This window comes from Pirellula sp. SH-Sr6A, assembly GCF_001610875.1.
In the GTDB taxonomy this organism is placed as follows: Bacteria; Planctomycetota; Planctomycetia; order Pirellulales; family Pirellulaceae; genus JBKCUI01.
Genome location: NZ_CP011272.1, coordinates 1,660,744 through 1,776,086, shown reverse-complemented (window position 1 = coordinate 1,776,086; position 115,343 = coordinate 1,660,744). Strand labels below are relative to the sequence as shown.

Sequence of the window (115,343 nt, the reverse complement as noted above, 5' to 3'; positions counted from 1 at the left end):
TTGGTTCCCCACGTGACTTGTGGTTCGATATCGGACCCTTGGTAGATATCCACACGATCGTAAACGGCGCCCGGATCGCTCGGCAGTTGCTTCCAAAGTTCGACCGCGGCGTCGAATTGTTTCGGGGCATAGGGGCGTCCCTTCAAGTAGTCGAAGGTGGTTTGATCGGGAGCGATCATACCTGCACGAGCACCCGCCTCGATCGACATATTGCATACCGTCATGCGTTCTTCCATCGAGAGGCGGCGAATGACTTCACCGGTGTACTCGAGTACATAACCTGTCCCGCCGGAGGTGGTCAGTTTTCCGATGAGGTAAAGAATCAAATCCTTCGCGGTGACTCCGGGGGCTAGGGAACCATCGACTCGGAGTTCGTAGGTTTTGGGCAATGTTTGGAGGAGGGTCTGGGTCGCGAGCACATGTTCGACTTCGCTGGTACCGATCCCAAATGCCAGCGCGCCGAAAGCCCCGTGAGTCGCCGTGTGCGAATCACCGCAGACAATGGTCATACCGGGTTGTGTGTAGCCCTGTTCCGGCCCGATGATGTGCACGATTCCTTGATCGTGGTCGTTCAAGTCGTAGAGTCGGATCCCGAATTCTCGGCAGTTATTTCGCAGCGTGTCGACCTGTTGACGCGCGATGGGGTCGGCGATCGGAAGGGAGCGATTGCTCGTGGGAACATTGTGATCGGGCGTCGCGACTGTCCGCTCGGGGCGTCGGACTTTTCGCCCGGCCAGCCGAAGTCCTTCGAACGCTTGGGCGCTCGTGACTTCGTGGACAAGGTGCAGATCGATGTAGAGGATCGCTTGCTTACCCGGTTCGGCGTGGACGACATGATTGTCCCAGATTTTCTGGAACATGGTACGAGGAGGCTTGCTGGACATTTTTCTGCGAAGGGTGGGAGAGTGAAACCGAAATGGGCATCCCGAAGCGGTTCCGCGTGGGACGATCCGAGGCCGAGTGCGACGCGACCTCTCCTCCTAGAGAGGCAATCTTCTCTGGGGTGTTCGCGCCCGCTGCCGGCGGATATTCTAAACGGCTATCCATTTTCTACTAACGCACCCTTTTCGAATAGGCGAAACGATGTCGAACGGCGATTCTTTGCGAGAACGCGGATCAGCCCTGGAAAACCAGTTCTTTAGCTCGCTGGATGCAAAACTATTAGAGGAACTGAAGGCTGACGTGGAAGCGGAATTAGCGATCAACCACTTGGCCCGAATCTCCGGCATCCAAGACCAAAATGTACTGGGAGCCCTCACGAAACTCGGGGTTTCTCCAGCGACTTTTGCAGCCCTTCGGGTGTTCCCCCTCGTCGCCGTCGCTTGGGCGGACGGACGTTTGGAAAAGGCAGAACGGGAATTGATCGAAGAAAATGTGAGCAAGCACGCCATCGAAGAAGGAAGCGCCGCGATGCAACTCCTCGATCAGTGGCTGGCGAAGAAGCCCGGTTCGGAACTCTTGGGCGTCTGGGAAAGCTACGCCAAGAGTTTGGTCTCCTCGCTCGATCAGGAAGAGGCCGATCTACTCAAAGCGACCTTGGTCGAGGAGATTCAACAAGTCGCCAGCGCCAGCGGCGGACTGCTGGGGTGGGCCTCCATTTCCAAGGGTGAGCACGAGGTCATGAACCGAATCGTCGCTGCCCTCACCAAGTAGTAGAAAGCCTAGCCATGAGCGATACGCCTCAGGTCATCTGGCATTCGCAATCCGTATCGCGAGTGGAACGGGAGAAACGCAACGGCCATCGGAGTTGCGTTTTGTGGTTCACCGGTTTAAGCGGTTCCGGAAAAAGTACGATTGCAAACTTGGTTGACCATCAATTGTTCGATCGCGGTGCGCGGAGTTATCTCCTCGATGGCGACAACGTCCGGCACGGACTTTGCGCCGGACCCAACCTATTGGCCCCGGTCTACGGCGAGGAGTTCGCTCAACGATTCGGGTTGGGATTCGGTCAGCAAGACCGCGAAGAAAACATTCGACGAGTGGGCGCCGTCACAGAATTGCTCGCCAATGCAGGGATGATCTGCTTGACCGCTTTCGTGAGCCCCTATCGCAAAGACCGAGATTTGGTCCGGCACTGGGTGGAGAAGCAGAACGGCAAAGGCTCTTTCATCGAAATCTATGTCAACACGCCTCTCGAAGTCTGCATGGCGAGAGATCCAAAAGGGCTCTACCAGCAAGCAATCGAAGGAAAAATCATAAACTTCACCGGCATTTCGGACCCCTATGAAGCTCCCGACGCACCCGACTTAGAGCTTAAATCGGCCGAGACGCCAGCTGAGCAATGCGCTTCGCAAGTCCTCTCCCACCTGATCGCGCAAGGAATCCTTTCATGAAAATCAACTCCCAAACACGAACGCACCGCATGCTCCGATGGATTCGTCATTCCATCGCACTATCTCTCGCGACTCTCTCATCGATATCGATGCCATATGCGTCGACGGTGCTCGCAATTGCTCCCCAGGAAAAGAAACCGACCGAACAAAAAATTGCACCGGAGACCCTCCGTGCACCGATCGATCCCGAACATATCCGTTCGAATCACTTGGAAGCGTACGTCGAGCGGGCATTGAAGTGGGATAAGGAGGTAGCGACGCTGGCGGCGAATAATGCGACCGAGGGAAGCGAAGACTCCATCTTGTTCCTTGGCAGTTCGAGCATTCGTCTGTGGAATACCATCGAGCAAGACATCACTCCTTGGAAGCCAGTCCGTCGAGGTTACGGCGGTTCGAAATTTTGCGATGTCGCTCTTTACACACCTCAATTGATTCGCGGGTTGAAATATCAAGCCGCAGCGATCTTTGTCGCGAACGACATCACGGGGAGCGAGTTGGACAAGACTCCCGAGGAAATTGCTCGGTTAGCGAAAGTCGTTATCAACTCGATTCGATCCGAACGCCCCGATGCGCCGGTGTTGTTGATCAGCATCACGGCTACTCCGTCGAGATTCAAGCATTGGTCTCGTATTGAACAGGCCAATCGTGCTTTGGAGAAGTTGAGTTCTGAATTCAAGAATGTTTCGTTTTTAGAAACCCAATCGTCGTATCTCACTTCCGAAGGCCAGCCGAAACCGGAGTACTTTGTGAAGGATATGCTTCATCAAAATTCGGATGGCTATCGCGTGTGGGGTGGATTGGTTCGAAAGAAATTGGATGAAATGATTGGCCGTTAATAGAAATCGCCCCTCGTTTCCAAGCGAGCCGAGGGGCGATGGTATTGGCGATGCAATTTGCCGAAGCGACGTGTCTTACTTTTTGTAGACTTCGTGCTTCGGATTGCCCCCTGACTTCAGGTAGGCGAGCAGATCGAGTACTTCGTCTTGATTGAGCGTGTCGAGCAGGCCGGTGGGCATCATCGATACTTTGCTCGCCTTCATCTCGACGATCTTATTGCGTGAGACATTGGTAAAGTTCGCGGGATCGAGCATGTTCGTCGATACCATGAGATTGTTCCCATTGAGGTTGGCGACCCGGCCCGTTACGACGGTGTCATCTTCGAGCAAGAACTGGGTTGCTTCGTATTGATCGCTGATCGCTTTGCTCGGTTCCACGATCGCCACGAGCATGTCGTGCGTGCTGAAGCGGCCTCCTGATGCGGTCAAGTCAGGACCTTGAATGCCCCCTTGCCCGTTGAATCTGTGGCATTTGTAGCATTGCGCTACAGCAAACATCTGTTTGCCTCGTTCAAAGTCAAATCCCTTTTGTTTGGAGTCCGCGGTCTTCTCGAGTTCGTCGACGGTCCACTGCTTTACTAGTTTTCGGGGTTCCAAATCGGCGAGCGGATCTTTGGGGGCAGGAGGAGCTCCCACCAATTCCCCGAGGGAGGACTTCTCGTCGTCGGAAAGTTTCTTGATAGCCGCTTGGCGAATATTCTCGATGAAGCCACCAAAGGATGCACCCCCGCGAGCGGTCGCGACGTCATAGAACCATTGGAAGTATTGCTTTCTCAGGGATTCGTTCCAACCGTTGGTTGCTTCGCGGAGGCAGAACGCGTAATGGATTTGATCGTCCGCCGAGCCGCTGGTTCTCATCTTTCCAACACAACGGTCGATGATCTTGGGAGCTTCGAGGTAGACCAGGACACGCGCTAGTTCGCGATCGAGTCGGCTATCTCCATCCTCAGCCGGGAAATGGCTATCGAGTTGCTGGACGATCTTGCCGCGGAAATCGGCGTTGCCGTCGCCTAATCGCAAGAACGATAGTTGGTAGGCGCGAAGCAGTTCGAGCTTTTCGGTGGCGGACAAGGATTGCCAGGAAAGGCTCAGAAGTTTGTTCTGAATGGCTGCTTGGTCCGAGCTCTCCCCTTTGCGGCAGAGGGCCACAGCGAGCGTGATGGCTGCTTGCGGTGTCGAGGCCTTTGCCAACGCGTCGCGCCACAGTTTGGGATCTTGGTGTTCCAATGCGATACGGGCAGCGGTTCGCATCGATCTGTCGGGGCTTCCGACCTGCGCTAGGACCTTGGCCAAGTCAAAGGAACCGCGGTGCATCGATTCCAACTCTCGACGGGCTTGGCGAGCTTTTTGAGCGTCGGCCGAATCGGGGAACTTCGCGGGTGAAACATCCTCGGGGCCGGTGTAGCGAATGCGATAGAGAGCGGACTGCACTTTCCGACCACCGACCGACATGTAAATACAGCCTTCGTTCGGCGAAACAATCAAATCAGTAACCGGCATCGGGGAAGCGCTAACGAAGGGTTCCACTTTGGCTTCGTAGGAGGAATCCTTTGGAGTCATCGACACTGCGTACACGACACCGAAGCTCCAATCGCTGATGAGCAGAGAGTTTTGGAACTTGGCGGGGAATTTGGTACCGATTCCAAAGACGATTCCCGTCGGGGATCCGTAGCCGATATCGGCGACCGAGCCGAGGCTGTCGGCGAAATACTCAGGCCACTTGCCTGTGCCGTTTCGCCAGCCGAACTCGGAACCGCTGGTCACATGATTGACTCGGGTGGGGCGATACCATGGAGTGCCGACGTCCCATTCCATGTCGGCATCGTAGGTGAAAAGATCGCCGAGCGGATTGAAGGCGATATCGTACTCATTGCGGAAGCCTGTTGAGAGAAGCTCAATATCGCTTCCATCGGGTTTCAGCGACAGGATGAAGCCACCTGGTGCCGGCACATTTGCCATGAAGCCTCGAGCATCGGGCATTCTCCCCAGCATGTGGTCCTCGGACCAATGTTTCGGAACGCGCGAAGCGTCGATCTTTTCAGGCAGCTTGGTTTGGTTACCGGCGCAAAGATAAAGTCGGCCATCGGGTCCTTCGATGATGGCATGAGGACCGTGTTCCCCACCACCGTTAAGCGGAATGAGATAGTCCTTCTTTTCGAACTTCCCGTCTCCATCGGTGTCTTGGAATCGATAGAGTCCCGCGTTCTCTTTGTTGTTGACGTCGACGTAGAGACCATCTTTGGTCCGGAGAAGCCCTTGGGCCATTCCGATTTCGATATCCAAAGCTTCGACAACGGTCTTATCGGCGGTGGATCCCACCGGGGCTGGGGTGACTCGGTAGATCTTGCCGTACTGATCGGAGGCCAGGATCTTTCCATCTAAGTCGGGGGTCAAGCAAACCCACGAGCCTTGTTCGGCCAAGGGAACTTCGTAAACGAGATCGACTTGGAAGCCGGCCGGGACCCGGAACGCGCTAGGCGGGGTTGCCCCAAGATCGAACGCCATGACGGGGGGTGCCAGGAGGGCCCCCGCTACGAGCGTTAACAAAACATGAAAGCGAGAGCGTCGCATGGTTTACCTTGATTACTTAGGAAGGTGGAGGGAGAACGTGACCGAAACTATCTTACTCCCTCAGTGGCACGCAACAATGCCGTGGAGGGGAGACAATGGCTCTTCATATTCCGCAAAGAAAGTGCTTACGCAACCAACTAGTGCACGTGCAGTTGTCGAAGGCGTGCTAGTCCATCCAGCAAACTTCGTCGGCAACCCTGCGAATCGATCAGGCCAGCGTTCGGATAGACATGCTCTCCTCGATCGGAGAATTGGTTCCAGATAATGCCATGCACGTTGGTTTTGGCCAGCAGCATCTGGATCGCTTCCAGCCCGTTGAGTGGCAATCGGCAGCAGGGGGCGTCGTCGTTTCCGTTCGATGGGTTTTTGGGGCGATCCGAATCGCTGTCCTTCATGGATCTCTTTTCCCACGCATTCGATTCAGGATATTGCCATCCCGAGACGACGGACGCTTTTGAAATAGCCCGAGCGGATGGTCTGGCATTGCATGGGGTGCAAAGCTGGACGAGTAACGGGAGGCCGAGAATGTTCCAGTGGTCGATCAAATCCGAAAGGTCGATCAAGTCGCGGGGAAGGGAGCCAAAAGGCCAGTAATTGAGGTTCAACTCCAGGCCTAGCCCAGAGAGTCCCAAGTCGGCTCGGACCAACGCATCGGCGAAGTGAAGCGGGCTGATTCCGTCCGATTTTTGACCCAAGTACTCCGCCCATGGCGAATCGATGGTCACGATCACTGGAGTCTTCGGATCCGATCGACGAACCGATTGGATTACGCCGACGGAGAGATGGAGTATCTGTTCGTCGGTCAAGCCGAGCGTGTTCGGGGTGTTGAGGCCTGCGGCGGCTGTCCACAAGTGGACTTGCCCGCGGTAGCGTTCCACAACCTGAGTCGCATGTTTGCAAGTCGCATCGTAGAGGGACTCGAAGTCGTTGAACAAATAGAGCCATCTGGGGATGGCATGGGGTTGGAGGTTGAGCAACGGGCCTGCGAAGACTCGCAGGGAATGATCGCGTGCCCAAGCGAGTTGCTGGTCCAAAACACCGTAGCGGTCTTGAGGACTGTCTCCTTCCAGTTGCCACTGCTCCATCGACAGATGGACGGTATTGATCGCGGGCAAAAGAGAGGCAGCATCGAGACTCCATTCGGGGGTAGGAGTGAGTTTGACCCCCAACAGCGTGCTCAATTGTTTTTCGGATTGATGGCGAGCCTGCAATGACTGCGAGATGAAGGCTCGTCCTAGTGGTTTTGCCGCTGCGATGGTCAGGTCGATGGCTCGCTGCGCCAGTGGAGTGCAACGGTGCAAGTCATTCGAAGCGAGCACGGCTTCGACGAACGCCTCCAAGGCTTGTTCCATGCTTTGGTGGAACACATCGGGGAGCTTCAGTCCAATCCGTTGCCAATCCAATGCTCGGCCTCGGATCCGGTGGATCGTGCCCCGCGCCAGTTCCAGAATCAGCACATAGGGAGCTTCTTGACATCGAAGCGATGCGGTCGAGAGAAGAAGCGGTCCATATTCCTCGGTCGGCCAAACAATCGAGAGCTTGCCCGACTCATTGACCGTTCGGTCGATGATAAACAAATCGCTTTCGATACGATTGCGACTGGACCATGGGATCCCCTCGAGTCCTGAGACGTAGGCCGTTTGCCAAATATTCGGGTCGTAGCTTTCGGCACTCCGGACTCGAAAACGCAGCTGGCCCATGAAACGCGATCTAACAAAGGGGTAGGAACGGACCGAGTACGGGGCCAGACTGGAGGACACCTGATGACAGGACGAGAAGTGTAACCGATCAGCGAAGTCACCACAATTTGGGAATCCACCCGGTTCTCTTTCCCAACCTCGCAACTCCCAAACAATTCCGACTTTTCCTGTCTCGACAATAGTTGTTTCGACGACTAATTAGGTCTATACTGCATGGGGTCGTCCGATTGGGGTCTTCCGACGGAGAGTGGCATGTGGCAGGACGAGATGGTAGTGAAACGGAAATTTGATTCGCTCTCCCAAGAGGCTTACCTCTCCATTTGGAGGACGTACGATCGCCTCAAGGCCATTGAAGAGCGGTTTTTTGCTCCTTTTGGGCTAACCCCACAACAATACAACGTGCTTCGGCTGCTTCAGGGGTCCGAATCGTCGGTCCCAACGCTGACCATAGCGACCCGGTTGGTTTCGCGGGCACCGGACATCACTCGCATGTTAGATCGGCTGGAGCAGGACGGTTATGTCCTGCGAACGCGGTCGCAAGAGGATCGCCGGGCTGTTTTGGTTTCGTTGACTCCCGAGGGACACAAGATCCTTGGAGAAATCGAAGCACCGTTGGAGGCGATGCACGCCGATCAGATCGGCCATTTGTCGCAAAAGGAACTTCGGCAGCTGTGCGAACTTCTTTCGAAAGCGAGAAAGCCGCATGAGCCTGAGGGAAGCAATTGGTAGTTGAAATCTTGGACATACCTAAGGAGTGAACGATGATTCGAAGCGAAAACCAGTTCGACGTGATCGTGATCGGCGGAGGGCCTTCTGGGTCTGCAGCGGCAACGTTGTTAGCCAAGCGCGGCTTCAAAGTCGTCGTCTACGAACGGGATCATTTTCCTCGATTTCATGTGGGGGAATCGTTAATCCCTTTTTGTTACCCGGTTTTGGACAAACTCGGCTTGCTCCCCAAGATGAAGGCCAGTCACTTCACCAAGAAGTATGGGGTTCAATTTATCAATGAACACGGGAAGCTCTCCGAGCCGTTTCGGTTCGAGGAATACGACCCGCATGAGCGATCGCAGACCTGGCAAGTGCTTCGGAGTGAATTTGATGAGATGCTGGTCCATCATGCGAGAGAATCGGGCGTGACGGTCCACGAGGGGGCGCGCGTACTCGATGTCTTGAGCGAGGGGGATCGCGTCGTCGGCGTCAAAGTGCGATGCGAAGGGGAAGAGGAGAAGGAGGTCCGCGCGTCCGTGGTCATCGACGCGAGTGGGCAGTCGTCTCTCTTGATCGACCGATTCAACCTTCGGGTGTGGGACCAAGAGCTGCGAAAGGCCGCGATCTGGACGTATTGGAAGGGAGCCAAGCGGGAACCTGGACTGGATGCCGGTGGAACGATCGTCATTCAAACTCAAGAGAAGAAGGGCTGGTTTTGGTATATCCCTCTGCACGATGATGTTGTCAGCGTCGGGGTGGTCGCCAACTTCGATTACTTGTTCCGAAACCGGGATTCGAAAGACCCCGAAGTGATCTACAACCAAGAGGTCGATCGCTGCCCAGGGGTAAAGCCTCGTATCGAAGGTGCGGAACGCGTCAAAGATTACTTTGTTCAGAAAGAGTATTCCTACAAGGCGAAGCAGGGTGGGGGAGACGGTTGGGTGTTGGCCGGGGACGCCTACGGGTTTCTTGACCCTCTCTATTCCTCGGGCGTTCTCTTGGCGCTGACGTCTGCCGACGTCGTCTCTCAAGCTGTCGGAGATGCGTTGGAGGCCAACGATCCGAGCGAAGCTCGATTGCGAGTCTGGGAGCCCGAGTACAACAAGGCGATGAACCGCATGCGCAATTTAGTGATGGCGTTTTACGATGGGCTCAATTTCGGTAAGCTGGTGAGAAGATATCCGGATAAGAAAAACCTTATCACCGATATCCTCATCGGCAATTTGTTCGACGAACGGGTCGATGAACTTTGGCCGCTGATCGAAGAACTCAAGCGAGAGACCGCTATGGAAATGGCGGCTGCTCAATAGTCCTGCGAGGAGACCACCATGCCACTTTACGAATACGAATGCAAGCGTTGCAAGAAGCAGTCGGAACTCCTCGTTTCGAAGCCCGACGCCAAGGTAGAGTGCCCGGAGTGTGGGGCAAAGGAAATGACGAAGCAATTGAGCGTCGTCAGTGCACCGGTTATGGCGACGGGTGGACGAGGCTCCTCTCCAGAACCGGGACCATGCGGTAGGTCGGAATGCGCGAGCGGTTGTATGTTCGACAACTGATTTTTGCTGTCTAACCGGTCGAAAATCTCTATCGACCCCTCTTGTAGAATTCGACTACTATCCCCGGCGATACCGTCTTTGTATGGTTCCCCTGGGATAGGATGTCGGCAAGATGAGACGTGAGAAAGAAAACGGATTTAGCAAGAAACCTCGCAGAAGACTTCGAATCCGCAAGGTACTGATTGTCGGTCTGATCGTCTTTCTATCAGCAGGTTTCTTTGGTGTGCCAATGCTGGTCCAGAACCGGGGACTGGCTGTCTCGATGATCAACCGATACGCGGGGCTGGAGCCCATGCGAATCGATTTGGCGGAGATCCAAGCTGGATGGTTTCGGCCCTTTCGCATTCGCGGTTTTCAATTGTCGGATGACCAAGGAGCTGAGCTAGCAAAGGTCGAAGAGATCGAGACGGAGCTCTCACTTTGGAATCTGATCACGAATTATGCTGACCTAAAGACGATAACCGTACGAGGAGCTTCGGTGCGTCTGGATGTTCAGCCGGGAACTACGAATCTCGAAAAGGCGTTCAAACCCTTTTTGGAACCGGCCGAGTCACCAACCGATGCGTCGACGGGAGCTGGGGCAAGTTCAGTCGCTTTTACGGGACGCATTCGCATCGCCGATGCCGTGATTCATGCGCGCGATAGTGTCGAACTTACCAGTTGGGATTTGGCGATCAAGCAAGCAGATATCCCACTCCCTACGGTGGAGCAACCGATCCCTCCGATGACCTTGATCGGAACCATCCAGCAAACCAATGCTCCCCCCGGTGTGGTATTGATGGGCGGACAATTCAGCGTTCAAACACAACCGCTCGCTCAGCCTATGGTTGCCGTCGGTGCCGAACCGAATGGTTTGATGCCTTTGAAGATGGCGATTGCAACCAATGGGCTGCCCCTTCATTGGTTCAGTTTGGTCAAACGCCGTCTGCCGGAAATCCCCATCGAATCGATCGCTGGATTGGCGACGGTGCAAGCCGACATCGAATTGCACAATCAGCAACAGGTCTTAGCTCAAATCCACACGGCTCAGATCGATTCATTGCAAGTGCATGCACCGACCCTGGTGGGACCTCGAGGCGCAGCGCTGCAACAGATCCGTTTGGCAGGAACCGTGAACAAAGGACAGGACCGGATCAAGACCGATGGCCTGCAGTTGGCTTCGGACATAGGAACTTTGAAAGCGATCCTCGATTTGCCCCTGGTACCCAACGTCCCGACATTGACCCAGCCATGGATCATGAATGCGGACTACGAACTAAATGGATCGATCGATCTGGCGAGGGTCATTCAGGTTGCCCCCGATCTGCTACCCATGCAGGATCAAGTCGAATTGGTCCGCGGCGAGGCGACATTGGTTGCATCCCAAAAGCGTTCGGTGATCGATGCGACTGTCCCGCCGGATAGCAATATGCAGATCAAATTAGGTGGACTCGAAGCCATTATGAACGGTACGAGTATGCGTTGGGACGAAGCGTTGAACGCGACGCTCGATGTGCGTCCGATTGCCGGTGGGCAGCCCAGCTTTAAAGCCGATTGCAAAGCGGAGTTTTGCAATATCCAAGGGCAAGGAGATTTGGTGCAAGGACAACTCGCGGGGAGTTTTGACTTGGCAAAGATGCAGCAGCGACTCTCCAAGTGGTTTGCGCTCCCCGTTCAGAGTTTGGCCGGGGCGGCCGAATGCCAGGTCGCTTGGAAACAGGACGAAAGTAATCGACTCATCGCCAACGGAGCCTTGAAGACCACCCCGGTGCGCATGGTGACCCAGTTTGGGCAATTGAACGAGCCCGCCTGGGAAGGGGAAATGCAATTGGTCGCTCGTCTCGACAAAGGAAGCTTGATCCAGATCGATCGCTCTTCGGTGCAACTCAAAGCAAATACGGAGTTGTTATCGGCATCGATTCAAGAGCCGGTTTCGCTCGTTCCGTCGACCCCGGGAATGGCTCAATTGCCACCCGCCGGGATGCAATGGAAACTGACAGGGGACCTGGCCGGCTGGCAGCGCCGCGCCAAAATGTTTGCGGGCCTGGATCTGGGGCTCGATCTTGGCGGACAGTGCGAATTGGAAGCGAAAGGCGTCGTCGATGCCTCGCATGCCGAAATATCACTGGCCAAATTTAGTGCGACCAAGTTCTACGTCCAATCCGGGGAAACTCGGTTTGCGGAACCTCAAGTCGTCGGGCAGTTTCAAGGAAGAATTAGTACGAAGGACATCTCGCGTCTGCAAGTCGACAATCTACTCCTTCAGTCTCTCTCCTTTGCGTTGCAGGCAAAAGACGAAGCCGGCGCTCAGGCGGGAACACGTGTTGGGCAAGCAGGATTCCGGATCAATCCCCAACAGCTCCTGGTCGCATTGCAGTCAGGAGAGGTGGCATCGACTTCGGTCGACGGTGATGTCACAGGGCAGCTGAAGTGGCAATTGGATCCTAGCCAAATCGTTTGGGCTCTCGGAGTCGATGCGTTGAACATCAAAGCCATTCAAAAACCGGTGGATCCCACGACCAAATTGGTAAGCACGGGGGGAACGACCGCGCCTGCGACGACCATTCTTTGGGAAGAGCCGCAGGCAAAAGCGATCGCTTCCGGTCGCTACGATCTGACCACAGGGAAACTAGACCTCAACGATTCGCAATTGCAGACCGAATGGTTTGCCTATGGCGGAAATGCCGTGTTGACCTCCTCCAAGGAAAAGATGGAGTTTCTCTCCAAAGGAAATGTCACCTACGATGCAGCGCGTGTTGCGGAGAAGCTGAAGCCATGGACCGGTAGCTATCTGGTCGTCGCCGGGCAACGAACGCAGCCACTTGAGGTATCGTGGACGTCCGGCAGCGCCAATGCGAGTTGGTCCGATGCACTCCAAGCTACTTCGAACATCGGTTGGGATAGCGCGAGTGTGATCGGTATTCCCATCGGTAAAGCAGACGTGCCGCTCAAGATCGAGAATGGGCATTTGCTTACCAAGGCCGAAATACCCGTATCGCAGGGAACGCTGCGTTGGAATCTCGACGGCAATTTGGCATCGAATCCCATCGCGATCGTTCAAGCGCCCGAGACGGTAATCGATAACGTCGCTATCTCACCGCAGATGTGTCAGGGGTGGCTCAAGTATGTTGCACCGCTGTTGGCAGAGGTCACGAGCGTGCAAGGGAACTTGAGTTTGAAAATCGACGAGGCTGTGATCATGCCGACCGATCTCCCCAAGCAAACGGTCAAAGGTCAACTCACGATCCACGGCGCCAACGTTGGACCCGGGCCCTTGGCCGATCAGCTCCTCGCGCTGGTTCAGCAGATTCGAAATCTACGCAAGGGGCTCGGCGCGCAGGATGGAGGGGGGGCAGCGACGACTTGGTTGCATATGCCCACCCAGACGGTCGGTTTTAACGTTCAACAAGGACGCGTATCGCACCAGAACATGCAAATCCAAGCGGGCGATGTCGTGGTACAAACGAGTGGTACCGTTGGCATCGATGGCTCGCTCGATCTCGTCGCGTCGGTTCCTATTCAGAAAGACTGGATTGACAAGACTCCCGCATTGCAATCGCTTGCCGGCCAATCGCTTCAACTGCCCCTCCGAGGAACGGTGCAGCGTCCTCAGGTAGATTACACGGCCTTCACATCGATCGCCCAGCAGATCGGCGGTGCCGCATTGCGCAGCGAAGCGCAAAAGCAGATGGAAAAGGGGATGAACAAGTTGCTGGGACCCTTGTCCAACCAATTGGCTCCCCTTCAGCAAGGCATGCAGCAAATGCAGCAAGGAGTTCAGCAAAACCTTCCTCAACTCCCATTGCCGAATCTTCAGAACTTGCAGTTGCCAGGATTTGGCGGTACCAATCCGTTCGGAGGAGGGGCTCCCGCGCCGGCCGTTCCGCCTCAACCTCAGTAGAAAGCTATTCCTCGGGGACGACGCTTACGGTGATGCTCTTTCGATCAGCCAGTTTTTCAAAGGCAGCTTGAAGTTCGTCTTTGGTGACTCGCTGGTAGTTCTGCGTCGATTGCGCGATGGTCTCGTACTTCTCGCGATTCAACCAGGCGTTTCCTATGGTGAAGAGTCGATTTCCTGGACGCTCGGAGCTCAAAATCATGCCGGAGCAGATCTTGTTTTTCGCCAGTTCCACTTCACGATCTTGAATGGGTTTGGTCCGGCCGTTTCGAAGTACCTCTTCGACTTTGTCCCAATTGGATCGTCTCGCCTCGGGCGTGCATGCCATGTAGGTGCAAAACAGCCCGCACTCTTCGAATTCTTGGGTGAAGTTAACCGCCGATTCGGCCAATCCGTTGTCCACCAATTCCCAGAAGAGTCGGCTACCGGTGTCATCGCCTAGGATCGAACTCAGGATGCGATACGTGTAGCGAGCTGAATCGTTGTAACCCGCCCCTGTCGTGTATTGCAACGTGTATGTCTGCGTAGCAGGTGGATGCACCAAAGTCGATTCCTTCTCGCGAGGAGCCGGTTTCAACAGCAGTCGCGTCGCGTCAGATGGAACCCAGTGTTGGGTCAAGCGTTTCGCGTCGGCGACCAATGCCTCAAAATCAACGGCACCCGCGGCGACCAAGGTCAAGTTATTTGGGGCATAGCGTGCGCGATGGTACGCACGCATGGCATCGGTGTCCATCGCACCGACCGTCTCTCGCGTTCCTAGTACCCGGCGGGCGAGAGGGTGGTCGACGAAGAATTCTTCCATCGCGAGCTCCATCCCACCATAGGGCGGTTGGTCATCGTACATCGCAATCTCTTCGATGATAACCTGTCGCTCCATCTGGAAATCTTCGTCGTGGAGCGAGGGACGCATCATATCGCTTAGAAGGTCGATCGCATGCGCTTGGTTCTCCGGGAGAACGCTCATGTAATAAACGGTCTGTTCCTCGCTCGTATACGCGTTGGATTGCGAACCGAGGTCATCCAACTCTCGATTGACTTCCACGGAAGTTCGTCTAGCAGTTCCTTTGAACATCATATGTTCGAGAAAGTGGCTGACCCCGGCCAATTCCGGGGACTCATCACGCGAGCCCGTTTTGACGAAATATCCAAGAGCCAAACTGAACGCAGAGGGATTCACCTCGGCGATAATTTCTAGGCCATTGTCCAGCGTTTCGCTACGAAACTGCATCTGCGATTGCTCCAGAGGGAAATGCGATGGGCTCGGGGCCGATGGTGACCATCGTCCAATTGCTCGGTGGGTGGTTACGGAAAAACTCGACCATGTTTTCGCAAGTCAATTTCTCGACCTCTGCGAGCACTTCCTGACGCGTCGGAACGCGCCCCAGGTAAATCCAGTCGTAGGCCATTTGAGAGCTGCGAGAACTGCTGCTCTCCTGTTCCATCACGAGCGAGGTGCGGACACGGGACTTCAATCTGGAAAGTTCATCGGGTTCGATACCGTTGGCGAGCGATTGAATCGTTTGCAGTGTTACTTCTAGTGTTTCTTGCGCTCGCGGAGCTGTCGTTCCTGCGTAACATAGGACACTACCGCACCGATCAAGCGAGTGCACCGAGGCGGAAACTGCATAAACGAGCCCGCGTTTCTCTCGCACTTCGATAAACAATCGCGAACTCATTCCGTCGCTTAGAATGCCCACCAAACCTCGACCGCGATAGTATTCTGGATGCTGATAAGGAACCGAATCATAGGCCAGTGCAATGTGTGTCTGCTGGCTGTCGTGGTAGATATGTTTGATCTGCGGAATGGTGACCACGTTTGGAGGTTTCGGCGATTGGCCAGCGTCCCAGTCTCCAAGCAGTTTTTCCACGAGCGGGATGAGCTTTTCCCATTCGAAATTGCCCGCGACGCTCAGGATCGCCCCGTGCGATGTCACGCCTTGCTCCCAAAATGAACGGCAGTCGTCCATGTCGATGGCGGTGAGCCCCTCTTCGGTTCCGAGTGAGGAACGGCCGTAGGTTTCCCCGAAGCGAATACGTTTTAGTTCTTTGAAACACTTTTGGGCCGGGTCATCTTCGATCGACGCGAGTTCGAGCAGACACGACTGCCTCGCTTCTTCCAGTTCATCATCTGGAAAATGGGGGGTCCGCAACATGGAAACCGCGATGCGAAGAGTCGGCTCGAAAACGCTCGCCATCGACGCCATGCTGATCGATGTGTGGAACGTGGTCACCGAACTGGATCGTTCGACTCCGAGGAAATCCAATTCCTCGACGATCGCGCGGGAATCGAAGTCCCCTGCGCCACGCTGCATCATTTCCAAAGTAAGTCCCGCCAGCCCTTCCCGTCCTGTGGGCTCGTGCGCCGTTCCGACGGGAGTGAGCAGGGTAAAGGCGACCGATTCCAGCCAAGGCATCGGCTCTCCAAGCAGAACGAGCCCGTTCGGGAACCGATGGTGGAAGACCGTTTGTTGCATATCCGATTGCGCCGATTATTGAGCCAAGGTGAATGCGGGGAGCGGAACGATCTTGCCCCCCTCCAGTGCGCTCTGGTGGGCGCAAATACCAACACAGGTCCAGTTCGCGCTGGTGATCGCATTGGGCCAAGGGTCGCGATCTTCGCACAAAGCCGAAACAAACTCGTGCACCAAGTGAGGGTGCGAACCACCGTGTCCACCCCCTTGGATAAACGAAAGGTGATCGGCGTCTTGAATCGACTGCGTGAACATGCGAATCGGTTCTGGGAGCAAATGTGCGTAATCGGGGACTTCCACCAACATGGGGATTTCGTGTTCGGGGAGTTTGGCCGTATGTATCACGTGGGGCTGGCCCTCGACGAGCGACCATTCGAAACTCTTTTTCGTACCATAGACGTCGAAGCTTTCACGGTATTGTCGGGCGGTATCGAACAGGAACCGCCAGATGTGGGCTGCGACATCGCTGTCCTTGATCTTGATATGGCAACTTTCGACGGCGAATCGATTGCCAGATTTTTTGGCCAACTCGTCGCGAATGGTCCCGGACCCGAAGCATGACACGTACTCGGCGCTACCATTTACCAGACCGAGCACCGGAGAGACCACGTGCGTCGCGTAATGCATCGGGATCATTCGTTCCCAATACTCAGGCCAACCATCCATATCTTGCGGGTGGCTCGCTGCCATGTATTGGATCTTCCCCAATTCGCCTCGTTCATACAGCTCTTTGAGGAACAGAAATTCGCGACTATACACAACGGTCTCCGCCATCATGTATTTCAGTCCGGTATCGGCCACCGCTTGGCAAACCTTGTCGCAGTCCTCGATGGTGGTTGCCATCGGGACCGTGCACATGACATGCTTGCCGGCTCGGAGAGCTTCGATACTCATCCAAGCGTGGTCGGGGATCGGAGAGTTGATATGGACAAAGTCGATATTGGGATCGGCGAGCACCTTCTCGAATTCTTGGTAGCGACTCGCGATTCCGAATCGGTCTCCTGTCGCATGAAGTTCTTTTTCATTTCGCCGGCAAATGGCAACGACCTCCGCATTGGGATGGCGCTGGTAAATGGGGATAAACTCCGCCCCGAAACCCAAACCGACCATCGCAACCCGAAACTTTTTGTCTGTCATGATCGAACGCCGCAAGAGAGGGAAAAACTACCGTGCCAATGCAAACCGCAAAGACCGTGCACGTGCACACCAAACTAACCAAGCGCACGCACTACAAACGAATCGTGCGCACGCAGGCTAAACCGCCCTTGTACGCACACCCCGTGTACTCGCACCCATCGAGCCATCCCCTCCCTGTTCTCCCCGTGTGAGGGGGGACCGTTCCTCTTGCGAAGGTGCCGATCGGGAAGTGTGGAGAGCTTCGAAGGGGACATGTTATAGCGGAATCTTTCCGAAACTCGAAGCCGGCGGGGGTGCGAAACGAGATGGGAGGGAGGGGATTCGGGACCGAGCTCCTTTTTTTCGCTACAATTCTCGGAGGCCGTCCCCCACACGACGAGGTGGCCCACTGGCCGAGATGGGGGGCTTGCAAGGGATGCAAACGCGTAGGAATCGGAGTGAAAATTGGCGAAACAGCCCAAAAAGGAACAGGAAGCCATCGCGCAGGAGCTTGCTGGAATGAGCCAAAGGGCCGGCGAGCTTATGGAGCGGTCGTTTTGCGAGTCTGCCTTTCTCCTCTACGGGGAGCTAAGGCATCGCGCCAAATCCGAATGCAGCTTGCTCTACTACGTCATTGCGACCTTCTTTCAGATGAATTTGGCGCAGCGTCGTTTGCAGTTTGAAATGGTTCGCGAACGGGCGATCGAGTTAATCGCAATATTTGAAAACGAAGAGCAGGCCCGAAAGATCGAACCCGAGCTGGAGCTCAACGAATACGAAGGGCTGAAGTACGCCATGTGCGCCTGCGCCTACGAGGTCCTGGCAGAAGCGACCGGTGAAATCGAAGGCTTTAACTCCGAGGGGATGCAGGAGTGTCTCACCGGCGGTATGGATGTTTGCCGGCGGATCGGCAAACTATCCTGCATCGGATGCTTTCGGGAATATGCATGCGACATTCATAAAGCGGCCGACGACTACGAGTTAGCTCGGTATCACTGCAATCAAGTTCTCAAGCAGGACGGAGATTTCTCCGATCGAGGGGACCGTCGATGGCTGGCGATTCTCAAGCTGGCGACGCTCGATATGTTCGATGGCCAGCATGACAGTGCCCGACAGCGCCTCGACAAAGCGTGGGAGCTCGCCGGTCTGAGTACGGTCAACGATCCACTTGGAGCGAAAGCCTCGGTCGCCTTCGAACTCCAAACCCTCGACACCCTCGAAGGGCTCTCCCTCGACGAACGCGTGGAACAGGCTTTCGGGCAGCTTCCTCCGCGAGATGAATGCCCCGAGTACGATCTCGATGTCGATTGCTTGACCGCGCTTCAGCACGCGATGAACGGTTCGTGGTCGGAAGCCGAACAGATGCTTACACCTTGGATTCGCTCGCTCAAACAAACGCATGCGACGTCGAAGTGGTTGGAGACGGGCATTCGCCTTGTCGCGATCAAACGACTCAAAGGAGACTGGGAATCGGCGAAACGAATCGCTGCACCGTTGGAGGCGGCAGCGACGAAGTCCAATGACTGGCATTCTGTGCGGCGGCTCACGCAGATCCTGGATTCCCAATACGACATCACTCCGATTGGTACCGTATTAAAAAAGAATCGGTCACCGACTCCAACGCCCTTGGCTGCAGTGGCCGACGAGCATACAGACGCGAGCGATGGATTGTCAACGAGCGGGAGCGAGCCGGAGACGGAAAAGGTTCCGGCCGGATACTACCCTATTTCGTCCGATACTCCCCTCTTCAAATGGTTGGAGGACTTTGCAAAACGACTCCAAGCGGCCCGAGATACTTCGGCGGAGGATATGGACATCGAGGCGTTTCGATCTGAATTATTGCTTAGTCAGAATCGGGACTGGAGTCACCCCGAGGATATAGGGCGTGCCCTCTATTTCATGATCTACTTGATCAGTCCAGGGAGCGATTATCGAGCCATATGGACGTGGGCCAACGGATTGGTTTCTGGGTTCCAAGAAACGGGTTACTTGATATCTCTTTTGGCCCGGCTGGGGATGGCGGTGAATGCAGCGGAGCGCTTTGAGCAGTTTTCGAATCTGGATTTTGCCAACTTGACCGAAGAACTACCTCCCGCAGTTATCGAGAGCGAACGCTTGGATCAGTTGGTTCGCAAGTCATTACAATTGGATTCGAACAGCGTGAACAACAATTATCGCGCTGGGGAGATCTTTGAATACATCGATAACGCGGGCGAGGCCGAACGTTGTTACGCCAGAGCTTTCAAACTGGACCGCTCGCGCGAGGATGCCGCGTTGGCTTTAGCACGCATCTACATGAACACCGAACGCAATAGCGACGCTCACTATGTGCTCGACCTCTGCATCCGAGAAGGGGGAAGTAGTCCGGAGTTGTTCTTTGAAGCGGCAATGCGGGCGCACGCTTTGAGCATGCACGAGCTACAAGTCAGTTATCTGAAGACGCTGCTAGAACGTTTTCCGCCTGTGCCATGGTGCTACTACTACCTGGCCATCGGGCTATTGGAATTGAAGAAACCTGACGAAGCGCTCGAGGCGATCGAAAAAGAGATCAAGGAGTTCGAAGGAATCGGCGTTCACATCGATGCCATCCAAGCGGAGGCGTATGCCATGCTTGGGAACTTCGTACGCGCTCGCCATTCCATTACCCATGGGCTGTCCCGATCGCTCGTCTCCTCGGACGCTCTGACCCACGGGGGAATTTCCTCGGCCATGGATCGCCTGTGGCGGGCTGCCAAACTTATTCCGCATGCTCGCGATCTTCAGCAGCACGTCGAGACACGGCTGTTGCAGTGCGGTATGACGCCGGAGGACTATTTCGCAGAGCGACGAGCGCATGAGAAGCCACGCGACTTGCAGCTGTTCCATGTCAGTGTTCTACAACCATTAGACGATCAATGGGAATCGTTCCCTGGCTGTTTGCCTGAACAAGGGGATTGGACCGGTTATGTAGCTCACTGGGGTGTTCTGGCGGACGACTCCGAACAAGCGGCTGCACTTGCGTTGGAAGCGCAGCGACAGTGCTATTCGATCGAACCCGAAATTATGGATGTGACCCCGGACGAGGAGCCATTGCATGATCGGCCTGGAGTCGCCTTCCAAGGCTATCGAGCTTCCGCAGACGAGATTCTCGATGAGGACGACGAAGGGGATGGAGATGGGGACGGCGATGGCGACATGGACGATGATGAGATGCCGTATTAGGCGAGTTTCAACGTCCTTCGAACTGCTCGCATTCAGCCCGCTAGCTCTCGGTAGCGGAGGCTGCCAAGTAGGCGGCCGCTTTGTCGCTGATATCTTTGCGACACCAGGCGCCGGGCCAGCGAACGGCTTGAACCGCGGTGTAGGCATTGAGTTTAGCTGCCGATAGATTCGCGCCCAAAGCGGTCACGCCCAGCACGCGTCCGCCATTGGTTACCACGGTACCGTCCACGAGCTTGGTTCCCGCGTGGAAAACCTTCACATCGGGAAGGTCAGCTGCCTTCTCTAGACCGGTAATAGGTCGGCCATTTTCGTAGGCTCCAGGATAGCCTTGGCTGGCGACGACGACGCAAATCGCAGGACGGGGGTCCCATACGGGGGGATCGATCTCGTCCAATCGACCATCGACGGTTGCTTCGAGGATATCGAGCAAGTCGCTCTGGAGCCGCATCAGGAGCGGCTGGCATTCGGGGTCTCCGAATCGCACGTTGTACTCCAGCACTTTCGGTCCTGCCTGGGTCAACATCAGACCGGCGTAAAGGACCCCACGAAACGGCTTGCGATTCCGTTTCATCGTATGGATGGTCGGTACGAGAATCTTGTCTTCGATCGTTTCGAACAAATCGTCGCTGACGACAGGGGTGGGCGAGTAAGCTCCCATGCCACCTGTGTTGGGACCCTTGTCTCCATCGTAAGCAGCCTTGTGATCCTGGGCGCTGGGCAGGGTGAGAATCGTTTTCCCGTCGGTGATCGCCAGCACGCTGGCCTCAGGTCCTTCGAGCCGCTCCTCGATGATCATCTGCGAGCCAGCCCGTCCGAATTCATTCTTTCGTCCGATGCGGTCGATGGCTTCCAGGGCTTCATCGCGATAGGAGCAGACGATGACCCCTTTTCCGCTGGCCAGACCATCCGCTTTGATCACGACGGAAGCTTTGTCTCGTTCGTTGGGATAGCGGGCTTTGATGTAGCGCATGGCGCTGTCGGCATCCCGAAACGCTTGATAGTCCGCGGTCGGAACGTCCGCTTGTCGCAGCAAGAGTTTGCAGAAGACTTTGCTTCCTTCGAGTTGGGCAGCGGCCTTGCTCGGACCGAAGGCTCGGATCTTGACCTTGGCCAACTCGTCGACCAAGCCGAGGGTGAGGGGGACTTCGGGGCCGACCACGACCAAGTCCACACTTTCTTTTTTGGCGAAGGCGACCAGGCCGGCAATATCATCCGCGGCGATGGGAACGTTTTCGGCCTCCAAAGCCGTACCTGCGTTTCCGGGGGCGACCCAAAGGCGGGTGACGCGTGGACTTTGGCTGATTTTCCAAGCCAAGGCGTGTTCCCGACCACCACTCCCGACGACCAAAACTCTCATGGAACTAAAACTTCCCGCGTTGCAATCCAATGGGTACCACTCACCAACCGCCGATTGTCCGACAGTTGGCAGAAGTTTATCGGCCAGTTGCCGGTTCCACTAGTGCTACCCCCCCGAATGGCGCGGTGCACCCCAAGGGGGTGGTTCTTTAGATGGGATTTCCCTTCCAGCGGGCGAAAGCCTCCAAGGCAAAAAATTCGGGCAAGCCTATTCGATTGTAGGAATCGGCGGTTCCCCGATTGCGGTCTTCCGCTCGCTGCCAGAACTCTCGCGGGTCCGAGCCGGGGAAGAGCGCTTTGTCTTTTTGGCTTTCGTGCATAAAGATCGCTTGCCGTTTGAGGGCCAAATCGCTTGGGCTCAGCGGGACGGCGATTTCGATTTCATGCAACGGGTATTCTTGCCAGGCGCCTCGGTAGAGGAGAACATCTGGGACTTTGTCTCCCCGTTCTTTCATGTTTGCGAGGGCTGCAAAAATGGCTTCGGCGCAGACGCGGTGGGTACCGTGCGGATCGGCGAGATCGCCGGCGACGTAGATTTGGTCGGGCGCTTCTCGGATGAGCAAGTCTTCGATGATCGCAATGTCCTCAGGCCCCACCGGCTTCTTTGCAATGGTGCCGGTGCGATAAAAAGGCAAATCCAAAAAGTAGAGGTTGGTCTCTTTGCAACCGATTGCGACCGCTCCTGCACGCGCTTCGTTTTGACGGATCAATCCTTTGATTTTGAGGATGGTTTCTGGGTCTGGATGTCCAGGCCGTTTGTTATCGATCGACTGCCTCACATCCTCCGCCAGATGCGAGGATCGCTCTCGATCGATTTCGAAAATTTGGTTGTAGTCTGCCACCAATTCCGCGACGCGCCGCGCGTCGTGATCAAAGACGGCGATGTTTCCGCTGGTCATGTAGGCGATATGAACGTCGTGTCCATCTTCGATCAATCGGATCAGCGTCCCACCCATGCTGATCACGTCGTCATCGGGGTGAGGGCTGAAGCACAGGGCTTTCTTGGAGCTATTTCCAGCGGGGTGGTAATCGATGGTATCGAGCATCCACCGGAATACCTTCTGCGCGATCAGTTCCGCAGGTCCATGATGCCGCAGCAGTTGGTGGAGGTCGTGGGCACGAAAATCGTCGGCATCGAGTTTCAACAACGCTTTCCCCGTCTGATTGCAAAGCCACAGGGTGGCTCGTTTGATCAATTCGTCGTCCCAAGTGACATTTCCGAGAAGCCATGGGGTCGACGCCCCCTTGAGAAGCGATGCTGCAGGACCGTCTAGCAACACGCGTACGTCCCCATGCTCCTGCAAATAAGAAGCGGGAACCCGGTCATTGATCGGTCGTTCGAGCGCTTCCACAACGATCTTCGCCTTGTGCTCGCCGATGGCCAGCAGCAGGATTCGTCGCGCTGCCAAGATTCCGCTGAGACCGACTGTCAAGGCTTGCGTCGGTACATTTTCTTCGCCGAAGAAGTCGCTTGCTACACCGCGGCGGGTGATCGGGTCCAAGGTGCAGAGTCTTGTTCGGCTGCGTTTGACCGAAAAGGGTTCGTTGTAGCCGATATGACCGTTGATCCCGATTCCGAGCAATACAAGATCGAACCCGCCTGCGTGCTGAATCGCCTCATCGTAACGTCGGCAGTGCAGATCGATATCATTTTGGTGCAGCTGTCCGTCGAGCACGTGAACTTGGTCGGCTGGAATGTTGACGTGCTGCAGCAGTTGAGTTTCGAGCCACAATTTGTGGCTCTGTGGGCTGTCAACAGGTAGACCATAGTACTCGTCGAGCAGAAAGAGTTCCACGCTCGAAAGGTCGAGACCCTCGTCGCGATGCAACCGGATGATCTCGCGCAGCGTTGTCAAAGGAGTCGAGCCGGCCGGCATGCCGATAACCGTTTTTTGACCCAACGCGGCTCGCTCTCGAACCAGCCCTGCGACGATATGAGCCGCGTATCGAGCCATTTCTGCGATGGTTTCAAAGCAAAAGGATGGCATGGCCGTCCCTGCGATCGGCCTCGCTCGCGTCATCAATCGGCTTGTGTTATCACTTCGATGTTGAATCATGTTGTTCGTCGGGATCGTTTTGCGATGCAGTTTCGCGTAAGGGCTCATGTGTGAACACTCCATTGTATTCCACCCTACCGGTTCATACTCTATTGAAGATTCGAAACAAGCTGCGTAGCTCCGGGCATCAACTCGCTCTAGCGGAGAGTTGTACATCAGGCTTGGCAGCCGCGGAACTGGGAAGAATACCTGGAATCTCCGAGTTTTTTTGCGGCTCCCAGGTCGTCTACCAGACGGAGAGCAAAACGGCTTGGCTGGGAATCGAGCCATCGGGTTTGGCCGATCCGGATCGTGGTCCCGTCAGCCCGTGGGCTAGCGAACAACTTGCATTGGCTATGCTGACGCATACACCGCGCGCGACTGTCGCCGCCGCGGTCACCGGGCATTTGGGGCCAGGTGCCCCCCCAGACCTTGATGGTGCGGTTTATCTCGCCATTCGCTTGCGAAGCGGTGTGTCCGGCGATCTGGGAGTTCGACTGACTGCTCCACCCCCGAATGGCTCCGAGGATTGGGAGAACCGAACGACTCGACAACAAGAGGCAGCCGCCCGTTTTCTGGATTGGATCGCCCAGCAACTCCCTTGAAGGTGCCAATTGCATTCGCAGGTCGGGGCAACGGAGTTGAGATCGACATTTCGAAGATCGATGGAGTTTTTTCCGCTCACCCGCACTCCATCCTCACCTCCACGCCGTCGCGGGACGGCGAGTTCATTAGCGAACGGGGGATTCGTCGATTCCGAGTTTTTTCATTTTCTTATAGAGTGTCGTGCGATTGATCCCAAGCAGATCGGCGGTGACATTGCGGTTCCAGTGGTTGGCCTCGAGCGCGGCGCGAATGATCCGCCGTTCAGGTTCTTCGAGAGCCTCGCTCAACGTTGCTATCGTGCCCGGGCGTGCAGTGGCTGGCGTCGGCATGTCGCTGAGACCAAGGCTCCCGGTCGATGTGCTGGGTCCGAGCTGCTGAGCGGGGAAGGCGGAGTTCGCTTCCGAAGGGGAGGGGGCAACACGTCCCAAACTGGTCGGCAATGCATCCCGTCCTATCGTGCTCGACTTGGTCAGCAGCACAGCCCGCTGCACCGCATTCTCCAACTCTCGAATATTGCCTGGCCACGAATGTTCGAGCAATCGGTTCATCGCATCGCTCGAAAATCCATCGACCGAACGTCCATATTCTCGGCAAGCCATTTGCAAGAAATGGTTCGCCAAGACGGGAATGTCATCGCGACGCTCTCGCAATGCAGGCAGCTCGATATGGATCACATGAATTCGGTAGTACAAATCCTGTCGAAACTTCCCATCTTGAACGGCTTGTTCCAAGTTTTCATTTGTCGCTAGCACGACTCGGGTATCGACGCTGATGGTCTCTGTACCCCCCAGTGGCTCGAACTCGAACTCCTGCAATGCGCGTAGTAGCTTGATTTGGAGCGCAGGCGTGGCTGTTCCAATTTCGTCCAGGAAGAGCGTTCCTCGATCCGCTGCTTGGAATTTCCCTATTTTGTTCCCCATCGCGCCGGTGAACGCGCCGGCTACGTGTCCAAACAGTTCGCTTTCGAGCAAGTTATCAGGCAGGGCTCCGCAAGCAACTTCCACGAACGGTGCTTTGCGACGGGTCGATTTTTTATGGATGGCACGAGCGATCATGCTTTTCCCGGTACCGTTTTCACCCGTGATGAGGACCGTAGCCTTCGTATCGGCAACTTGATCGATCGTGTCGAAGATCTTCAGCATGCGAAGGTCGTGGCTTAGTACGCTTTCCAGCCCGAATCGACGATCGAGCTCCGCTTTCAAACGGGCGTTTTCTTCGACGATGGATTTCTGGTTTAAGGCTCGTTCGATGGCGGTTCGCAATTCGTCATCGATGATCGGTTTGGTAAGGAGTTCGAATGCCCCTGCGGCAATGGAGTCGCGAGCAGCGTCGGGCCCTGCGTATCCCGACATCATGATGATCGGAACATCAGGCTTCACCTTCTTCGCCTGCTTCAACAGCTTGATACCGTCGCCATCGTCGAATCGCACATCGAAAAGCATGAGATCGAATTCGCGGGCGCGGAATGCCTGCGAGGCCTCGGCGCAGGTGCATGCCGTTTCGACTGCGAAACCCTCTTGTCGAAGCCACTCGGCCATCGATTCCAAGAGCCAGCGGTCGTCATCTGCGATCAGAAGCCGTGTGAGGGATTGCATGCGTTGTGTCGGAAAAAGGAGACCGTGGTTCGAATCAAGTGCAAGCCTCCGATGCTTCTTCGCATCCGATATGGCAACCAATGAGTGCCAACGTTGCGAACACGATCCCTCTTCTTGAATCTAGGTTGACTTTTCGCAACATGCGGTCTGGAATCGACGCGGGGGCGCCGAACATCCTGGAGCAGAGCACCTTACGACTGGTAAAATCGTTAGAACCAACGCGACTCGCAAACTTTCCTCGACCCCCAATAGGAGGTTGGCGAGCCCCCACAAGAAGTCGGGAGGGTGGTGACGACTACCATCGGCTCAGCGGTTCCAACTATAGTAGAGCGAGAAAGGGAGCTTGGCCGAGCGCGGTGCGAGCTTTTGCGACAGGGCACCAACAACAAAAAGAGTGAACGATGCAGGTCGTCTGGAAAAAGCTTGCCGAGGGTCAATCGGTACCGACTAGTCGCTGGTTGGCGATCGGTTTTGGGGCCCTTTCTGCAATCGGACTCCCGTTGCTGCTCGCTCTTTTGGGTTGGTTCACCGAGTTGCTGTTTGGGATGGGTGGAACGGCAGCGGAGGGGGGGCCGGGCGGTGCGGTTCGCGAACTTCCAAGTCTCCTGACACTTGGAAACTGGATTCGGTTATCGACCGATTGGCTCCCAACCGGAGGGAGTACCTTGCGATGTGCCCTCTGCTTGATTGCGTTGATCGGGTGTGTCTTTGCGTTGGAAAGGTGGACGCTTCACGCGACCCGGGCTGCATCCTTGCAAGCAGCGTTGTATTGGACCTCCAATTTACTTCAGCGGCTATTCGACCAATCGCGGGCTTTGTCGATGGATCAGGGGATCTCCGGTCAGCGTCGCATCCTGCGGGATCTGATCCAAACCGATTTACCTCGTGTTCGCGAGTCCCTTACCGATTGGTACCGCGTCTTCCCTCGCAACTTCCTGCAAATCGTTTTGTGCGTGGCCCTCGCATGTCTCATTCAGCCATGGTTGACACTTCTGTGCATCCTGGTGTTCATTATTCTATGGGGGCTCACCAATTCGCTCGACGCGGCGTACCGCAAGCAGCGTCCGGTCTATTTGGAGCGGAGACGGCATGCGCACGAGCAGTTGATCTATCTGTGTGAATCGTCACCACTGCTCGAGTCGGTCGATGCTCGAATCGATACGAGGCAAATGTTTGATAGGCAAGTCGACGCGTTCCATCAAACGCACAGCAAGCTCGCCGACGATGGAGTGGTAAGGTCTCCGTGGTTGTTGTCGGCGACCGTGCTGCTGGGTGCTTTCTTGCTTTTCGTGATTTCCGTGCGGGTCTTGGAGCCAGGCTCACCGTTGGGGGTGGGGGAAATCGTGGTGCTGATCGGGTGTGTCCTGGTTTCAGTCAATGGGATCTTCCGCATTCGAAGATCCTTGAGGAAGCGCAGCAATGCGGTGCAGGCAGCCAAAGCGATCTGGAGCTATCTGGCGGTTCCTGTCATGCGAGTCGGTGCAGCCGGAGCGCCAATCGACGCCAACATTGCGAAGGGGATTCGGTTCGAAAACGTCAGCTTTCGTGATACGGATCGAGCCAAGATTCTCGAGGATGTCAGCATCGATTTAACCCCTGGCAAACTGACCGCTATCGTTTCCTTGGATGCTGCCACGGGGCAAACGCTGGGGGAGATGATTCTCGGGTTCGGTCTCCCTGCGAGCGGCCGCATTTTGATCGACAATCGCAACTTGATCGATCTCGATCCCATTTCCATTCGCCAACGAACGTTGCTCATCAACGAACGAGGTCCGATTCTCGATGGATCGCTCGAAGATAACCTTTGGGCAGGGACAGCGAAGGATGCGACGATCGATGTTCTCGACTTGGCTCGCCGCGCGAATGTTGCGGAGCCAATTCTCAATCTCTCCGATGGATTGGGCACGGTCTTCTCAAGCAACGACGAGCGGCTTCCACTAGACCAATTGTTCCGATTGGGAGTCGTCAGGGCGTTGATCAAGAAACCATCAGTGGTGGTGGCCCATGAGCCGAGGCAGCGGGTGTCGGTTCAAGAAGAGCAGGATTCGTTGCGAGCTCTGGAGCTACTCCGGTCCCATCAAACGATCTTGGTCGTGCTCCCGGAACGGTTGAGCACTTTGCGACGCGCCGATCAGATCTTGGTCTTCAAGGACGGAAAAATCGTCGCGGCGGGGACGCATCCGCAGTTGCTCGAGCAAAGCGAAATTTACCGACACTTCAACTACATGCGTTTCGCCATCAGTTCGTGACCCGCTGTCGTTCCTTCGCGACAGCGATCGAAACCCCAAGCAAGGACTCCTCGCGGCGCGTCAATTTTGCTCTGCGTTTTGCGATTCGCTGGCGGTTGGAGGTCGGCGAGCAAGGTGTTTCTGAAGGTAAAGGGCTCGCTCGATATTCCGATCGGTTACGCTCAGCTTGTGACCGCTGATCTTTTGCAGGTGCGCAGGCTGTGTTTGGATGAAGAGTTTGTTGAGGGTCGGGATTTGGATTTGATCGATCAGACCCAAGTTCACACCCATCCGAACTTTGCTCAAATAGTGCATCGTCTCTTCGGAGCTGATCTTCTTAGCAGTGCACAGAATCCCGAGCGCTCGGCTGACGTTGTCGTGAAGGTCCTGTTTGTTTTCGTCCAGCAGGAAATCGCGAGCGCGTCGTTCGTACTCGATCAATCGTGGGACGACTTCGCGGACCTTTTCCATGAGAAACTTCTCCGAGCGTCCCAGAGTGGTTTGGTTACTGACTTGGTAGAAGTCACCCATGAATTGAGAACCTTCGCCGAAGAGACCCCGCACAGCGACGTTGATCTTGTTCAATGCGCGAAAGACTTTGTCGATCTGTTTCGTAGCGACCAAGGCGGGTAAATGAAGCATCACGCTGACTCGCAATCCAGTCCCGACGTTGGTGGGACATGCGGTCAGATAGCCATACTCCTTCATATAGGAGTAGGTAAGTTTGCTTTCCAGTTGATCGTCCAGCCTGTCGATGCGTTCCCAAGCCGCGTCGAGATCCAGCCCGCTCTGCATGACTTGGAGGCGCAGGTGATCTTCTTCGTTCACCATAACACTGAATCGCTCGTTGGGATCGAGGATCACGGCCCGCGCGCCCTGGGCTTCGCTGAGCTCATGGCTGATCAACTGTCGTTCCATCAAGAATTGGCGATCGAGATCCCCAAGTTTGGCGACGTCGACGTACTCGGTGTCGGCGGAAAGCGGAAGGGAATCAAGTGCACGGTGGACGGCCGTGGCGATATCGGTTCGATCTTTGGGCGTGCACTTTCGAATGAATGGGAAATCAGCCAAGTTGCGAGCGAGCCGAATGCGACTGCTAATCACGATGTCCGACTCGGGCCCGTGACCTCGCATCCATTCGCCACTTTGTTGTGCCAAGTCTTCGAATTTCACGTTGATTGGTTCTTTGTTTCAGCGGAGAGCCAAAAGGGGATTGGTGTGTGATCTACGGGGCCGGTCTGCCAAGACGCCGGATGAATGGTTCGATTCGTTTGACAGTGTATCGAGTCGAGCGCGTGGTGGGTATCCACGACGGGCCCCTTACTCCTTGGGGGTAGGTGGGGAGTCGTCGCCATCGAGGTCGTCGCGATCAAGTTCGTCGGTGTCGACGCCCTCTTGTGTCGATGGACCGGTGGAGGCGCTGGTTGGAGGTTCCGATTGAAAGCTTTCAAAGCCCTCCTCGTCCGACTCCGACTCTTCAGCCCATGTTCCGGATTCAATCGCCGCGATCTGGTCACGCAATTGGCTGGCGTTTTCGTACTCTTCCTTCTTGATTGCCTTTTTCATTTCGTCGCGCAGCTGGGCCAGCTGCCGTTGCCGTTCCGGCGAGCCCTTGCGATTGGTGGGGATTTTCCCGGTGTGCCCCAACGCTCCGTGGATGTTGATCAACAGGGGTTCGAGGTCCTCTTCGAAGATGATGTAATCGTAGGCGCACCCGAGCCGCCCACCTTTGCGGAATTCGGCGAAGGTGATACCGCAGACCGGACAAGTCTTCTTATCGCTAGCGGCGATCTCCTCGGCGGCTTTGTCCATCTTGAGCTGTTTTGCCAGGATTCCGGAAAGGGCCGACGCGGGACTGGAGCCTTCACCCGAAAGGAAAATCCGAGCGTGTTCTTCGCACAAGTGGAGTACTTTGGGACCGTCTGGTTCCGTGAGCTCGGTGATGTGGAAGGTGGCTGGTTTTTCGCAGTGCTGGCACTTCATCTTGGATTTCTCTCGCAGGCAGTTCGCGACCGAGGCGTTCGTTGGTAGTATAAGCGTCTGTGTCCAATCGGGCGATGCGGTCGGACAAGCGAATATGCCGCGTTTTGAAAGCTAGTTTGACGGGATGAGCACTTTTCCATCTTTTGACGAATTTGAATCACTGGCTCCTCAGTATGATCTCATTCCAGTTTGGAAACGGCTTCTCAGCGATCACCTTACCCCTGTGACCGCCTTTCGACAACTCGACGACGGCGTTAGCTCCGCCTGCTTGTTCGAAAGCGTCGTCGGCGGTGAAAAGATCGGTCGATACAGCTTTATCGCTATCGGTCCGCGGACCCGCATGGTCGCTACGCGCGATCAAGTCGAATGGCACGAAGATGGGAAGGTGACCCAATATCGCGTCGAGGATCCGCTAGCGTTTCTGCGAGATCAAGTCTCCGGAAAGAAAGTAGCGACGCTCCCTGGCCTTCCTCCCTTCGTCGGAGGTGCGATCGGCTTTGCCGGTTACGATGTCATCCGTTACGTCGAGAACCTGCCAAACGCTCCCAAGGACGATCGACAGCTACCCGATCTGGACTTTGGATTCTACGACCAACTCGTCGTGTTCGACAATGTGAACAAAACTGTCCTGGTACTGCAGTTGGTCGCAATCTCCCCGGATAAGGATCCGAGCAAAACGCGACAAGCCTACGATGCTGCTTCGGACGCCATCCAAGCCACGATTGCAAAGCTTCGCCAACCGCTGCCGCTCACCGCGGTCGAGGAAATCGATACATCCCATATCGTCGCAGAACTACCTCAATCGAACTTCACGCGTGAAGGTTTCGAGGAGGCGGTTCTCAAGTGCCGGGAGTACATCTTGGCAGGGGATATTTTCCAAGTCGTATTGAGTCAGCGATTCGAAGTCGAAGCATCCTGCGATCCCTTTGAAATCTATCGGACACTTCGCGTGGTGAATCCCAGCCCGTTCATGTTCTTCGTTCGAACACCTTCGTGTTCGCTCGTCGGTAGCAGCCCTGAAGTCATGTCGCGTGTATTCGATCGAGTGGTGACCGTTCGCCCGTTGGCGGGAACGCGACCGCGGGGCAAATCCTCGGAAGAGGATCGTCGCTTGGCCGAGGATCTAATCAATGACCCCAAGGAGCGAGCCGAGCACGTCATGCTCGTCGACTTGGGACGAAATGATATCGGACGCGTTGCCAAGTTTGGTTCGGTCCGCCTCAGCGATTTGATGGTGGTCGAGCATTACTCCCACGTCATGCATATTTCATCGAATGTGACGGGTGAGTTGCGAGAGGATATGGATGCCATGGATGCGTTCAAGTCCTGTTTGCCGGCCGGTACCGTGAGTGGGGCCCCCAAAGTACGTGCAATGGAGATCATCGACGAATTGGAACCGACTCGGCGTGGGCCTTATGCGGGCGCTGTAGGATACTTTGACTATCGCGGAAATATGGACACCTGCATCACATTGCGCACCATGGTCATCTGCAATGGCAAGATTTACGTTCAAGCAGGAGCAGGGTTGGTCGCCGACAGCGATCCTACCAGCGAATACTTGGAGACGGTGAACAAGTCGAAGGCGCAGCTGGCTGCAATCGAGATCACGAAAAAGCGTCAGTCGGCATCATGAACTGGCAACGAGCTCCTCAATTGCTCCGGGAGAACCTCCGGCGCCGGGCCGAGATGCTCCGTCGGTTGCGAAGTTTCTTCGATGAGCGAGGGTTCGTGGAGGTCCAGACGCCAGCCTTGTGCAGCGAGACAGTGATCGATCGCCACTTGGATCCCATATCGGTGAGGCTTTCCCTGCCGGGGAATGGGGAGCAAGAATGGTTTCTCCAAACATCTCCCGAGCAGTCGATGAAGCGACTGCTGGCGATGGGAATGGGGAGCATCTATCAGATCGGTCCCGTATTTCGAGCCGGAGAGCTTGGTCGTTGGCACAATCCCGAATTCACCATGGCGGAATGGTACGACGTCGGCGCGGGGCATGAGCAAGGACTTCAGCTTTTATCGGACCTTCTTGGCGTTATGCTGCGAACCTCCCCCGCAATACGGATGACTTTTGCCAGTGCGTTCGAGCAAGCGACCGGTTTGCCACTCTTTGATTTGGATCGCGACGCGTTAGCCGATTGGTCCGTGCGCGAAGGGCTCGTGGAATCGGTCGATTGGACCAATGATTGGGACGATTGGGTCAATCTGATTTTCTCCGAACGGGTTCAACCGAGGCTTGGGGGTGATACTCCGGTTTTGATCACCCATTTCCCGGCCACGCAAGCGGCGCTAGCGGTGGTATCGACGGAGGATCCACGGACAGCGGAGCGGTATGAACTCTTTTATCGCGGAGTTGAGTTGGCCAATGGGTATCATGAGCTTTTGGATGCGAAAGTGCTGCGAGAACGCGACGCAATCGCCAATGCGCAGCGTCTTCGGGACGGTAAAAGGTCGCTCCCCCCATGCGAGAAGCTTCTGCGAGCCATGGAGCAGGGGATGCCCAGTTCGTGCGGTTGCGCATTGGGGTTCGATCGATTGGTCATGTTGGCTTGCGAGTCCGATCAGTTGGCCGACGTGGTCCCCTTCACTGCCCCCGAAGCCTAGCCTGCCCCGGCTTTCGATCCCCTACTTAGCGTAAAAGGACGAAGATGCCTCTAACTGTACTCCCGTCGACCACTCAAGTTCTACCGTCGGTCTGCGCTTTGGATTGCCCCGACGCGTGCTCGCTGCGGATCACGGTCGAAAATGGAAAAGTCACGAAGCTGGCGGGGGATCCCGACCACCCGATCACCCAAGGATTCGCCTGTGTGAAGATGGCCCGCTACCCGGAGCGACAAGAACAAGCGGACAGGCTTCTCTATCCGATGAAACGAGTGGGTGAGAAAGGGGAGGGCCGATTCGAGCGAATCAGCTGGGAGCAAGCGATTGAGGAGATCGCAAGACGCACAGGTCAAATCCTCGCATCGGCAGGTGGCGACTCGATTTTACCCTATCACTACGCCGGAACGATGGGGGTAATTGAAGGGCAAATGCCTCTCGCGTTTTTTCGTCGTATCGGCGCAGTGGAATTGGATCAAACCATTTGTGCAGCCACGGGCGGAACCGCTTGGGAGATGAATTACGGCCCCAATAAGTTGAGCACCGATCCGGAGGATTTGATCCATGCTCGGTATGTGGTGCTTTGGGGGATCAATGCGCTGCGCAGCAACTCCCATTTGGCTCCCGTTTTGAAGATTGCGAGGCAGAATGGTGCACGGATCTTGCATATCGACCCCTATCGAAACGAAACCTCGCGTTTCGCGGATGAGCACTGGCAAATCCGAGTAGGTACCGACACCGCGCTGGCTCTCGCGATCGCGAACGAGATTTTCCGAAACGGCTGGGAGGACGTCGATTACTTGAATCGGTTCGCGCATGGAATCGAAGAGTTTCGCCGTGCCTGTGAACCTTGGACGCTGGAGCGTGCGTCGGAGTATTGCGATATTCCTCTGGAGAACCTCACCCGAATGGTTCGTGCGTTTGCCACAAGTGCTGCGCCGTTTATCAAAGTCGGGTATGGGATGACCCGCAATGAGAGCGGTGGCAATGCGATCCGTGCGGTCACGTTATTGCCCGCTCTAGTGGGTGCATGGAAGAAGCTCGGGGGAGGCGCAGCCCTTTCGACCAGCGGCGCTTTTGGGCTCCATACCGCAGCGGTGAACGGCAATGGAGACTATCCGCCGAGCAGCAGGCATGTGAACATGAATTTGTTGGCTAGCGAGCTGACGGCTGAGCCAACCCGGGTCCACGGTCTGTTTGTTTTCAATTCGAATCCTGCGGCTGTCGCTCCCGATTCGTCCCGCGTTCGACGAGGGTTGGCGCGTGAAGATCTATTTACCGTCGTTCTCGAACACTTTCAAACCGATACCGCCGACTTCGCCGATTACTTGCTCCCGGCGACAACCTTCCTCGAGCATCACGACGTTTATACATCGTATGGACATTATTACCTCCAATATTCCGAACCAGTCGTTGCACCTAGAGGCGAGGCGCGTCCTAACAGCTGGATCTTTAGAAAGATTGCAGGGGCGATGGATATCGAGGTGAGGCCGTTTGAGATGGATCGGGATCAGATCTTGAAGGCATTGCTAGCCAGTTCGAATCCTTGGTTGGCAGGTATCGATGCGGAGCGGTTGAAGAGCGAAAAGTCGATCAAGCTTCAGTTTCCGAGCGAGTTTCGGCCTTATGCTGATGGAAGTCACTTCCCCGACCGTAAAATTCGGTTTTCTCCTCCCCCTGCGCAACTGGAGTTTGAAGAGCAGCTCAGCGACTCTTTTCCGTTGCGACTGATTTCCCCGCCGGGAAGTCACATTTTGAACACGTCGATGGGGAATGTCGCCAGCATCCTGAAATTAGCTGGGGGAGAACCGCAAATGGTCATCCACCCTGCGGATGCGTTGGCGCGGGGAATCGTGGATGGAGAGAGAGCAACGGTGTCGAGCCCGACCGGTTCGATCGTTCGGCGGGTTCGGGTGAGCGACGAAGCCAAAGAGGGAGTGGTGGTGGCTCTCGGACAATGGTGGCCCAAACTTGCCCCGGATCGCAAAAGCCTTAACGATATTACGAGTGAGAGGTTGACCGATTTGGGAGGGGGCAGCACCTTTGGGAACGTCGCCGTCCAAGTTACGAGAATGGAACCTTCTCGGTTACAACTGGAAAAATAAACGCCGCTTGGTACAGTGGTCGGTGACAGCCGACGAGAACCCGTCCATCAGAAAGATCCTTGACAATATGGAACTGCCGGTCATTCAATCGAACAGCAGCGCGGAGTCCGCCGATTCTCCATCCATGGGGTGCATGACCGCTCCGACCTTTGAGCCCAGCAGGCGGTTGCCATCTTGGTTGCGACGCGAAGTGCCTAAGGGGAACGATAATCGATTTACCTCGGGGTTGCTGAGCGAGTTGAAACTGGAGACGGTGTGCGAGAATGCGAAGTGCCCAAATCGCATGGAATGCTATTCACAAAAAACAGCAACGTTCATGATTCTAGGCAATGTCTGCACCAGGCCCTGCGGATTCTGTGCCGTGCAGCGAGGCAAGCCAGAGGAGCTGGAGTTGGATGAACCGGACCGTGTCGCAGAAGCGGCTCATCGGTTGGGGCTGCGGCACGTGGTGATCACTTCGGTCACGCGAGACGATCTACCGGATGGCGGAGCGGAACACTTTTACCAATGCGTTCTCGCGGTACGCGAGAAAACGGGCGCAACAATCGAAGTGCTAACCCCCGATTTTGTACGCCATAAGCACGGGCTCGATCGGGTTATCGAGGCAGCGCCGGAAGTATTCAATCACAATATGGAGACGGTTCCACGCCTCTATCGGCGCGTACGTGGGCCCAAGAGCGATTACGCTTGGACATTGGAATTGCTGCAACATATCAAACGATCGAATCCGGCGATCAAGACCAAGAGTGGATTGATGCTCGGGCTGGGGGAGACACGCGAGGAACTTCTCGATTGTTTGGCGGACTTGAGAAGGGTCGATTGCGACTTCCTCACTCTGGGGCAATACTTGCAGCCAGGCCCCAAGTACTTGCCGGTCGAACGCTATGTCCACCCCGATGAGTTCGAAGAGCTACGAGGACTCGCCAAAGGCATGGGATTCAAGCGGGTGGCTTCAGGCCCGTTTGTAAGATCGTCGTACCACGCCAAAGAAATGGCTGACGCAGATTGACACAGTTGTCAGGGAAATCCTGGCGTCTAACAGCAGAAGTGGACGGTAGGCTGAACTTCTAGGGCTTTAGTGCGCGTTTTGTTCATCGGATTTTAAAAATACTTCCACCAATCGCTTGCCTTCCAGTTAGGTGCCGCCTAACATAAGGGCATAGGCCTTGCGGTTATCTGAATTTCGGGCGTGATCAGATAGCTGTAAGGCCTTTTTCGTTTCTGCATCGAACTACGTTTCGCGTTTTTTCTGCAAATCTTGCGTCACACGCACTCTTCGCAGGGCTTCTCACAACGCGCGAGATAAACGCGAGCCCCTGCTGGATTGAGATCGTATTGGGGCTCGAAAGAAAATTCTCATTTTCCTCGCCTGGGCAAGCGTGATTCGTGCACTAATAGATTTAACTCATCCCAGTGAAGAGAAGAATCGAAATGACATCACGCAACAGATACTCCTCATTGCCTCTATCCACGCCATCGACGCTACCCGACCCGAGTTCGGTATCGCTGGATACGCAATATTATTGGGCGGAGGCATCCGACGAAGAGTTATGCAACATCGTGGTACGCACCGGGTCGCGCGATGCGATGGAGGCGATCGTTCGACGACATAGCCCGATGGTCTGCAAGATTCTTTCCCGTTGGTTGCGAGGCAGCTCGGATCGCGAGGAGGCCTACCAAGCGACATTCATCGTCTTGCTTCAGTCGATCCCTCGAATTCGCAAACGTGCGTCGCTCAGCAGTTTTGTATTCGGAGTCGCGTATCGTGTCGCGAAAAGGATACGGCAGACTCGACTGCAGGAATGCTCGCGGCGCGAAGCAATGACGCCGGGGGACGTCCCCAATCCAGACTCCGATGACGCGGTACGACCTTTCGAAGCGCTGGCAATGCGTCTGCAACTCGAGGTGCTCGATGAGGAATTAAAGCTCCTGCCCGAATCGCTTCGGTCCCCCATCATCGAGCACTACTACGCGGGGCGATCCGTTCCCCAAATTGCCGATTCGATGCAATTGTCGGTGAGCGCCGTCGAAGGTCGCATCAAAAGGGGCAAAATGCATCTTCGATCTCGATTGGCACTGCGCGGTGTCAGTATCAGCGCATCCCTCGCAGCCATCACAACGATTCCCGCCGCTGCGACCGCATCGGAAATGAACCAATGGTTGCACCTTTTTTGGAACACCTATCCGACAAACTCGCACGATCCTACCTCGCCGGACGGCTTGGTTTCCTCTTCTACTCTTCAACGTCTCGTCCAAGGAGAATTGATTATGAAATGGTCTGCTTTGCAATCACCGTTGGTTTGGAGCGGCGCGGTCGCCGTGATCACATTGCTGGGAGTCGCGTCGATTCCCCTTAGTCTTCCTGCGCAGGGGGAGTCCGGGAAGGTATCCATCGCGAGCGCGAATACGGGCGACGCCTTTACCGGTGATGAGCCGACGACCATCTCGATCGCACAGGAGGCGAACGCCAATTCGCAGAATGGGGTGCCTAACGAAAGTGGGGTTGGGGAGCCTTCCGCTACGTTGGATCCCTTCGGCCCCGGGGCTCCGCAAATGCCCGATAAAACCGCGACCGCACGCACTACCCCTGTACCCACCAAAACAACAGCCTGGCAAGTGCAGGGACCTCTTCCGGGTTGGTTGGATGGAGAACTGGATCAGGAGGAGATGAAGCTCGCGGATGCCTTGCGGAGCAAATTATCGAAAACGAAGATCGATGTCCAATTCAATGGTATTCCACTGGCCGCGGTGTTGGCACAGATCTCGGATCAAATCGGAGTCGATGTATACGCCGATGAAAAGTCGCTGGAAGGGCAAGGTGTAGCGGTTGATGAGCCTGTTCTGTTGCATTTTAGGAATCAAGTCTCGGTGCGCGACGCGCTGACGCTGCTTCTCAGTCCTCTCGGTCTGACTTACAACATTCGCCATGGGATGATTGTCGTGACGTCCCGTGACGACGAGAAGCAATCGGTCCGAACGTATGACTTGAGCTACATTCTGCCCGACAGCAGCACGGTACACGAGTTGATGTCGGTCATTCGAACCAGTGTGCAACCGGATGTTTGGGACTTAGGGGGCGGGACGTCGACCCTCGGGGTGTTTGGGTCGATGCTGGTTGTGAATGCAAACGAACTAACCCATCACGATTTGGAGCGGTTGCTTCGTGAACTCGCGCGACAAAACCGAAGTCACATTCAACCTGCTCCCCCTGCTCCCGTTCCGCTCTACGGCCCGATGGGAGGTATGGGAGGGGGAATGGGTGGGATGTTTGGCGGAGCGATGTAGCCGGACAGAGCGACTACGATCGATTTGCAACGAGATCCATCCATTCTTCGAGCGAAAGGTTCTCCACTGTTGGAGAGACTCTTTTTTTGGAGAGACGATTCGGCCCCATCGAGGAATCGTTTTCCGAGCTGTCGGAAACGGATGCGATGTCCAAGAGAGACGGAGTTGCTTCGCCCGAGACACAACTAAAAGCGGAGCATGCCGGGCAACCGCATGTTTCCATCCCGTCCGCGGCTCGTCTGGCCATAGTGCTGGTGCTGCGTTCGATCCGCGTCTCGCGGTCTGCGGCTTGCAGGTCGTGAACAAAGGATACGAACGGCAGAACCTTGCCCGCGTTGGGTGCTTCCCCTTCCCCGCTTCCGCCAGTACCGCCGCTTCCTGTCGCCCCACTCGTGCCTTCCGTGCCGCCGCTGCCGGTTCCACTTCGGTTGCCGGTGGAACTAGGGCCGACGCCGTTCCGGTTGATGTAATTGATTACCAGCAGGACATCCAAGGGGTCGAGAACACGATCCCCGGTGGGGTCCCAATAGGGTGGTGCGGTAAGCCCCGAACCTTGCAGCGCACGGCTGCCACCGCGATTGATCTCGTTGATGAGGAGAAGCACGTCCAACGGGTCGACGCCCCCTTGATTATTCACGTTCTCGGGGAGCGTGGGGTTCTGCCAAGGGCTCGGCGGAAGATAGATTCCAAAGTCGACGTGGGACAGTGCGGCGCTCGCCAGGACAACGGTTTGCAAGCTGGATAGAGGGGAGCTCGATTCATAGCCTGAGGAGGGCCCGCTGACTCGCAGGTTGTAGGTCCCAGCCGGGAGATAGGGGAATGAATAGCTCCCGTCGCTTCGAGCCACCGTCGTCGATCGAGGGCCAAAGCGTAGATTGTCCAGCTTCACAAACGATTTGTCGAATCCTCGCGCGATGACGTAGGAAATGTTTGGTGAGGAAGAGCCAACTTCCAACGTCACCCGTTGCCCACCCAACAAACCTTTGCGTTCCGATCGTGCGACCAGATTGCCAATCGCATCGTATGCGTCCAATCGGACGTCGGTATCGTCGATCACCGCAAACACGTCGATCGAGGCGAACGTGGTATTGGCATCGAATCGAGCTCGAAGTTGTTGATCATCTCCGGAAAACGAGTCCAGTATGGTCCCGTTGATCGCAACGGGCTTGAAGACCTTGGTACCCGTTGAAGCGGCGGTGTCATCAAGAACTGCGATACGGCCGTTGGTGTTGTTTCCGATCGTATCGATGCGGACCCCATTTTGCACCGTGTTTAGCTGACCGCTGCCGAAGTCATCGGGTTCCAGCGTACGTTGCAGTTGAAGGACTTGACCGGCACCATTCACCAAGGAAATGGTGGCTCCGGAAAGCCCGTTTTCATTCGAATTCCAAGTGCCGTTTTGATCGATATCGTTCCAAACGAATCCGTTGATGCCCGAGACAATCGTCACATCCGGTTTTGGCCCCAACACGCCTTGAAACAGATTGCTGGTGATGCCGAGATCCGCGTCGATGGCTCGAATCTCGATCGAGCCTGTGGTTACGCTCAAAGGAATCGTGACATCGATATTCGCTTCGTACGTTCGAGGGGTAGCGATCGTCGTCCAAGCTCCCCCGTTGATCCGGTACTCGATGCGATCGACCGTGTTGAGCGTGATATTGTTCTGCAATCCGGAGGAATTGATATTCGACAATGCCTGGGCGGCGGCTCGACCGACGAACCGATAATTGGCACCGGTTGACGACATTCTGCCCGTTCCTTCGAGCAACAACGGAACATCGAGGACGTCGAAGATGCCATCGCCGTCGGAGTCTTTCCAACCGATCTGAGCCAGAGTCGAGTCCGGGGACACCAGGCTCGTGTACGCGGTTTGAAGCGACGTATCGCTCGACATAATGCTCGGTTGCTGCACAAAACCGCTTTGCGGATTGAGGTCGACCGCATTGGTGTTTTGGGCGTTGTAATAGCCTCGGCGTTGGTAGTAATTGCCACTGCCAGCATACTCGTCTCGGGCCCAGAACATATGCCCTGTCTCGTGCGTGAACGTCGATGCAGGACGGTCCGACGGGACGACTTGGAAAAGCCCGCCGGCGAATGCGAACGCGCGAGAAAAAGAACCGCCAACCGCAAAAGAGTCGTCTGCATCGTTGCGAGAATTGACGACGAATATGGTAAACGACCAGTCGGTATTCCATTTCTGACGTTGCGCCTGGTTGAATGCGCGCATATTCGTCTCGATATCCGGACTGCTAGCATAACCGATATCGGTCAAGAACTCGGAAACCCAAAGGGTGTAGGCATTCGAATTTCGATTGATTGGCTCGTAAGAAATGGGGGGCTGATTGTCGACATAGGTCCGGTCGATCACCCATTCGAGCGAATGGACAGACGACTTGGTCGCCAAGAGTTGTGTCCACCAGTTCAGCCCGGTCTGAATATTGGAAAAGACCTGCTCTACTTGGGCAGGGGACCAATTCTCCGTGCTCGGATCGATGGACCCGTCGCTCTCCAGAAAGACGGGAGTGACAGCAATCCGCCCAAGCATGAATTCGCCGGTATCCTCCGGTTCCGCTCCAAAAGGGAGGGATGCCATGACGCGACGAGACTCCAGGATCTCGACGCGGAGCCGTCGAAGGTTCTTTTTGCTCGCTTTCGCCATATGCTGCTTCGTTTACGAGGGACACAAACGCCGTCTATTGGATGTTAGTCTGCCGAAAAGATTCCCCCAACTCGAACGAAGAAGAAGGACTTTTCTCCACGGGTAAACTCTACGCAATTTGACGCCTTTTTCGATTTTCCGTTTGAAGGGCCACTTGGCGGTTCCCGTTCCGACACCCTTTCGAGCCCTGCCGAGGCCTGCCCACGGCGACGTTGGGCCGTCGTCATTCCAGTAAAGTGCTCTTCACGTGGCCAACCGACGATCCTAATCTTCGGAACAATCCGTAGACTCTGCCGAACCGGAAAAGTCGTTGTACACGGAAAAGTTAAAGAAACCGTCACCATCGTTACGATGATCGAGAGACGGTTCCATAGCGTCGCCACAGGACGGCGATGACTAGTTGGATCGAAAGGAATCGACCCATGACAAATGAAATGCCAACGAGAAAAAGCCCCACGAGTCGCGCCCGTGATTGGGGGAACACCCCCATTCTATTCTCGTTGAAAAATGTACAGCCATTATTGGTCGTCGCACCGCCACGACCGGAGGGCAACGTCGCTGCGCCCCCTTCGATCGCCGCTGACACACCCACAGCGACGTCTCCCGCTCCTACACCCGCTCCCTTTTCTCTCGAACCCGAAGGACCGAGGGTCAAGCCCAGGGCGATTTCGAAGCTGGGATCTCTGCTCAAGAACAGCATTGCCGTCACTTTGCTCGTGTTGTTGGTTCTCTTGGTGATCAAGATTTCCGTCAGCGATTCCCCGTTGGGCAAGCCATCCGCCAGTTCATCGACCTCGCTAGAATCCTCGATTCCACCGGAAATCGCGCTGGATCCTATCGTCGTTCCGTCACCTGCTGCTCCCTCGCCATCCATCGCTTCGTCGCCAGTTGCGACCCCACACGTTGCGACCCCGCACGTGGAGACTGCATCGGCGAATGAAAACGCAGCACCGATACCTTCTGTTCAACCCCCGTTGCTTCTCACCGCCTCCAATCCCAACCCTCCCATGGCACAGCCAGCGAGCTCGGATTCCGCCACTCGAGAGTCCATGCCGGAGTTGGAAGGGAACAAAAGCGCGTTCGCCGTGCGCGACGAAGAGATTCCTGCTCGGTTCAACCAGCCAGCACCATCACCTGCATATAGTTCGATGAAGCCGACCGATATGGCCCCTTCCGCTGCGACCGAACCCCCCATGTTCTTCGCACCAAGCCCTGCGGTTTCGGAACCCAAAAGCGGTCTGGACATCAGCATCCATACCACGTCCACGCCTGATTTACCCACCGATTCGGTGATCGACCTCTGGAACCGCGCCAATGGCAAGGCCTCCAATGCGGCACTTTCGACTACGAAACAACCGGTACCCTACACACCGGTTTCGTCGCCGAAAGCATCTCCCACGGCACCTTCTTCGTATCAGCCCATCTCCACAGGTTGGGATCTAGCAACGCCGGCACTTCCCGTGTCCAACGCGTCATCTGTCCCCAATTCAACGACGAAGCCAGCGATCTCGAGCCCGACTCCTTCCTGGTCCAACCTGACCCCTTCCGGGCAGCCTAGTGCGACCACTCCACTCTCGGGGCAGCCTTATCCTCCGAAGGCCCAAGAATACCGACCCTTGACGGTGCAACCGACCGAACCAGCGACTGCACCGAACTTGCCAGCAGGAACCGTCAATCGATATCAACCGATTCGACAGCCCTCGGGGGCAGCGACCAGCACGGGTACTTCCTTCGGGTACCCAGCGATCCAATAGGCGACGACTCCAACCAACACACAGGTCGACAGAACATGAGCAACGAAGTCAATCAAGCCTACTTGCGTGCCTACATCAAGAATCGGGTTGCAAACCGACCGAGTTCCGACTCTTCCGCTCCGTTGCCGCCGAAAAGCACGTTGAACGGCGCGGGCGAAACCGAAACGACCTACCGACGAGCCGATTTGGGGGTACCAGGAGCTCCGGCTGCACGGCAATCGCCACCTGCAGCGAAACCTGTCCCGCCAAATGTTCCGCGACCTCTTGTGCGCCCTTCGGACGCGACGCATCTCGAACCGGAAGAGGTTCGTGGAGTTTGGTCTCCGCTGGGAGCCGAGCGTGGTATGAAAGGGACGGGGGTGTTTCGGGCTCAGCCCGCCGTGGTTGTGAACGGGGCTCCGACGATGGTCGTTCATCCCGAGTCTTCTGCCCAGCCAACCGCTGCGCCTCCGAACAAGCCGATACCCCGAAGTGTTACCAGTCCAGCGCATCCTTTTCCGTCGATTCGGATCGATTCGGGGCATGGCAAAGTGACTTCGCATTTGGCCCCCGCGACTCCCACGCCGGCGTCGGCTCCGATCTCTCCGGTTCCTCCTAAGGCGCCGATACAACCAGCAGAGCGTCCCGTCGCGAGCGATGTAAGGCAAGAAACGCGGATGGTTGCCGATTCTGCACCGCATGCACCGAAAGCTCTCCATTCTCAACGGTTACCTGCGGCAACTCCGCCGCGGATGGATCGCAAAGAAACGACCAAAGCGACGACCGAAGTCCCTTTGCCAGTTGCGTTTCGTCCCTCGTGGGAGGTGGACAAGTTCTTCTGGCCTGAAGTGCTCCTTCAGTTAGAAAAGTCCAATCGCTCCGCCTTTGAACAAATCGGACAACACTTGCGTTTGGCAAACCAAGACGGGTTGCGGGTGATGGCGATCACCAGCGGGGAACGCGGGGTTGGACGCAGCACTGTCGCTATGCATTTGGCCCGCTGCGCGGCAGCCGCAGGGTTGCAAGTCGGATTGCTGGATGCCGATACCTGTTATCCAAGCCTCATCGATCAGCTTCGACTCGATATGGAACATGGATGGCAAGACTGCTTGTTTGAGAACGTTCCGCTCGAGGAAGTCGCCGTTCGTTCGGTGGAAGACAACATCACCGTCTATCCCCTCACTTCCATCATCGCGGCCCAACAGCTTCATGCCAATCTCAATCGCGCCGCTCGGATCGTCAAGCGGATTTCTTCGGTGCATGATATTGTTTTCCTCGATTCGAATCGATTGAATCTCGAACAGCGCGACTTGGTCGGTGTATCGCAGGAATGCGTTGTGGATGCGGCGGTTCTCGTCGTCGACACCGAATTGAGCATTCGGGAGAAGGTCGACACAGCGAATAGCATTCTGCAAGGGATGGGAATTGCTTCGGTTGGCATGGTCGAGAACTTTCACGCGTAAGAAGAAGGGGTTGCGGAAATGTACGAGTCGCACTGGGGTTTGGCTGAACGACCGTTCGAAGGGAAGGCCAACGAGAACTCGTACTATCCATCGGAGAGCCATCAAGCGGCCGCGTTGAAGCTAGGTTACGCGATCGAACAACGTCGCGCGATCGCGGTTCTCTGCGGAGAATCAGGCTTGGGGAAAACGATGATTCTTGAGTCTTGTCTCGAACAACTCGCCGACTCGTTTTCTCCGATCGCGCGCGTGGTTTACCCTGCCATGCCTTCGGAGCAACTGATCCAGCACATCGCCCGGCAAATCGGACCGCACGAGAAAGGATCGTTGTCGGATTTGGCGCGTTCGATCGAGCTTTTAGATCGCGTTCTCCGTCACAACGTCGCGCAGGATTTGCACGCGGTCGTGGCGATCGATGAAGCGCATCTCCTTTCCCAATTTGGGTCTCTGGAAGGCCTTCGATTGCTTCTCAATCTGGCGTCCGATTCCTGTCTCCGTGAGTCTCCGATCACGTTGGTTCTGTGCGGGGCTACCTCCATCATCTCGCATCTTGCGAAAAGTTCTTCGCTGGAAGATCGAATCGCGGTCCGATGCGTTCTCGAACGATTCTCGATCGATGACACCACCGCCTACATCCAGCATCGAATGCGTCAGGCCGGAACCGATCGGGACGATATCTTTTCGTCCGCGTCCATCGAAACGGTTCAATTGCTGTCGATGGGGGTTCCGAGACGAATCAATCGTTTGTGCGATCTGGCACTGATGATCGGTTTCGCCCAGGATCTCCAGCAGATCGATCCTCGAACGATCGAGAATGCGCATCGCGAACTTTCTTCGGTTCGCCACGCCGCTTGATTTCCCCCGCGGTGCAGTGCTCGTAACGGTGGATCGGAGCGGGCCTGTAGCCGAGTGGATTGCCTCAGGCTAAATTGGGGTTGGCTGTCTGCCAATTCTCGAGAGAAAGTAGGGGCATGGAACGCATTGTTGCGATCGATTTTGAAACCGCTAACCATCAACCCAATTCGGCTTGTCAGGTAGGTTTGGTGGTTATGGAGGGGTTCGAGATCGTGTCCGAACGATCTTGGCTGATTCGACCTCCAAGACTGTATTTTTCTCCGCAGTGCGTTCGCGTTCACGGTCTGACCGCTCGCGATTGCATGAATCAGCCCTCATGGAAAGAACTTTGGCCGGAGATCCGCGAGATCCTCAGCAAAAGTGTTTTGCTCGGGCACAATGTCGGATTCGACGCGCGCGTCTTGACGGAGACTTGCAAGCACTACGAGTTACCGATCCCGCCGCAAGAAATCCAATGCACCCGTTTGCTCGCGAAGCGTGTTTGGCCGGCGCTCGATGGCCATGGTTTGGCCAACGTGGCCCAGCATTTGGGGCTGGTTTTTCAACACCATGACGCGTTGGAAGACGCCAGAGCCAGTGCGACGATTGCACGTTTGGCACGCGACAAGACGCGATCGGGCAGTTTCCTGGAGCTAGAGGAAGCGACCGGTTTGCTACGAGGTGCGATACGGGTCGATCGGGTACAGTCTCCCCGAGCCATCCGATTGCACCGCATGCAAAGCGAAATCGAGGTCTCAGCCCGCGTGCAATCAAAAGTGTATCGTGCCGACGGCGTCCCCAGCGCGGCATCTCACGGGTTGAGGCGTGCGAAGACACTTGCCCAGACCATTCTCGACCGGGCCGCGTCGCTTCAGCCCCTGGCTGGCAAACAGGTCTTGCTCGTCGATAGCCTGCTCGGACTGGATCGGCAGGAAGCAATTCGATTTCTCGAGTCGTTGGGGGCCGAAGTCCACGCGCAGTTGAATTTCAAGATCCAGTATGTGATCTTCGGTGTTCCCTCGGCTGCAGCGGCCACTCCGTCCCTTTTCGGCGATGGGACTTTTTTGGGGGTCGGCGAAGGAACGGATCCCGAGGTGAGCCGGATCGCCCAGGAGATCGATAAAAGGAGGGGGCTCGGGCAGACAATTGTCAGTTTGTCCCAGCGACAATTGCTAGCGCTGATCCCATGTGCGGCAGAAATCGTTCGAGGGGATTAGCGAAACCTTGCTAGGCGGCGGCCAAAACAAATCCGATTTTTTTCTCCTTGGGACCAGACGTGTCACGGCCTTGGGCGAGATTGTCCTAAGTCGCCACAGGGCAATGCCTTAAGAGGGGATTGGGACGTTTTCCGAACAAGTGGTTCCACCGAATGGAGGCACCCCAACCCTTGAACTGCCAAGCTCTTGCGCGACCCCTGTCCCTAAGTTTGACTGTGGTTCTGGCAATCGTTAAGATGCTCGCCATGACGCAACATATTGTGCCAGCAATCGCGTAGAATACTACCAGTAGTGGTGTTTTGCAGAGCTGGACGGTGTGGATTTTGAGTGCGGAGCGGTTAGCGGCCAATGGCGCAGCTAGCGGCCGACTTGGAATCGCAGTCGGAGGCTTTGTGGAGGGTACGAAACCCGTAGGCAAAGGAAGTTTCTATTCATTCGGTAGCAGGGTGGCTCGAACGGTGGTCGGTTCGTTGAACGTGAAATTGCTACCAACCTCATATTTGATTCTCGAAGGAGTCGCACCAGTATGGCAATTGTAGAGATGGGCCGCGATAGCAAGAAAAGGTCTCGGACGACGCATGAGGCACGCGGCGATCGAGGTGGGTTGAAGATCGAATCCCGATTCTGTCCAAACGACGTCGCGGATCCATTCGACACCGTGCAATGGGAATTGCGCAGTGCGGCAATCAAAGATGAGTCTGGGAAAGCGTTGTTCGAACAGAAGAACTGCGAAGTCCCATCCGACTGGAGTCAGCTAGCGACCAACGTCGTGGTGAGCAAGTATTTCTACGGCGACCACAATAATCCCAACGAGCGAGAGTCATCGGTTCGCCAGTTGATCCATCGCGTTACGCGCACAATGGCCGATTGGGGAATCGCCGATGGTTACTTCGACACCCCGGAGGATGGAGAGCGATTCTACCGTGACTTGACCTGGCTTTGCCTTCATCAATACGGATCGTTCAACTCCCCCGTTTGGTTCAACGTCGGACTTTATCAGCAATACAACGTCACGGGCGCGAAGTGCAATTGGCACTACAACGTCACGACCGGCCAAGTCGAGCAGCCAGAAAATCCTTACGAGTATCCCCAAGGGTCCGCATGCTTTATTCAAAGCGTCGAGGACAACATGGAGGACATCATGCGCTTGGCGACGAGCGAGGCGATGTTGTTCAAGTTCGGATCGGGAACGGGAACCGATCTGTCAACCATCCGCAGCAGCCGTGAGAAGCTATCTGGAGGAGGGAAGCCAAGCGGTCCCCTCTCGTTCATGCGTGTCTACGATCAGATCGCTGCGGTCGTGAAGTCGGGTGGAAAGACTCGCCGCGCCGCCAAGATGCAATCGATCAAAGTCTGGCACCCGGATGTCATGGAGTTTATCGAGTGCAAGTGGAAGGAAGAGCAAAAGGCGCATGCGCTCATTCGCCAAGGCTACGAGTCGAACTTCAACGGCGAAGCCTATTCGTCCGTCATGTTCCAAAACGCGAACTTGTCCGTTCGTGTCACCGATGAATTCATGTCCGCCGTTGCCGATAACAAGGCTTGGAAGACCCGTTGGGTGAGCGACAAGTGCGAAGCGGAGCCACCGACCTACCAAGCTCGCGATATCCTGAATCGCATGTCCGAGTGCGCATGGCACTGCGGTGACCCAGGGGTACAGTACGACACAACGATCAACAAGTGGCATACGTGCCCGAACAGCGGCCGGATCAACGCCAGCAACCCGTGCTCGGAGTACATGTTCCTTGATAACACGGCTTGCAATCTCGCCTCGATCAACTTGATGAAGTTCCGACGAGACGATGGTACGTTCGATCACGATGGATTCACGAATGCGTGCCGCGTGTTCTTCATCGCCCAAGAGATCTTGGTCGATCATGCGAGCTACCCCACCGATCGCATCGCCTTCAATAGCCACTTGTTCCGTCCTCTGGGGCTGGGCTACTCGAACTTGGGCTCCCTCATCATGACGTCGGGAATTCCTTACGATTCCCCAGAGGCCCACGGCATGTGCGGTGCGATCACTGCGTTGCTGCACGGCGCCGCGAACTTGACCAGCTCGGAAATCGCAGGTGTCGTCGGGACGTTCACGGAATACGACGAGAATGCCGAGCCGATGATGCGAGTCATGCAAATGCACCGAAACGCTGTCGAGCAAATCGATTCCGCGGGCCCTGCTTATCTGAAGGACGCCGCACGCTCGGTCTGGGAGAAAGTTCTGGAGTCGGGGCATCGCAATGGATTCCGCAACGCGCAAGCGACGGTATTGGCACCCACGGGCACCATCAGTTTTATGATGGATTGCGATACGACGGGCATCGAACCCGATATTGCGCTGGTGAAATACAAGCAGCTGGCGGGTGGCGGTATGCTGAAGATTTTGAACAAGTCGGTGCACATGGGGTTGAGGACACTCGGCTACACCGAAGATCAGATCAAGTCGATTGAGGCTTATATCAACGACAAGGATACGATCGAAGGGGCACCGGAATTGAAGACCGAGCACTTGCCCGTGTTCGATTGTGCCTTCACTCCTGCAAACGGCACCCGCAGCATTCGCTGGCAAGCCCACGTGGAGATGATGGCCGCCGCGCAACCGTTCTTGTCCGGTGCGATCAGCAAAACGGTGAATATGCCTAAGGAGAGCACGGTCGAAGACATCGGTAACGCTTACTTCTGGGGTTGGGAATTGGGGCTCAAGGCGATTGCGATCTATCGAGATGGATCCAAGCAAAGTCAGCCGCTTTCGACCAAGTCGGAAGGGAAGAAAGCAGAAGAAGCGGCCGCAAAGACGGTCGAGAAGATCGTTTACAAACCGCGCCGCGAACGATTGCCCGACACTCGCAACTCGGTCACCCACAAGTTCAGCATCGCTGGTCATGAAGGCTATATCAGCGTCGGTCTGTATCCAGATGGACGTCCAGGCGAAGTCTTCATTACGATGGCGAAGGAAGGGAGCACGGTCGGCGGTTTGATGGACAGCTTCGGCACCGCAACGTCGATCGCATTGCAATACGGTGTTCCACTCGAGGTCCTAGTGAATAAGTTCAGTCACACTCGCTTCGAACCGATGGGCCATACAACCAATCCTGATATCCGTATCGCCAAGAGCTTGATCGATTACATCTTCCGTTGGCTCGGCTTGACCTTCCTCGATAGCTATCGAGAAGAGCACAAGATGAAGACGGAGATGGCATCTCCCTCGGCAGCGACCGTAGCATTGACGTCGACCAAGACGCCGGTAAATGGAAATGGAGCCGAAGTTCCTTCACCAGTTGCCTCGTACACCAAGGCTCGATTCGTCGGTTTCGATAGTATTCCTGTCCGTGGCAACGGATCGGAAGGTTCGGGTTCAGGTCAGATAGCCGAGAGCCGGGACTCGCAGTTTGCTGGATTCCAAGGAGACGCACCAAGCTGTGATAACTGCGGTGCGATCACGGTTCGAGCTGGAAACTGCTACCTCTGCCACAACTGCGGCAACAGCCTAGGCTGCAGCTAGCGGACGTGCGATGGAGGAACGGTCGGGGACGATCGTTCGACAAGAGTAGAAAAACGGTCGGGGGCGACCGTTAGTCAATTGGCGTACATCGGTCGACCTCGACCGATGTACTGGCATCTATCCGTCCGACGAATCGACCGATTCGTCATGTTTGAATCGTCTGGGTTGCATTAGCCGGTTTCCAACCTGCGTTCCCCCCGCCTCCGCCCTATCGGCGAATCGACCGCCTCATGACGTCTGAATCAGCGGGCTGCGTCCTTCTGCATACCGTTCTGAGAACGGTTGGAACGTAAACGCCGTTTGGAAAACGGCTAATACTTTGGGCACGGAGGATTAGGGATCCAAGATGTCGGCGATGGCGTTCAAGTCGATGGCTTGGTATTCCATGGCTTCCGGGCTGATTGTCGCTCCGGCTTTGTTCATGGCTCCCATGACCAAGACCCGCAACATATGAGCCATGGACCCCGTCGGCCCCTGCTGGAGCGCTTTCTTGATGACCTTGTGATGTTGATTCAGGATGACGTCGTTTTTATCGGCAGGCATCCGATCGAAATGTTGCTGGATGATTCGTTCAAAACCCTTTGGCAAATCACCGCTATCTTTGATCTCTTGAAAGGTCTTCGAGAGTTCATATCGCTCGTTGATGAACGCGAGGACCGGAGGACTGTTCCGGCTGCTTGCGACGAACAAATTGATATTCAATTTCGCGAGAAACTCTTGCCATTCGCTTCCGGCCTCTTTGCGTTGTTCAATTCCGAGAATGGATTCGGTGAAGTTGCTCGACGAGGGGCTCGCTGGGCGTAGCTCGCTACGCAAGCTTTTGTTCTGTCCAAGCATGCTCGCCAGGAGCGTCTCCTCGAAACTTCGGAAAGTATGGACACAAGGAACGCCCGTGCTGCGAAAGAACTCGTTCATCCACGTTTCTTGCCGTCGATCCGCGTTGTACCAAATGACATAATCGACATCGGTTTCGACAAGCTCGTCGGCACGACTCTTGTCCAGAATATCGATGAGCGTCAATTCCCCTTGGGAGGTGTTGAATCGATAGGTGCGCGCTAACAAGCTGCGGAGGCGGTCGTCATAGACGGCCATCCCCGCAAAGGTATAACGATGCCACTGGAGAATCGACTGCCATCGCGAAGGCTCGCGGTCTGCGATCTTTTCGAAGTGTTCATAAATCGCGTGTTCCAGACTTTCACATACCGCGAGAAAGACCGCATCGCGTACCAGGTCCTCTCGATTGGAAGTTGGGGAACAGTCCGGTAACTCCAACACGCCTCGCAAAAAAGGAGCCCAACCCGGGATCAACTCGCGAATATGTCGGGAGATGATCATCCGCCGAACGCTCACGGCGATGGTGGCTTCGTCGGCAAAGCCAGGGGTGCGCTGGGGCGTTACATAGAGGGCACCTCGCACTGAAACAGGAGACTCCATCGCGATGGGAATGGTGTCGAGTGGTGTTTCCCCAAAGTACGAGGCCAGCTCTTCGATCATGTTCTCTTGATCGGGAGTCGGATCCAGCCAACTGGCCTGGATCAAATTGATGCGAGCCTTCGATTCGTTGAGATAGATCGGAATCGGAAGGAAATCCGCATACTGCTTGATGCTGTCTTCGATCAGCTGTTCGTCTTCCGCAAAGATCGTGTAATTAGGTTTGAGGTACAACGTCACGGAGGTGCCAGGCGTCGTTTTGTTCGAAGCGGATAGCTCGATTTCGGTGCCCGCTCCAGCCTCCCACCGGATCGCTTGCTCCCCTTCAAATCGCAAACTTTCAACCACGATCCTCTCCGCCAACATGAAGCCGGAGAACAATCCGATACCGAACTGACCGATCAGGGCGCTCCCGTCTTTCTTGCTGGCGGGCATTTGCGCGTCTGGATTCTCGGCCGTGAACCCTTTCTTGATCAAGCCGGTGATGCCGATTCCCAAGGTGCCCAAGTACTCCTCCGCTTCCGCGGGGGAGAGCCCGATGCCGTTGTCGTGAAAGGAGATCGTGCGATGCATCTCATTTTGCGTCACATCGATCCGTCCTTGATAGCTCAGATCGCGCGCTCTGCGACGCATGATGGCATCGTGAGCATTCTGCAGCAATTCACGAATGGGAGTATTGGGATTCGAGTACAGGGAGGTTCCCATGATCTCGATGATCCCCGCGATATCGACCTTGAAAGGAATTCGCTTCGGGAAAGAAGGGGATTCGTGGCTTTGTGACATCAAGACTTTCCAGAAGCTTTTTCGAGTACCTCTTCGGCCACGAAAATGGGAAGGGGTGGTTGGAACGTGACGGCGATCGCAATGGCATCGGAGGGACGCGTGTCGATTTCAAGCAACTCCTCACCCCGGCGGATGCGCAGTTGGGCAAAGTAGGTCTGGTCCTGCAAATCGGTAATGGCGACGCTTTCGACTTCTCCCCCCAGCGCCTCGGCGACCTGCACCACCAAATCGTGAGTGAGAGGACGGGGCGGTTTTGCAACGCTCTTCACCCGGCGATCAATGCTGGTCGCTTCAAAGATCCCGATCAGAATGGGCATTTGCCGATCTCCGTCTACCTCTTTGAGGTAGATCACTTGGTTATCGCTAATCTCGCTGATGATGATTCGAGAAAGCTGAACGGGGATGGGAGACGACATGTTTCGAGATTCCAGGGGACGGGTTCGCAACCGACTCCATTGTAACCGATCCCCTTGGCGGATCGTAGGACTTGCGGGTGACAGACTGCGATAGGTTGGTATCATTTCGCTCCAGGTAATTTGGACTGTTTTTGACGATTGGAATGATTGAATGGCTAGCACACCGTTAGGACTTTCGGCGAATCTCTCCGGGCAAGTGGCAATGGTCACAGGAGCTTCGCAGGGTTTGGGGCAGACGATCGCAATTCGCTTGGCCGAGAATGGCGCTAAAGTGCTCTGCATCGCCCGCAATGCGGAAAAGCTGGCGAGCACCGTCGCCACCATTCAAGAGAACGGGGGCGAGGCAATCGCGATTTCGTGCGACGTGACCGATCGGGCTTCGGTAGAACAATTGTTTGAACGGGTCGAGACGGAGTTCAAACGACTGGACATCATCGTCAACAATGCGGGCATCACACGGGACACTCTATTGCCCCGAATGACCGACGCCCAGTGGGACGAGATTTTGGCCGCTAACCTGACCAGTTGTTTCCTGTTTTGCCGCGCCGCAACCCGAATCATGATGGGGCAGCGATACGGTCGCATTATCAACATGTCGAGTGTCTCCGGTTTGATCGGCAACGCAGGGCAGACAAATTACTCGGCGACCAAAGCGGGAATGATCGGCTTGACCCGTTCGTTGTCCAAGGAGCTGGCCAAACGAAAAATCACCGTCAATGCTGTCGCTCCTGGATTCATCGAAAGCGACATGACCAAAGCACTGGGGGAAGCGATCACGGACGAAGTGAAGAAACGAATTCCAGCCAACCGATTGGGGCAAGCGGACGATGTGGCCGCCTGTGTTCTGTTCCTTGCTAGCCCTGCAGCCAGCTACGTGACCGGCCAAGTCCTCACGGTTGATGGCGGCATGACTGGTTGATGCTTCGACGGTCCAACCCCCACGAGAGCCCGCGTCTCGTTTGCCCGAACGCTCGTAACTTTTTCATACCCTAGGGCCGACGCCCTAGGGTTTTCGCACCAGCGGCTTCGATTCGCTGAATGCCACTTGCGACGAAACTCAGAGCAGCGCCGCGCATACGAATTCCCTCGCGTCGCTTTCTTGGCAACGGCGATCGCTAATCTGTTTCTGGCTCGCGCAGCCGTCCTGTTTCTGGCTCATGCAGCCGTCCTGCTCCGAGCCCCATTCTCGTGCAGCCGACGTCGGATCCTGTACGCGCATGCCGCCGCTTGATGCCTAACGCATTGCCCTAGGAAATGCGACGCTGCGGTCGGCCTCTTCGAGATGGCTCTACCCGACAGTGGCAGGGTCGGTTCCGATCGTTCCGACGAGCTCGCTCAAGTAATCTTCGCTTTGGCATCGCGCCAACATCGACTTGGCGTGTTCCAGCTTGGTTCGCAAGCTGAGTCGCTCGATAACGGGCAAGTAGTTGGGGCGGCTGCAGTACTCGGTCAGCGTCTCCACATGCCGACTCCAAAGTCTCACATCGACCTTCTGCTTTGCCAACAATCGATCCCGGTACCAATCGCTACGAAGCATCGATTCGCGGCAGAACAAGTTTCGGACTTCTGGGGAATCGATCGTGTGGCCATTCCAGTGCCCGTCAACCATGATCTTCAGGATCGCTTGCAAGGGTGGGCATGCGATTTCAAAGCTACCGTCTTGCAGGTAGACCTCTGCCACCTTCTTTTGCGATTCCGCGATAAACAGAATGCCATCCACGAAGGCTTCGAGATTCTGCTTCTCGGGACAAAGAATCCTCTCTTCGAAGACCCGTCTCGGGTTATCGAAGACTCGTCCGAAGTAACTACGGACGAATTTGTCCGTGATGCGATACCCGAGACGACTCGCAGGAACGTGCACTCCGTTATGCTCGAAATCTTGAACCTTCTCCAACATTCCGTCTCGTATCATCGCTTCCGGACATCGTTCCTCCGGTCGGAGCCTGCACCAAATCTCCGGTACAAACATGCTGATGTCGTGCCCTACCTCGATATCGGGACCGATGTGCCCGGCCGCGGTGCTAAATCCTCCCAAGCCCGTGAGGATCATGCTGACGACGGTCGCGTTCAAGTCGTAGCACATGTTGAGTGCATTGAAGGGCCCTTTGGTAAGCGCCCCCTCGCTTCCCGCGCCAGTCGTCGACGGAGACTTCCCGGTAAAGGAGCACACATAATCCATCAACAGCTCGGGAAGCTCCTGATAATGGATGGGGTTGTAAACAGCGAGAGGTCGGATCTTCGCTTCCACATCAGGCGGATTGTTGCGCCGACCGGAAAGGATGGCATTGACCGGAATCGGAACCTTTTGTTGGTTGGACGCCGCCCGAAAGAGTTGCAACCCGCGAAAGGCGACATACCGATCGAAGGCATGGGTCAAGTCGGGTCGATCCTGCAAATAGCGAGGATTCTTCGACGGTTTTCCATCCACCAAGCGAGGCTGCGCGGAGGAGATCACGAACTCCGAACCTTCATTCTCGACAAACCGACTCAGCCGGTTCTGCATCGGTGCAGTGTATTGTTCAAACTCGATGATGTTCGCAATCTCTTGCCGAACGGTTTCTTTGGTAAGGGGCTCGTAGTTGCAGAAAAAGTTTCCGACGTCGGCCATATCCTTTTCTGTCTGCTTGTCCAATCCCCGGTGGATTGCATCGTCAGGACGTTGAAATAGCCGGTATTCGCAGTTGGCGACGAATTTGAAACTGCCATCCGACCGCTTGTCATCGAACGGGCTGAGGCCTTGTAGATAGCGATGGGGAACCACCACGCTCGCGGTGATATCGTCCTCGAGTTGGATCTTAACGGCGGCGGCAAAATCCTGACGCAACTTGTACATCCGCCATCGGCCTTGATGGTCCAATCCGACGCGAAGGTACATCCCAACCAATTTGCGATTGCCGTACTTCAATTCGTGCCCGTTGTCTCCGTTGACGACATCGACACCAAAGTGCTCGCGCCAGTTTCCGTTCCACTCCGGTTTGGAAAAGCGTTTGATGATAAACGCCATCGCATAAAGGTGAGAAGGGATGGACCGAAGCCATGCGTTGTAGGCGTCGGTGTACTCGTTCGAAGGCGTGAGAAGCTTGATCACACTACCGAGTGAACGGCGAGGGTCGAGCGGTTTGCGGCTTGCGCGCTGGCTGTAGTCTGGTTTTTCCTTCGATCCCTCTTTCCAACGATCGGAGTAATCTCGGTTGAAGATCGCATCGAGTTGATCGAAGTCGGACTCGATATCGGCGACAAAGATAGGTCCACCGAGCATGTAGTCTCGCAGCGACTTGCTGATCTCGCTTTTCCCGCCGCCACTTACCGTGCAAGGCTTGTGGCATACGGTTCCCTCACCCGACACTCCGACCAGTCGCCATGAGGGGGCACAGGGATGTTTCTCAACGATTACCTTGTAACCGCTGGGTGCCATGTAGACCTTTTTTTGTTCGAGAGGTATCGAATGCTCTCCATCGGCGCCTGACCAGCGAATGGTGCGATCAAAAAGAGAAGCTCTCGCGTTCTCCGGCACATAGACCAGTTCGGGGTGAACTCGGTCGACCCCATAACCCTCGGGATGGAATTCGATGAAGTCTTGGTAATCGCTTTGTAGGTCCGACATGGTGCGACCGTTGTACCGGCGCGAATTCCACTGAAACTCTTCACCATGATTGTGCGCGATGAATGCGAGTGTTCCTCCGGCATGCTCCTCTTCGGCATTTCCTAGAAGATTGGCGGCGTAGCTGATCTGCGTCTTTACTTCTTTCTTGCAGTAGCCGTAGTAGTTGTCAGCGATCAAGGTGACGATGACGCCCGCTTCATTGCGGCAAGTAAGCTTAAATGCGACACCGTCGTTGTATTTCTCGCCGGGATCCTTCCAGCACATCGAGTCTTCACGTTGCCGTGGCGTCGCGTCGTCGTAATGAGGTAGTCCCAGTTCCTTCTTGGTCAACTGAACCAGATGCGGAGCGAGAATCACGCAGCCTGTGTGTCCAGTCCAGTGCATCGTGTCGAGGGAGGCATCGTTGTCAGGAACCAGGGGGTCTCCAGCGTTTCCGAAGATCGATTCGACAAAGTCAAGGTTGCTCACCAATCCTCCGGGTGCGAAGAAACGAATCTCCATCGTCTTCTTCTCGCAGTAGCCAGGGACGGGAGGGCAAACCAGCGGCCGGATGAGGAGCGATACGAACGTCCTGGCTGGATTTCCATTCCCTCGAGTGAAGGGTAGCTCCATAATCCCTTCCGGCTGCCGAAGGGCTTGAATGAAAAGGTTGGCGAAGACATGCTTAGGAACGACTCGTTTGTCGCCGGCGATCGGCAATCCGCCATCGGCAACATGAAACGTTCCTTTGGTTGTCCTGCGATCGGCGCGAGGATTGTGGAGCACTCCGTTGTCCACGCGGATCGACGTTAGCATCTCATTTTCGAATCGATGCCCTCCATCGGGCAAACTCAATTGCCGGGCCAGTCCGTGATGGTCCAAGACCAAGGTCGTTGTCGGAAGCTTCAGCTGGGGGGCTTGGTCGCAATCTGCAAAATACTGTTGCAAGAAGGCTTCGATACGTTGATCGATCGGTGCTTTCAGCTGAGTTAAAAGCCGGTTCTTTTCTTCTAAGTTCGCGAGCAAGCCCTCCGGAAGTTCCACGCGGGCTTTGGCGTCATCGTCGAGAACCAAATCGGTGGCCGCCATTTGCATGTAGATGTACTGCCGCAATTGGTTCGCGGCCTTTTCGTCTCGCTCCGCTAATCTGGACCAACTCAGCATGCGATCGGGTGCATCGATCAACCAACCGTTATCCACTGCTTGAGAAAGCTTGTCATTAGAAGCCATAGTTCACCTTGTTCGGGCGAGGGAGCGCAACGTACTGTCATGAAGAGATCTCATGCCGATGAGAACAGTAAGAGCTTACCCAATTCTCGCCTCGTGTCGACCAAGAGAGCCTGCATTGACCATGGCGATCATGAGAGCCTCTAATGGTGCTGGCGTTTACTGCGGTGGATGTTGGGGGGCGAGCCAACCGGCTGATTTGTCGAACATGCTATCGTCGTCGTGCTCGGATAGCGCGTATTCACTGACGCCCCGAGCGCCATTGGGGAGTTGGCCAAAAACGGTGACTTGCTCGATCACACGTTGACCGACGGGGAATCGGACGCTGCCATTTCGGGCGATGAATGACTCGAGAGGAATGGAGGTTTGCTCGCCCGATTGCAGGATTCGATTGCCCGTGCTGTAAAACTGTTTGTTCAACCCGATCGATAGTTTGCCAAGCTCTCCATCGGAATCGTTTTTGATCACGATGCAGGGTACAAGTCGTCGATTGACTTCTTCGTTTCCTATCCACTCGCTTTGGAATTTGATCAATGCGGGGAGGGGAGGTTCCCCGAGCTTGGGGGTTAGTGCGTAAAGGAGCAATCCGCATGCGATCGGAACGGCGATGAGCGTCAGCATGAGGATGGCCAGCTGCGTGCGTGTGACGGTTCGAGGCTGAGGCATACAATCAGGTGCTGTTGGGGATCTCGGCAAGTGCTAAACTGGACGCTGACAGTTTACCCCCTTGGCAATTCGGCCCGAATTCGTTCGATGAAGGCGGCTGGAGGTGCTATCAAGATAAGGACCCTTCAGCGTGGAGCCAAGTCGGAACAAAGCGGATGCGAGCCAGGAAACCACTGGTTCTCGCGAAACCGCGACCGCCCTTCAAGAGCTGGCTCGCCTCCTCTCCTCCTCTGCCAGGGAGGTGGAGTGGGGTAGTTGGGAACGCATGGGGGAACGCATTCCGATCAGTCTTTTGCAGCTTATCGAGCTAGCGGGTGCCAGGGGAATTGTGGATGTCGACTCGCTTTCTCTGCGGATCGCGGATGCTCGGCTTTGTGTCGACGCCCCCGACGCTCCCATCCTGGCAGTCATGGGGCTCTTGAATGCGGGGAAAAGCTCGTTGGTAGGGTCCTGTCTCTCCGAAGAAGGTCGTCGACGAATCTTGATCGGGTCGGGAAATCGCGAGGGAACGCATCGTTTTATCCTCTGGCTACCCTCGCAGTGGAAAGCGAATGGAGTCGTGTGGCAGTTCGTTCAGTCGCGACTGTTAGGAGCCTTTTCGGCTGGATTCGAGTTCCTGTCTGACGATCCTGACCGAGCCTCCGAGCAGTACAACGACGTTTCGACGCGAGCCCCGGTGCATGTAGATGTTCATTCGTCGGCTCCAAATCTTTCTTCACCCGCTGGGTCTGCCGGACCGGCCGCGTCTCCTGGACCGGTCCCTGTGTCGGCGATGGAGATACCTTTGGTCGCATTCGACCCTGGCCTTGATCGACTCCAAATCGCGTTGATGGATTGTCCAGATGTGCAAACTGGAATGATCGCTGGATCCACAACCGTTTCTCTGCCAGCTGGAGCCCCGGCAATACCGAGTGGATCGTATGTTCAGCAAGCCGAATTGACCGCCAAGCGAAGAATGGAGATCTTGACTCGTGCTGCACCGATCTGTTCCGCGTTCGTGATTGTGTTGCCTGCGAACGCGTTGCATGACGAGAAGGTGAGCGAACTGATGCAAGCGATCCGAGCTCGCATGCCCCACACTCTTCAAATTGCAGCTGTCAACCGAGTCCCGCGACGCTACGCGACCACGGAAATTCGAGATGAGATTGCCAAGCTTTACGGCGACCGATATCTGGAACGGGTCTATATGGCCTACGGGTACGATGGCCCCCAGCAGCGAGAGCGGATCCCCAATCCACCGGTTTTCTTCGAATCCTCCCAGACGGGTGAATCCTTTCCCCTTTTCTTTCGAATCGATTCTCCAGTGTGTCCGCTACCACCAGGGGCAATCCACGATCGCGATTGGTTTTTGGCCATCGGGAGCGAGTTGACCAGCCATTCGCTCCTGCAAGACGCGGTACGTTCCCATGTCGCATCGCTTTACCATCGTTGGCGAGACGTTGCGGAAAAGGTGCAGCAGTGGGTTCAAGACGCATCGAAACGTCGAGATGCCATGCGCCGCGTGCTCGCGGAAGCGTGTCTTGATTTTTCCCGCGACCCATCCTCGGGTGGACGCATTCGGTTGCAAGCGTCTCAAAAAATTGTGGAGCAGATCTCGCATTCGTTGGAGAGAACGGCCCCTTGGTGGGCACGCCCCGGGCGTTGGACGTCCAAATTGGCCGAAGCTGGAAAGTCACGGGTGCAACAGTTAGGGGAATGGCTCCGTCTGCCCGCATGGATCGGTGGCAAGACAGAGGGTTTGCTCCGATTCATTCGAAGTCGCTGGAATGCAAACGAAGGGGCTCGTGTTGTTTCTGCCGAGTCCCTGTTACGATCGATCGAGCGACTTGATCAAGAGCTTGTATGGCAAATCGATGCACCTGGGCGATCCGTCGCGGGGAGCACCGGCGATCGGTCATGGCTGGTTCAGAAGCTTCAACGGGGCATTGACCGTTTCCAAGCCGAGAGCTTGATCGAACTGGACGACCTAGAACTCGATGCGTTAACCAGCCAGATGTGGCACCAGATGCCTTGGGGAAAGAAGATTGCGACCGGACTGGCCCCCGCAGCGATTCTCTTCGCACCTTTGCTCGCCGTGATTATGCTGCCGCTCGATTTTGGCGGATCAAGTGTGTTGGTGTTTGCGTCGGTGAAAGAGTTGCTCGGGGCCGGGGTGGCAGGCTTGGGATTCGCCCTTCTAAGTCCAGACCAAATGCCGAAGATTGCCGAGAGCGAGGCCGCCTGGCGACAGATGGGAGATTTGGTTGCCACCCTCTGCGACACTCTGGATTTGGAACGACCCAGCGAAGCCCAGCCCATCTCCCTGCGAATCGGGGAAACTTGGAAATCGCTCCCGATCAGCAGCATTGCCACGGTTCTCGACGAACAAAACCCATTGCCTGATGGGAACGACGGCTTGCAGGGTGCGGTGCATCAGGTTGTTCCGAAGTCCCTGCGGATCCATCGCGGAACGTTCGAGAGGTTCGAGTCCCTGTGCCGTTCCTTGCTCAACGAGTAGCTTCCTGCCCACCGAGATGCTTTTCATTTCTTTGAATCAAATCCATATGCAATCCTATTTGAGCTATGCCGATCGATTGGAACGAGCCGCCGATGCAGTCCTCGGGACGCAGCAGGGTGCGCAACAAATCCGTCGATGGTGCGAACAATTTCGAAGCCAGTGTCGGGATATCGAGGAATCGCGAGGGCTTAATCTACCATCCATTGCGATTATCGGAGCCAAGGGACAAGGGAAGACTTGGATTGCCAGGCAATGGATTCTCGATCCTCTCGTGGCGAGCCGGCTGCCGAGCGGAGTGCTGAGTCGCGAGGCGACGACACAGCTTTACTGGATCGGGCCATCACCTCCTGAGAACATGGATTCGACCAGGGAAATCTACCTGCCCTGTCGCCGCGAGATGATGCTCGACCTCCAGTCGGCCTATATTTTGCTGGATACTCCGGGAGTGACCGACGACGACAAGCAAGCGGCCAAGCTAGCGCGGGAAGCGATGAGTCTTTCCCCGATTCAACTCTTGGTCGTGCGCCGTGACCAACTGCGAGGAGCCGTCCTAGGTTCGCTCGCGCACAACGCGGAAGGAGCCATCTGCATTCCAGTGATCACTTGCGTCCCTCCCAAAGATTGGACGCCATCCGAGCAGGGGACGCATTCGCAGGAAGCATCGGTCCGATACTCTTCTTCCCTGCAAGCCGACATGGAGATGTTTCAGCGATCGTTGCGCAGCTTCGCACCTTCGACTCGATTCCTATCTCCGGTCTTGGTGGAAGACTTCGAAGCCTCAGGAGATGAATCAGGCTGCGGGGAACGATTTCGAATCACCATGCAGCAGCGATTGCAGTCGGAATCGTTTGAACGCATCGCGGCAACGAAGGGGAGCCGATTGGAGGCTGCGCGTGATAGACTAAAGGGGCGCGTGCGTCAGTATGTGCAGACCGAGTTACAGGGGCTGGTTCATGCGGTTCAGACGCTGCATCGCGAAGCCGACTCCCTGCCGGCCCAGACCTTGGAAACCGTTCTCGGCTCCCAAGAGGAACTGCAGGCCGCGATACGGGGCCGTCTGCGCGCTCATGTTCTGTCTGACACCGCGTTGATATGGTTTCCCTATCGCACCATCTTGTCGTTGCTCGGATACACCACCGGCGCCTGGGATCGCCTCATTCTTTCACTGACAGGGAGCCTCCCGTCAATCTTTGGCACCTTTCTGGCTTGGGCCAAGAACGTCAGCCGTTCGCGAAGTATCCAATGGGAGCTTCAGCAAGGCATTCGCGAGCGTCTGAATCGGCAAATGGAAGATCGATTGCAGCCCGTTCAAGATTCCTTTTACCGGAGCGTCCATCGATTGAAGGGAGAGCAACCCAAAGAGAACGAAGCGAACGCCGGATTGCACGTGCGGCTCACCGGTATCGATGAGTTGCAGGATCAAGCGCGAACGGTATTCGAATGGTCGGTCGATCGCGAGCTCCCCGCTGCTTGGCGTTTGCAACTGTTCGGTCTCGTCGGCACTCTCCTGTTCTGGGGTATGATGGCCGGGCCCATTGTCGCTGTCTACCGACGCTATTTCGAAGCGAGTTGGCGATCGCTGGTGGAGTCGAATACCGCAGTAGAAGGATTTGAATTCGGTTCGAGCATTTTTTTGAGCAGCGTATTGCTCTCGGTACTCCCCTTGCTGGTGTATTGCATGGTGGTTCTGAGTTGGTGGCAGCGCCACAGTAAAGTCCGCCGATTGGCAACCCGGACGTTAGCTGAGGAGCATCGATTGCTTGAAGACCTCCGGGCCAAGGGTGTCATCAAATTGCGATACGAAGACCCACTGCTTGAACATGCCGAGTTCCTCGTGCACCAGTAGGGCTTGGGATCATCCATCGCCCCCCGCTTGGGCTGCCAAGGGGACGCGTCGGAGCCAGCCCGTGGAACGCCGTGGTATACTGGTCGCTCAGGCCCTCTCGCGGTCCGGCTTCCCCTAGCCAATTTCTTTTCAGGTGTTCTCCATGCCAAAGTACCACATCGATCGTTCCATTACGGTCTCCGTTCCACCACAACAAGCATACGAGCTTCTAGCCGATTACCATTCTTGGTCGACCTGGTCTCCCTGGTTGATCTCGGACCCACAAGCCCAAGTGACCATTTCCGACAACGCCACATCGATCGGCTCTCGGTACGCGTGGGAAGGCGAAATTACCGGACAAGGGGAATTGGAACATTTGCAGTTAACTCCGAACCGATCGATTGCGGATGAACTTCGGTTCATCAAACCGTTCAAGGCGATCTGCAAGACGAATTTCTTCTTCGAACCGAGCGGAAGCGGAACCAAAATTCGCTGGACGATGGATGGTTCGATGCCTTGGTTCCTCTTCTTTTTAGTGCCCATGATCAGAACAATGGTAGGACTCGACTACCAGCGGGGATTGACCATGATCAAGGATCTACTTGAAACGAATGCTATCCCCTCAAAAGTGAATATTCACGGTAAGTCCGATGTCGGCCCTGTTCGGATGGCTGGCATCGTGGGGTTCAGCCCGATGGAGGGGATTGGCAAGGCGTTGGCGGATACGATGAAGCAAACCGATGAAGCATTTCGTCAATCGGGAATGTCGATCGACAAACCCATGGTCACTGTCTACACCAAGTTCCGTATGAAAGATGCGGGGCTGCACTTCATCGCCGGTTACTTGCTGGGTGACAATGAACAGATTCCAGCAAGTTCTCCACTCAAGCTTTGGAGTTTGCCAGCATGCAAAGCGTTCCGCGTCGAGCACATCGGAGCTTATCGACATCTTGGAAACGCTTGGAGCGTCGCCAATCAATGGGTCCAATGCAAAAAGATGAAGCAGTTGCGCGTTGGGACTTTTGAGATCTACCGCAACACGCCCGACCAAGTGCCAGAAGAGGACCTTCGCACCGACATCTACCTTCCGCTGAAGTAGCCCCACTGTCGGCACTAATCCCGCCGCTCCAACCTCCCCTCTCTTCACCCCCTGCTTTCCCCCTGCGAGCTTTGCGCCGTTGCGAGAAACTTCTTGGTTCTGGAGGAAGTTGCGCGCCAAGGCGCCAAGGCGCAAAGGATGGGGGGAGAAGAGATGGTGGGAATGGAGTGAATCAAACTTCGATTGGAGTTGCCATCGGATTACTTCTTAAAGCTCGTCGCACATCACGATCTCCTCTCTCTTCATCTCCTGCTTTCCTTTCGCGAGCTTTGCGCCTTTGCGAGAAACTTCTTGGTTCTGGAGGAAGTTGCGCGCCAAGGCGCCAAGGCGCAAAGGATGGGGGGAGAAGAGATGGTGGGAATGGAGTGAATCAAACTTCGTTTGGGATTGCCATCGGATCACTTCTTCAAGCTCGTCGCACATCACGATCTCCTCTCTCTTCATCTCCTGCTTTCCTTTCGCGAGCTTTGCGCCTTTGCGAGAAACTTCTTGGTTCTGGAGGAAGTTGCGCGCCAAGGCGCCAAGGATGGGGGGAGAAGAGATGGTGGGAATGGAGTAAATCAAACTTCGATTGGAGTTGCCATCGGATCACTTCTTCAAGCTCGTCGCACATCACGATCTCCTCTCTCTTCATCTCCTGCTTTCCTTTCGCGAGCTTTGCGCCGTTGCGAGAAACTTCTGAGTTCTGGAGGAAGTTTCGCGCCAAGGCGCCAAGGCGCAAAGGATGCGGGGAGAAGAAGGGAGAGAATCGAATGAATTGCGAACTTTATCGGACTGGCTTCGGGTCACTTATCAAAGCTCGTCATCCATCATGATCCCCTCTCTCTTCATCCCCTACTTTCCCCCTGCGAGCTTTGCGCCGTTGCGAGAAACTTCTGAGTTCTGGAGGAAGTTGCGCGCCAAGGCGCCAAGGCGCAAAGGATGCGGGGAGAAGAAGGAGAGAATCGAATGAATTGCGAACTTTATCGGACTGGCTACGGGTCACTTATCAAAGCTCGTCATCCATCCCGATCCCCTCTCTCTTCATCCCCTGCTTTCCCCCTGCGAGCTTTGCGCCGTTGCGAGAAACTTCTGAGTTCTGGAGGAAGTTTCGCGCCAAGGCGCCAAGGCGCAAAGGATGCGGGGAGAAGAAGGGAGAGAATCGAATGAATTGCGAACTTTATCGGACTGGCTTCGGGTCACTTATCAAAGCTCGTCATCCATCATGATCCCCTCTCTCTTCATCCCCTGCTTTCCCCCTGCGAGCTTTGCGCCGTTGCGAGGACCTTCTTCCTGCTGGATTGTTGCGAGCTTCGCGCCTTTGCGAGAAACTCTCACGGTTTCGCCAAAGTGCGCGACCACCGGATGGTCGATTGGATCGCAGGGTTTAAATCGGGGGTCACCAATGCCTCGCTGGCAGCGGGATCGGCCTCCAAATAGGCTTGAAAAAATGTTGTCGTGATCGATTGCAACAGCGGATGGTAATTCGGATTGCGATTCGCACGACCGAAGCGGAGGGGTGTGCTGGTGAAATCGAAGTGCCTGCCGTCGAGAATGCGCAATTCAAAACGATCTGCACAATCTGGATAGCTTGCGAACCAATGGTTGCGCCGAAGTGGATCAGGTCGGCGAATCAACGATTCGTCCAAATCGGCGCTGATGATCAATCCCGGTAGGCATGGTAACGATGCAAGCTCTCTTTGTTCCTCTCCGGAGAGTGGCGTGGGTCCTAAGAGACAGACCGCTTTGGGGAGGATTGGAGCCAGCAGGCCAGCGGTCGATACGTTCGAATGCGAGGATGGACGCATTCGTGTGGTATCGGTCAAAACTTGAAGGGTAACGCTCGCCCCAAAGCCATGCCCCACGATTCCAAATCGATTCCAATCGAATTGCCCTGTTAGTGGATGGTTCGGCGACTCGGACCATTGTCGGAGCACGGAAATAGCTCGCGCCGCATCATCAGCTCGAGTATGCAAAGTGTGAGTGTTACCGAGCGACTGGTAAGCAGAAATCCGGTTCACCAGAGGTGCCTGTGCGAGAATCGTATCGATCCTATCACCGTGGGAGAGGAAGATGCAGGCAAGGCCTTGTTGCGCCCAATGGTTCATCAAATAATCGCACGCTTTCGGATTGGATCCCAAGTCCCCAAGAACAAGAATTATCGGAGCCGCGGTCGTGTGGGGCGGTAGTAGGATGTGCAAGTCGATTGTTCGCTCGTTTGCGACCTCCAAATTGGTCGACGAATTCGATGGTGACGAGGGAGGCTGTTCGGAGGACGTAACGGAGGGTACTGCGGGAGGCGCTACAGGAGTTGCATTGGCGACCGTTTCTTGTAGGGAGTGGCTGAACTCCATCCGGCGAATCGCGGCCTTGGAAGCTGTCGTCGCATCGGCCGCATTCGTAATCTCTTGAAATAGAGCATGCGCCGGTTTTTCAGAGGCGATAGGCTCGAACCATAGAAACAAACAGGTGATCGCGACGACTTGAGCGTATCTCAAAATCCTGTGTTCCTTCGGTGGTAAAGTGGTCGGATTGGTCAAAGGATTTCATCTTCACCAACCTTGCTAGGAGTTCGGTTGGAGCTCTTGATTCTACCGGCTTTTGACGATGCCCGAGTAACTCTTGCTGGACAGGTAGTCGATAGACTCTCTTGCCGAGACGTTACCTCTTCGCAAATCGACAAGGTCGATGGTCGAGGAGTGGAGTAGGTGGCGATAACATCATGTTTACTCAAGCGTTGGATGGTTTCAATTGTCAGACTTTGCTCAAATTCGTGAGATTGTTGAAGAAGAGATCTGTAATCTAAACCAACTAGTCCCGAAAGCGTTTCCGCTGACGGAGAAACGATTGCACAAGCAGGGAAATGCCTGCGGAATTTTGTATTGTTTGCATGGACCACGTAGCATCCGATTGACTGCGGTCTTTGATATCGCGACTGCTCGGGTCCTGTTTTATGACTCCACCGGTCAACGTGCTGGAACGCGCTGTGTCAAGGAACTTGTCCTGACGGCCGCGTGATAGGCGTTAGCCATGGGTTCGACGTTCGTGACTTGGGCTGCGAACGTCGACTAACACCAATAGCCCAGCGGCATAAGGGGAATGGAATCTCAATATGTTGATACTGTCCAGAAGAGAGTCCGAGCGAGTCCATCTGGGCGACGATATCGTGCTAACCATTGTTCGTGTTAACGGTGATAAAGTACGGATTGGAGTGGAAGCTCCACCGCATGTTAAAATCCTTCGTACGGAACTGGAAGTCTCTGCGCAAGACATCAAACCAGTCCATGAACAAAAAAACGCACGACGCGCCGCTTAGCGAGGCCCGTCGGGGGTAATCGATACCCAAACCATAACGTGGACGCATGACTTGTCGCATCGTGCCACTACAAAAAGCTTTCAACGCTGCAGAATCGGCCAACAACGATTTGAGCAGCGTTTTTTATTTATTCGACGCAATCGGACTGATGTTCGAGCATCGTCGCTACCAACGCTGTCCACCCCGTCTGATGGCTTGCTCCCAGCCCTCGGCCGTTATCGCCATGGAAGTACTCGTAGAACAGGATCAAGTCCTTCCAATCGGGATTCTCGCTGTAACGGGGATCATTTCCGTGGCAAGGCCGTCTGCCATCGGAATCCGGCATGAAGAGACTGATCAAGCGACGCTCGATTTCGTCGGCTACCTCCTTCAAGTTCATTTGGTTGCCCGATCCGGTGGGGCACTCGACTTGAAAGGAATCGCCGTAGAACTCGTAGTACTCGCGAAGCGAACGGACGATCAAGTAGTTCAGCGGGTACCACACCGGACCTCGCCAGTTGCTATTTCCCCCGAACATCGCCGTATCGCTTTCCCCCGGCACATATCCGACCGCTTCACGCCCCCCCGCATGGTCGAAAACAAACGGCTTCTCCCGATGCACGGCCGACAAAGATCGAACGCCAAAGGGAGACAGGAACTCGTTCTCATCGAGCATGTACGCAAGCAATCGTCGGAAACGCTCCGGCGATGGTATCGCGAGGAGCCTCATGATCCCTTCGCCACTATCCCCCTCGTGCTGCTCCATGTACGACATGTGCTTGGCCATCTCGGGACGATACTTCAGAAACCAATTCATGCGCCGTTGGAATCCGGGCAGAGCGCGAATCTTGGACTCATGGATCGTTACATTGGTGCAAAGGGGAATCAGCCCGACGAGCGATCGGACACGCATGGCGGTACTCTTTCCATCTCGAAATAGATGGTCGTAGTAGAAGCCATCTTCCTCCTCCCAAAGACCCGTCCCGTGGAGCGTATTCATCGCCTCGGCGATCTCAACATAATGCTCAAAGAATTTGCTGGCCATGTCCGAGTAGGCTTGGTTTTCATCGGCCAACTCGAGGGCCATCTGAAGCATGCAGCCACAATAAAACGCCATCCAAGCGGTCGCGTCGGCTTGATCCAACGTCCCACCCCCAGGCAACGGCTTGCTTCGATCAAAGACTCCGATGTTATCGAGTCCAAGGAACCCTCCGCTGAACACATGCCGACCACGTTCGTCTTTTCGATTCACCCACCAAGTGAAATTCAGCAGCAATTTCTGGAAGGTTCTAGCTAGGAACTCGCGATCTTTCGAGAGTTGGTATACCTGCCAGCACGCCCAAGCGTGAACCGGTGGATTGACGTCGCTCAAGGCCCATTCGTAAGCGGGGATCTGGCCGTTGGGATGCATGTACCATTCACGAAGGAACAAAACCAATTGGCTTTTGGCAAACTCGGCATCGACTCGAGCCAAGGGAATCATGTGGAAGGCTAGATCCCAAGCGGCGTACCAGGGGTACTCCCACTTGTCGGGCATCGAAATCACGTCGCTGTTGAACAAGTGCATCCAATCTCGATTCCGACCCGAATCTCGACCATACGGGATCGGTGGACTGTTCGAGTCCCCCTTTATCCATGAATCAACGACGTAGTAGTAATATTGCTTCGACCACAGCAGGCCAGCGTACGCTTGCCTCGCGACCCGGCGCTGTTCCGGGCAAAGCTTTTCCGGAATGACGTGCGAGTAGAACTCGTCGGCTTCGGTGATTCTTTTTGTAAACAATGAATCGAAATCGGAACCAAACCGGTTTGCTGTGATGGACGATTTCTTGTCGCTCGATGATGCGGCCCTACGAGGTGGGGTGGAACTCGACTCCGGCGGCTGGCCCGTCAATCGGCAGCGGAGAACCAGCGGTTTGTTGGGATGTACAATCAACACGTAGTGGGCAGCGCATTTGGTCCCACTCGCACGGGTGTCCGCACCATTGACAGCCCCGCCGACCACATGCTCGTGAAATGCATCCTTGTAGGCTTTTCCGGAAGTGGGCGTTCCTGGATGCCGATTCGGGTTGGTCTCGTTTTCCGTGAAAAGCCAGCGCGGGGTCAGATCGTCGCCGTCGCTCTCGACACGGAACTCAAATTTGCCCAGCGTGGAGTGATCGCAGGCCACGAACCCATCGGGTTCCTCTGCGGTTCGTTGCAAAACCATGCGAGGCTTCATCTCGCACCCCTCGTGATTGCAACCCCAGATCCAGGAGTTGTGGAACCAAAGAGTTGGGAGGATATGAAGAACCGCCGGCGCATCCCCTCGATTGTGAACCGTGAGTCGGATCAACAGATCGTTGGGGTCCGCTTTGCAATACTCCATCTGGCAATCGAAGTAAGCGTCGTTGGTAAAGACCTCGGAGTCGAGAATCTCAAACTCCTCCTCCAGTCGCGATCGTTGTCGATTGACGTCGCCGAGCTCCTCGTACGGGAATCTGGCCTGGGGATACTTGTAAAGACCCTTCATGTAGGAATGGGTCGGCGTGGCGTCCAAGTAGTAATAGCACTCTTTCACGTCCTCCCCGTGATTCCCCTCAGGACCGCTCAAACCGAAGAGCCGTTCTTTGAGAATCGGATCGCGGGTATTCCAGAACGCGAACGAAAAACAAAGCCTCCCACGCCGATCGCAAATTCCCAGCAATCCATCCTCGCCCCATCGGAAGGCGCGAGAACGGGCGTGATCATGAGGCAGGTAAAACCACGGCTCTTGATTCTCCGAGTAATCCTCTCGAACCGTACCCCACTGCCTCTCTGGAAGATAAGAGCCCCATCGCTGCCAATGCTCCTTCCTCGCTCGAGCAGCGACAAGTCGTTGGTGCTCAGCGGTAGCACGGAGTGCTTCGGAACTGGGGAAGCACATCGACGGTTGGGCAGGCACAGGAACTGGCATAAGCTGGATTCATGAAAGAGCAGTCGGCAGATCGGCGCTGGTGCGCGCCGGTGTGACGGGGAGTGATACTATACCTCCCAAGTCAGGTCGGGCGAGTCGCAATCCAACAACTGCATACGCCCAGCCCATTCCTCCGTATTTTTTGTTCGACGTGCGCTTGACTCGGCGAACGAATCATTCTAGTGTTAGAATAGTTCTAACTTCGAATTATTCGGAATGGTTGGCTAATGGAACAAAACGAACTGGAGACGCGGATCTCTGACTTTGAGCGGAGCATCCGCGAGATTTTCAAACATTTTCAATCGTTGCATGCGGCCGCTGCGAGCAACCCGCACATGAATCTGGGGCATCACGACTTCGTCGTGATCGAGTATCTCGGAGAGTCAGGGCCTCAAATGATGCGAGCCCTCGCGGAGCATCTGGGATTGGCCGTGAATTCCATGACTCCCATTGTCGATTCCTTAGAACAGCGGGGCTATGTGCAGCGAACTCGATCGGAGTCGGACCGACGGGTCGTGAACGTTGATTTGACCCCTGAGGGACGCCGCGCTTACGACTTCGCACACGGCATGAAGCATCAATTCCATTCCTCGCTTCTTTCGGCGCTCACTCCCGACGAGCAGGAAATCCTCTTGGTCCTGTTCCGCAAAATTGCCCGGCAGGCATCCGCGCAAGTCAAACAATTGGAGTCTCCCTAGCACTCCGCTCGCGACAAACTTCCTTTTCCCTTTTGCTCATCACTCCTTGCCCATACGGGTAGCCCCACGCGGGTATTCGATCCAACATGACGCAGTCCACTGCCACACCTATCGCCCCGCGGCGCTCCTTTCCCGTTTGGATCTGGATAGGAACCATTGCCGTCAGTTTCATCGCCGGTCGCTTTTTGTTGCAAGGACATGGCGGCGGATCCCATTCCTTGCAGCTCGGTCCTAAAGACTCTGCAGAGATTCCCGACGACGCCGTGGTTGTCACGAGCGCACCTATCATGCAACGCGATGTGCAGCGATCCGTACAAGCCGTCGGAACCTTCTTCGGATTCGAAGAACTCGCTCTCAGTTCGAAACTCGAAGGAAGAGTCTCCAAAATCCATTTCGATCTAGGCGCGGTGGTAAAGCCAGGCGATGTCCTGCTGGAAATTGACTCCACCGACTTTCGTTTGGCATTGGAGCAGGCAGAAAGGAGTCTGCAAACGGAGTTGGCCAAATGGGGATTCAAGTCCGTTCCGTCTCCTGATGTCGATGTGAGCTCCCTCCCCAGTGTTGTTTCTGCGAAGCTCCGATTTGAATTGGCCCAATCCAGGCTTGGCCGTATGCTCCCTTTGCAAGCGAGCAATGCCATCAGCGTGGAGGATCTGGAGCAAGCGAGATCGGATGCCAAGGTCATGGAATCGGAATGGAAGAACCAAGTTCTGCTCGCCAATGCTGCCGCTGCTACGGCCCGCCTCCGTGCCGCGGATCTTGAAATCGCCCAACAAAGACTCTCCGACTGCGAGATCCGGGTTCCCGTTCCCACCCTCCACGACAACCCGAACGAACTCTTCTACACTATTTCGGAACGTATGGTCACCGAAGGTACATTGCTGCGTCCCGGGACCGAGGTCTTTCGTCTCGTGCTAGGAAAGTCGCTCAAGCTGCGGTTGGCCGTCCCCGAATCCAACGCCGCAAAAATTGCGATCGGCCAAACTGTCGTGGTTCAAATCGCTTCTACCACCAATCCCGAACATGGAATCGTCTCCAATCTCAGCCCCTCGATCGAGCGGAACAATCGGACATTTCAAGTCGAAGTGACGGTTCCCAACGACTCCGGACTCTGCAAACCCGGGGGATTTGCCAAAGCGCAGATCTTGGTCGGGGAAACAGAAACCGCTAAGACCGTTCCTCCTTCGAGCCTCTACTCCCTCGCGGGTATCCAAAAGATCTTTTTGATCGAAGGAAATATCGCCAAAGAAGTTCGCGTGACCCTTGGCGAACAATCCTCCGATTGGATCGAAATCGCAAGCCCCGATCTACCTGTCAACGCGAGGGTCGCGACCAGCGGCCAGCGGCTGCTTTCGGATGGCATAGCAGTTGTCGAACGAGAAAGCCTGAGCCGTTCGGAACAGGCGAATGCACCGAAGAGTTCATCGGAGGAGAACCGCGAATGAGTATCTCTGACCTTTGCATTCGACGTCCCGTTTTTACGTGGGTTCTCGTCCTCATCCCCGTCGTGCTGGGAATCGTCTCCTACATGGAACTGGGGGTCGACTTGTTTCCCAAAGTCGACTTTCCTGTCATCTCGATCTCGGCGTCCCTCCCAGGAGCTAGCGCCGAGGAGATGGAAAGCTCGGTTACTAAACCGTTGGAGGAGGCGCTCAACACGATTGCTGGTATCGATGAGCTGCGATCGACGACCCGCGAAGGGAGCACGACCGTTGTTGTTCGTTTCGTCTTAGAGAAAAACGGGGATGTTGGAGCTCAGGAGGCTCGCGACAAAGTCTCGTCGATCTCGCGATCATTGCCCGAAGGTATGGAAACGCCCTTGGTCAATAAATTCGACCTCGACGCCGCTCCCATTATCACTCTCGGAGTATCAGGAAATCGCGACATCCGAGAAGTCACCGAGATTGCCAAACGGCAGATTCAAGAAATGTTGCAGACCGTTCCCGGAGTGGGAAATGTGTTCCTCACCGGTGGGAGAAGCCGTGCGATCAACGTGCGCATCGACACCGACCGTTTGCGAGCCTATGGCATATCGGTCGAGGAAGTCCGTCGCTCCCTCGTCGCTCAGAATCTCGAAGTCCCTGGGGGAATCGTGGATCAGGGCGCGAAGGAAATGGTACTGCGAACCCTGGGACGCGTTTCCCAATCCGAAAAATTCAACGACTTGATCGTCGCCAACCGAGGGGGGTATTCCATTCGGATTCGAGACATTGGTCACGCCGAGGATTCGATCGAAGAACCCCGAGGTCTCAGTCGATTGGACGGACAGAATGCCGTGAGCTTGTTTGTTCAAAAACAATCAGGGACCAACACGGTTGCCATCTCCGACGCAATCCAGGACCGTTTGGGACGGATCAAGAAGGCACTCCCCAGCGATATTCGCGTCGAGATCACGCAAGATCAATCGCGGTTCATTCGCGTATCGATGGAGGAGGTCAAGTTCCATTTGCTTTTGGCCGCCGGCTTGGTAGCGGTGACGATCCTGTTGTTCATTCGGGATTGGCGAACGACCATCATTGCGACGTTGGCAATCCCGACGTCGATTGTTCCCACGTTTCTATTCATGCAGTTCATGGGGTTCACCCTCAACAACATCACCATGCTCGGTCTGATCCTAGCAATTGGGATCGTGATCGACGACGCGGTGGTGGTTCATGAAAACATTTTCCGGCATATGGAAGAGAACGGTCTCGATGCCATGCGGGCATCGATCATCGGAACGAAGGAAATATCCCTCGCGGTCCTCGCGACGAGCATCTCCCTCGTGGTGATCTTCGTCCCCGTCGCCTTCATGGGGGGAATGGTGGGGCGATTTTTTAGCAGCTTTGGTTTGACGGTTGCCTTTGCTATCGTAATGAGCTTGTTCGTCTCCTTTACGCTCACACCCATGCTCTGCTCCCGATTCCTGAAACTGGAAAACGGGCATGGTGCGCAGTCGAAATCGGGATGGGTCTACCGATGGATGGAGACGTTTTACGGCTGGGTTCTGAGATGGTCGATGCGGCATCGCTGGCTGACGATTTTGCTCTCGGTGCTTGTAGTCATTTCGACCGTCCCAATCGCAATGAACCTGGGGGTCAATATGATCCCGCGAGACGATCAGAGCGAACTACAAGTCAGCTTCATCACCCCCGAAGGCTATACGCTGGAGCGGACCGATGCCGTCGTTCGGGAGATCGAGGACCGTTTAGCCAAATTGCCAGGTGTGGTGCATCGTTTTGTTTCGATCGGTCAAAGCGGGTCGGCAAAAGGGCAAGGTGATGTGACACGAGGCTCGATCTATTTGAGACTCGTAGAGCTAGAAGATCGCGAGTACAGCCAATTCGGGATGATGGATCGCGTGCGCGAGATCCTCAAGCAATACCCGGATCTCAGAACATCCGTGTCGGACGTTTCGGCCCTCGGTGGTGGACCCAACGGGGACAACCGCATTTTCCAACTCAGTTTGCAAGGCCCTGAGGTGGACCAATTAGCCGAGTACGCGGAGCAATTGCGGGAGAAACTCAATTCCCTCCCAGGGTTGGTGGACATCGATTCCACTTTGTCGATGCGCAAGCCGGAGTTGCAGGTCGATATTGACCGTGAAAGGGCCATGGATTTGGGGATTCCCGTTCAAGCCATCGCGAATTCGCTCAATGTGCTAGTCGGGGGCCAAATCGTATCGAGCTTCAAAGATGGGATCGAACAATACGATGTTTGGCTTCGCGCCGATCGGCAATTCCGAAGCGACTCCCAGGATCTGATGGCCCTCGCGATCCCTTCCCCTACCGTCGGGCTGGTGGAACTCGGAAGTTTGGCGAGTTTAAACGAGAAGCAAGGCCCCAATCAGATCGATCGATTGAACCGACAGAGAACCGTGACGATCATGGCCCACCCGGACGGTGTATCGCTCAATGAGGCCGTGCGGTACGCCAATCAATGCATTACCGAAATGAATCTCCCGCCGGAGTACGGAATCGTGTACGGCGGACAAGCAGAAATGCTGGGCGAGACCGCTTATTACTTCATGGTCGCGCTCGGGCTGAGCGTCACGTTCATGTATTTGATCCTAGCGGCACAGTTCGAAAGCTGGGTTCACCCGATCAGTATTCTGTCAGGGCTCCCTGTGACGATACCTTTTGGTTTGTTGTCCCTCCTCTTGTTCCGGACTCCTCTCGATCTGTACGCCATGTTTGGATTGTTCATGTTGATCGGAATCGTCAAGAAGAATGGGATCTTGCAGGTCGACAAGACCAACGAACTGCGCGACAAGGGAATGCCTCGCGAGCAAGCGATTCTCGAAGCGAATTACACGCGACTCCGGCCTATTCTTATGACGACTGTCATGCTCATGGCAGCGATGATACCCATTGCGCTGGGGCAGGGACCAGGGGCGAGCGCCCGGGCGAGCATGGCCAAGGTCATTATCGGTGGTCAAGCCCTATCGCTGGTATTGAGTCTGGTCGCGACCCCGGTCATGTATTCGCTCCTGGATGACGCGAAGGCATGGCTCGGACGACGCTTCAGTTGGATCCGCAAAGCGCTGATCCCCGCCAGTACCTAGCAGTCATCCCCTGTCTAGCCGTCTCGACTGTTTTTGTTATCGAACAATCGTGCCGATGGTTGACTTACGTCGAACCGTCGTCCTCGACGGTTTCCCAATGTAGAACCGTCGTCCCGACGGTTTCTTTTGCCTGAAGGGCATACACAACGTAGCCTGGGTTAACTCCCCAGGTTTTGGTTCCCGAATATGGTTTGTTGGCTGAAGGCCCTACACAAATTAGGCGTCACTCGTGCCGTCGCGATCCCGAGGAATATCAAACGAGCACGTTCCTGCACTTGGGCTAGGTCTCTGCGCCCGGGTTATGCTGTTGTAACGTGCAACGGTTTGTTTATGGCTTTCAGCCAATAAGGGCCGTGTGGGGCGCGTCGTACCTAGGGCGTTGCCCTAGGCTATGTCGTCTATGGCCTTTGGCCAATGTCGAACAGTCGTCCCGACAGTTTCCCAATGTTGAACCGTCGTCCCGACAGTTTCCTTGTGTCGAACCAACGTTCAGAAACCGGCTCTCTCCGCCTACCGGGAACTAGCGTACTGATACGGATACTGATACCCCCATGCTCCATGCTCATCGCCCTGCGAACCAAGAACCAAGAACCAAGAACCAAGAACCAAGAACCAAGAACCAAGAACCAAGAACCAAGAACGAAATCCCCGTTTCGAATAACGGTAAATACAACCACCAAGGGATCGACTTAAGTCACGCTGTGTATTTCCTTCGTGCACAAACCGTCGAGGACGACGGTTCTACAATGGAAACCGTCGAGAACGACGGTTCTACGTGCGCCGACGGCGATGAACTGGGGGCCAACGCCCGCCTTTTCACTTCGTGGCAGCGGAAATCGAAGCGCTCACAGGCTCGATCAGCACATGTTTTTGATTGGGATTCAGACCATCGACGCGCTGCTTTTGTCCATCGGGCCAAGTGATTTCGGCGTATTCGATCTTTTCACCCGGGGGGATTCCGAAGTGCAAACTGTATGGCCCCTGACTCAGGTAGCTCCCTCCCCCACACACCAGTCGAAGTCGTTTTGCTTTGTTCGTGACCATCACGACTTGGCTGCCGATGGCATCGCGATTCGATCGGGTCCCTTTCAATTCGATTTGCAACCATTGGGAGCTATTTTGAGTTTTGTTCTTGAGGACTGCGGAGGGTTGATTGACGTGGGAGACGATCAAGTCGAGGTCGCCGTCTTGGTCGATATCCGCAGCGACCATACCGCGTCCTCGCCACTTTTGGCTGAAGTAGGAATCGGGATGGAACTCCTGTCGTATTAGCTTTCCTTTGCCATTGTTGGACAGAAACAGCGGTAACTGTTCGACGGTATTGCCTGGTGGATGCCGGAGCACGTGACCGTTTGTAACAGCTATGTCTTCGTCACCGTCAGAATCGAAGTCCGCGGTCGCAGTCCCAAAGGCGACGAACATGGTTCCTAGTGCCGTAAGACCGGCCAAGGAACTCACCCCGCGATAAACGCTGTTCCCTTCATTCTTGTAAAGGGCGAACGATTCCTGTTCGTAGTTGCAAACCCAAAGATCCGGCTTCAGATCGTTATCGTAGTCGAGCGTGGCAACACCCATACTACCGGTCGGAAGCCCTCGTTCATCGAGTGCAGATCCGCTCGATACACCGACCTCTTCAAACTTCCCCTCCGTGAGATTGTGATAATAAAGGTTATTGGTCGTATCGTTCGCGACGTAGACATCGACCCAAGAGTCCTGATCGAAATCTCCAGCGAGGACACCGAGCCCTTTTCCTTTCGCCTCTGCATCGAGCCGGTCGCTGGCATCTAGAAAGGAGCCATCACCCTTGCCCAAGTACATGCGGTCGCTCAATCCTTTGAAAGCAGCCGGTGGACAGATGTCTCGAACGCCCGCTGTCGATTTGCAATCTGGATTGTTCTCCCAGGACCAATCGATGTATTGGGCGATAAACAAATCGAGAACTCCATCCTGGTTGAAGTCGGCGAAGGCGGCGCTCGTGCACCATAACGATGCATCCACACCGGAGTTCGAAGTGACGTCGATGAAGGTCCCGTCTCCTTGGTTCATCATGATCAGCACACCTCCGTAACCGGTGATGAGCAAATCAGGAAAGCCATCGCAATTGATGTCGGCGGCCTGTGCCCCCATGGTGTAGTGCTTGGTCACGTTCAGCGAAGATTCCGCTGTGATGTTGACCACTCTCTCTCCGAACTGGTTGCGCCATGCGGTACCTGGCAACCCTTGGATCTGCCCGAGTGCAGGAAGCCTTCCCCCTCCCGGGAAAAAAAAATCAGGCCAACCATCCAAATCGAAGTCGACGACAGCGACTCCGCTGCCAACCGACTCCAAATACACATAGAGGTTCGAGTCTTCACCGTTATCGTAAACATGATGGAGACCGATTTGCTTCGTGACATCCTCGAAGAGGACAGGGGTCAATGGCGATGCACTATTGGCTACAACCGTTGTCTTTGGCGATGTAGATGCGCTGTCGGTCTTCGCGCTTGGCTTGCACCCCATCGAAACAAAGAACAAGAGTAACAATAAAGGCGTAGCGAAACCAACACGCCTATTTGGGAGTAGGTGTTGGCGATTTGACAAATTGTTGGTGGTACTCATAGAGTTGTTGGTATGCCGGATCGCTACCGATCTTGGATTGATAATAGTCCGCTAACGCACCGTGCGCGGCCTCGTTGCGTACATCATACGAAAAGACGCTCTTGATCCAGTACACGCCCGTCTTCTCCGACTCGTTTTTGAGAATGATCTTCCCGACTTGAATTCGAGCGTCGGTGTCTTTGGGATTCATCCCGATCCTTTCTTGAAGCTGCGTGACTTGATCCAGCTCGGCGCGTGACTCCTTCACTTTGTCAAAGTTTTCCTCAGCCTTGTCTCGTTCCCCCAGTCCTCGCAACGCCACGGCGTAGGAATAGCGACCGATGGAATCGAGTGGGAAATAATCGAGTGCCATATCCAAATGCCTTCTTGCCGACTCGTATTCTCCCAACTCGGTTTCAATCCCACCAAGCTCGGATGCGGCGATAAATCGTTCCGGAGTTTCGTCGACGGAACGATACGATGCGCGAATATCCTCGGGAGAATGCTGCATGACATCTAGGAGTATTTCTTTGGCTTTTTCAACGTTTCCCAGTGCCTTCTCGCATTGGGCAATGCTCGTTTTGGCCGCGAGCCTTGAATTGCCTTGATCGCATCGTTTCAATACCAAGATTGCATCGGCTGGTTTGCGAATCAGCAACAGCAGACGCCCAAGACTGAACCATCCCTGAATAAAATTTGGGTCTTTCGCGACGGACTTTCGGTACTCCTCTTCAGCAGGTTCGTTTTGAAGAAGGTGTTCATGAATCCGTCCTAGCTTGTAATGCACCATGGGCTCCCAGGGGCATTCCTCTTCCCAGATCTCGAGAAGTTCTACGGCCTCTGGAAATCTGGATAGAACGGTAAGGCCCGTGCTGTAGGCATCGAGCACTTCGCCCAAATCACTATCCTGCTCTTTGATCCAATGCTTCAACGTCGATTCAGTAGAACTTTCCAGTCGTCCGAGACTCGCCAATGCGAGAAGCTGCTCTCGATTCAGTCGCTTGGAATCGAACTTACCATCGAACGCTATCTTCAATTGTGTTGCCATGGCATCGAGATCCCCACGCTTCCGCGCGAGCCTCGCGTGTAGGAACGCGGTTTCACCATTGGCAAGATGCATGCGATCGAGCGCGGACAGCCAACCCTCTGCTTGATCCAGATCGTGCTTTTGCAAAGCAACGATCGCGGACGAATGGACGATGCGCGGCACGCCCCCCCAAGCAAAAAAGAGAATAAGGAGGAAAAGCAAGACTCCTAGTAGGCCCCAAAGACGCGTCCTATTGGAAGACGTCGTCGTCGAAGACGCGCGTTTGGAATTGGAGTGTGGATGCGACTTTCCCATTGTCTGGTTGGCTGGTCTTTCCGTATGACGTGCCGAGCTCGGCCAATACCGGTCGGAGACCGGTTGCAACAAAAACGCCGGTCGGAGACCGGCTACTACGCAAGCGACGGTCGGGGACCGGTTATTGTGTGGGACGGGTAGTGATGCAAAAGAGGGTGGCACCGTATGAAACGAACGCCACCCTCGTTTGAAAAATCGATCACCCTGCCGCTACCGGCCGATTGGCTTACAGCTTCGAAAGAAACTCTTTGGCTTTGGCTTTGATCTTCGCAGGATCGGTGAGCCCCATCAGTTCGTCCATGTAGGGCTGGAGGGCCTTCGCCTTTTCCATATCGGTCGTGCTCAGCATGTTCAACTGACGTTGATAAACCACCGCACCACTTCCCAATGGCTTGCCGTTTTTAGCGGTCTCCTCGAGCATTACTCGCAATTGATCGATCCCCTCTGTCGGGACCCCTTCAATCACTTGGGAATACTCCACGTTACCACCGCCACCACAACCGACAAACGCACCAAGGACCAACGTTCCTAGAAGCAAATTTCGCAACACGATTGAATTCCTAAATCTCTTAAACGCGGTTCCGAAAGTAAAAAACCCTCTGGACTCCAAAAAGAGCCCAGAGGGAATGTTGATTAAGCTACCAAGAGCTCTTAGTACTCGCCAGGCACATCGGCACCAATAGCTGAACCCAGCGATTGGTAGGTGATGAGATCCACGCTGTTACTGATGAAAGTAACCGAACCGTCACCGAGAGCGTGCATTACGCCACCGGTGTGTCGGCTTCGTGCTGGGAATACACCGGAGGAGTCTCCTTGACCGCAACCATCACACGCCATACCAGCGGGGAACCGCCAGTTTGGTGGTGCAACGGTGTTAATGGCCGTGTTGTAGAAGCCAGGAGCAGCCCAGCGGAATCCTGCGTCGGCACGGTGGGTCGCACCAGCTGCTGCGGTGAGAGCACCGTAAGCATCAAGCTGAGCTTGAGTTGGCTTCATGGCGAAAGGAAGGGGAATGTTACGAGCGAAGTCACCCATGTTGGTGAGGATCGCTGTTGTTGCGTCACCCTTGACGAATTCCGCCATCATAATGGTGTTGGAAAGACCGTCGGTGATGTCCCCAAACTTGGTATCGACGTTTCGCTTGTAGAAACCGTTTTGATTTCCTGCAGCGGTGTTCCAACCCACGTTCGAGCCTTCGCTCCAGCCGTAATTGTTTTGTCCCAATTCAGCTGCCGACGGATAAGGGCGATCCGATGGGCAAAGGAATGCTGGAATCGGGGTACGTCCCAAGATCAAAGGCGTTACGCTAACACCGGCAGGGGGTGGTGCCGGGTTGTCGTAGTGATAGAGGGTGAAGGTAAACTGCTGGAACAGATTGTTCTGTTCGATGAACGGAAGGATTCCGACGTGTGCGGAATATCCATTCCAGTTCGATTGCTGCATTCCAAGTCCCTTGTCGACCCAAGTCGCCAAACGCGAGACTTTCTTGAATGAGCTCTCATAGTTGTGCATCGACAATGCCAACTGCTTCATGTTGTTGCTGCAGCTCATACGGCGTGCCGCTTCCCGAGCCGCTTGCACGGCGGGCAACAGCAGCCCGACCAAAATTCCGATGATCGCAATAACGACCAACAATTCAACGAGCGTGAAGCCTTTACGCTTCTGTAACATACGTTCCCCTTCGCAAAAAAATGATTTCACCAACCTCATATCCCTCGCACTCTTTGTGGGGGACTCCGACGCCCCTAACGAGGGATATTTAGAGAGTTTACGCGCCCATGCAGGATTTGTGCAGGTTTTTTCGATCGTTTTTGAGTCGTTTGATTAGTTGTTTTTTTAAATCCATTGCTTGACTATCAAAAAGTTTACTGCAATGGGGTCTTTCGTTGCAGTTTTGCACAGTTCTGAGACGCGTGGTAGTGGATTTTCTAATAATGGGTTTCTGTGCGCTCTTTCCGATTCTGGAAAAGAAGAGCGCATACTGCGTCATAATGTCGGGCTGCTGGGCACTTAGAAGATTTCGTGAAGGAAAGGAGTAGAACTACGCCAAAACTTCTTTCACAACACGCGCTGGGAGGACACCGGTCAAACGGAAATCAAGTCCTTGAGAACGCACCGTCAGACGCTCGTGATGCAGTCCAAGCTGATGCAAGATGGTTGCATGGATGTCGCGCACATGCACCGACTGATCGATCGGTCCAAATCCAAACTCGTCGGTCTCGCCATAGCTCACACCCGGCTTGAAACCGCCTCCGGCAAACCACATGGTGAATGCATCGATGTGATGGTTTCGCCCCGTCGATTCTCGCACCTCTCCCATCGGTGTCCTGCCGAACTCTCCTCCCCAAATGACAATCGTGTCATCGAGAAGCCCACGACGCTGTAGATCTTGAACCAACCCCGCGCAGGGCTGATCGATCTCCTTGCTGATTTCGGGCAAGTGCTTTTCTAAGTTCTCGGTCGGACCTCCGTGATGGTCCCAGTTGGTGTGGTAAAGCTGTATGAATCGAACCCCGCGTTCTGCTAACCTTCGGGCTAACAAACAGTTCCTGGCAAACGTCGACTCCTTGGGATCCCGGATGCCATACAAGTCGAGGGTCTCTTGGGTCTCATCCGAAGTATCCATCAAATCCGGCGCGCTGGACTGCATACGATAAGCCATTTCATACGCATTGATTCGTGTTGCGATCTCGTCGTCCCCCGTGTTGGCAAACCGCATCGCATTGAGCTCTCCCACCGCGCGAATCACTTCAATCTGTTTCTCCTCGGTGACTTGCTCCGGTGTCGTTAAATTCAAGATCGGCTCACCCTTGTTTCGTAGCGGCACTCCTTGATACGTCGATGGCAACATGCCGCTCCCCCAGAGAATCGCACCTCCGCGAGGACCGCGGGGGCCGCTCTGCAATACCACGAAGCCAGGCAAGTCATTGCACTCGCTTCCCAATCCGTATGTCAACCAAGCCCCCATGCTGGGGCGACCGAACTGCCCAGTCCCAGTATTCATAAACAGCTTGGCGGGAGCATGGTTGAACAAATCGGTTTTGCACGTGCGGATAAATGTGAGATCGTCCACGATCTTGGCCGTATGAGGTAGCAGATCGCTTACCCAAGATCCCGTCTCTCCATACTGGGCAAAGGTTCGCCGCGTTCCGAGCAAATTGATGCGGTGACTGCTGTCCATGAATGCAAACCGCTTCCCTTCCACATAACTCTGCGGAATTGGTTGCCCGTTCAACTGGTTCAACGCGGGCTTGTAGTCGAGCATGTCCAGTTGGGAGGGGCCCCCCGCCATGAACAAAAAGATGACTCGCTTCGCCTTCGGAGCAAAATGCGGATCCTTCGGCGCGAGCGCATTGCTCTCGAAACCGGCCCCAAAACCAGATTGCGCCAACAACTGTTGCAGCGCCAGAGCACCTACCCCAATTCCACATCGTTCAAAGAAGTGGCGACGCGTTTCCTGTTGCAGAGCTAGTTCAAATGGATGGTTGGATCGATTCATGATTTCGTTCTGGCGTTGTCCATTGGCTTGGGTTGTCGTGGATGCGCTTTCGCAAGCTCACTCGCGAGTGAGCGTTTCATCGAGGTTGAGGAGAACCCTCGCCGCGCTAAACGGATCAAGCTGGCGAAGAACCGCCAGTTCCTCTTCCGTAGGCAATCGAGACGTACAGCGCTGAAAGGCAACCTCCACTCCTTCGCGCTCGACGATCTTCGAGAGAGCTTGCGCGAATTCCACAAAGGCGGAGTCATTGAGAAGGGTCAAAGCCTGAAGGGGCGTGTTGCTTCGATTGCGGCGTGTGCAACTGCTGTTTCCCTCCGGTGCATCGAACACGTTCAGAGAAGGGGGTGGCGTGGCGCGGAAGATAAAGGTGTAAACCCCTCGGCGGTAGCGGTCCTCGCCCTGGCTCACTTTCCATTCCCTTTTAACTTGCCCCTGTGTCATGACACCATCCGGGATCGGTGGGAAGACGGGAGGCCCTCCCAATTTGGGACTGAGCAATCCGCTGGCGGCCAGCCCCACATCTCGGACCAACTCCGCGTCCAACCGAAGGCGATTCTGTTTTGCTAACCAGTAATTGTCGCGATCAACATGGATCAAGTCGCTGCGCCCAAGTGAGCTTCGCGTGTAGGCGTCCGAGCAGACAATTCTGCGATGTAAGGACTTCAAACTCCAGCCACCCTTCATCCAGTCGATCGCTAGCCAGTCCAGCAACTCGGGATGGGTGGGAACCGCGCTCTGCAATCCAAAGTCATTTTCCGTCTCGACAATCCCCCGTCCGAAGTAGACTTGCCATACGCGGTTTACCAGGACACGCGCGGTGAGGGGATTCTCCCGATCTACAATCCAGCGCGCCAGATCGAGCCGGTTGGGTTTGTCGCTTTGCGGCGCGAAACGGTGGAGCACGCTCGGAACACCTGGCTGCACCGGTTCGTCGGGGCGAGTGAAATCCCCTTGGATGAAGACGGTCGTGTTGCGTCCCTCCGGCTTTTCCTTCATTACCAGAGTCGATACCCCAGCGGCTAACTCCCTGTCGATCTCGACGATTCGGTTCTGCAGCTCTCGGATCGCAGGATCGACGGTCTCGGCCTCTTTCTCTTGCTGAAGACTGTTTTTCTCTCGCTGAAGACTGGCGGTGTAGAGCGATGCACGATGCAGGGCATTGCGTTTCTTTGTCTCTACTTTCAAAGCGTCTTTCACCGGCTTCGGCAATTTTTCCTGCTCGCCCTTCTCCAGCCCTTTCTCCCACTGCTCGATGCTCTCGGCGAGTGGGCGAAGTTTGTCATCGAGGGAACGCATCGCTGAATCACGCTCGGCTTTTAATGCGGCCGGATCGATTCCCTCGGGGAAAATTTTGTGCTCTGGTTCGTCCTGGTTGTTGAAAAACGCAAAGAGCCGGTAGTATTCCTTCTGCGTGATCGGATCGAATTTATGATCGTGGCATTGCGCGCAACCTACCGTGAGTCCGAGGAAGACGGTTCCTGTCGTCGCGACGCGGTCGAAAATGCTTTCGATGCGAAACTGCTCGGGATCGACTCCTCCCTCTTGATTGATTTGCGTATTGCGGTGGAAACCGGTGGCGACGATCTGCGAGGATGTCGCTTGAGGGAGTAGATCCCCGGCGATTTGCTCCAACGTGAATTGGTCAAATGCCATATCATCATTCAATGCCTGAATGACCCAATCGCGATAAGGCCATATCGAACGCGGAGCATCGATGGAGTAGCCGTGGCTATCTGCGTATCTCGCTTGATCCAGCCACCATCGCCCCCATTTTTCGCCGTAATGCGGATTCTCAAGGAGTTGTTCCACCCTCTCTGTGTAAGCCTTCAAACCACGCGAAGCATAGTCCGATTGGAAGTCTTGTATCTCGGTCGGTGTTGGGGGGATACCTATCAGATCGAGGTAGACTCGACGGAGCAGTGTTTCCGCACTTGCCCGAGGTGAGGCAGCAATCGACTGCTGTTCCAGCTTTTGGTAAATGAACGCGTCGATCGGATTTGCAAAATCACCGACCTGTTTCGGATCGGTTGGTGGAAGAGACGCCTCTGGTTTTGCGAAGGCCCAATGGGGTTCGTACTTAGCTCCGTCCCGGATCCACTGAGTCAGCCGTTCCTTTTGCTCTCGCGATAGTTTCTTTCCCGATTCAGGAGGAGGCATCATCGAACTTTCATCCTCCGAGAGGATGCGACTTATCAGTTCGCTCGCATCGGGATCCCCAGGTCTTACTGCAATCTCGCCTGAGTCCAGTTCGGCTGTCGCCCCCTCATACGTATCCAACCTTAGACCTGCCTCCCGTTTGGAAGCGTCAAAGCCATGGCAGGCCAAGCAATACTCGGAAAGTAGGGGACGGATATCGCGATTGAATCGAAGGGGTCCGTCGGCCCCAAAGCCCATCGAGCCCGTCGCTGCGAACCCGATGCTAGCTAGCCAATAGCTGGCGAACACCCTCGCGAGGAGGGGGCTAAACAAGATTTTGTGTAACGGTGGCATACCAATCGTTCCGTCCGGGTTTGGCGATTGAAAAGGACCTTAGATAGAATACACAACTTTGGCTCCGAGAGCCCGCCCTATTTTCCGTCCCCGCGGTGATGGGAACGAATGGAAAGTGGGTTCTCCGGCATGTGCTGCCTCACTCGTTTTCCTTTTTTGACGTCAACACGGCATAGGCCAGACGCTGCAGTTCCACCGCTAAGTCGACGTTGACAATCGTTACAGAACTCTGAGGAGGGGTCACCGTGACAGGGGCAAAGTTCAGAATCCCTGTAATCCCTACCAATTCCAGCCGCCGCGCGACAGTCGGGGCCGACGCTGCGGGTACGGACAAAATCGCCAATTCCACTTTTTCTCGTTCGACGAATTCTTCTAGGGCGACGAAGGACTGGATTTGCAGCTTGCCAAGATTCTTTCCAATTTTGCTCGGATCGATGTCAAAGGCCCCAACCAACTGAAAGCCTTGTTGCTCGAACCCGCGATAGCCCGACAACGCCGTCCCCAGGTTCCCCACTCCGACGAGGATGACGTTCCAAGACCGATTTCCACCCAAGGCGTTTTGAATGGTTTCGATCAATCCCCGAATTTCGTAGCCCACTCCCCGTTGTCCCATGGGGCCGAAGCCGGATAAGTCTCTGCGAACCTGCGAGTCGTTCAGACCCAATCGACGCGCGAGAACTCCGCTCTGCACTCGAGTGCTCCCTCCACGTTGTAACTGTTGCAATTCTCGAAGATAAAGGGGCAATCGGCTGATCGTTGCGTCAGAAAACATCAGTGAAGTGGTTTCGCGTAAGATAAAGGATTTGCATGGAGCCAACAGAACACCCCATGATACCGAATCGAATAGCGACGATGAATGAACCGAGCCTTTCCTCGACCAGGAGAGATTGGCTCGTTCACGCCATGAAAGCGACAGCGATCGGTGCGACCCATGCGATGCTAACAGGGTGTATTCCTGGTCGGAAGAGCGAGACTCCCTATCAAGTCGATGCGATCATCGGCCAACGGGGAATGGCGGATGGTCGATTTCAAAAGCCACGGGCCATCGCAATCGATGATTCCAACCGCGCCTTTGTGGTCGACAAAACCGGACGCATCCAAGTTTTCGATGAAGAAGGGACTTTTGTTCGCGGTTGGCGAACGCCGGAAATCGAACAAGGTAAACCGACCGGTCTGAGCATCGACTTGGATGGCACGCTCATCGTGGCCGACACGCATTACTTTCGGTTTCTCTTCTACACGGCCGAGGGAAATCTGCTCGACGAGCGGACGATCGGCGGGGTCAACGGCAGCGGGCCTGGCAAATTCGCATTCGTTACCGATGCCGTCCGCCTTCCATCGGGTGAATTTGTGCTTGGCGAGTACGGCGAGTTTGATCGCATTCATAAGTACAGCCCAAATGGAGAGTACATCGCAAGCTTGGGCGAACACGGGCGCGAACCGCTTCAGTTCAGTCGCCCTCAAAGTTTGGCCGTCGATACGGAAGGTTGGCTGTGGGTAGCGGACGCCTGCAATCACCGCGTGCAAGTCATCGACTGGACAGGGGACAAGCCTCGGTGCCTCCGTATGTTCGGCGAAGAAGGGGACGAGCCGGGACAGTTCAAATACCCGTACAGCTTGGCTTTGTTCGGTGACGGCTTGCTGGTGAGCGAATATGGAAACCATCGGGTTCAGCGACTTGACCGGAATGGCAAAAGTGTGGCGACTTGGGGGCAAGCGGGAAGCAAGCCAGGGGAACTAAATCAACCTTGGGCCATCGCCGTCGATACGAAAGAACGCATCTACGTCGTCGATTCCGGCAACAATCGAATCCAACGTTTCTACCTCTAAACGCCCCGCTGCAGACCGCAAGGCCTCCAAGATGGCCAACGGCCAACGTGGAACCATCGTCCAGATGGTTTCATACGTCGAACCGTGGTCCCGACGGTTTCCCAATGTAGAACCGTCGTCCTCGACGGTTGCCTTATGTAGAACCGTCGTCCTCGACGGTTTTCTTTTGCCTGAAGGGCATGCACAACATAGCCTGGGGTAACACCCCAGGTTTTGGTTCCCAAATTTGGTTTGTTGGCTGAAGGCCATACACAAATTAGGCGTCGCTGGTGGTGTCACGATCCCGAGGAATATCAAACGATCTACGTTTCTGCACCTGGGCTACGTCTCTGCACCCGGGCTATGCTGTCGTAACGTGCAACGGTTTGTTTATGGCTTTCAGCCAATAAGTGTCGTGCGGGGCGTGTCGTACCTAGGGCGTTGCCCTAGGCTATGTTGTTTATGGCCTTTGGCCAATGTCGAACAGTCGTCCTGACAGTTTCCCAATGTAGAACCAACGTTCAGATACCGGCTTTCTCCGCCTACCGAGCACTAACGTACGGACACGGATACTGATACACTCGTGCTCCATGCTCCATGCTCCATGCTCCGTGCTCCTACATCCTGCAAATGAGGAGTTCGCGCTCGTAGATGAGCTCTTTGGGCAAGTGACTTTTCAGGTCAAAGAATAGCTCTTCATGGGAGAGAATCTCCTGACGCCACGCTTCCCGATCGATCTTTTGCAATGCATTGAATCGCACTTCGGAAAAATCGAGACCTGTCCAGTCGATGTCGGCGTAGCGAGGTACCCAGCCGATGGGCGTCTCCTTGCCCACTCCATGACCGTTGGCACGATCCACAATCCACTTGAGGACTCGCATGTTCTCCCCGAAACCGGGCCATAAGAATTCGCCGTTGGTATCCTTGCGAAACCAATTGACGTGGAAGACGCGAGGCGTCTCGGTGAGCGATCGCTGCATGTGAATCCAATGCCGGAAATAATCGCCCATGTTGTAGCCACAGAATGGCAGCATAGCCATTGGATCGCGCCGCACCTTTCCGATCGTTCCTGCTGCTGCGGCAGTCATTTCACTTCCCATCGTCGCGCCCATGTACACGCCGCAACTCCAGTTGAACGCTTGATATACAAGCGGCATCGTGGTGGCGCGACGACCTCCGAAGATGATCGCGCTGATCGGTACACCCTCGGGTTTTTCCCAATCAGGATCGATCGTGGGGCATTGCGAGGCAGGGGCCGTGAACCGGGAATTCGGATGCGCGGCTTTGATTCCCTTTTCTTTCGCCAACTGCGGTGTCCATGGGTTGCCTTGCCAATCGATCGCTTCCGGTGGCGGTTCCTTCGTCATACCCTCCCACCAAACACCTCCGTCCGGGGTGAGCGCGACATTGGTGAAGATCGTATTCTTGCGCAACGCAGCCATGGCGTTTGGATTGGTCGCATCGCCCGTTCCAGGTGCGACGCCAAAGAACCCCGCTTCCGGATTGATCGCATACAGTCGACCGTCCAGTCCCGGTTTGATCCAAGCGATATCGTCTCCCACGGTCCACACCTTCCAACCTTGATCGGAGAAGTGCTTTGGCGGAATCAGCATGGCGAAATTGGTCTTCCCGCAAGCGCTCGGGAAAGCCGCTGCGACATAAGTCTTCTTACCCTTCGGATCCTCGACCCCTAGGATCAACATGTGCTCGGCCATCCAGCCTTCATCGCGCGCCATCACCGATGCAATTCGAAGAGCAAAACACTTCTTGCCCAACAACGCATTCCCTCCGTATCCCGATCCATAGCTCCAGATCTCGCGAGTCTCTGGAAAGTGCACGATGTACTTCTCGGGATTGCAAGGCCACGAAACATCGGACTCTCCCTCTCGAAGCGGCATACCCACGCTATGCAAACAAGGCACGACGCGTTTGTCGGCTCGATCGATCAGCTCAAATACCGGTTTGCCGATACGGGCCATAATACGCATATTCACGACCGCATAAGGCGAATCGGTCAACTGAACTCCGATCTGCGACATGGGAGAACCGACCGGACCCATGCTAAAGGCGAGCACATACATCGTTCTGCCTTGCATGCAGCCATCGAAGAGCTCGCGCAGCTTCTTCTTCATTTCGAACGGATTCATCCAGTTGTTGGTCGGTCCCGCAGCGTCCTTCGATGCACTGCAGATGAACGTTCGATCCTCGACGCGAGCCACATCGTTGGGGTTGGAGCGGGCCAGAAAACAACCAGGCCACTTTTCTTGATTCAGTCGGATGAGAGTCCCTTTGTCGACCATTTCATTGCAGAGCCGGTCGTATTCCTCCTGCGATCCATCCACCCAGTGAATACGATCCGGCTTGCACAACGCAGCCATCTTGCGAACCCAACGAATCAAGTGGACATTGGTGCTCAACGGCGTGCCAGAATTCGTAACACCCTCCAACTTGGCATCCATGGCGGTCTGACTCATAGTCCTTCGTTCCTTCTTTCCTTACGTAATGCAAAGTAGCAACGTCGCGGCAGTATCCTCAACTCGCAGTTTTCTCAATCTGCAGTGTGAGCAGGGCATAGCAGGAGATTATCGTAACCCGCAGCGCACGGGAGGGATAGCACGCTTCCCAGGGTGTGAGTCGAGTTTCGCACCGAAGCACCTTTGAGGGAACAAAGCCGCCGTCCCAGATCAACTTTTCGATGGCAGTTGCCCATAGCGGTGCAACGTCTGCGAGACGCTCTGCTCCCGAACCCATCGTGTCAATTCGATACGCCCCGCCGACAGCAACGGTCCGTGAATCCATTGCAGTCCCGCATCGAATGCAACGCGCAGGATTACGCCTGCAGGAGCGTCCGTTGTCCGTAAAAACTCCGCTCGTTTGGCCAACTCGGGCAAACGCTTCGCAAACGCTTCGTCCGACTCTTCCTCGCGGATGCTGATCTCAAGTGGAACTCGAGTCACCTGCGCCGCAAGCCGCGCTCGTTCGACGGTTTTCAAGTCACGTTGTGCCAACCGCAACACAACACCGCGCGACGGTCTATACCGAAACACATTGGATTCGCATCGCAACTCGCTCGGGTCCTGCTCGACGGAAAAGTGCTCGCGCCAAGCTTGCTCATAATCCACTTCGCTCGCGCCAGAAAAATGGGAAGGGTCGGCAAATCTTCGGAACAACCAAACGTAGTTGGGACCGCCCGCTTTGGCTCCCGGTCCTACGCACGACTTCTTCCAACCTCCAAAGGGCTGCCGCTGCACGATCGCTCCCGTGATCGGTCGGTTGATGTACAGATTGCCCGCTTGTACCCGTTCTTTCCAATAGCGGATCTCTTCTTGATTCAAAGAATGAATCCCCGCTGTCAGTCCGTAATCGGTTCCATTTTGCATGACGATTGCGTCGTCGAGATTCTCCGCTCGCATCAATCCCAATACAGGGCCGAAACACTCGGTCTGATGAAACCAACTGCCTGGTCTCACACCAAACTTGATGCCGGGTGACCACAAGTTCGGTGCAGCAAGTTGTTGAGGTTCCACGAGCCAGGTCTCCCCCTCGTCGAGGGTAGTCAAGGCTCGATGCAGTTTGTCGGTCGTAGGTATCACGAACGGAGTCACACCATTTTGCCAGTGGCTCGTCGGACCCACAGCAAGACTTCGGGCGGCGTCTTGGAGTTGGCGACGGAAACCTTCATCGTCATAGACCTCCCCCTCCAAAATCGCAAGGCTGGCGGCACTGCACTTCTGACCGGAATGGCCAAAGGCCGAACGCACCAGATCCTTGATCGCCTGCTCTCGGTCGGCGTGGGCGGTAACGACCAACGCGTTTTTACCACTAGTCTCGGCATAAAGTGGTAGCGAGGGCCTCCAACCATGGAATAATTTGGCGGTCTCATAGCTGCCTGTTAAGACGATCGCATGGATCCGCTCATCCGTCAGGAACGCCTTCCCCTGCTCGTTCGCGCAAGGATAAAAGTGGAGTACATCGCGCGGGACTCCCGCTTCCCAAAATTGGTTCGCCAAATGCCAGGCCAGACCCACCGTTGTGGGGGCCGGTTTCAGCACGACGCTGTTCCCTGCCATCAGTGCGGCAATCACTCCGCCTGCTGGAATGGCGTAGGGGAAATTCCAAGGGGACACAACGGCTACAACACCCAATGGCTCGGAATGCGACCCAGCGGGTGGAAGGGCATGGCGAGCGTAATAACGCGCGAAGTCGATCGCCTCGGAAACCTCCCCGTCTCCATCCATGATCGCCTTCTTTCCCTCGATTCGCAACGCATGCAAAGTCTTGAACCGATCGCGACTCATGATTTCCGCCAGCCGATTCATGACTTCTTCGCGCGCTTCAAAGCCCATGCCCTCCCAATTTGTTTGCGCCTCGACCGCTGCATCGAGCATCGTGTCCAGAATGGGCAGACTGGGGATCGCGCTGGGAGACCACTCGCTGTGACGGGTCAACTCTTCCCGTTGAGAAGGTTGGGACCAATCGGTGTCCGGCTCGTTCAAGAATCGTGTGGAATGGCTCGCGTCGATCGCCACCGTCAGGCGCCGAGAGCGATCGCTGACCTCACTCCGCCCCTTCCAGCCATCGAGGAACCGCTTTTTTTGATACCCCCACTCCGGCGAACCGGGCCGAATGGCGAACATGTCCTTAAGGAAGTTTTCAGGGGACGTGTTCTCATCCAATCGCCTTACCAAATAAGCCATAGCGCTGAGAAAATCGTCTTGCTTCACCGCAGGTGCATAGAGGAGCAATCCCTTCGCATCATCGCGTACCGCTCTGGCTTGGTGATTCGCCATGCCTTCGAGCATTTCGATTTCTACAGATGATTCGACTTGATTTACCTCTCGAAGAGTCAAAGCCAGGGCGACATCGAACAGATTGTGGCTCGCCACTCCTAATCGAACCGCAGCGGCATGATCGGGTTGGCAGCCGTACTCCATCATCCTTCGAAAATTGGCATCAGTCTCATGTTTGCTCGCATAAGGCGCGGCATGCCAACCGTGCAATTCGGCTTCGACCGATTCCATAGCAAGGTTCGCACCTTTCACCAATCGGATCTTGATCGGCGCTCCTCCGTTCTGAACACGTTGCTGCGCCCAAGCGGTCAAGGTGCGCTGGGCGTCCCACGCGTCCGGCAAGTAGGCTTGCAAGACAATACCGGCGGAATAGCGATGGAACTCCGGTTCATCCAACAACGATTGGAATGCAGCGAGGGTCAAGGCCAAGTCGCGGTACTCTTCCATGTCCAAATTCACGAACTTGCCCCGCTTCATGCCCTCGCGATAAAGGATCCGCAATCGATCACAAATCGTGAGAAGCGAGTCCTCCCATGCGACCAAATTGATTTGGCTGAAGATCGCAGAGATCTTCACGGAGATGTAGCTCACGGCAGGATCGGCTAAATGGTCCAAGATCGCATCCAATCGATGCTTCGCTTCTTGTTCCCCCAGGACCGCTTCGCCCAAATGATTCAGATTGAGGCGAAAGCCATCTTGGGTGCGCTGGGTCAAGTAGCGATGAAGTGGCTCGGCCTCTCCAGGCAGTATCACGCGCGCACTATCCATCTGCATCCGCTTTGCAACTCCGCGGGTTACCAAACCTGGGAGAAAGCGACTGACAAACGCACCCGCTTGAATCAAAAGCCGGTCCGTCCAAGGCATGTACTGAGGTGCACCGAATTGTTCAACGACTCGCCGAAGCGATGCGGCCGTTTTGGAGGGTGTGTGGCTTCGGAAGACTTCGTCGACCATCGCAAACGTAAACGCCTTGCCAGCCGGGTCGTTCATCATCCGTCCCAGTTTCGCTGCTTCCTTCTTTTCCGGGATGGTCTGCTGGGCCAGTGCAGCCTGGAGAAGCGATTCCGCTCGGGCCAATGCCCGGGCGACAATGATTTCGTCCGAGCCGAAAGGTCCAGCCACAACGTCACTGGATGGGGGGGCTATCACGATGCCAGACTCCTTCGCGAGACCGATTCGATTTCCCGAAACAAGACAAGATGCTATTGCCGGAAAATTCTATCCCTCCAGCCCTCTCCAGTCGTGGTAAATTTGTTTGAGTCTTGTGCCGAAAAAATACAAAATCGGAACACGTCCCAGACGACCCACCCGTGACCATCGGTCGCTGTCTGGGTTACCAACCCGCTCCGCACGTCCTCACTGGATAACCATGAAAAAAAAGCCTCCTGCGGGGAATCTGCAAGGCCGCGAATGGCTGCTCCAGCAAGCGCCCGGTCTTGCTATTGCCGAGACGCTATTTGGAACCCTTACCGATGTCCTGTTCTGCATCAAAAACAGATCGCGTTGTTACGTCATCGTCAACGAGGCCTTTGCGAGGCGTGCTGGCGGCTGGAGGACTGAGCAACTGGTTGGGAAATCTGCCAAAGAGGTTTTCCCAGCGATCTTGGCGGCCGGATACGAGCAGCAAGACGATGAAGTCTTGGAAAAGGGGATCACCATTCGCGATCGCATCGAACTGATTACCCAGCCCGACGGTGGAATGGGATGGTTCATTTCACAGAAAACCCCGGTGTTGGACGGGGAAGGAAAAGTCATCGCACTGGCAGGTATCTCTCGGGATTTGGCGGAGACAAAAAGCGACTTGGGGCCCGTTGCGGATATCGTCAACACGATCCATCGCGACTTCGCCCAACCCCTGCGGATTGAAGAGCTCGTAGCTCGATCGGGCTATAGCTGGAGCCAACTCGAGCGCAAAGTGCGTAGCATCGTCGGTTTGTCCCCCCGTGGACTGCTAACCAAGACCCGAGTGGAGCAAGCGGCCACGCGGTTGATTCATACCGATAAGCCACTTGCGGTGATTGCCGTGGAATGTGGGTTCTACGATCAAGCCGCCTTTAGCCGGCAATTCTCCGCCGCCACCGGCATCAGTCCCAGCCACTATCGCAACGCCTTTCGATGATCCTGTCGAACGAACTTCGCCGTGCACCGGTGGCATTTTGATCGAAACCGCCCCACGTATGTCCTGATTGTTCCGATTGTTCCTGTTCCCCTCGCCCCTCGCCCCTCGCCCCTCGCTACTCGCTCCTTACTACTTACTACTTACTACTTACTACTTACTACTCGAGGCCTTTTCCCCCACGTGATTGTCGCGACTCCCAAGACGATGACCGCCGCCGAAACGATCGTCCAATTGTCGATACGTTCGTTCAGGACGAGCCAGCCTAAGAAGACAGCGACGACAGGGTTTACATACGCGTAGGTTGATATCAGTGTTGGTGAGGCGTGCTTCATTAACCATACAAAGGTGGTGAATGCGACGAGCGATCCGGCGATAACCAGATACCACCAAGCGAAAATCGATTCGCGGCTAAATTGAGTCCATTGCACTTCCTTCGTCTCTCCGAGCAATGCACCAAACGCGATGAGCCACAATCCCCCGCAAAGCATTTGAATGGCAGCTCCTGTAAAGGGATCCGTCGGATTGCCTCCGTAGCGAGTCATCATGGAACCTATTGTCCAAGTCAGACAGGCTAGGACGATCGCCCCGACGCGTAACAGGTCGTAGCTGGCAGAACCGGTTCCTTGCAAACTCGGGGCTACTAACATGGCTAGGCCTGCGCATCCCATGGCAAGTCCTGCGAAAACAGTTCGGTTCGGACTGGCGCCGAGCTTCCCTTTCGTTCGGCCCCAAATCACCCATTCGGCAGTGACCATCATCAAGGGATTGAACGCGACGATCAACGTTGCGATGCCTGAGGGAATCGTCTGTTCCGCCCACGAAACCAAACCGTTTCCACCCACCATCATGAAAAGACCAACCCAAGCATTCCACAGCCATTGTCGACCTGTAGCGCGGAGTCGGCCGAACGCGAGAAGGATGACAGCCATCACTGCGCCCGCGACAAGGAATCTTGCTCCTGCCATCAAGAAAGGTGGCAGAGTATCGACCGCGACTTTGATTGCCAAATAGGTGGAACCCCAGACGAGATAGATAATGCCAAGCCCTCCGGCGATGAAGAGTGCGGGAGGTCTTTTCTCATGAAGGTTGTTTGGGTTGGTTCCACTCATTCTCGTGTCCGATTAGCAAAGTCGCAGTCCACCTAGGGGCGGGGGAGGAGTCGCCGGAAAGCATACTCGACTCCACGAAACTCACCTACCCAAATTGCCGCATTGTCGAACGGCTCGTCCTCGACCGTTCCTGCGCCGAGTACCGCCATACCATCGACCAGACCACGTCTCCCTCACGTTGTCGTGGAGAGTCCCGTACGCAGTCTTGGAAAGTCCCGCACGCGGTCTTGGAAAGTCCCGCACGCGGTCTTGGAAAGATACTTACGTTGCGCCATGCGTTAGGCGCTCCAGATCTGTTGAGGACAACAGATCGACAATGTCGAACGGCTCGTCCTCGACCGTTCCTGCACCGAGTACCATCCTACTATCGGCTAAGCCACGTCTCCCTCACGCTGCCTGGGAAATTCCCTAACGCAGTCTTGGAGAGTTTCTTACCTTCCGAGATGCGTTAGGCGATGCAGATCTGTTGAGGACAACAGATCGACATTGTCGAACGGCTCGTCCTCGACCGTTCCAGCGCCGAGTACCACCATCCTATTGGCTACGCGTGCAGAAGTTGTCGAGGACGACCACTAGACAGAGGACGACAGCTTAACGCAAAACTACCTACCCCAACTCCGCCCTATTCCAATACAAGAAGTCTCGGGTTGGAAGATTTGCTTTGCGAGGGTTCTCTCGAATGTAACTCCGGAAGTGCGCAAGATGCTCCGGACTACGAATCAAATGATCGAACGGCTCTGGCTTCCAAAAGATCCCCCTTCGACCAAGTTTCTGATTGATCAATCTAGCGGTGTAACGCATCCAACTCGAACCAATCACTTGCAAATCAAATTCTTTACGAAACTGAACGAGCACATGAACATGATTCGGCATGACCACAAAGCTATCCAAATCGTATCGCACTCCATTAAAATATCGAATTGCATCCGCGACGATTACTGAGAGCTCAGGAGATCGGAGCAAACAATCGCCATAGCATTCGTCCAGAGAACGGTGCATCCAGTCGCTTACAACCTTTTGAAATAAACGTTGCTGCTTCCTGTCAAGTTGGCTTAGACCGTTGCGGTATGCAACGCCCTGGTTGTGAAGACATGCGCTAGCGATATGGAGCGGAAGATTTCGAGCAGCTAGCCATTCTGTCAGTTCCGCAACCATTCGATCAATGGCCTGCTTCGGAAGCGAGTCGGCTGTTCGAAAAGTTACGAAGGTTGCCGCTCCCGCTTGATACCAATGCGGTAAATTTCGCGACGATATATCAATGGGCGCGTCGCGATCCAGTGCGTTAAAGACATTAGGCGTTTTTTGGGGTTCGGGCATACCTCAAATGATAGAGCTTGGATCGCTCCTGATCGAGTCATGCTACGCTATTTGGGAAGTTTCCCAAGAAATTGTCGAACGGCTCGTCCCCGACCGTTCCTACACCGAGTACCACCATGCCATCGGCCAGACCAACTCTCCCGTACGCTGTCTTGGAAAGTCCCGCAGGCTGTCTTGGAGAGATACTTATCTTGCGCGATGCGTTAGGCGATCCAGATCTGTTGAGGACAACAGATCAACAATGTCGAACGGCTCGTCCTCGACCGTTCCTGCGCCGAGTACCACCCTACTATCGGCCAAGTCACGTCTCCCTCACGCTGACTTGGCAAGTCCCGCAGGCTGTCTGGGAGAGCTTCCTAACTGGCGTGATGCGTTAGGCGCTCTAGATCTGTTGAGGACAACAGATCGACAATGTCGAACGGCTCGTCCTCGACCGTTCCAGCACCGAGTACCACCCTACTATCGACTAAGCTACCTCTCCCGTAGGCAGTCTTGGAAAGTCCCGCAGGCTGTCTTGGAGAGATACTTACCTTGCGTGATGCGTTAGGCGATGCAGATCTGTTGAGGACAACAGATCGAAATGGTCGTCCTCGACCGTTCCTGCACGAGTAAGATCGAAAGTTTGCAAAGAACGCTTGCCTAGCGGAATTCCTTGTTCTTTGCAGCGTATTCCCTTGTTCTTTGCAGCGAAGTTCTTGTTCTGGCCGTTGGGGTTCGTTTACGGCCGGACAAGGCTTCTTAAATTCTTCAAAAATTTCCGCGCCAATTTCTTGCGTTCCTTTCATCCATCGATAATTTCATGTTATCGCTGTGAGTATTACTCACGCCCTTACGCCCCTTCTTCACCTATAGCAGCGAGTACGAATCATGCCCCGTTTTCGTGGTCTGTGGATGGTCGTTTGCGCCTGGACAGTGCGCACCATCAAATGTTTCTTCATCCAGTCAAAGCGAACGCATCACCGAGAGCTTGCGGCTTCTCGGCGTCCTAAGTTGGAATCTTTCGAGCCCCGTGTCGTGATGGCCGCGGATACCTTGCCAGGAATGGTTTGGGAACAGAACGCGAACCTAGCGAGCGACGTCGACGGCGACGGAACGATTGCCGTCTCCGACGCGCTCTTGGTGGCCAACGGATTGGAGTATCTGTATGGAACGGGAGACTCGAATGCTTATCGTTTCGAGTCGTCCTATTACTTTGATGTCAATGGTGACACCTCTTTTGATTACTCGGATTGGACGGCAGTCGTCCACTCGGTATCGGAGGCGTTGAACTCTTCAGCCAGCGAGCTGAGCACGCCCCAACTGCAAGATACGTCGCGTGGTCTCTACCCCGACTATGGCCTTGGTAGTTACCCCGACTATGGTAGCTATCCCGACTATGGTCTCGGTGACTATCCAGACTCTGGTACTGGGGACTCCTCGGGCTCTGGATCAGGAAGCTACCCTGACTACGGACTCGGCGATTACCCCGACTCTGGAACCGGAGATTCCTCGGATTCCGGAACAGGTAGTTACCCCGACTATGGCCTTGGAGAGTATCCAGACTCTGGTACTGGAGGTTCCTCGGACTCGGGATCGGACTCGGGATCGGGGAGTTATCCTGACTACGGTTTAGGCGACTATCCCGACTCCGGAACCGGAGGCACGCCCGACTCCGGATCTGACAACTACCCCGACTATGGTCTCGGTGACTACCCCGATTCCGGCTCTGGGAGCACGCCCGACGCCGGATCGGGTAGTTACCCTGACTATGGCTCGGGGGGAGGCTCCAACTCAAGCAGTGACACCAGCACAGGAGGCAGCACAGGAGGCAGCACAGGTGGAAGTACAGGTGGAAGTACAGGTGGCGGCGACTCTGCCGAACCACCGGCTGCGCCCCCGCCACCTCCACCACCTGCTCCTGTCCCTCCCACGACTGGATTATCTCGTGACTCGTGGTGCGGTGACGCCGATGCGGACAACGACGATGGTGTTGGTCTAAAGGCCGTTAACGACTTTTTGTTGAGACCAAAATCGGAAATCTCGACGATTCCGATTCTGGCCAATGACACGGTTCATATGAGCGAGAGCTTTGATCACACAACGTCCGTTCAAGTCAGCGGGAACAGTGGTTACACGTTCTCATCCATCAATGGCGATCCCGACGACACGTTCTACTGGTTTGAAAATATTCAGGGAAGTTCGACGTTTACCACGCGTGAGAAAGAGGCAGTCTCCACCGTCACCATTACTGGGTTTGAGTTTCGTGATGATTTAGGATTGCGATCGTATTACCCTAACGGTGGTTGCTCCGCGATAGCCGACGGCATCTCGGATGGAGAAGAGATTCCGGCCTCGACAACAATGCGATGGGCTTGGTGGGGAGGTGGTAAAATCCAAATCAGCAATTCGTTTGGTGTCACAACGATCGATAACGTTTACTTCATCGGTGGAGTCGTGATCGAAGAGGATTCTGAGGTTGCTACGCTGGGCAAAGGGACGGGGATGTTCGTCACCCACGATTGGTCTTTCCAGTTAGCTCTTCCCAACTTCAACGGATTTTCTCAATCGCAATCGATCGCGGGTGATGGGCTGCTTAAGTTCAATGCGGCTCCCAAGCTAGTCATTAACGATCCTCCCGACGAGGGAACTGCGGTCGTCGAAGGTGGGAAAATCCGATACACACCGGATGAGGATGCAGAAGGCTCCGATAGTTTGAAATACACTGTCATCACCCAACTCGGTGATTCCGTTCAAGCGAGCCTCGAGCTGGGCACGATGGATCTAGATGCCTTCGATGCGGCGTCGAACCGACTGACGGAAGCGAAAGAGGACAATCCTGGTCTTCAGCTCATTGTCAATAACGACGATGACAACGCGAACTCGGTGGAGGACCAATTCGATTCCGGATTCAATGATCCAGATCTTCACAAGCTCGAACTCCTTGCTAAAGGAGGAGAGATGACAGCACAGCAGACGGGGTACTACACCCTTTCTTTTGACAACACGCGGGTTCGCGTTTGGTTCAAGCAGGATAAGTCCACACCGACTGGAGGTACAGACTCCGAGGTGAAACCGGAGCTTACCATGATCCCATTCAACGGGATTTCCAATCCAACCAAGCTTTGGGTGGAGAGCATCGCGGAAGGCCAGACGACGATCGCGATGAGATGGCACGACTCCACCTTCCAGTTCTCAGGGACTTATGACTCTATCCTGGTCAACGCGACCGACCCACTCGACCCAGTCCTCGATTTGGATATCGATAGCGACAATAACAACATCGTCGATCGCACCTCGACCGAAGACGCCATCGAGAACGTAACCGGTCAGGGCAAGATCTTGACCATCAAAGCAAACAAAGCCACCCCAATGGTTTTGGATGCGAACGGATTAGTCCATCAACTTGTTGAACAAGGCCACATAGCCAAACTTACTGTTCCAGCGGGTCTCACGATATGGGCAAACGAAGAGATGACGGAAAAAGTTTTCGACTCTCAACAAACAACCGCACCCGAGGATAACAATCGAATAGAGATTTACAGGTGGAATTTTATCAAAAAATGGCCTTCTGTCGTCTTTGTACATGCAGATCTAGAAGTTGAAACTGACTATAAGATCTCTTGGAGTCTTGAGGCAAGTGCTTCGTCCTCCGTCGCGCTCGACGAAGTGATAGTTAAGGCCCGAATCCAGAATGTGCTTCTAGTAGGCATTGATGGTACATGGAGCCGAGGATGGCTCGAAGGCCCTTTTGGAAAGACTCTCTTAAACCCGGAACGATGGAATTCTCATACGCGGAACCTCGTTGAATTGGACGTTAGTGCTAGGCACGAAATATACAAGTATGGGCCCGACGACTGGCATGGAGGAGATTCTGACGCAATACATGACACCGTTTTGGCTGAGATCACAACGATTTATAATTCGCAGAGCGTGAAGCCGAGAATTGCCATACTTGGATTCAGTCGTGGTGCAATGATATCACTCTGGGTGGCGAATTCTCTTTCGAATCGTGGAATAACCGTCGACATCGTTCTTCTCATGGATCCTGTCGATATGGCTTCTTCGATACCTGATAGTGCAGCGATAGTACAGAATAGAATTAAAAAGGTCGTGGTTATCGGCCCTGTTTTCAATGGCGTGAATTATGATCACCGCGGATTTAGTCGTATGGCTCATGAATCTCGAATATACCCAGCTGTTAATAATTTGCAGACTCAGATAATTCCATACGTCTACGATTCGTCTCACGGAGGTATTGGCGGAAGTCCCGGTTTTAATGACGGCGATGAAGCTAGTTCCTACAACTATCCGCTTGACCGCAGCAACAGTATCGCTGTGCATGGAATAATTGTTAATGAGCTGGTTGGGGTAGGGATTGACGCCTTAATGGTTAGGCCCCAGGACTTCGGCTTCCCAGAATCAAATCCAAACGATAAGGGTTAGTCATGATAAGAGTTCTTAAGCGAGTTTTGATTTTCTTCGGCGTAAGTCTCATTGCGGCATTGCTTGTAAATTGCTTAGCCCTCGGAACAGAAATAGTCTGTGATCTCGCCATGTTGGGTACGAGTGGTAAGAAGCCCACGAATTCGATTCGAGCGCTCTTGTTCTATTTAAGTAGAAGGATCTTGGACCCTGTCGCCTGGATTGGAGGTTATGGATTTAAGAATCTTATGTTGGTATCTATCGCGGAAGCAATGGTAATAAGTTTGGTCATTGTGGTCGTTTCCACGTCGTGGAAAAGACGCGATCAACCAACACGCGCGTTGGGTCGGTGAGAACCATCGCGGTTCACTTTCGGGCTGGTTGGCAAGGCTTTTTCGCATGGCGAAGAGTGCCGGATGCCGACCGGCCCTTTTTTGTTCTCTAACTGGGATGGGGTGTCATTCTCGACAGCGATGCGAAAAACATGCGATCAGACCTCGTTGCGAGGGACACTCGAATTGGAGTGATATGGTTTCCCAGCAGGTTCGGCCTCTCCTGTCAATGGCTCTCTTCGCCAACGTTTGCGTCATGAACGCGATCGCGTTTGCGGGATCCACTTACCGCACGGTCGCCGAAGCAAGGAGCAAGAAGCAAGGAGCAAGGAGCAAGGAGCAAGGAGCAAGGAGCAGGGAGCAGGGAGCAGGGAGCAAGGAGCATGGAGCATGGAGCATGGAGCAAGGAGCAAGGAGCATGGAGGGGTGGTCGGCAATGCCGAACGGTCGTCCCGACGGTTTTCCAATGTAGAGCCGTCGTCTCGACGGATTCTTTTGGCTGAAGGCCATGCACAAATCCGTTACACGCCATGGCACATATCGTCGAATGGAAATCCCCTGTATGTTCGATCTCCGAATGGATTCATGTCCTTGGCCCGTTGGTCCTTACGCAAGTAGTACCGTTGTGGTTGGCTTTCAGCCAAAAGACCGGGGCCGGGACGTGTACCTAGGGCGTTGCCCTAGGCTAAGGTGTATATGGCCTTTGGCCAAAAAACCGCTCCCCACTCCCAGTGTCGGGCAGTTGAGGACAACTGGTTGGTCGGGGACGACTGCCTGACTGGGGACGACTGCCTGACCTCAGACGACTGCCTGACCTTAGACGACTGCTTAAACGGGGACGACCGCTAGGCCGGGACAGGCTGCTAAGCCGTGGTGCGTTAGCGTTCGAAGACGATGCGACCGTCGACGATCGTCAATCGGACTTGAGTGGTCTTCCAGCGGTCGAATCCGTTCTCAAAGATATCGTCCGACAACATCACCACGTCTGCTAACATCCCCGGCTTGATCATTCCCTTCTCGCTTTCCGCGAACTCGGCAAACGCAGAACCGACTGTGTAAGCCCTTACTGCTTCCTCTACCGTGATTTTTTGTTCCGGTACCCATCCATTGGGATGTTTCCCGTCAAGCGTCTGTCGCGTCACGGCGGCTTCGATCCCTGCAATTGGATCGAGGGGCGCTACGTTCCAATCGGAGCCAAACGCAAGAACGACCCCGGCATCGAGCAAATCCCGAAATGCATAAGTCCCCTTGGCACGCTCGTCTCCGATTCGTTTCCAGGCCCACCGTCCATCGTCGGCACAATGGAATGGCTGCATCGATGCGATGACCTTGGTCGTTCGGAACCGCGGAATATCAACCAGACGCAAATGCTGTGCATGCTCAATACGGAATCGGCGATCGCGATCCCCTGCCGCAGATGAAACCTGTTCATAGATCGACAAGATCTTCTCGTTCGCGGCATCGCCGATCGCATGGATCATAATTTGAAGGCCCGCGGCATCCGCACCCCTTACCCGCTCTAACATCGCCCAGTCGGGAAACATCTCATCGCTAGGTAGCCCTTTCGTCCGGGGCTCATCCAAATACGGTTCAAAGAATAAGGCGGTTGTCGAACCTAGACTTCCGTCGGCGAACCCTTTAAGGCCCCCTCGCCTCAACCAAGTATCTCCGATCGCAGCACGAAGATTTTGCTCCGCCGATCGTTTCCATTGAGGAAGTGGGGCTACGGCATAAATCCTTGTTTTCAACTCCCCGTCTTTCCGCAAAGACTGGAATACCGGGACGTACTCCTCGCCCGACATATCTTGAACGCTGGTCACGCCGAGAGCAGCCGCGTGTTCCGTCGCAGCTTTGGCAGCACTCCTTTTGGCCTCAAAGCTAAGCGCTGGGATATGCTTTGTAACGAGATTCATAGCCGCATCTTTCAGCACCCCAGTCGGTCGCCCCGTCTCGGGCTCGCGCACGATGGTCCCACCTGCAGGATCGGGGGTGCTTTCATCTATGCCAGCCAATTTCAACGCATAGCTGTTGGCCAAACCCATGTGGCCATCCAACCGGGAGATGAAAACACCTCGATCCAACGTAAAAGCATCGATCCAATCGCGATGGGGCAAATTGCCCTCTGGCCAGTTCTCATGATCCCAATCCCCGCCCACGATCCAGCGGCCCGCTTCTAATCCCTTCGAAAAACTCTCAATTCTCGCGCGGAACTCGGAGGGCGTCGCCGCATCTCGCAGTTGAACGCTTGATAGCTGCTGACCTCCTTGGAGAAAATGGACATGGCTATCGTTGAAGCCCGGGAGAATCACCCTCCCTTCGGCGCGGATCACTTCGGTATCGCCACCCATCCAAGCCTTCATGGAATCGTCGTCTCCTACCGCGACGATTCGTTGGTCGCGGATAGCAACTGCCGATGCGGTCGGACGCACCGGATTCATCGTGTGGACTTTCGCATCCAATATGACGATATCCGCGCGTTCTGTGGACTGAGCGAGAGCTTGATGGCACGCGGAAAGAGGCGACAAGCAGGAGACCGCCAGAGCAGTACCCCATGTAAAGATCGACTCTGTAAAGATCGACTCTCGAAGCATCCGATTTGTCCTTATGTTCCGTCTTCTATGTTCCGTCTTCTCACGCACCGTGTTACCCGTTTGCCGATTGGTACAACTGGTTCATGACCTGTTGGGTCTTCAAACAGATGTCACCCCAAGTGGGATCGAGCTGCTTCGACTCCACTATCTTTTGAAACGTTTCGAACATGTTGATTTCTTGTGCCGGGGCAAAACCGGAATCGTACTCTCGGACTGCGTGGCGCTGGGTGTGCTGCTGCATATGAAACGAGCAACCCTGGACGTTAAAAGACGGCTGGCTTACCTCATACGCCACCTCGCTACCGAAGAAGGGCAATACGAAATCGTCTAATCGTGCGTACCCCTTTGTCCCGCTTACGTGAGCCCATTGCTGATTCTCGGTAAGGAACGAACAGTAGAACGAGGCCGTCGAGCCGTCATGGAAATCGAGTTCTGCGGAAAATTCGGCAGGAACTCGATCCTCGCTCCCCGCGCCTTGAAGCGTCGAGAGCGTACGTCCTGAAACCCGCGTTGGCATGGCGAAGCGATGCACCCAAAGAATAAAGCGGATGCAATACCATCCCAAATCCCCTAAGCATCCAAACGGTTCGAGTTTGCTATCGGTGCGAATATTCGACTTGGCGAACTCGTCTCCACCATTGAAAGAGAATTGGCAGGCGATTCTGCGAATCGTCCCTATCGAATCGGGACAAAGGAGAGACTCGCGAAGCTGGGGGAGACGGGCTGAGTGCATGAACATGACCCCATCCATGAATTGCACTCCTTTCTTTCGGCACACGTCGAGAACCTCTTCCATATCCTCGGTCGTGATGGCTGCAGGCTTCTCCGCCAAAATGTGCTTTCCGTGTTCGGCAGCGCGCAGAATCCATTCTTTGCGAAGCCCCGTTGGGAGCGGGATATATACGGCATCGATGTCGCTTCGCTTGAGCAACGCCTCGTAGGAGTCCATCGCATCGACACTCAAACGTTGAGGCGTGTGGAGACTGCATTCCCGCACAAACTGTTCAGCCGCCTCGCGACGTCGACTGGCCACCGCCACTACCGAGCTACGAGTCGTTTGCGCGATCGCGCGCCAATTCTTTTTGGCGATCGATGCGGCTGACAGAATGCCCCAGCGGCACGAAACAAGCTCCGACGACATAAGGTTCCCTTCCAGTTGATGTAGAACGCGTGGTAATCCCCAATCGCGTAAAGCCACGAATTTACCAAGTTTACTCTTTTTGAAATCCGTCTTGACCCGGTTTCCCCCGCTTCGATATTCTCCGCCCAACTACGGTAGGCTCGGTAAGTTCGGAAGACCAGGAAAGGTCACAGGATAGACCGAGCACGTCAGCTTGGCGACCCGTCGTCAATATAGTAAAGAACATTCAGGAAGGATGGTTCCCCCTATGTCCAGTACAAAAACGGTTTTCACGACCGGCGAGGCTGCCAAGATCTGCAAGGTTAGCCAACAAACAATCATTCGTTGCTTCGACAACGGCACGCTCAAGGGATTTCGAGTTCCAGGAAGCCGCTTCCGTCGTATCCCCCGCGACCAACTGTTCGTCTTCATGAAGGACAATGGCATCCCCACCGATGCCTTAGAAAGCGGTAAAAAGAAGCTATTGATCGTCGATGACGATCAAGATCTGGTGGACTTGATGTACGACATGTTCGATCGGGATGGCCGTTTCGATATCCGAACGGCCAACAATGGCTTCGATGCGGGCATGCAGGTGAAGGAATTCCGTCCTGACATGGTCGTCCTCGACGTCATGCTTCCCGACATCAATGGCAAAGAAGTTTGTCAGCGAGTGCGAAGCGATCGGACCATGGATTCGGTCAAGATTCTGTGCATCTCCGGTATGATCGAACACGAACGTGTGGCCGAACTGCGAGCCTCGGGCGCGAACGACTTCATGCAAAAGCCGTTCACGACCGACAAGCTCCTGGACCGCGTCTGCGACATGCTCGAAATTGATCGACCCGTCGCCGTTGCCTAAACCCCATGAAAACGGTCGAGGACGAGCCGTTCGACATTGTCGATCTGTTGTCCTCAACAGATCAGGGGCGCCTAACGCACCACGCCGGTTAGGAAGCTTTCCCAGATAGCGTACGGGAGAGGTGAATTGGTCGATAGTATGGTGGTATTCGGCGCAAGAACGGTCGAGGACGAGCCGTTCGACGTTGTCGATCTGTTGTCCTCAACAGATCTGGGTCGCCTAACGCATCGCGCAAGATAAGTATCTTTCCCAGACAGCGTGCGGGACTCTCCAAGACCGCGTGAGGGAGAGGTGGCTTAGCCGATAGTATGGTGGTATTCGGCGCAAGAACGGTCGAGGACGCGCCGTTCGACAATGTCGATCTGTTGTCCTCAACAGATCAGGGTCGCCTAACGCATCGCGCAAGGTAAGAAACTCTCCCAGACAACGTGCGGGACTCTCCAAGACCGCGTGAGGGAGAGGTGGCTTAGTCGATAGTATGGTGGTACTCCGTGCTGGAACGGTCGAGGACGAGCCGTTCGACGTTGTCGATCTGTTGTCCTCAACAGATCTGGGTCGCCTAACGCATCGCGCAAGATAAGTATCTTTCCCAGACAGCGTGCGGGACTCTCCAAGTCCGCGTGAGGGAGAGGTGGCTTAGCCGATAGAAAAGTGGTACTCGGTGCTGGAACGGTCGAGGACGAGCCGTTCGACAATGTCGATCTGTTGTCCTCAACAGATCTGCATCGCCTAACGCATCACGCAAGATAAGTATGTCTCCCAGAAAGCGTACGGGGCTTTCCCTGACTGGGTGAGGGAGAGGTGGCTTGGTCGATAGTATGCTAGTACTTCGTGCAAGAACGGTCGAGGACGAGCCGTTCGACACTGTCGATCTGTTGTCCTCAACAGATCTGCATCGCCTAACGCATCGCGCAAGTTAAGTATCTTTCCCAGGCAGCGTGAGGGACTTTCCACGACAGCGTGAATGAGAGGTGGATTGGGCGATGGTATGGTGGTACTCCGTGCAGGAACTGTCGAGGACGAGCCGTTCGACAATGTCGATCTGTTGTCCTCAACAGATCTGGATCGCCTAACGCATCACGCAAGATAAGTATCTCTCCCAGACAGCGTGCGGGACTCTCCAAGACCGCGTGAGGGAGAGGTGGTTTAGCCGATAGTATGCTAGTACTTCGTGCAGGAACGGTCGAGGACGAGCCGTTCGACAGGGTCGATCTGTTGTCCTCAACAGATCTGGATCGCCTAACGCATCGCGCAAGATATGTATCTTTCCCAGACAGCGTGCGGGACTCTCCAAGACCGCCTGAGGGAGAGGCGGATTAGCCGATAGTATGGTGGTACTTCGTGCAGGAACGGTCGAGGACGAACCGTTCGACACTGTCGATCTGTTGTCCTCAACAGATCTGGAGCGCCTAACGTACCGCGCAAGATAAGTATCTCTCCACGACCGCGTGAGGGAGAGGTGGCTTGGTCGATAGTATGGTGGTACTCGGTGCAAGAACGGTCGAGGACGAGCCGTTCGACAGGGAGCATCCCCCTCCCGACTCTCCTTGCTCCTTGCTCCTTGCTCCTTGCTCCTTGCTCCTTGCTCCTTGCTCCTTGCTCCTTGCTCCTTGCTCCTTGCTCCTTGCTACTTGCTACTTGCTACTTGCTACTTGCTACTTGCTACTTGCTACTTGCTCCTCGCCGGTCTGAGAACGATTGGACCGTATGCGCCATTGTAAATTCGGCTGCTACTCCCATTACAGGGAACACCGATTCTTAGTTCGACATCGGTTTGCTAAATCGGACGACGGATGGGTTTCCGACAGCGGCGAATTGGCCGCTGAACTCCAACTGGCCACTGGTGCGATCGACGCGGAAAATGGCAAGGTTATCACTCCGTTGGTTGCAACAAACCAACCAATTGCCGCTTGGATCCACCGTGAAACTGCGTGGATAGTTCCCCTGCGTCCATACCTCTCCCAAGTAAGTCAACTCGCCTGTTTCGCTGATCCGGAAGATGGCAATGCTGTCATGCAACCGGTTTCCTGCATAGACAAATCGTCCATCCTGAGATACCAAAATCTCCGAGCAAAAATTGCTCCCTTCGAATTTGTTAGGCAACGTCGAAATCGTTTGGCGTTCGGTCAGTTCGCCGGTACTCGCGTCGAAGTCGAATAAGACGACGGTTGAGCCCTCTTCCTGAATCGAATAGAACCATTTTCCATTCGGGTGGAAGTGAAAGTGCCGAGGACCGTCCCCGGGCGGCAACGCGATAAAGGGCTTCGGTGCAGCAGTTAGTTTACCCGTCGTTGAGTCGAATTGCCAAATGTAGATGCGGTCTTGCCCGAGATCGCAATGGATCACCCATTTGCCAGTGATATCGGTTTCAATCATGTGCGCATGCGTTCGATCGTGCCCGCTTATGGCAAAACTTCCCTTCGGTGCATGCTTGGCACGTGTCGGACCGATGTTCCCTTCATCCGTCTTGACCGCGACTGCTTCCCCTACGGAACCGTCGGGCAAGACCGGGTGGACTGCGATAGAACCCCCGAAGTAGTTTGCTACAAAGAGAAACTTGCCATTCGGATGCAAACTCACATAGGTGGGGCCCGAGCCTCCCGAAGTTACCGAATTGACCAGCGATAGCATTCCCGACTGAGAGTCGATCTTCCAAGCCGATACGGTACCGTGGTTTTCGGCTCCCATTCGATCGGTTTCGTTGGCCGAATAGAGAAACGACTCCCGTTTGTCGAGGACCAAACAGCTGGGGCTTGTTCCCAACTCTGCAATGCCGATCTCTTGGAATGCGCCCGACTCTGTGTCCATTTCAAAAATATGGATGCCACGGCCATTGCCGGGTGGCAAATCGACTTGCGTCGGCAATACGTCTTTCAAGGGTGAGCTAAATGTACCCACATAAACCCGAACGCGATTCTTCGTCGTTGAAGTTGCCGCACGAAGGAGCGAGTCGGGACCGGTCCATTGAAGGGCCGCGAAACCAAGTGTTGCACCTGAGATCCAGCGGCGGCGAGGGTGGATATCGGAATTCGGAGAAGTCGTCATGGTGGGAATTGGTGATAGTGTGGCGAGGGTAGTGACCGGTCGAAGGATGGGGGTGAGAGGTTGTCAAGGAGTATGAGGGCTTGCCAATTAGGTATCCGGCTGATGTTGGGCGACTGTGAAGAATGGCTTGGCGGGGACGCCGCGCACTTTCGAATTCGCAGGAACAGAAGAAACGACGACTGAACCGGCGGCGATCAAACATTCCGTGCCAATCTCAATTTGATCAATGACGGAGGCACCGGTTCCTATATGGCATCCGTCGCCAACTTTCACGCTGCCGGATAGGGTTACCCCTGGCGCCAAGTGGCTGAATGCCCCGATGGTGCAATCGTGATCGACAGACGCTCTCGTATTGATGATCGCAAAGGGGCCGATGGTTGCCCTAGGTTGAATAACTGCACCTGCATGGATTTGTGCGGTCGGATCGATACAAGCTTCGGGGGCGATCCATGCAAAAGGATGCCGACAACCGGTGAATTGAAATCCCTTTTCCAGGAACCGCTGAACAATCCGCTGCACCCAGAACGTTGCGTTGTTCGGCGACGTCCAGCCGATCCCTAAAGCAAGCTCGATATCGTCCGGATTGTAACGCGCGAGAAGGTCTTCGTCTGTGATGATTTCCCACGCGTACAACGATCGATTGACAGCCTTCGGGTCAGGAGTCGTCGATGCCAGGATCATTCGATTCTGTGTTAGCAATGCGGAGCTCACGACGCTCGCATGTCCGCCACAACCCAGGATTACGACAGGTTTCATAAGCTCTCTAGTCGCCGAAGCATTCGCAAGGTGTTTTGCGGTCGATACGTTTGAGTGTTCCAGCGAGAACGCGACCCGCTCCAATTTCATAGAACTGATCGACCCCCAGCGATAACAGCTTGCGAAGCGATGCTTCCCACAATACAGGGGAAACCATTTGCCGGGTAAGGAGGCCCGCCAGTTCGCTTGGCACCCGGTGTTCGCCGGCATCCACGTTGGCGATTAGGGGGAAGCGGAGCGGTTGGAGGTTCGTTTGGGCAATAGCAGCCGCCAGTCTCTCGACGGCGGGTTTCATGATATCCGTGTGAAACGCACCCGCCACGTTCAAGCGGATGAATCGGGACGCCCCTGCCTCGGGGGCAAGCTGTTCGGCGGCGTCGAGTGAAGCGATCTGGCCGGAAATAGCGATGTTACCCGGGCAGAGCAGATTCGCGACTTGCAACACTTCACCGGGCTGTCTTGCTAGGTCGCACAACTCCGCTACTTGCGATTCCTCTAAACCCAGCACGCTCGCCATACCGCTCGCGATCGCGGAAGCGGACTCTTGCATCGCAGCCCCTCGCTCCTTGACCAATCGGACTCCATCGGCAAACGAGATAGCTCCGGCGGCGCAGAGGGCGGAATACTCGCCCAAACTCAAGCCGGCGACGGCGGCCACGGAATCCAAGCACTCCGGTTTGTCTTCCAGGAATACTGCCAAGGCAGCCATGGAATGGACGAAGAGCGCGGGCTGCGAGTTGTTCGTCAAATGCAATTCCGCTTCGGGACCTTCGGTGCAGAGCTTGGCCAAATCGAAACCAAGGATGCTGGAGGCTTCGGCAAAGAGTTCACGAGCCTTCGCACTTCGCTCGAGAAGTCCCTTGCCCATGCCTACGGCTTGGGCGCCCTGTCCTGGAAATAAAAGAGCAGTTTTCGGCACGATGGTAGTCGGGTAGGAGAGTGAAAGGTGGTGAATTGCGAGTGGCAACGTCGGCGCATCGGTAGCAACCGGAACGGAGCATTGTACAGCAGTTGCTAACGAATGCTTATCCCCGATGAAATAACCGCTTTCCAAACCGCGTTCGCGAGTGGCGAGTGGCGAGTAGCGAGTGGCGAGGAGCAAGTGGCGAGGAGCAAGGAGCAAGGAGCAAGGAGAGGTGGGAGGCGGGAGGCAATGTCGAACGGCTCGTCCTCGACCGTTCCTGCACCGAGTACCACCTTACTATCGGCTAAGCCACCTCTCCCGTACGCTGTCTTGGGAGAGCTTCCTAACTTGCGTGATGCGTTAGGCGATCCAGATCTGTTGGGGACAACAGATCGACATTGTCGAACGGCTCGTCCTCGACCGTTCCTGCACCGAGTACCCTCTTACTATCGGCTAAGCCTCCTCTCCCGTACGCTGTCTTGGGAGAGCTTCCTAACTTGCGTGATGCGTTAGGCGATCCAGATCTGTTGGGGACAACAGATCGACATTGTCGAACGGCTCGTCCTCGACCGTTCCTGCGCCGAATACCACCATACTATCGACCAAGCCACCTCTCCCGTACGCTGTCTTAGGAGAGCTTCCTAACTGGCGTTATGCGTTAGGCGCTCCAGATCTGTTGAGGACAACAGATCGACATTGTCGAACGGCTCGTCCTCGACCGTTCCTGCGCCGAATACCACCATACTATCGGCTAAGCCACCTCTCCCGTACGCTGTCTTGGGAGAGCTTCCTAACTGGCGTTATGCGTCAGGCGCTCCAGATCTGTTGAGGACAACAGATCGACAATGTCGAACGGCTCGTCCTCGACCGTTCCTGCACCGAGTACCCTCTTACTATCGGCTAAGCCACCTCTCCCGCAGGCAGTCTTGGAGAGATACTTATCTTGCGTGATGCGTTAGGCGACGCAGATCTGTTGAGGACAACAGATCGACAGTGTCGAACGATCGTCCTCGACCGTTCCTGCGCCGAGTACCATCCTACTATCGGCTAAGCCACCTCTCCCGTACGCGGTCTGGGAGAGATACTTATCTTGCGTTATGCGTTAGGCGATCCAGATCTGTTGAGGACAACAGATCGACACCGTCGAACGGCTCGTCCTCGACCGTTCCTGCGCCGAGTACCATCCTACTATCGGCTAGGCCACCTCTCCCGCAGGCAGTCTTGGAGAGATACTTATCTTGCGTGATGCGTTAGGCGACGCAGATCTGTTGAGGACAACAGATCGACATTGTCGAACGGCTCGTCCTCGACCGTTCCAGCACCGAGTACCACCTTACTATCGGCTAAGCCACCTCTCCCGTAAGCGGTCTTGGAGAGATACTTGTCTTGCGTGATGCGTTAGGCGATGCAGATCTGTTGAGGACAACAGATCGACAGTGTCGAACGATCGTCCTCGACCGTTCCTGCGCCGAGTACCATCCTACTATCGGCTAAGCCACCTCTCCCGTACGCGGTCTGGGAGAGATACTTATCTTGCGCGATGCGTTAGGCGATCCAGATCTGTTGAGGACAACAGATCGACAATGTCGAATGGCTCGTCCTCGACCGTTCCAGCACCGAGTACCACCATACTATCGACCAGTCCACCTCTCCCTCACGCAGTCGTGGGAAGTCCCGCACGCTGTCTGGGAGAGATACTTATTTTCCGCGATGCGTTAGGCGACGCAGATCTGTTGAGGACAACAGATCGACAGTGTCGAACGGTCGTCCTCGACCGTTTCTGCGGAGAAGAAAGACGCAGCGGACCTAAGCAATCAATCCAGGCGGCCGCTACAGCATAAGCCGTTTTTTAAACGGCGTTTCTGTTCCAACCGTTCTCAGAACGGGTCTCCGCAGGCGCAGCCCGACAATTCAACCGTAATGAACCAGTCGATTCGCCGATAGCATGCGAGCGGGGGAACGCCGGTCGGCGACCGGCCACTACGAACCAAGCCGTATTTGCAGGTAGCCCCAACACGGAGGGATGCAGTCGACTGCGGATACTTGACCTACAACTGCTGAACCTGCTACCGCTTAGCCTGGGGCTGCTAGACTCTCGCCCGTTGTACTATTCGCTCGCTTGAACGACAACACGGCCCATGTAGTAGCCGCACTTGGGGCATACATGGTGCGTAGGGGTAGGGCTGCTGCACTTGGGGCAAAACTGGATTTGACGGGGCTTCTTTTGGTGATGCGCTCGTCGCTTGCCAGATCGTGCGTTCGAATGTCGTCTCTTAGGTACTGCCATGTTGGAAACTCAGCAAAAATCAGCAAAAACAAAGGGCTTTTAAGAATTTTTGGGAGCGAAAAGGGTACTTGCTCCCGGAAAGGCTGTCAAGCCGAAACGAAACGTCGGACGCAAACACCCGCCGCTTGGCCTTGGCTCGAGTAGGAAAGGCTAACGAACCAATCTCCAGGTGCGACTCCGGCCGTTGCGGGGCGGATAGCGCAGGCTTCGTCGATATTTTGGGGGGCGACCAGTCCGAACAGCTCGCGATGTTCCAAAGCCAAGCAGCTGGCGACGATTTCCACCGCCGCGCTTCCGGCTCCCAGATTACCGAAGTAGCTCTTGGCAGCGGTGACCACCGGCCCCGATTCGCCAACACAGTCCACGATCCCGAGCGCCTCGGATCGGTCGTGGTCCGGCTCGCTCTTGCCGCACGCATGGATATGCCACGCTTCGGGGGCAAGGTTTGCACCCGCGGCTTCTGCCTTGCGCATCAAGCTTCGCAAAACATTGGAGGTCGCGATGCGGATGCTATCGATTTCGGCTTCGTGCAATTCCGCACAGACTGCAGAACCAGCACCACCCATAATTTCTCCCCAAATCTTCGCGCCACGGGCCTTGGCATGTGCCAGCGATTCGAGAACCAAAGCCCCGGCTCCTTCGCCGAGGATCCCGCCGCTCCGCTCTTTGCCGAAAGGCCGTGACATCTTCGTCGGATCGGCTTCATCGGCAAGTTTTTCGGAGGTGGCGAAATGGAGGGCACGTAGGGGTTCCAGGCGGGAACCGGTCGCGCCGGCCAGCATGACATCAGCCGAGCCTCGGCGGATGGTCGCGACCGCTTCTGTGATCGAAGCCGCGCTGCTCGCCTCTCGAATGGTGACCGAGTTGCTAGGGCCGCGGAGATCGTTGTAGATCGCCACGTGGCTAGCGGGCATGTTGGGGAGATATTTCAAAAGCCAGAGCGGATTGACTTGAGGACGTCCCGTCCCCGGCCAGAGAGGCATTGGAAATTGGTTGTGGTCGTCCATGCAAGCCTTCACGCCGTCGGCAAACTCTTCCGGCCGGGTGAGAATGTAGTCACTTCCGAAGACGATACCTGTCCGGTCCGGCTGTCGAAGCGAGGGATCGGACAGACCGCTATGATGGAGAGCCAGCTGGCAAGCGGCGACGCCGAGTTCGATCTCCCGGCACATCACCTTTTGATTCTTTTTGATCGCTCTCTGCAAAGCCTTGTCGAGGGGGCCGAAATCTCCGATGTCGCCGGTGAAGCATTTGGCTTGCCCGCCAAAGCTAGCGGTTTGGCTGTCTTGGGGAAGGCAGTCCAGTTGGGAGATCCCGCAAGCACCGGCGGAAATGTTTTTCCAGAAGGACTCCAAGTCGCGGCCGAGCGGAGAAACCACTCCCAGTCCTGTGATGACGACACGTTGGTGGTCAGGCAACAGCGAACAGGCAGATGACATGGGAATCCGTGAATGCGGGAACTGAAGAGACCTTAGGCGTCGTCGGTTTCGTAAAAAAAATGGGGACGCTACCTGCGCTGGAAAGATTCAGCGAGGGAGCGAATCAGAAGAGCATACCCGCTCGTTCAAGTCAAGAGTAGCGAGTAGCGAGTAGCGAGTGGCGAGTGGCGAGTGGCGAGTGGCGAGTGGCGAGTGGCGAGTGGAGAGGGGCGAGGGGCGAGGGGCGAGGGGCGAGGGGCGTGGGGCATGGAGCATGGGGCATGGGGCATGGAGCATGGCGAAATATGGGTAGGATAGTGGGGTATCACCGTTTCAGGGACAGTTTCTTCCTCGCCGCTCGCGCCTCACATCTCGCATCTATGCGCAGCATGCTCTTGACATCTGGCGGCCAATTTAGAGAATGCGGGGACAAATGGACGGTTAGCTCAGTTGGTTAGAGCACCACGTTGACATCGTGGGGGTCGTTGGTTCGAGTCCAATATCGTCCACTTGAGCGTTGCTCAAGAGTAAGTAGATGGGAGTGAGTGGAGAGTAGAGCTTTCTTCCGAACCCATGTGGAAACGGTTGCATCAACCGTTTTTCTTTGTCTTCGAACGGTCTTTCTCGTCCGTTTTTCGTGCCGAATAGTCTCTCTCGACCTTTCCCAATGGTGAGCCGTCGTCTCAATGGTTTTCTAATGTAGAGCCGTCGTCTCGACGGATTCTTTTGCCTGAAGGGCATGCCCAACGTAGCCTAGGGCAACGCCCTAGGTTGGCAACCCACAACGATCCAATTGGCGGAAAGCCATACACAAATCCGTTGCGTTCCATTGCGCAGGGAATCGAATTCAAATCCCCTGTACGTTCGATCCCTGAATTGCTTCATGTCCTCGGTCCGTTTGTCCTTCCGCCAGAAACACCGTTGTGCATGGCTTTCAGCCAAAAGGACCAGGGCGGGGACGTGTACCTAGGGCGTTGCCCTAGGCTAAGGTGTATATGGCCTTTGGCCAAAAATCTCCCCCGCACCAAGCGTCGAGCAGCCGAGGACGACGGCTTGAAAGGGGGCTTCTCAGTCTTTGGTTTCAATTCCGACGAATGTGGGACGTACCTTGGTCGCAGCAGCCAAAAGGTTCTTCAGCGTGGCTTCGCGCGCGCTGGCGGGAATCGGTTGGTTGGACAATGCGATCGACTGGATCTGGTAAGTGACCGGTTCTAAGAATGTCTGTTCAAATCGCTCGAAGCCACGCGATACCGCAGCACTCTTGACCGGTGTGCCGTCCAACTGGAACTGCACATACGCGACATAGGCGTACTCCCCGGTGTCCTTGATCAAATCCAAAAAGTGAACCTGACAATCTCCCTTGCTGGCAAACTGAGGATCGTTCAAGGGGCTTTCGATGACAGGCTGCGTTTCTTGCTGACGCCACCCGGCACCTTCGTAGCAAATGTCGAGCAAGTGGAAGCCGCGAAATGGGAAATCGACGGAGAGGGTTCCCGTCGTACTGGTGGAGTTGTAAAGCCACACATGCGAGAACTGTCCCATTGAGTTCTCTTTGCTTCGCTCCACCAACTCGGTTCGGAAAAGCTTCCAATCATTCAAGTCGTTTGGTAACTGCAACGACTCTTTCAGCTTCGCCAGGGACGCTTCGGTGAACTCAGGGAATCGAAAAATAGTGCCCCCCGACAAAACGCGAGTCGAATAAGCGCCAACACCTAGAAAGCAAAGAGCTAAGGCTCCGGAAAGAATCCATGCCCATCGCAGCGCGGTGGAGGAATTGGACGATGCCACGGGTAAAGCCAATTCAGGACCACGCTGCAAGTGGCGTTCGGAACGTGTGAATCCAAACGAACGGCCCGGGCGATCTTTCAACAAGTTGGCTTTTTTGGTTTGATGGGGAAGCTCCACGACAGCGCCTAAGAACTGAATGAACGCAAAGTCGCAAGCGAACGCAATGACGAAGACGACCAAACCCAAAATCGTATGGGGAGTACCCGATGACAAATCGAGCCCCAACCACTCAAGGGATAAAACGATGGTTACC

Annotated in this window: 71 protein-coding genes, 1 tRNA gene and 1 pseudogene (2 of these 73 only partly in view); 34 read left to right on the top strand and 39 right to left on the bottom strand. The window is 55.2% G+C overall.

Translation table 11 applies throughout. From position 1 onward, the window contains the following. Window positions 1-884 carry the 5' portion of a 3-isopropylmalate dehydratase large subunit gene (gene leuC / locus VN12_RS07010; RefSeq protein WP_146676153.1) on the bottom strand. 532 nt of this gene lie to the left of the window's left edge, so only the first 884 of its 1,416 coding nucleotides appear in the window; the start codon lies at window positions 882-884; the stop codon falls past the left edge of the window. 199 nt (window positions 885-1,083) lie between these two features. Here leuC and VN12_RS07005 point away from each other — a divergent pair, with 199 nt between their 5' ends. From VN12_RS07005 to VN12_RS06995, 3 genes are read left to right on the top strand one after another with little or no spacing between them, the layout of a single operon-like run. Then, window positions 1,084-1,653: a hypothetical protein gene (locus VN12_RS07005; RefSeq protein ID WP_146676152.1), complete on the top strand. Its 570-nt coding sequence runs from the start codon at window positions 1,084-1,086 to the stop codon at window positions 1,651-1,653. 14 nt (window positions 1,654-1,667) lie between these two features. Further along, window positions 1,668-2,333, top strand: a complete 666-nt coding sequence (gene cysC, locus VN12_RS07000) for an adenylyl-sulfate kinase (RefSeq protein WP_146676151.1) — start codon at window positions 1,668-1,670, stop codon at window positions 2,331-2,333. Continuing rightward, on the top strand, window positions 2,330-3,169 hold the full coding sequence (locus VN12_RS06995; protein ID WP_146676150.1) for a GDSL-type esterase/lipase family protein: 840 nt from the start codon (window positions 2,330-2,332) through the stop codon (window positions 3,167-3,169). The genes cysC and VN12_RS06995 overlap by 4 nt, the downstream gene beginning before the upstream one ends. A gap of 75 nt (window positions 3,170-3,244) precedes the next feature. On the opposite strand, the gene VN12_RS06990 is transcribed toward VN12_RS06995, so the two are convergent. Then, window positions 3,245-5,740: a c-type cytochrome gene (locus tag VN12_RS06990; protein ID WP_240491348.1), complete on the bottom strand. Its 2,496-nt coding sequence runs from the start codon at window positions 5,738-5,740 to the stop codon at window positions 3,245-3,247. 137 nt (window positions 5,741-5,877) lie between these two features. Further along, the gene (locus VN12_RS06985) at window positions 5,878-7,440 is read right to left on the bottom strand and encodes a hypothetical protein (protein WP_146676149.1); all 1,563 of its coding nucleotides are present in this window, start codon (window positions 7,438-7,440) and stop codon (window positions 5,878-5,880) included. Between the two features lie 273 nt (window positions 7,441-7,713). On the opposite strand from VN12_RS06985, the gene VN12_RS06980 reads away from it, so the two are divergent. From VN12_RS06980 to VN12_RS06965, 4 genes are all read left to right on the top strand, one after another. Then, on the top strand, window positions 7,714-8,169 hold the full coding sequence (locus tag VN12_RS06980; RefSeq protein ID WP_240491347.1) for a MarR family winged helix-turn-helix transcriptional regulator: 456 nt from the start codon (window positions 7,714-7,716) through the stop codon (window positions 8,167-8,169). A 32-nt stretch (window positions 8,170-8,201) separates the two neighbouring features. Next, window positions 8,202-9,458, top strand: coding sequence for an NAD(P)/FAD-dependent oxidoreductase (locus VN12_RS06975; protein ID WP_146676148.1), 1,257 nt, complete (start codon window positions 8,202-8,204; stop codon window positions 9,456-9,458). Between the two features lie 18 nt (window positions 9,459-9,476). After that, window positions 9,477-9,704 (top strand): FmdB family zinc ribbon protein, encoded by a 228-nt coding sequence (locus VN12_RS06970; RefSeq protein ID WP_146676147.1) that lies wholly within the window; start codon window positions 9,477-9,479, stop codon window positions 9,702-9,704. A gap of 112 nt (window positions 9,705-9,816) precedes the next feature. Continuing rightward, window positions 9,817-13,584 (top strand): hypothetical protein, encoded by a 3,768-nt coding sequence (locus VN12_RS06965; protein ID WP_146676146.1) that lies wholly within the window; start codon window positions 9,817-9,819, stop codon window positions 13,582-13,584. A 4-nt stretch (window positions 13,585-13,588) separates the two neighbouring features. On the opposite strand, the gene VN12_RS06960 is transcribed toward VN12_RS06965, so the two are convergent. The 3 genes from VN12_RS06960 to VN12_RS06950 form a co-directional block, all read right to left on the bottom strand. Next, entirely contained in the window at window positions 13,589-14,809 is a 1,221-nt protein-coding gene (locus VN12_RS06960) for a M16 family metallopeptidase (protein WP_146676145.1), read from the bottom strand. Continuing rightward, complete coding sequence (locus tag VN12_RS06955; protein ID WP_168164264.1) at window positions 14,796-15,995, bottom strand: M16 family metallopeptidase; 1,200 nt, start codon at window positions 15,993-15,995, stop codon at window positions 14,796-14,798. Before VN12_RS06955 ends, VN12_RS06960 begins: the two co-directional genes overlap by 14 nt. Window positions 15,996-16,070: 75 nt before the next feature. Beyond that, entirely contained in the window at window positions 16,071-17,189 is a 1,119-nt protein-coding gene (locus VN12_RS06950) for a Gfo/Idh/MocA family protein (RefSeq protein WP_146676143.1), read from the bottom strand. 444 nt (window positions 17,190-17,633) lie between these two features. On the opposite strand from VN12_RS06950, the gene VN12_RS06945 reads away from it, so the two are divergent. Next, window positions 17,634-20,369 (top strand): tetratricopeptide repeat protein, encoded by a 2,736-nt coding sequence (locus VN12_RS06945; protein ID WP_146676142.1) that lies wholly within the window; start codon window positions 17,634-17,636, stop codon window positions 20,367-20,369. Window positions 20,370-20,409: 40 nt separating this feature from the next. Here VN12_RS06945 and purD read toward each other — a convergent pair whose 3' ends face one another. Further along, complete coding sequence (purD, locus tag VN12_RS06940; RefSeq protein ID WP_146676141.1) at window positions 20,410-21,726, bottom strand: phosphoribosylamine--glycine ligase; 1,317 nt, start codon at window positions 21,724-21,726, stop codon at window positions 20,410-20,412. A gap of 148 nt (window positions 21,727-21,874) precedes the next feature. Beyond that, window positions 21,875-23,830 carry a 6-phosphogluconolactonase gene (locus tag VN12_RS06935; RefSeq protein ID WP_240491346.1) on the bottom strand — a complete coding sequence of 652 codons (1,956 nt, stop codon included), beginning with the start codon at window positions 23,828-23,830 and terminating at the stop codon, window positions 21,875-21,877. 2 nt (window positions 23,831-23,832) lie between these two features. On the opposite strand from VN12_RS06935, the gene VN12_RS06930 reads away from it, so the two are divergent. Then, the gene (locus VN12_RS06930; protein WP_168164263.1) at window positions 23,833-24,366 is read left to right on the top strand and encodes a CinA family protein; all 534 of its coding nucleotides are present in this window, start codon (window positions 23,833-23,835) and stop codon (window positions 24,364-24,366) included. 126 nt (window positions 24,367-24,492) lie between these two features. Here VN12_RS06930 and VN12_RS06925 read toward each other — a convergent pair whose 3' ends face one another. Continuing rightward, window positions 24,493-25,962 (bottom strand): sigma-54-dependent transcriptional regulator, encoded by a 1,470-nt coding sequence (locus tag VN12_RS06925; protein WP_146676138.1) that lies wholly within the window; start codon window positions 25,960-25,962, stop codon window positions 24,493-24,495. 401 nt (window positions 25,963-26,363) lie between these two features. On the opposite strand from VN12_RS06925, the gene VN12_RS06920 reads away from it, so the two are divergent. Continuing rightward, a complete protein-coding gene (locus VN12_RS06920) occupies window positions 26,364-28,211 on the top strand; it encodes an ABC transporter ATP-binding protein (RefSeq protein ID WP_146676137.1) in 1,848 nt (615 codons plus the stop codon). Window positions 28,212-28,271: 60 nt separating this feature from the next. Here VN12_RS06920 and VN12_RS06915 read toward each other — a convergent pair whose 3' ends face one another. Both VN12_RS06915 and VN12_RS06910 read right to left on the bottom strand, forming a co-directional pair. Then, complete coding sequence (locus tag VN12_RS06915; protein WP_146679820.1) at window positions 28,272-29,324, bottom strand: protein arginine kinase; 1,053 nt, start codon at window positions 29,322-29,324, stop codon at window positions 28,272-28,274. 186 nt (window positions 29,325-29,510) lie between these two features. Further along, a complete protein-coding gene (locus tag VN12_RS06910; RefSeq protein ID WP_146676136.1) occupies window positions 29,511-30,173 on the bottom strand; it encodes a UvrB/UvrC motif-containing protein in 663 nt (220 codons plus the stop codon). Between the two features lie 124 nt (window positions 30,174-30,297). On the opposite strand from VN12_RS06910, the gene trpE reads away from it, so the two are divergent. The 5 genes from trpE (at window position 30,298) to VN12_RS06885 (ending at window position 38,155) form a co-directional block, all read left to right on the top strand. Next, window positions 30,298-31,806, top strand: coding sequence for an anthranilate synthase component I (trpE, locus tag VN12_RS06905; RefSeq protein ID WP_146676135.1), 1,509 nt, complete (start codon window positions 30,298-30,300; stop codon window positions 31,804-31,806). After that, window positions 31,803-32,771, top strand: a complete 969-nt coding sequence (gene epmA, locus VN12_RS06900; protein ID WP_146676134.1) for an EF-P lysine aminoacylase EpmA — start codon at window positions 31,803-31,805, stop codon at window positions 32,769-32,771. The genes trpE and epmA overlap by 4 nt, the downstream gene beginning before the upstream one ends. Window positions 32,772-32,815: 44 nt before the next feature. Then, window positions 32,816-34,870 carry a molybdopterin-dependent oxidoreductase gene (locus VN12_RS06895; protein ID WP_146676133.1) on the top strand — a complete coding sequence of 685 codons (2,055 nt, stop codon included), beginning with the start codon at window positions 32,816-32,818 and terminating at the stop codon, window positions 34,868-34,870. 124 nt (window positions 34,871-34,994) lie between these two features. After that, a complete protein-coding gene (gene lipA, locus VN12_RS06890; protein WP_146679819.1) occupies window positions 34,995-35,879 on the top strand; it encodes a lipoyl synthase in 885 nt (294 codons plus the stop codon). A 422-nt stretch (window positions 35,880-36,301) separates the two neighbouring features. Then, window positions 36,302-38,155 carry an RNA polymerase sigma factor gene (locus tag VN12_RS06885; RefSeq protein ID WP_146676132.1) on the top strand — a complete coding sequence of 618 codons (1,854 nt, stop codon included), beginning with the start codon at window positions 36,302-36,304 and terminating at the stop codon, window positions 38,153-38,155. Between the two features lie 13 nt (window positions 38,156-38,168). Here VN12_RS06885 and VN12_RS06880 read toward each other — a convergent pair whose 3' ends face one another. Then, window positions 38,169-40,814 carry a dockerin type I domain-containing protein gene (locus VN12_RS06880; protein ID WP_146676131.1) on the bottom strand — a complete coding sequence of 882 codons (2,646 nt, stop codon included), beginning with the start codon at window positions 40,812-40,814 and terminating at the stop codon, window positions 38,169-38,171. Between the two features lie 422 nt (window positions 40,815-41,236). Here VN12_RS06880 and VN12_RS25725 point away from each other — a divergent pair, with 422 nt between their 5' ends. The 5 genes and pseudogenes from VN12_RS25725 to VN12_RS06850 all read left to right on the top strand — a co-directional run. After that, window positions 41,237-42,568 carry a hypothetical protein gene (locus VN12_RS25725; protein ID WP_168164262.1) on the top strand — a complete coding sequence of 444 codons (1,332 nt, stop codon included), beginning with the start codon at window positions 41,237-41,239 and terminating at the stop codon, window positions 42,566-42,568. Window positions 42,569-42,603: 35 nt separating this feature from the next. After that, window positions 42,604-44,010, top strand: a complete 1,407-nt coding sequence (locus tag VN12_RS06865) for a tyrosine-protein kinase family protein (protein WP_146676128.1) — start codon at window positions 42,604-42,606, stop codon at window positions 44,008-44,010. A gap of 18 nt (window positions 44,011-44,028) precedes the next feature. Continuing rightward, complete coding sequence (locus VN12_RS06860; RefSeq protein ID WP_146676127.1) at window positions 44,029-44,862, top strand: ExeA family protein; 834 nt, start codon at window positions 44,029-44,031, stop codon at window positions 44,860-44,862. 116 nt (window positions 44,863-44,978) lie between these two features. Then, window positions 44,979-46,058, top strand: a complete 1,080-nt coding sequence (locus tag VN12_RS06855; RefSeq protein ID WP_146676126.1) for an exonuclease domain-containing protein — start codon at window positions 44,979-44,981, stop codon at window positions 46,056-46,058. 586 nt (window positions 46,059-46,644) lie between these two features. Then, window positions 46,645-49,557, top strand: a pseudogene (locus VN12_RS06850) (vitamin B12-dependent ribonucleotide reductase); the annotation flags it as partial. Window positions 49,558-49,890: 333 nt separating this feature from the next. Here the strand turns inward: VN12_RS06850 and VN12_RS06845 are convergent. Together VN12_RS06845 and VN12_RS06840 are read right to left on the bottom strand one after the other, a co-directional pair. After that, window positions 49,891-51,771 carry an ATP-binding protein gene (locus VN12_RS06845; protein ID WP_146676124.1) on the bottom strand — a complete coding sequence of 627 codons (1,881 nt, stop codon included), beginning with the start codon at window positions 51,769-51,771 and terminating at the stop codon, window positions 49,891-49,893. Beyond that, a complete protein-coding gene (locus tag VN12_RS06840) occupies window positions 51,771-52,187 on the bottom strand; it encodes a bifunctional nuclease family protein (RefSeq protein ID WP_146676123.1) in 417 nt (138 codons plus the stop codon). The genes VN12_RS06845 and VN12_RS06840 overlap by 1 nt, the downstream gene beginning before the upstream one ends. A gap of 151 nt (window positions 52,188-52,338) precedes the next feature. On the opposite strand from VN12_RS06840, the gene fabG reads away from it, so the two are divergent. Next, window positions 52,339-53,106, top strand: coding sequence for a 3-oxoacyl-[acyl-carrier-protein] reductase (fabG, locus tag VN12_RS06835; protein WP_146676122.1), 768 nt, complete (start codon window positions 52,339-52,341; stop codon window positions 53,104-53,106). 369 nt (window positions 53,107-53,475) lie between these two features. Here the strand turns inward: fabG and VN12_RS06830 are convergent, their stop codons facing one another. Next, the gene (locus VN12_RS06830) at window positions 53,476-56,934 is read right to left on the bottom strand and encodes a hypothetical protein (protein ID WP_146679818.1); all 3,459 of its coding nucleotides are present in this window, start codon (window positions 56,932-56,934) and stop codon (window positions 53,476-53,478) included. A 222-nt stretch (window positions 56,935-57,156) separates the two neighbouring features. Beyond that, complete coding sequence (locus tag VN12_RS06825) at window positions 57,157-57,663, bottom strand: hypothetical protein (protein WP_146676121.1); 507 nt, start codon at window positions 57,661-57,663, stop codon at window positions 57,157-57,159. 130 nt (window positions 57,664-57,793) lie between these two features. On the opposite strand from VN12_RS06825, the gene VN12_RS06820 reads away from it, so the two are divergent. From VN12_RS06820 to VN12_RS06810, 3 genes are all read left to right on the top strand, one after another. Continuing rightward, window positions 57,794-60,160, top strand: coding sequence for a hypothetical protein (locus VN12_RS06820; RefSeq protein ID WP_146676120.1), 2,367 nt, complete (start codon window positions 57,794-57,796; stop codon window positions 60,158-60,160). Window positions 60,161-60,176: 16 nt separating this feature from the next. After that, window positions 60,177-62,006 (top strand): hypothetical protein, encoded by a 1,830-nt coding sequence (locus tag VN12_RS06815; RefSeq protein ID WP_168164261.1) that lies wholly within the window; start codon window positions 60,177-60,179, stop codon window positions 62,004-62,006. Window positions 62,007-62,148: 142 nt separating this feature from the next. Then, window positions 62,149-63,084, top strand: a complete 936-nt coding sequence (locus VN12_RS06810; protein ID WP_146676118.1) for an SRPBCC family protein — start codon at window positions 62,149-62,151, stop codon at window positions 63,082-63,084. Between the two features lie 207 nt (window positions 63,085-63,291). Here the strand turns inward: VN12_RS06810 and VN12_RS06805 are convergent, their stop codons facing one another. From VN12_RS06805 to VN12_RS06800, 3 genes are all read right to left on the bottom strand, one after another. After that, window positions 63,292-63,528 (bottom strand): hypothetical protein, encoded by a 237-nt coding sequence (locus VN12_RS06805; protein ID WP_146676117.1) that lies wholly within the window; start codon window positions 63,526-63,528, stop codon window positions 63,292-63,294. A 741-nt stretch (window positions 63,529-64,269) separates the two neighbouring features. Next, complete coding sequence (locus VN12_RS26605; RefSeq protein ID WP_256388125.1) at window positions 64,270-64,401, bottom strand: hypothetical protein; 132 nt, start codon at window positions 64,399-64,401, stop codon at window positions 64,270-64,272. Then, a complete protein-coding gene (locus tag VN12_RS06800; RefSeq protein ID WP_146676116.1) occupies window positions 64,398-65,561 on the bottom strand; it encodes an alpha/beta hydrolase family protein in 1,164 nt (387 codons plus the stop codon). Before VN12_RS06800 ends, VN12_RS26605 begins: the two co-directional genes overlap by 4 nt. A gap of 614 nt (window positions 65,562-66,175) precedes the next feature. Here VN12_RS06800 and VN12_RS06795 point away from each other — a divergent pair. Then, a complete protein-coding gene (locus VN12_RS06795; RefSeq protein WP_146676115.1) occupies window positions 66,176-66,379 on the top strand; it encodes a carbon storage regulator in 204 nt (67 codons plus the stop codon). A 127-nt stretch (window positions 66,380-66,506) separates the two neighbouring features. On the opposite strand, the gene VN12_RS06790 is transcribed toward VN12_RS06795, so the two are convergent. Continuing rightward, window positions 66,507-69,293, bottom strand: a complete 2,787-nt coding sequence (locus VN12_RS06790; RefSeq protein WP_240491344.1) for an MGH1-like glycoside hydrolase domain-containing protein — start codon at window positions 69,291-69,293, stop codon at window positions 66,507-66,509. 227 nt (window positions 69,294-69,520) lie between these two features. Between VN12_RS06790 and VN12_RS06785 the strand changes: the two genes are divergently transcribed. From VN12_RS06785 to VN12_RS06775, 3 genes are all read left to right on the top strand, one after another. Then, on the top strand, window positions 69,521-69,991 hold the full coding sequence (locus tag VN12_RS06785) for a MarR family winged helix-turn-helix transcriptional regulator (RefSeq protein WP_146676114.1): 471 nt from the start codon (window positions 69,521-69,523) through the stop codon (window positions 69,989-69,991). Between the two features lie 86 nt (window positions 69,992-70,077). Continuing rightward, window positions 70,078-71,436 carry an efflux RND transporter periplasmic adaptor subunit gene (locus tag VN12_RS06780; protein ID WP_146676113.1) on the top strand — a complete coding sequence of 453 codons (1,359 nt, stop codon included), beginning with the start codon at window positions 70,078-70,080 and terminating at the stop codon, window positions 71,434-71,436. Beyond that, window positions 71,433-74,534 (top strand): efflux RND transporter permease subunit, encoded by a 3,102-nt coding sequence (locus VN12_RS06775; protein ID WP_146676112.1) that lies wholly within the window; start codon window positions 71,433-71,435, stop codon window positions 74,532-74,534. The genes VN12_RS06780 and VN12_RS06775 overlap by 4 nt, the downstream gene beginning before the upstream one ends. Before the next feature lie 816 nt (window positions 74,535-75,350). Here the strand turns inward: VN12_RS06775 and VN12_RS06765 are convergent. From VN12_RS06765 to VN12_RS06735, 7 genes are all read right to left on the bottom strand, one after another. After that, window positions 75,351-77,033 carry a CRTAC1 family protein gene (locus VN12_RS06765; protein WP_168164260.1) on the bottom strand — a complete coding sequence of 561 codons (1,683 nt, stop codon included), beginning with the start codon at window positions 77,031-77,033 and terminating at the stop codon, window positions 75,351-75,353. 49 nt (window positions 77,034-77,082) lie between these two features. After that, window positions 77,083-78,285 (bottom strand): tetratricopeptide repeat protein, encoded by a 1,203-nt coding sequence (locus VN12_RS06760; protein WP_146676109.1) that lies wholly within the window; start codon window positions 78,283-78,285, stop codon window positions 77,083-77,085. Between the two features lie 394 nt (window positions 78,286-78,679). Continuing rightward, complete coding sequence (locus tag VN12_RS06755) at window positions 78,680-79,003, bottom strand: hypothetical protein (RefSeq protein WP_146676108.1); 324 nt, start codon at window positions 79,001-79,003, stop codon at window positions 78,680-78,682. Window positions 79,004-79,104: 101 nt separating this feature from the next. Continuing rightward, window positions 79,105-80,124, bottom strand: coding sequence for a DUF1559 domain-containing protein (locus VN12_RS06750; protein ID WP_205855209.1), 1,020 nt, complete (start codon window positions 80,122-80,124; stop codon window positions 79,105-79,107). 370 nt (window positions 80,125-80,494) lie between these two features. Next, on the bottom strand, window positions 80,495-81,952 hold the full coding sequence (locus tag VN12_RS06745; RefSeq protein WP_146676107.1) for a DUF1501 domain-containing protein: 1,458 nt from the start codon (window positions 81,950-81,952) through the stop codon (window positions 80,495-80,497). A gap of 57 nt (window positions 81,953-82,009) precedes the next feature. Then, window positions 82,010-84,442 carry a PSD1 and planctomycete cytochrome C domain-containing protein gene (locus tag VN12_RS06740; protein ID WP_146676106.1) on the bottom strand — a complete coding sequence of 811 codons (2,433 nt, stop codon included), beginning with the start codon at window positions 84,440-84,442 and terminating at the stop codon, window positions 82,010-82,012. 139 nt (window positions 84,443-84,581) lie between these two features. Beyond that, window positions 84,582-85,214: a redox-sensing transcriptional repressor Rex gene (locus VN12_RS06735; RefSeq protein WP_146676105.1), complete on the bottom strand. Its 633-nt coding sequence runs from the start codon at window positions 85,212-85,214 to the stop codon at window positions 84,582-84,584. A gap of 80 nt (window positions 85,215-85,294) precedes the next feature. Here VN12_RS06735 and VN12_RS06730 point away from each other — a divergent pair, with 80 nt between their 5' ends. Continuing rightward, on the top strand, window positions 85,295-86,272 hold the full coding sequence (locus VN12_RS06730) for a hypothetical protein (protein WP_146676104.1): 978 nt from the start codon (window positions 85,295-85,297) through the stop codon (window positions 86,270-86,272). 596 nt (window positions 86,273-86,868) lie between these two features. On the opposite strand, the gene VN12_RS06725 is transcribed toward VN12_RS06730, so the two are convergent. Together VN12_RS06725 and VN12_RS06720 are read right to left on the bottom strand one after the other, a co-directional pair. Then, window positions 86,869-88,725 (bottom strand): phosphoenolpyruvate carboxykinase (GTP), encoded by a 1,857-nt coding sequence (locus tag VN12_RS06725; RefSeq protein WP_205855208.1) that lies wholly within the window; start codon window positions 88,723-88,725, stop codon window positions 86,869-86,871. Window positions 88,726-88,935: 210 nt separating this feature from the next. Beyond that, window positions 88,936-92,190: a proline dehydrogenase family protein gene (locus VN12_RS06720; RefSeq protein WP_240491343.1), complete on the bottom strand. Its 3,255-nt coding sequence runs from the start codon at window positions 92,188-92,190 to the stop codon at window positions 88,936-88,938. A gap of 220 nt (window positions 92,191-92,410) precedes the next feature. Here VN12_RS06720 and VN12_RS06715 point away from each other — a divergent pair, with 220 nt between their 5' ends. After that, window positions 92,411-93,160 (top strand): AraC family transcriptional regulator, encoded by a 750-nt coding sequence (locus VN12_RS06715; RefSeq protein ID WP_146676103.1) that lies wholly within the window; start codon window positions 92,411-92,413, stop codon window positions 93,158-93,160. Window positions 93,161-93,303: 143 nt separating this feature from the next. On the opposite strand, the gene VN12_RS06710 is transcribed toward VN12_RS06715, so the two are convergent. Together VN12_RS06710 and VN12_RS06705 are read right to left on the bottom strand one after the other, a co-directional pair. Further along, the gene (locus VN12_RS06710; RefSeq protein WP_146676102.1) at window positions 93,304-94,269 is read right to left on the bottom strand and encodes an EamA family transporter; all 966 of its coding nucleotides are present in this window, start codon (window positions 94,267-94,269) and stop codon (window positions 93,304-93,306) included. A gap of 606 nt (window positions 94,270-94,875) precedes the next feature. Beyond that, window positions 94,876-95,586, bottom strand: coding sequence for a transposase (locus tag VN12_RS06705; RefSeq protein ID WP_146676101.1), 711 nt, complete (start codon window positions 95,584-95,586; stop codon window positions 94,876-94,878). Window positions 95,587-95,702: 116 nt separating this feature from the next. Here VN12_RS06705 and VN12_RS06700 point away from each other — a divergent pair, with 116 nt between their 5' ends. Both VN12_RS06700 and VN12_RS06695 read left to right on the top strand, forming a co-directional pair. Continuing rightward, a complete protein-coding gene (locus VN12_RS06700; RefSeq protein WP_146676100.1) occupies window positions 95,703-95,963 on the top strand; it encodes a hypothetical protein in 261 nt (86 codons plus the stop codon). Window positions 95,964-96,453: 490 nt separating this feature from the next. Further along, on the top strand, window positions 96,454-100,008 hold the full coding sequence (locus tag VN12_RS06695; protein WP_146676099.1) for an Ig-like domain-containing protein: 3,555 nt from the start codon (window positions 96,454-96,456) through the stop codon (window positions 100,006-100,008). Window positions 100,009-101,197: 1,189 nt separating this feature from the next. On the opposite strand, the gene VN12_RS06690 is transcribed toward VN12_RS06695, so the two are convergent. Both VN12_RS06690 and VN12_RS06685 read right to left on the bottom strand, forming a co-directional pair. Continuing rightward, the gene (locus VN12_RS06690) at window positions 101,198-102,910 is read right to left on the bottom strand and encodes an amidohydrolase (protein WP_146676098.1); all 1,713 of its coding nucleotides are present in this window, start codon (window positions 102,908-102,910) and stop codon (window positions 101,198-101,200) included. Window positions 102,911-102,962: 52 nt separating this feature from the next. Beyond that, complete coding sequence (locus tag VN12_RS06685; RefSeq protein WP_146676097.1) at window positions 102,963-104,051, bottom strand: Gfo/Idh/MocA family protein; 1,089 nt, start codon at window positions 104,049-104,051, stop codon at window positions 102,963-102,965. 235 nt (window positions 104,052-104,286) lie between these two features. Between VN12_RS06685 and VN12_RS06680 the strand changes: the two genes are divergently transcribed. Beyond that, on the top strand, window positions 104,287-104,892 hold the full coding sequence (locus VN12_RS06680; protein WP_146676096.1) for a response regulator: 606 nt from the start codon (window positions 104,287-104,289) through the stop codon (window positions 104,890-104,892). A gap of 1,758 nt (window positions 104,893-106,650) precedes the next feature. Here VN12_RS06680 and VN12_RS06675 read toward each other — a convergent pair. The 5 genes from VN12_RS06675 to VN12_RS06655 all read right to left on the bottom strand — a co-directional run bounded on the left by VN12_RS06675 (window position 106,651) and on the right by VN12_RS06655 (window position 113,323). Next, window positions 106,651-107,937 (bottom strand): lactonase family protein, encoded by a 1,287-nt coding sequence (locus tag VN12_RS06675; protein WP_146676095.1) that lies wholly within the window; start codon window positions 107,935-107,937, stop codon window positions 106,651-106,653. 87 nt (window positions 107,938-108,024) lie between these two features. Further along, the gene (locus tag VN12_RS06670) at window positions 108,025-108,693 is read right to left on the bottom strand and encodes an acetyltransferase (protein ID WP_168164258.1); all 669 of its coding nucleotides are present in this window, start codon (window positions 108,691-108,693) and stop codon (window positions 108,025-108,027) included. A 7-nt stretch (window positions 108,694-108,700) separates the two neighbouring features. Further along, window positions 108,701-109,612: an ACP S-malonyltransferase gene (gene fabD / locus VN12_RS06665; protein ID WP_146676093.1), complete on the bottom strand. Its 912-nt coding sequence runs from the start codon at window positions 109,610-109,612 to the stop codon at window positions 108,701-108,703. A gap of 2,092 nt (window positions 109,613-111,704) precedes the next feature. Next, window positions 111,705-111,884, bottom strand: coding sequence for a 50S ribosomal protein L32 (gene rpmF, locus VN12_RS06660; RefSeq protein ID WP_146676092.1), 180 nt, complete (start codon window positions 111,882-111,884; stop codon window positions 111,705-111,707). 86 nt (window positions 111,885-111,970) lie between these two features. Next, a complete protein-coding gene (locus VN12_RS06655) occupies window positions 111,971-113,323 on the bottom strand; it encodes a beta-ketoacyl-[acyl-carrier-protein] synthase family protein (protein ID WP_146676091.1) in 1,353 nt (450 codons plus the stop codon). A 414-nt stretch (window positions 113,324-113,737) separates the two neighbouring features. On the opposite strand from VN12_RS06655, the gene VN12_RS06650 reads away from it, so the two are divergent. After that, window positions 113,738-113,811 (top strand) — tRNA-Val (locus VN12_RS06650). Window positions 113,812-114,370: 559 nt separating this feature from the next. Here the strand turns inward: VN12_RS06650 and xrtU are convergent. Beyond that, window positions 114,371-115,343: the 3' portion of an exosortase U gene (gene xrtU / locus VN12_RS06645; protein ID WP_168164257.1), read on the bottom strand. Its footprint extends 752 nt past the window's final position; the window shows 973 of its 1,725 coding nt (coding positions 753-1,725); its start codon lies off the right edge, out of view; it ends in the stop codon at window positions 114,371-114,373.

What these genes read in the sequence shown, in the direction of transcription:
- VN12_RS07005 (WP_146676152.1), top strand. Translation starts at nt 1,084, where the DNA reads ATGTCGAACGGCGATTCTTTGCGAGAACGCGGATCAGCCCTGGAAAAC.
- cysC (WP_146676151.1), top strand. Translation starts at nt 1,668, where the DNA reads ATGAGCGATACGCCTCAGGTCATCTGGCATTCGCAATCCGTATCGCGA.
- VN12_RS06995 (WP_146676150.1), top strand. Translation starts at nt 2,330, where the DNA reads ATGAAAATCAACTCCCAAACACGAACGCACCGCATGCTCCGATGGATT.
- VN12_RS06990 (WP_240491348.1), bottom strand. Translation starts at nt 5,740, where the DNA reads ATGCGACGCTCTCGCTTTCATGTTTTGTTAACGCTCGTAGCGGGGGCC.
- VN12_RS06985 (WP_146676149.1), bottom strand. Translation starts at nt 7,440, where the DNA reads ATGGGCCAGCTGCGTTTTCGAGTCCGGAGTGCCGAAAGCTACGACCCG.
- VN12_RS06975 (WP_146676148.1), top strand. Translation starts at nt 8,202, where the DNA reads ATGATTCGAAGCGAAAACCAGTTCGACGTGATCGTGATCGGCGGAGGG.
- VN12_RS06970 (WP_146676147.1), top strand. Translation starts at nt 9,477, where the DNA reads ATGCCACTTTACGAATACGAATGCAAGCGTTGCAAGAAGCAGTCGGAA.
- VN12_RS06965 (WP_146676146.1), top strand. Translation starts at nt 9,817, where the DNA reads ATGAGACGTGAGAAAGAAAACGGATTTAGCAAGAAACCTCGCAGAAGA.
- VN12_RS06960 (WP_146676145.1), bottom strand. Translation starts at nt 14,809, where the DNA reads ATGCAGTTTCGTAGCGAAACGCTGGACAATGGCCTAGAAATTATCGCC.
- VN12_RS06955 (WP_168164264.1), bottom strand. Translation starts at nt 15,995, where the DNA reads ATGCCTTGGCTGGAATCGGTCGCCTTTACCCTGCTCACTCCCGTCGGA.
- VN12_RS06950 (WP_146676143.1), bottom strand. Translation starts at nt 17,189, where the DNA reads ATGACAGACAAAAAGTTTCGGGTTGCGATGGTCGGTTTGGGTTTCGGG.
- purD (WP_146676141.1), bottom strand. Translation starts at nt 21,726, where the DNA reads ATGAGAGTTTTGGTCGTCGGGAGTGGTGGTCGGGAACACGCCTTGGCT.
- VN12_RS06935 (WP_240491346.1), bottom strand. Translation starts at nt 23,830, where the DNA reads ATGAGCCCTTACGCGAAACTGCATCGCAAAACGATCCCGACGAACAAC.
- VN12_RS06925 (WP_146676138.1), bottom strand. Translation starts at nt 25,962, where the DNA reads ATGCAATCCCTCACACGGCTTCTGATCGCAGATGACGACCGCTGGCTC.
- VN12_RS06920 (WP_146676137.1), top strand. Translation starts at nt 26,364, where the DNA reads ATGCAGGTCGTCTGGAAAAAGCTTGCCGAGGGTCAATCGGTACCGACT.
- VN12_RS06915 (WP_146679820.1), bottom strand. Translation starts at nt 29,324, where the DNA reads ATGCGAGGTCACGGGCCCGAGTCGGACATCGTGATTAGCAGTCGCATT.
- VN12_RS06910 (WP_146676136.1), bottom strand. Translation starts at nt 30,173, where the DNA reads ATGAAGTGCCAGCACTGCGAAAAACCAGCCACCTTCCACATCACCGAG.
- trpE (WP_146676135.1), top strand. Translation starts at nt 30,298, where the DNA reads ATGAGCACTTTTCCATCTTTTGACGAATTTGAATCACTGGCTCCTCAG.
- epmA (WP_146676134.1), top strand. Translation starts at nt 31,803, where the DNA reads ATGAACTGGCAACGAGCTCCTCAATTGCTCCGGGAGAACCTCCGGCGC.
- VN12_RS06895 (WP_146676133.1), top strand. Translation starts at nt 32,816, where the DNA reads ATGCCTCTAACTGTACTCCCGTCGACCACTCAAGTTCTACCGTCGGTC.
- lipA (WP_146679819.1), top strand. Translation starts at nt 34,995, where the DNA reads ATGGGGTGCATGACCGCTCCGACCTTTGAGCCCAGCAGGCGGTTGCCA.
- VN12_RS06885 (WP_146676132.1), top strand. Translation starts at nt 36,302, where the DNA reads ATGACATCACGCAACAGATACTCCTCATTGCCTCTATCCACGCCATCG.
- VN12_RS06880 (WP_146676131.1), bottom strand. Translation starts at nt 40,814, where the DNA reads ATGGCGAAAGCGAGCAAAAAGAACCTTCGACGGCTCCGCGTCGAGATC.
- VN12_RS25725 (WP_168164262.1), top strand. Translation starts at nt 41,237, where the DNA reads ATGACAAATGAAATGCCAACGAGAAAAAGCCCCACGAGTCGCGCCCGT.
- VN12_RS06865 (WP_146676128.1), top strand. Translation starts at nt 42,604, where the DNA reads ATGAGCAACGAAGTCAATCAAGCCTACTTGCGTGCCTACATCAAGAAT.
- VN12_RS06860 (WP_146676127.1), top strand. Translation starts at nt 44,029, where the DNA reads ATGTACGAGTCGCACTGGGGTTTGGCTGAACGACCGTTCGAAGGGAAG.
- VN12_RS06855 (WP_146676126.1), top strand. Translation starts at nt 44,979, where the DNA reads ATGGAACGCATTGTTGCGATCGATTTTGAAACCGCTAACCATCAACCC.
- VN12_RS06845 (WP_146676124.1), bottom strand. Translation starts at nt 51,771, where the DNA reads ATGTCACAAAGCCACGAATCCCCTTCTTTCCCGAAGCGAATTCCTTTC.
- VN12_RS06840 (WP_146676123.1), bottom strand. Translation starts at nt 52,187, where the DNA reads ATGTCGTCTCCCATCCCCGTTCAGCTTTCTCGAATCATCATCAGCGAG.
- fabG (WP_146676122.1), top strand. Translation starts at nt 52,339, where the DNA reads ATGGCTAGCACACCGTTAGGACTTTCGGCGAATCTCTCCGGGCAAGTG.
- VN12_RS06830 (WP_146679818.1), bottom strand. Translation starts at nt 56,934, where the DNA reads ATGCTGAGTTGGTCCAGATTAGCGGAGCGAGACGAAAAGGCCGCGAAC.
- VN12_RS06825 (WP_146676121.1), bottom strand. Translation starts at nt 57,663, where the DNA reads ATGCCTCAGCCTCGAACCGTCACACGCACGCAGCTGGCCATCCTCATG.
- VN12_RS06815 (WP_168164261.1), top strand. Translation starts at nt 60,177, where the DNA reads ATGCTTTTCATTTCTTTGAATCAAATCCATATGCAATCCTATTTGAGC.
- VN12_RS06810 (WP_146676118.1), top strand. Translation starts at nt 62,149, where the DNA reads ATGCCAAAGTACCACATCGATCGTTCCATTACGGTCTCCGTTCCACCA.
- VN12_RS06805 (WP_146676117.1), bottom strand. Translation starts at nt 63,528, where the DNA reads ATGAAGAGAGAGGAGATCGTGATGTGCGACGAGCTTGAAGAAGTGATC.
- VN12_RS06795 (WP_146676115.1), top strand. Translation starts at nt 66,176, where the DNA reads ATGTTGATACTGTCCAGAAGAGAGTCCGAGCGAGTCCATCTGGGCGAC.
- VN12_RS06790 (WP_240491344.1), bottom strand. Translation starts at nt 69,293, where the DNA reads ATGCCAGTTCCTGTGCCTGCCCAACCGTCGATGTGCTTCCCCAGTTCC.
- VN12_RS06785 (WP_146676114.1), top strand. Translation starts at nt 69,521, where the DNA reads ATGGAACAAAACGAACTGGAGACGCGGATCTCTGACTTTGAGCGGAGC.
- VN12_RS06780 (WP_146676113.1), top strand. Translation starts at nt 70,078, where the DNA reads ATGACGCAGTCCACTGCCACACCTATCGCCCCGCGGCGCTCCTTTCCC.
- VN12_RS06775 (WP_146676112.1), top strand. Translation starts at nt 71,433, where the DNA reads ATGAGTATCTCTGACCTTTGCATTCGACGTCCCGTTTTTACGTGGGTT.
- VN12_RS06765 (WP_168164260.1), bottom strand. Translation starts at nt 77,033, where the DNA reads ATGGGGTGCAAGCCAAGCGCGAAGACCGACAGCGCATCTACATCGCCA.
- VN12_RS06750 (WP_205855209.1), bottom strand. Translation starts at nt 80,124, where the DNA reads ATGTTACAGAAGCGTAAAGGCTTCACGCTCGTTGAATTGTTGGTCGTT.
- VN12_RS06745 (WP_146676107.1), bottom strand. Translation starts at nt 81,952, where the DNA reads ATGAATCGATCCAACCATCCATTTGAACTAGCTCTGCAACAGGAAACG.
- VN12_RS06740 (WP_146676106.1), bottom strand. Translation starts at nt 84,442, where the DNA reads ATGCCACCGTTACACAAAATCTTGTTTAGCCCCCTCCTCGCGAGGGTG.
- VN12_RS06735 (WP_146676105.1), bottom strand. Translation starts at nt 85,214, where the DNA reads ATGTTTTCTGACGCAACGATCAGCCGATTGCCCCTTTATCTTCGAGAA.
- VN12_RS06730 (WP_146676104.1), top strand. Translation starts at nt 85,295, where the DNA reads ATGAATGAACCGAGCCTTTCCTCGACCAGGAGAGATTGGCTCGTTCAC.
- VN12_RS06725 (WP_205855208.1), bottom strand. Translation starts at nt 88,725, where the DNA reads ATGAGTCAGACCGCCATGGATGCCAAGTTGGAGGGTGTTACGAATTCT.
- VN12_RS06715 (WP_146676103.1), top strand. Translation starts at nt 92,411, where the DNA reads ATGAAAAAAAAGCCTCCTGCGGGGAATCTGCAAGGCCGCGAATGGCTG.
- VN12_RS06710 (WP_146676102.1), bottom strand. Translation starts at nt 94,269, where the DNA reads ATGAGTGGAACCAACCCAAACAACCTTCATGAGAAAAGACCTCCCGCA.
- VN12_RS06705 (WP_146676101.1), bottom strand. Translation starts at nt 95,586, where the DNA reads ATGCCCGAACCCCAAAAAACGCCTAATGTCTTTAACGCACTGGATCGC.
- VN12_RS06700 (WP_146676100.1), top strand. Translation starts at nt 95,703, where the DNA reads ATGCCATCGGCCAGACCAACTCTCCCGTACGCTGTCTTGGAAAGTCCC.
- VN12_RS06695 (WP_146676099.1), top strand. Translation starts at nt 96,454, where the DNA reads ATGCCCCGTTTTCGTGGTCTGTGGATGGTCGTTTGCGCCTGGACAGTG.
- VN12_RS06690 (WP_146676098.1), bottom strand. Translation starts at nt 102,910, where the DNA reads ATGCTTCGAGAGTCGATCTTTACAGAGTCGATCTTTACATGGGGTACT.
- VN12_RS06685 (WP_146676097.1), bottom strand. Translation starts at nt 104,051, where the DNA reads ATGTCGTCGGAGCTTGTTTCGTGCCGCTGGGGCATTCTGTCAGCCGCA.
- VN12_RS06680 (WP_146676096.1), top strand. Translation starts at nt 104,287, where the DNA reads ATGGTTCCCCCTATGTCCAGTACAAAAACGGTTTTCACGACCGGCGAG.
- VN12_RS06675 (WP_146676095.1), bottom strand. Translation starts at nt 107,937, where the DNA reads ATGACGACTTCTCCGAATTCCGATATCCACCCTCGCCGCCGCTGGATC.
- VN12_RS06670 (WP_168164258.1), bottom strand. Translation starts at nt 108,693, where the DNA reads ATGAAACCTGTCGTAATCCTGGGTTGTGGCGGACATGCGAGCGTCGTG.
- rpmF (WP_146676092.1), bottom strand. Translation starts at nt 111,884, where the DNA reads ATGGCAGTACCTAAGAGACGACATTCGAACGCACGATCTGGCAAGCGA.
- VN12_RS06655 (WP_146676091.1), bottom strand. Translation starts at nt 113,323, where the DNA reads ATGTCATCTGCCTGTTCGCTGTTGCCTGACCACCAACGTGTCGTCATC.